The following is a 113,435-nucleotide window of genomic DNA, read 5'->3' as shown; positions in this document are numbered from 1 at the left end:
GGCCCAGTGTGCAAGGCTGGGACCGGAAAACTTGTGCATCACGTCGATCTTGAGCGGATCATAGGGCGCGATCCAGGGTGCGAAGAGCGCCATGACGACGAAGCTCAGCACGATCACGCCGCCCATGACGCCCAGTGGCTCCGCCATCAGCGCGCGCCAGACATTGCGGCTGCGGCTAGCCACGGAGCGTGTCCCGGACCCGCGGGTCGAGTTTCGCCATCAGCAGGTCGGCGAGGGTGACCACGGTGAGGTAGAAGGCCGTCATGAACAGCACCGAGCCCATGACCACGGGGAAATTGCGCTTCTGCACGGCAGAGGTGATGAGCGTGCCGATGCCGGGCCGCGAGAATACCGTCTCGACGAAGACGGCACTCGACAGGATGGAGCCGAAGCCCACCGCGACGATGGCGACGACCGGCACGATGGCGACGCGCAACGCATAGCGCAGCACGATCTTGGCCTCGGTGAGGCCGAAGGCGCGGGCCGTGCGCAAATGGTTCGCCGACATCACCTCCAGCATGGAGGCGCGCACGAGGCGCGCGAGATAACCCACCCAGGTGATGGCGATTGCCGCGGCAGGCAGCACCACGGCACGGAGCTGGCTGCCCCAGTCACCCGCCTCGCCCGCCCCGATGGCGGGGAACCAGCCAAGCCACACCGCGAAGACAAGGAGGAGATAGATGGCGATCACGAAGGACGGGATCGAGATCATGCTGACCGAGAGGATGGCGAGCACGCGGTCGATGGTGCGGCCCTGCCAGACGACGGCGAGGCAGCCGAGCCCGATGCCGGCGACGAGCGCGATCGACATTGCCACCGCGCCGAGGAAGAGCGTGTTAGGAAAGACCTCGCGGATCATGTCGGTCACCGGGCGCCTGGACCAGACATCATAACCGAGGTCGCCCGTGACGGCGTTGCGGAAGAAATTCCACACCTGCACATAGAGCGGCTGGTCGAGGCCCATCCGCCTCATGAGCTCCTGCTTCAGCTCCGGCGTGGCGCGGGGGCCCAAAGCGAGCGAGGCCGGGTCGCCGGGGACCAGGAAGACCATCGCATACATCGCCAGCATGACCACGATGACGATCAGCAGGGCAAGGCCGATGCGTTTGATGGCATAGGTCAGCACGGCGTCCCGTCAGCCTCCCTGCCCTGGACTTCGGTCCGGTTCAGACCATGTCGCGTGCGATGTTCTCATGCCAGTGCCGTTCGAAAACCGTTTGGCCATTCTCGCCGATGGTCAGGTCGATCTCGATGATAAAGTGCGTCGCGTCGCAGGTGAGCTTGCCCCGGCTACGGTGGGTGATGGTGGCATCAGGCCGGACCATCTCCACATCATATTCGGTGAGAAGGCTCGCCGACAGCGGGTCACCGTCGATGATCTCGTAGCGCGCGAAGGCCACGGAGCGCTGGGTCTGGTTGATATCGTGCATGTGCTTCGCATAAGTCCAGCGCGGGAAGTCGACGGTCATCTTGGCCGAGAGGAGATCGCGCACCACGCGGCGCGGGTGGGTCTGCTCGACGGGATCGCGCGTCACCGGCGGGAGCGGGGCCATCTCGGGCGGGTCGAAGGCCCGCAATGTCTCGTCGTCCGGGCCCGGCGGGCGGACCGGCAGGCTCAACGCGCTCTCGCCGCAGTGGATGGTGAGTGTCGCAAGCTCTGGCGAGGGCCAGGCCACGGGCCAGTAGGTGGTGGAGAGCGCAACGGCGATACGGTGACCGGCCGGGAAGGAATGGGCGATGTCGTCCATCTCGACCACCGCCTTTGCGCGCTGGCCGGGCGCCAGCGGCTCCGGGAATTCGTGGCTGTTGCGGTGGGTGAGGTTCAGAAGGCCGTAGGTGACGCGCGTCGACTGGCCATCGGGCGCCACGTCATTGAGGCGGGCGCAGACCAGGGCCTGCGGCTTGTCGCTGGCAAAGCTGAGCGAGACGGTGGGGGCGCCGAGGATTTCAAGGCGCCCGGCGAGCGGCTCCGACACGAAGACCAGCGAGCCGCCGTCATCCTCGCGCTGGTCCGGCGGCCATTCGGCATCGCCGCCATAGCGGCCGACTTCGCCCGCCGCGATACCAACCCAGAGGGGCGAGCAGACTTGTTTTGATCCGCTTACGGAGGATTTTGCGGAGAGGCTGCCGTCGGTATTGAGGAACAGCTTCTCGTCGCGGATACGCGGGCTGGGCCATTGCCGCTCGCCGACCCAGCGGCCGGGGCGCGCGTCGTAGCAGGTCTGGGGCGGCACGCTCTCCTGCATCCAGGCGCGCAGCATGGGCTCCTGCATTATGCCGGTGTCACGGTGCTTCAGCCAGTGGTCGAGCCAGCGCAGCACCTCCTGCAGCCAGCCGATGGCGGGCTCCACCGCCACGTCATGCGGGTAGGAATGGGCCCAGGGGCCGATGAGGCCGAGGCGCGGCACGCTGAGCCCCGCGAGCAGTCGCGGCACGGACTCGGAATAATTGTCGGCCCAGCCAGAGACGGCATAGACCGGAACCTGGATCTTCGAGAAGTCCTCGCAGACCGAGCCCTGCTTCCAGTATTCATCGCGGCGCTGGTGGCTGAGCCAGGTGAGGATCCACGGCTCATTGTGGGCCATGCGCTTCTGCCACATGCCGCGCCAGGCCTCGCCGACGATCGCCGGGTCAGGCGGCAGGTCGTTGTGGGCGAACATGGTGGAGGACCAGTCGAAATTGTCCTTCGACAGGCAGCCGCCGACCCAGTGGATGTCGGTGGCATACCGGTCATCCGTCGAACCCACGGTGATGATGGTCCTGAGCGCCGGCGGCTGGCGGGCCGCGATCTGGAGGCCATTGAAGCCGCCCCAGGAGATGCCGATCATGGCCACCTGCCCGTCGCACCAGACCTGCCGGGCGATCCAGGCGATGGCATCGCAGCCGTCGAGCTGTTCCTGCACGGTGTATTCGTCGTCGATCAGGCCCTCGCTGTCACCCGTGCCGCGGATGTCGAGGCGGAGACAGGCATAGCCGTGGCCGGCGAGATAGTGGTGGAGACCCTGGTCGCGGGGCCTGGTGCCGTCACGCTTGCGATAGGGGAGATATTCGAGGACGGCGGGAACCGGCCCCGCGCCCACCGGGAACCAGCCGCGGGCGGCAAGCCTCGTGCCGTCCGGCAGGGGAACGAAGAGGTTCTCCACCACCTCCACGGCAAACGGAAACTCGCTGCGCTCCACCACCATGCCGGCCTTTATTATTATACGTATGTATAAAAGCTTCCCCGGGCGGGTCAACAGGGCATTTCGCAATGGAAATCCTCTGCAGGGAAAAAAGTCCTTGACAGCGCGCGCTCCATGTGCTAAAAAGCCCATTCTCCAAAATCAGGTATCGGAATGGGCAGCCACGGCGCGGAACCGGCGGCGGCTGTCCCCGTGGCGCGGGCGCCCCCGCGCCCCGGCATCTTGACCCTGCTGGAGATGTCGTTTTACTATACAACCGTTCAATAGCGAGGCCCCATGGCGCGTGATAGCCGCTACGACATTCTTTTCGAGCCGGTGAAGATCGGCCCGGTGACGGCGCCGAACCGCTTCTACCAAACGCCGCATGCCGCGGGCCTCGGCTGGCAGCGGCCCAAAGCCGGGGCGGCGCTGCGCGGCATCAAGGCCGAGGGCGGCTGGGGCGTGGTGTGCACCGAATACTGCTCGATCCACCCGACCTCCGACGACTCGCCCTATGGCTTCCTCACCCTGTGGGACGACGACGACGTGGAGGCGCTGGCCCGGACGGCTGATGCCATCCACGCCCATGGCAGCCTCGCGGGGATCGAGCTCTGGCATGGCGGCTCGCATGCCGCGAACCGCATGACACGCTTGGCCGGAATCGCGCCCTCGGCGATTCCCGCCATGTATCACCTGCCCACAACGGCGCGCGGCATGGACCTTGCCGACATAAGCGCCTTTCGCGGCTGGCAGCGCGATGCGGCGATCCGGGCCAAGCGCGCGGGCTTCGACATCGTCTATGTCTATGCCGGCCACGACTACCTGCCCTTCCAGTTCCTGTCGCCCAGACATAATCAGCGTACGGACGAATATGGCGGCCCGCTCGCCAACCGGGTGCGCCTGCTGCGCGAGATGATCGAGGACACCAAGGACGCCGTCGGCGAAAAATGCGCCGTCGCGGTGCGCCTCGCGGTCGATGAACTCCATGGGCCCGCCGGCATCACCTCCGAGGGCGAGGGCCGCGACATTGTGGCGATGCTGGCGGAACTGCCGGACCTGTGGGACGTGAACGTGGCTGGCTCGCTGGGCAATGACTCGAAATCGGCGCGCTTCAGCCCGGAAGGCTACCAGGAGCCGCAGGTGGCTTTCGTGAAGACCCTTACCACCAAGCCCGTCGTCTCGGTCGGGCGCTTCACCTCGCCCGGCGTGATGGTGAGCCAGATCCGGCGCGGCATCCAGGATTTCATCGGCGCGGCCAGGCCCTCGATCGCCGATCCCTTCATGCCCACCAAGATCCGCGAGGGGCGCGAGGACGAGATCCGCGAATGCATCGGCTGCAACATCTGCCGCGCGGCGAACAATGAGGGCGTGCACCTGCGCTGCACGCAGAACCCGACCATCGCCGAGGAATGGCGGCGCGGCTGGCACCCCGAGAAGATCGCGAGCTACCGCAAGCGCGAGAAGGTGCTGATCGTCGGCGCCGGGCCCTCTGGCCTCGAAGCGGCGCTGAGCCTCGGGCGGCGCGGCCTCGACGTGACGCTGGCCGACCGCAATGCGAAGCTGGGCGGGCGCATCCTGAACGAGTCGGCGCTGCCGGGCCTGTCGACCTGGATCCGCGTGCGCGACTGGCGCCAGCACATGATTTCGAAGCTCAACAATGTCCAGGTCTTCCCCAGCAGCGAGATGACGGCGGAGGACATCGCGGGCTTTGGCGCCGAGCACGTGGTGCTGGCGACGGGCGCCACGTGGCGGCGCGACGGCGTGGGCGTCAATGGCATGGAGCGCCTCGACCTGCCCAGGGCGCTGACGCCGGACGACGTCTTCGCCGGGGCAGCACTTGCGGGCGACATCGTCATCTATGACGACGAGCACTATTTCATGGGCGGTGCTCTGGCCGAAAAGCTGGCGCGCGCCGGGCAACGCGTGAGCATCGTGACGCCCAATCCTTCCGTCTCCAGCTGGACGGCGATGACCGACGAGTTGGGCTTCCTGCAAGCCCGCCTGCACGAGATCGGGCTCACCATGCAGACGGGACGCCTGCTGCTGGGACAGGGTGCAGGCCATCTGCGCCTCGCCTGCACGGCGTCCGGCAAGGAGAGCGAGATCGCCTGCGACACGCTGATCCTCGCGACCGGGCGGTTGCCGGATGACCGGCTGCTTCACCAGCTCTCTGCCACGCCGCAGCCCTTCGCGGTCCACCGCGTGGGCGATTGCCTGCAACCCTCCTCGATTGCCGATGCCGTCTATTCCGCCCACCGCTTCGCCCGTGAATTCGGCGAAGCGGCCGGCGCCGTGCCGCGCCGTGAACGCCCGCCCGTGAAGGACTTCACATGAACATCGACACAGGAGACGCGCGCCAGCGCCGCCGCCCGGCGCGCGCCACGCGGGTGAGCGGCGAGTTGCAGCAGCGGCCCTTCGGCCGTGTGACCAGGCCCTACGAGCCCATCGAGGTGCTGAGCGCCGACAATGTGGCCTCGCTTCACGAGACCGCGCTCAAGGTGCTGCGCGACATCGGCATGCGCGTGCTGGAGGATAGCGCACGCGACCGCTTCCGCCAGGCGGGTGCGGCGATCGAGGGCGACACCGTGAAGCTTGACCCGGGGCTGGTGATGGAACGGCTCCGCACTGTGCCCAAGAGCTTCACGCTGGCAGCGCGCAACCCGGCGCGTTCGCTGCTGATCGGCGGCGGCGACATGGTCTTCGCCTCGGTCGGCGGCCCGGCCTATGTGATGGACAATGACCGCGGGCGGCGGGACGGCACTTATGCCGAGATGTGCGACTACTTGAAATTGATCCAGTCGCTCGACATCATCCACCAGGAAGGGGGCGGGCCCTTCGAGCCGATGGACCTGCCGGCCAATACGCGCCACCTCGATCTCTACCGCGCGCAGATCACCATGCTCGACAAGAGCTGGCAGACGCAGACGCTGGGCCGGGCCCGCACCACGGATGGCCTCGTGCTCGGCGCCCTGTCGCTGGGCCTCACCATGGAGGAGTTAACGGAGACGCCCGCACTGCTCGGCATCATCAACACCAATTCGCCGCTGCAACTCGACATTCCCATGGGCGAAGGACTGATCGCCATGGCGGAACATGGCCAGGTGAACGTGATCACGCCCTTCACGCTCGCCGGCGCGATGAGCCCGGTGACGCTGGCAGGTGCGCTTGTCCAGCAGCATGCCGAGGCCATGCTGGGAATCGTGCTGACCCAGATCGTGCGCCCCGGCGTGCCGGTGATGTATGGCGGCTTCACGTCGAACGTCGACATGCGCTCCGGCGCCCCCGCCTTCGGCACGCCCGAATATGCCAAGGCGGCGCAGGCCTCGGGGCAGCTCGCCCGGCACATCGGCGTTCCCTTCCGCTCCTCCAATGTGAACGCCGCGAACGAGGTCGATGCGCAGGCGGCCTATGAGAGCCAGATGTCGCTATGGGGCTCCGTCATGGGCGGCGCGCACCTGATCGAGCATGCGGCGGGCTGGATGCATGGCGGGCTGACGGCGAGCTTCGAGAAGCTGATCCTCGATGCGGAGCTCCTGCAGATGATGGCGGCCTATTGCGACCCCGTCGTCGTCGACAGCGAGAGCCTGGCGCTGGAGGCGATCCGCGACGTGGGACCGGGCGGCCATTTCTTCGGCACGCAGCACACCATGGAGCGCTACCAGACGGCCTTCTATTCGCCGCTCCTCTCCAACTGGGACAACCACCCCAACTGGCTGGAACGCGGATCAGTGGATGCGCGGACGCGGGCCAACACGATCTGGAAACAAATGCTGCGCGGCTATGAACAGCCGCCGACCGATCCCGGTGTGCTGGAAGAGATCGACCGCTTCATTGCCAAGCGCAAGTCCGAGGGCGGCGCGCCGATGAATTGAGCGGCACACGCATTGCCGATTGACGCTACATTGTAAGATGTTCCGATTGGGAGCAGTACAGATGCTTCATCCAGGCGGTTTGGATGCTGCGAAGCGTTTGACCGGACCGTGCTGTGGACAATAACGTTCTTTCGAGTGTCGAAGTCCGCCCTTTCATGAGGTGTCACCATGTGTCTTGGTTGCGTCAATCCGATGTTGTTGAACAACGTGCTCTATGAGCAGCCCACCGGCTTCGCGAGCGTGGCCACGCCGGCGTCCTCACGCCGGGGCTTCATGGCGCTGTCGACCGCTGCCGTGATCGGCTCCGCCCTGCCGCTGGCGGGGGCTGCCCCGGCCCGCGCAGATGATGCGGCGAGCGCCAGGATCACAGCGATCTTCAAGGGTGGCGCCATCGTTCCGGTGGTGGGGCCCGCCGCACCCGAGGCGATTGCCGTGAGTGGCAACAGGATCGCCCGCATCGGCAACCTCGGCGAGGTGATGGCCATGGCGGACAAGGACACCCAGGTGGTGGACCTTGCCGGGCGCACCCTGCTGCCTGGGCTGATCGACCCGCACCACCATACGCTGCTCGCCTCGATCTATTTCGAACTGCTCACCGATGTGGGTTACGAGAAAAACAAAACGCGGGCCGGCCTCATCAGCAACCTGCGCCAGATGGCGGCGCAGACGCCTGCGGGACAGTGGATCACCGCATCGAACTTCGACAACCTGCTGCAGGGCGGCGACCTGTCACGCGAGGAGCTGGACAGCGTCACCACCACGCACCCGGTGTTCGTGTGGTACACCAATGGACACGACGCCGCGGTGAACAGCATGGCGCTGCAGGCGGCGGCTATTCCCGACGACATCGGACCGCTGCCGGGTGGCGGCCATTTCGGCCGCGGCCCCGACGGCAAGCTGAACGGCCTGATCTATGAAGAAAGCGCCATGCTGAAGGTGGCGGTGAAGGCCTTCCCCAAAATCACGCCGCAGCTCGCCTCCAAGGCGGTGAGGCAATATATGCAGCAGGTGGCTGCGGCGGGCAATACGCTGGTCCACGAGCCCGGCACCATCAAGAGCGAATGGATCGAGGCCTTTGCCAAGGTCTCGCTCAATGCGCCGGTGCGCACCAGCGCCAGCCTGATGTATGAGGACATGAAGGGCTATGCCCCCTACAAGCCGCTCGGGATGGGCGCGAAGGCAGTGGAAGTGCCGAACTCGCTGTTCAACCTTTATGGCGTCAAGATCGTCGGTGACGGGTCCAACCAGACCATGACGGGTGCGCAGACACAGCCCTATCTCGACAGCAAGGACAAGGGGAAGCCCAACTTCACGCCAGAGCAGATGAAGGAGATGGTGGCGGCGGTGAAGGCGGCGGGGCTGCCGGTGCTGATCCACTGCAATGGCGACGAGACCATCGACATCTCGCTCGACGCCATCGAGGCGGCCTATGGGGATTCGACGGAATTCGGCATCAACCGCATCGAACATGCAACCATGGCGCGGCCCGACCAGCTGACCCGCATGAAGAAACTGAATGTGGAGCCCAGCTTCCTAATGAACCACGTGGGCCTCTATGGCGCGGCCTACCGCGACCAGATCTTCGGGCCCGAGCGCGCCTCCTTCATGGACCCGGCGGGGGCCTGCGTGAAGGAGGACATCCGCTTCACGCTGCACACCGACTCGCCCTGCTCGCCCATCGGACCGCTGCGGCTGATTCAGACGGCCGTGACGCGGACCTGCGAGTTCGACAACACGGTGATCGGCGCGGACCAGGCGATCAGCGTTCAGCGCGCACTCGAAGCGGTAACCATCGACGCGGCACGGCAACTGGGCATGGCGGACCGGGTGGGTTCGCTGGAGGTGGGCAAGCTGGCCGACTTCACCATCCTCGAGGCCAACCCGCTCACCACCGCGACGGACAAGATCAAGTCCATCAAGGTGAGCGAGACCTGGGTGAACGGCGAGAAGAAGTTCGGTTGAGACGCACCCAGGACTGGGCAGGAGGCACAGACCATGACACTCGGCGGCGGGATTTTTCCGGCGGTGTTTATTGGAGTGTTTGCAGCATCGCCGGTGCTGGCGGATGACGACAAGGCCCTGGAAGGGCATCGCGCTACTGGGCTGTTTCACCCGACGATGCAGGTCCCACAGGCTGGGGTATCCGCGCCGGAATGACCGTCCTGTTCCCGGCGAAATAGCGCCGGGGCGCCATTGCCGGATAAGCGACCGGAAAAACTCTTTCATCCAGGGAAAAAAAGTTGCCTCCGGTATTGCGGAGTCGCAGCCAGTTGCCCTAGGGTGCATGTTCAACTGTGTTCTTCATTGAGGACGGAGGAATTCTTCATGTGCGGAATCGCTGGAATTCTCTACAAGGGCAGCGCTGCTGCCGATGCCCGGGTCGGCAAGGCGCTGATCGACATGCTGGATGCCTGCCAGCACCGCGGACCGGATTCGACCGGCTTTTCGCTCTACCGTGACCCGGTGCCGGGCCACCTCCGCCTGCGCTTCATCGTGGGCGACGGCGACGAGGCCCGGGCGGCGATCGAGCGCGTCAAGCAGAAGCTGACCGAGTTCCAGGCCAAGATCGTGGAGGAGGAGCACAAGGGCTCGTCCTTCGCGGTGCTGGTCAAGTTCGACGGCGACCTGCAGAAGTTCGCCTTCGAGATGGAGCATGCGGCCAAGCTCTCCTCCATCGGGGAGAGCCTCGACATCATCAAGGACCTGGGCGGCGCCTTCGACGTCGACAATGTCTACAAGATCGACGGCTTCAAGGGCACCCATGGCATCGGCCACGTGCGCCTCGCGACCGAATCCGACGTCGCCCCCGAAGCCACCCACCCCTTCTGGGCCACCGGCTTCTCCGATATCTCGATCGTCCACAACGGCCAGATCACCAACTATTACAAGATGCGCCGGAGGCTGGAGAAGCAGGGCTACTTCTTCAACACCGACAATGACTCGGAACTGATCGCCGTCTACCTCGCCGACAAGTTGAAGCACGGCTTCACGCTGAAGGACGCACTCAAGACCTCGATCGACGACCTCGACGGCACCTTCTCCTTCCTTGTCTCGACCAAGGACGAGATCGGCTATGCCAAGGACAAGCTCGCGGCGAAGCCGATGGTCAAGTACGAGGACGACAAGATCATCGCCATCGCCTCGGAGGAAGTGTCGCTGAACCGCCTCTTCCCCGGCCGCGCCCTCAACACATCTGAACCCGCTCCCGGAACCTACGACACATGGCAACGATCGATCTCAGCGTAACGCCCGTCCGCGAAGCCAACGAGCGCTTACGCAAATATGGCGCAGACGGCATAGACGTCGAGGTGCTGAACCCCGACGCGCGGCACCATATCGGCGTCGGGCTGACTCACCCGATCAACGTGCATATCCGCGGTTCCGCCGGCTATTTCTGCGGTGGCCTGACGGATGGCCCGCGCTTCCTCGTCGACAATAATGTGGGCTGGGGTGTCGGTGACAACATGCTCAACGGCTCGATCGTCGTGAACGGCAATGCTTCCGCCATTCCGGGCGTTGCGATCCGCGGCGCCGAGATCGTGGTCAAGGGCAATATCGGCTCGCGTGCGGGCCAGGTGATGAAGGCCGGCACGCTCTTGGCATGCGGCAACGCCAGCTTCATGGCCGGCTACATGATGTATGGCGGCCGCCTGATCATCCTCGGCAATTCGGGCGAAAAGGTCGGCCAGGACATGACCGGCGGCGACATCTATGTCGCAGGCAAGATCGGCGAGATGGGCACCGACGCGATGCTCATCGATTTACCCGCCAAGGAGCGCGACGAGATCCTCGCCTTCCTCGACAAGTACAAGATCCCTTTCACCGGCACGTTCCAGAAGATTGTGAACGCCGGCAAGAAGCTGCGCTACCCCAAGACCGAGCCGCGCCGCCGTGCCATACCCTTCTTCGAGAGTTTTGCGGACAATTCCTACTGGAACGCCAAGGTCCAGGAAGACATCCACATCAAGTCGCAGATCGGCCGTTACCGGATCCGCGGCTATGGCGCCGCGCGCCCGATGCCGCACATCTCCGACATCGCCTTCAAGAAGGACATCAGGATCGGCGCCATGACCGATCCGGACGTGCTCTCCAAGGTGCACATGAAGACCGAGGTGGGTGGTCGTTCGGGCGCCAACCCCTTGAAGCTCTCCATGCCGGTGATGATTGCGCCTATGTCCTATGGCGCGCTGTCGAAATCCGCCAAGCTCGCACTCGCCATCGCCTCGCGGCTTTCCGGCATTTCGGAGAACACGGGTGAAGGCGGCATGTCGAAGGAGCAGCGCGAAGAGGCCCACCAGCTGATCTACCAGTGCCTCGCGGGCCGCCTCGGCTGGAACATTCACGACATGCAGAAGGCCAACGGCCTCGAGATCTACATCAGCCAGGGCGCGAAGCCGGGCCTCGGCGGCCAGCTGATGGCCAAGAAAGTGACGCCGGAAATCGCCCGCATCCGCGGCATTCCGGCGGGCATCGACCTGCGCTCCCCCTCGCGCCACCCGGATGTGCTGGGCGCCGACGACCTGGTCATCAAGGTCGAGGAATTCCGCGAGGCCACCGGCTATCGCGTGCCTGTCTCGGTGAAGCTGGGTGCTGGCCGCGTGCGTGACGACATCAAGATCGCGTGGAAGGACGGCTTCGACTTCGTGGAACTTGACGGCATGCAGGGCTCGACCGGCGCTGCCGGCAACGAGGTTCTCGAATTCGTCGGCATCCCGACGCTCTCCGCCATCCAGGAAGCGCGCGATGCGCTGACCGAGGTGGGCGGTCTCGACATGCCCATCGTGCTGATGGGCGGCATCAAGGACGGCATCGACACCATCAAGGCGCTGGCGCTTGGCGCCCATGCCGTGGCGGTGGGCACCTCGGCGATCATCGCCGGCGGCTGCATCGCGTGCCTCCAGTGCCATGCCGGCACCTGCGTCACCGGCATCGCCACGCAGGACCCCGAGCACGAGAAGCGCTACAACATCCCCGTGGAAGCCCAGAACATCCACCACTACCTCGAAAGCGTGCGCTGGCAGATTGCCGCCATCACCCACGCGCTGGGCTACAGCGACCCGCACCAGGTGAGCCGCGACGACCTCGTGGCGCTCACCCCCGAGGCGGCCGCCATCACAAGGCTTCCCTATCACCCCGAATATCGCGAGCGTGACCAGGACCTCCGCAGGGCCTCCTGATCCGGCATCCACACTAGGACCAAGACGATGAGCACGAACGTCATCACCGTGTACGACATCAACCGTGTGCGCCCGCCCAAGGCGCCGGCACGCGATGATGTGCAAGACCCGCACTTCGTTCCGGCCCCCTGCCAGGTGGCCTGCCCCGTGGGCACCGATGCGCCGTCCTACATCGGCTTCATCTGGGAAGAGAAATATGCGGAGGCCTTCGAGGCCATCACCGCGACGAACCCCTTCTCGTCGATCTGCGGCCGCGTCTGCGATGCGCCCTGCGAGCCCGCCTGCCGGCGCGCCGATTCGGATGGCCCGATCGCCATCCGCAACCTCAAGCGCTATGTGATGGACAAGCTGGGCAACGACCATCATCTGCCGCCCGTGCACGTGACGCGCAAGGAGACGGTCGGCATCGTCGGCGCGGGCCCCGCCGGCCTCACCGCCGCGCAGGACCTCGCCGAAGCGGGCTTCGAAGTCCATGTCTACGAGATGATGGACAAGCCCGGCGGCATGATGGTGTGGGGCATTCCCGGCTTCCGCCTGCCGCCCGGCATCATCGCCGAGGACATGAAGCGCCTGTTCAAGCATTGCCCGGGCATTCACATGCATTGCGGCGTGACGCTCGGCAAGGACGTGACGCTGGACGAGCTGAAGCAGCGCCATGCCGCGGTGCTGCTCACCATCGGCTCGTGGTGGGGCAAGCCGATGGGCATCCCGGGCGAGACCCACGGACAAGTCATCGACGGCGTGGGCTTCCTTCGCCGCATCAATGCGGGCGAGCGCCCGGCGCTGCCTGAGAAGGTGATCGTGGTGGGCGGCGGCGACGTGGCCATGGACGCCTGCCGCGCGGCGCTGCGCATGCCGGGTGTGAAGGACGTGAAGGTCGTCTATCGCCGTGGCCCGAAGGAAATCCCGGCCCGCAAGGAAGAGCTGCACCAGGCCATTCTTGAGAACATCGAGGTGATCTACAACACGCAGCCCGTGGAAGTGATCGACAAGGAAGGCGCGATCGCGCTGCGCTGTGTGGAGACCCGCATGGGCCAGCCCGGCCCCGATGGCCGCAGGAAGCCCGAAACGGTTCCGGGCTCCGAGCGCGACATCGACTGCGGCATGGTGATCATGGCCGTGGGCCAGAAGGCCGAGAGCGCCGAGCTGGACGCCAAGGGCCTGATGGCGGGTGACCGCGTCAAGACCGACTGGAACTCCATGCGCACCGAGGACCCGAAGGTCTTCGCCGCAGGCGACGGCGCCTTCGGCGGCTCCACCATCGTCATGGCGATGATGCACGGCCACCGTGCCGCGCATTATGTGAAGTCGTTCCTCGATGGCATCGCCGAGCCGCTGCCCTATCGCACCCCCTATCGCACGCGCCGCGTTCCGGCCGCACAAGACATCAACTGGGAAATCTTCCCGCGCCGCGAACAGAAATTCAACGGCCTGGGCGAGAACCCTTCGTCCTTCCCGGAGATCGAAACGACCTATAACGACGTCACCGCCAAGGAAGAAGCCGCGCGCTGCTATCGCTGCGATGCCGAGACCGGCTCGTCGGATTACTCGGTGAAGACGCGCGAGGACATCTTCGTGATGGCCCGCACGCCGGTAACCGACATCCGCACGCAGGCCGCGATCCTTGAGAAGCGGCTTAGCCCCAAGGCCAACCCCTTCCCCGAGAACCACCATGCGTCCTTCGACGACTTGGTGCTGCTGCCGGCGAACCTGTCGCGTCTCGTCATCGACCCCTATCGCGATGCCTGCAACACGGCGACCGATATTGCGGGCAAGGTGAAGCTCGAGATCCCGGTGATTGCGGCCGGGATCGATGCGCTTCCCGCCGAAGCCAAGAACGGCCTCGGCCAGGCGCTGACGACCGTCGGTTCCGCCTACCTGACGCGCGAGCCGCTGCCGCATTCCAAGGCGCCGTGGCTGCAGCTGCTGGAACCGGGCGACACGCCGAACCCGGGTGCCGTGGGCCAGGTCTATGTTTGCCTCAAGGGCTTCAAGCCATTCAAGATCGCCAAGCAGCCGGGCATGATCACCGGCCTCGTGGCCAATTCGCACGACCTCGAGAAGGCCATTCCCTTCGCGCTCGATCATGACCTGGAGATGATCGTGCTCGACGGCTCCTCCGGCATTGCCGGCGAATGGCCGGAGCTTAAAGGTTATCCCGACTTCGGTGTGCTGCGCGATGCCATGCGCATCGTGCGCCGCATGAACCGCGAGGAAGACATCGACTTCGTCTATTTCGGCGGCGTGCGCTCCGGCACCGACGTGGCCAAGCTCATCGGTCTCGGCGCCAAGGCCGGCGCCATCGGCCTCACGCTCGGCATGGCGCTGGGCGGCGAGATGAGCCCAAGCGGCATCGCCTTCTTCGGCGACCGGACGGACGCCGAGCGTGCCGATGGCGCGGCCTCGATCATCAACTCCATGTCGGCGGAAGCTTCCATCATGGCGCGCTGCACCGGCAAGACGGATGTGCGCAACATCGAGCCTGAGGACCTGCGCGCCATCACGCTCGCAAGTTCCAGGGCCTTCGGCATTCCGCTCGCCGGCCAGAAGCGCGGCACGGTTATCGAGGCGGCGGAATAGGCAGCCGCCGCAACGAACGCAATCGGGGCAGGCGTTTCCGGGGGCACTCGCGGGGGCGGCATGGACACATCATTCTCTTCGGTCTTCTCCTTGCGGCGCTCGCCATCTGGCGCAGCGCGCATCGCCGGTTGGCGCTGGGCCTCTGGCCCGCCGCTCTGGCGCCGGCCGGCCGGGGCCCATTGCCCAAGTGCGGAACTTGGGGCAATGTTTCGTCGCCATTAACCTAGGCTCAAGGATATCCCATGACCAAGATACTGCATCCTGACGACAACGAGTCCACCACCACGCGCCGCCAGCTGATGGGCGGACTTGGCGCCATGCTGCTCTTGCCGCTCGCGGCGGGCGTGGCGGAGGCTTCAGCGGCGGCCGGCAATTCCGGGCGCATCTCCTTCCGCATCACCCGGGCAGGCCTGATCGTCGGCCTGGGCGGCGGCACGGGCACACTCAGCTTCAATGGCAAGAAATATCCCCTCAGCATCGGCGGCGTCAGCCTTGGCGCCACCATCGGCATCGCGTCGGCCGATTTCGTGGGCAAGGTGCGCCATCTGCGCCGCGCGAGCGACATCGCCGGCACCTATTCGGCGGTGGGCGCGGGGCTTGCGGCAGCAGGCGGCGGCGCCGTCGCCCGGCTGCGTAATTCGCGCGGCGTGGAGCTTGAGGTGTCGGGCAAGCAGGTCGGTTTCATGGCCTCGATCGACCTCAGCGGACTGCGTATCCGCCTGGCGTAAGCACACGGATTGGCTGGGGCGGGAGGGATCGAACCTCCGAATGGCGGAATCAAAATCCGCTGCCTTACCGCTTGGCGACGCCCCAGCAGATGGGCCCGTATAGCCAGCCGAACAGTGCTTGCCTAGCCCGAAAAGCATGTCTATAAGCCGCTCCGAGCCTTAAACGGAGTGTAGCGCAGTCTGGTAGCGCACCTGCTTCGGGAGCAGGGGGTCGGAGGTTCGAATCCTCTCACTCCGACCAATGAATAAGGCGCGGAACCGGCGGGTTCCGCGCCGTTGTCTTTTCAGAAATGCCTCAGCGGCGGCCGAGCAGCGCCCAGGCGGTGGGGAAGCCCAGCGCCGCCACGGCGGCCTTGACGAGATCGCCCAGCAAGAAGGGCATGAGGCCGAACTGGATGGCCTTTTCGACGCCGATCCAGGCCGAGAGCCAGATGAGGCCCGGCACATAGAGGACGGCAGCACCCAGCAGCATGGCGGCGAACATCTTCGGGATCGACCGGTCCCAGCCGCGCTCGGCGAGGTAGCCCACCACATAGGCCGCGGCGATGAAGCCCAGCACATAGCCGAAGCTCGCCAGCATGACGCCCGACTTGAACTGGGCGAAGACCGGAAGGCCGATGGCGCCTTCCAGCGCATAGAGAGCGAGCGTTGCCGCACCCAGGCGGGAGCCATAAGCCGCGCCGATCATCAGCACGGCGAGGCTTTGCAGCGTCATGGGCACCGGGATCATGGGCACATTGACCTGCGCCGCGGCGGCAACGATGAGCGAGCCCACAACAGCGAGCACGGCATTGCGCGCGAGGCCGGTCTGCGGCCACAGGCGGTCGGAAAGAAGGCTGGCATTCATGGTGGTTCACCCCTACCCTGTTCGAGGAAATATCGGAACCCCTTATAGAGTTGGCCTCAGCGCGCCGCAACTGACTGCATGACGGGCTTGACGTTCGACCGCACCTTCGACGCGACGCCGGGCCAGGCCCAGCGCCTGTCGCCCCTTGTGCGGCGGGTGCTGGCGGACAACCCGAGCCCCTACACTTTCAAGGGCACCAACAGCTTCATCGTGGGCAATGGCCAGGTGGCGGTGATCGACCCCGGGCCGGATGACGATGCACAGTTCGCCGCCCTGCTCGACGCGGTGAAAGGCGAGACCGTGACCCACATCCTCGTCACCCATTCCCACGCCGATCATTCGCCGCTGGCCAGGCGGCTGAAACACGCCACGGGTGCCGTGATGCTGGCTTATGGCGCGGTGGACGCGCCACTCGCCTCCGGCCTCCGGCTCGATGCCTCGATCGACCATGATTTCGTGCCGGACATGCGGCTGGCCGAGGGCGATGAGGTGAATGGCCCCGGCTGGACGTTGGAGGCGCTGTTCACGCCCGGCCACATGTCGAACCACATGTGCTTCGCGCTGAAGGAGGAACAGGCGCTCTTCGCGGGCGACCACGTGATGGCCTGGGCGACCAGCGTGATCGCACCGCCGGATGGTGACATGGGGCAGTATTTCGCCTCGCTGCGCAAGCTCCTCGACCGCGATGACCAGGTCTATCACCCCGGCCACGGCCCCTCGAAGCGCGACCCGCTGCCGCTGGTGAGGGGCTACCTCGCCCACCGCCGCATGCGCGAGGAGGCAATCCGCGCACGCATCGAACAAGGCGCGCGCAGTGTGAGCGAGATCGTGGCATCGATCTATGCCGGCGTGGACCCGAAGCTGCATGGCGCGGCGGCACTCTCCACCACGGCGCATCTCGATCACCTCGTCCAGCAAGGCAAGCTGCGCAAGGTGGAGGGTGTTTACGAAAGCGTCTAACCCAGACTCCCTCTCCCGCTTCAGCGGGAGAGGACGCCTCAACGAAGTTGAGGCCGGTGAGGGGAAGTCGGCGGTGAGCGGGGCATTGACTTCCCCTCATCTCCCGTTGCTTACGCAACGGGGTCTTCTCCCGCTGAAGCGGGAGAAGATGCGCGCAACGCAATGACAATCTTCGCTCTATACGCCGGGGAACACGAAGCCCTTGAAGCGGGCGCGGAGTTCCAACTTGGAAATTTTTCCTGTCGCGGTGTGCGGAATCTCGTCGACGAAGGCGACGTCGTCCGGCATCCACCATTTCGCCACCTTGCCCTCTAGGTGCTGCAGCACCTCTTCGCGCGTGACACTGGCGTCGTTCCGGCGCACGACCACGAGCAGCGGACGCTCGTCCCAGAGCGGGTGCGGCAGGCCGATGGCGGCGGCTTCGAGCACGCCGGGGCAACCAAGCGCTATGTTCTCGAGCTCGATCGAGGAAATCCACTCGCCGCCCGACTTGATCACATCCTTGGCGCGGTCGGTGATCCGCATGAATCCATATTGATCGATGGTGGCCACGTCACCCGTCTCGAACCAGCCCTCTGCGTCGAAGGCAGCAGCGCCCTCGCCCTTGAAATAGCTCTTCGCGATGGCGGGGCCCTTCACCTTGAGGCGGCCGAAGGTCTGGCCGTCATGCGGCAGGGAATTGCCTTCGTCATCGGTGATTTTCATGTCCACCATGAAAGGGGGCCGGCCCTGCTTCAGCTTCACCGTCCACCATTCGCCGGCCGGAAGCATCTTCGTCTCGCCCGTGGCAACGGCGAGCGAACCGATGGGGCTCATCTCCGTCATGCCCCAGGCGTGGATGACATCCGTGCCATGGGTTTCGACGAACGCCTTCATGATCGATTCGGGGCAGGCGGAGCCGCCGATAACGACGCGGTCGAGATGCGGCAAGCGCAGCTCCGGGTTCTGCTCCAGATATTGCAGCAGCATCAGCCACACGGTGGGCACGGCGGCGGTGAAGGTGACGCGGCCTTCAGTGAGCATCTCGTAGATCGAGGCGCCGTCGAGCTTCGGACCCGGCATGACGAGTGCGGCGCCGCCGATGGGGGCGGAGAAGGCCAGCGACCACGCATTGGCATGAAACATCGGCACCACCGGCATGGCGGCGTCGGCGCTCTTGATTGCCATGGCGTCGCCCAGCGCGCACATCAGCCCATGCAGCACGTTGGAGCGATGGGAATAAAGCACGCCCTTCGGGTGGCCCGTGGTGCCGCTGGTGTAGCACAGGCCGCAAGCGGTGTTTTCGTCGAACTGCGGCCACGCATAGGTCTCATCGCCCTGCGCGATCAGCGTCTCATAACAGACGACATTGCGCAGCGCGGTCTCAGGCATGTGGGCCTCATCGGTGAGGATGATGAAGCCCTTCACCTTCGGGCATTGCTCCTGCAGCTTCTCGAGCAGCGGCACGAAGGTGAGGTCGGTGAAAATCCACTGGTCTTCGGCGTGGTTGACGATGTAGCCGAGCTGGCCGGGGAAGAGGCGCGGGTTGAGCGTGTGGACGATGCCGCCCATGCCCATGACGCCATACCAGATCTCAAGATGGCGCCACGTGTTCCACGCCATGGTGGCAATGACGGAGCCCATCGAAAGGCCGAGTTGCCTTTCGCAGGCAGAGGCCAGCGCGCGGGCGCGGCGGTTCACCGTGGCATAATCCGTGCGGTGCAGCGGGCCTTCGACCGAGCGCGAGAGGATGGGCCTTTTGCCATGCCAGCGCGCCGCGTGGTCGAGCACGCGGTGAACGAGCAGCGGAAAATCCTGCATCAGGCCGAGCATGGCATGTTCTCCCTGGCCCGACTGTAACGGGAAGACGCCACCACCGCCAGATGACCTCCCGCTGCGGTGAGGTCAAGTTCTGGGGTCGATCGGCGTGATGACGCCGAGGTCCAGCACCTGCTCGATGAAGCGCGCGCCGGCCAGCAGCTTCGCCTCGCCCCGCCCGGGCGCCACGATCTGCAGACCGACCGGCAGATGATCCGCCGTGAAGCCGCAGGGGATCGAGATGGCGGGGCTGGCGGTGAGCGTGACGGCATGGACGATCATCAGCCAGTCGACATAGGTCTCGAGCTTCACGCCGTCGCATTCGGCGACATAGCGCTGCGCCACCGGGAAGGGCGGCACGATGGTGGTCGGGCAGAGCAGCAGGTCATACGTCTCGAAGAAGGCCCGCATGCGGCGGAACAGCTCGCCGCGCTGCGCCTCGGCGCGCGCGATCTCCGCGCCCGTGAGGGCGAGGCCCTTCTCGATGTTCCAGACCACTTCCGCCTTCAGGAGATCGCGATGCTTGTCCAGCAGCGGGCGCATGTTGGCATAGGACAGAGCGCGCAGGGTCTGGGCACATTCGCGCGTCTCGCGCAGGTCCGGATGGGCCTCCTCTACGATGACGCCCTCCTTCTCCAGCTTGCGCGCCGCGGCCAGAACGAGGTCAGCGACGCGCTTGTCCACTGGCGGGAGGCCAAGGTCGCGGGAGACGGCGACGCGCTTGGGTTTCCAGCCCGAGCGGGCGGCCTTGAGGAAGCTCGTGCCATCGGAGGGAAGCGACAGCGGATCCGCCGGTTCCTCTCCCACCATCGCGTCGAAGAAGAGTGCTAGATCCTGGACGTTGCGGGCCATGGGACCTTCGACGCCCAGCGTCGAGTCGATCTTGGAGAAGACGGTGGCCGCCACACGGCCGGGCGAGGGCCGCATACCCACGACACCGCAGAAGCTCGCCGGATTGCGCAGCGAACCGCCAAGATCAGAGCCATGCGCCACCCAGGCCATGCCGGTGGCCAGCGCCACGGCAGCACCACCGGAGGAGCCTGATGCCGAGAGTGCCGTGTTCCACGGATTGCGGGTGACGCCGAAAACCTCGTTGAAGGTATGCGCCCCGGCGCCGAATTCCGGGGTATTGGACATGGCGTAGATGACCCCGCCATTGCCCTCGAGATGGGTGACCAGCAGATCTGAGGTCTCGGCAATGCGGTCCTTGTAAATGGGCGAGCCCTGGGTGGAGCGGACGCCGGCGACATCCGCCAGATCCTTGATCGGCACAGGGAGCCCCGCCAGCGGCCCGCGCGCCGAGGAGGGCTTTTCCATCAGCTTCCGGGCATGGCTGCGCGCCCGGTCGAAACACCGCGTCGGCAGAGCGTTGACCGCACCATCGACTGCCGCAATGCGGGCTTCCAGCGCGTCCAGACAGTCGAGCGGGGTGATGTCGCCCGTTTTCAGTTCCTGGACCACCTTGACGGCGGTCAAACGGATCAGGTCAGTCATGCAAGTACCCCTTGATGCGAGAGAGTGAAATCCGTTTGCCCGCCCCCCGTCAACGGGCGTAAAAGCCGCCCAGCCATTAACACAGACGCATCCCCAAGGAGAGCATCATGAACGCACCGGTCGCAGCCCCAGGCATGAACAGGCAGTGGGTGGAGCGCCGCGCCAAGGCCGTCTCGCGTGGCATCAGCGCCGGCGCCCCGGTCATCGCGGCGAAGGCCGAGAACTCCGAGATCTGGGACGTCGAGGGCAACCGCTACATCGACTTCGGCGGCGGCATCGCGGTGGTTAACACCGGCCACCGCCACCCGCTGGTGATGAAGCGCGTCTATGAGCAGCTCGAGGCCTTCACCCACACCTGCGCCATGGTCATGCCCTATGCGCCCTTCATCGAGGTCTGCGAGAAGCTGAACGCCGTCGCGCCCATCTCCGGCGAGAAGAAGTCGGCCCTCGTCACCACCGGCGCCGAGGCGGTCGAGAACGCGGTGAAGTTCGCCCGCGCCTATACCGGCCGTTCTGACATCATCGCCTTCAACGGCGGCTTCCATGGCCGCACGCTGCTCGGCATGACGCTCACCGGCAAGGTCGTTCCCTACAAGGCGAAGTTCGGCCCCATGGCGCCGGGCGTGTGGCACGTGCCCTTCCCCGTTGCCCACAAGGGTGTCACGATCGATGACACGATGCATGCCATCGAGTGGCTGTTCAAGGCGGACGTGGAGCCGCAGCGCGTCGCCGCCATCATCATCGAGCCCGTGCAGGGCGAAGGCGGCTTCTACATCGCGCCGAAGGAACTGATGGCGAAGCTCAGGAAGCTGTGCGACGACCACGGCATCCTGCTCATCGCCGACGAAATCCAGTCCGGCTTCGGCCGCACCGGCAGGTTCTTCGCCATGGAGCATTATGGCGTGGAGCCCGATCTCATCACCTCGGCCAAATCGCTGGCGGGCGGCTTCCCGCTCGCCGCCGTGGTCGGCCGCGCCAAGATCATGGACGCGCCGGACCCCGGCGGCATCGGCGGCACCTATGCCGGCAACCCCGTGGCCTGCGCCGCGGCACTTGGCGTGTTCGACGCCTTCGAGCAGGAAGGCCTGCTCGAGAAGGCGGAGAAGCAGGGCAAGCTCATCATGGAGCGCATGACCTCGATCAAGGCCAAGGGCAAGGGCATGCCGATCGGCGACGTGCGCGGGCTCGGCGCCATGTGCGCCTTTGAGCTCGTCACCCAGCATGGCGGCAACGACCCGGATGCGGGTGCAGCCAAGGCGCTCGCCGCCAAGTGCCTGGAGCGCGGCCTGCTGATCCTCACCTGTGGCGTCTATGCCGACACAGTGCGCATGCTGACGCCGCTGACGGCCTCCGAAATGGTGCTGAAGGAAGGTCTCGACATTCTTGAGAGCGCCATCCTCGGGAATTGAGCGGGTCTTCAATCGCAGATCGAGATCACCGGGCATTCGCCCGGTGATTTTGTTTCACGTCATTCTCACGAATATGTGAGCGGCCAAGCGGCAATTTGGACAATCCGCTGCCTCGGACGCTTCGTTTACATTTCCAGTGTAATCATTGGCGCAGCCCGCCGAGCGATCGACACGTCCGTCTTTCTTTCGTCATCACTGGAGATGTCCATGCTCAAGACCATTCTTGCGGCCTCGGTGGCTGTTTGCCTTGGATCGGCCGCGGCCTCGGCTGCTAACGTTGTTGAAACCGCCCAACAGGCTGGGAGCTTCAAGACCCTGATTGCTGCCGCACAGGCCGCTGGCCTTGCCGATGCGCTGGCCACCACCAATAACATCACCGTCTTCGCTCCGACTGACGAGGCCTTCGCCAAGCTGCCGGCCGGCACAGTCGAGTCGCTGCTGAAGCCTGAGAACAAGGACAAGCTGGTCGCCATCCTCACCTACCACGTGCTGCCGCGCGAACTCGAGTCCAAGCAGATGCTGGCGGGCCCCTTCCATGTCCGCACGCTGAAGGCCAATCCCGACCGCACGCTTACCATCACCAAGAACGCGGGCGGCGTGACCGTCGATAATGCCACGGTCATCAAGGCTGACATCATGACCGACAATGGCGTGATTCACGTGATCGATACCGTGCTCATCCCGAGCAAGTAACCGCGGACTGCACTGCTTCCCCAACCCCGTGAAGGGCGGAGTGCCGCGCACACGGGGGCCGAGAGATAAGAACGGGCGCTGACTTTACAGTCAGCGCCCTTTGCATTTCACTTGGTGAGCGAAGATTACTCGCCCTGCGGGGCCTCTTCCGAACCGCTCTCGGCGGCCTGTTTCCTGGAAATGTCCTCGCCGGTGACCTGGTCGACCTGCTTCATCGACAGGCGCACCTTGCCGCGGTTGTCGAAGCCCAAAAGCTTCACCTTCACGGTGTCGCCCTCGTTGACCACGTCGGAGACCTTGTTGACGCGCCTGGGCGCAAGTTCAGAGACGTGCACGAGGCCATCGCGCGAACCGAAGAAGTTCACGAAGGCGCCGAAGTCGACGACCTTGACGACCTTGCCGTCATAGATCTCGCCCACTTCCGGCTCCATCACGATGCCCTTGATCCACTTCACCGCGGCGTCGATCGCAGTCCCTGAGGACGACGCGACCTTGACGGTGCCGTCGTCCTGGATGTCGATCTTGGCGCCGGTCTTCTCCACGATCTCACGGATGACCTTGCCGCCGGTGCCGATCACTTCGCGGATCTTGTCTGTGGGGATCTTCAGCGTCTCGATGCGCGGCGCATGCTCGCCGAGCGAGGCGCGGGCGCCGGTGAGGGCTTCCGCCATCTTGCCGAGGATGTGCATGCGGCCGTCCTTGGCCTGCCACAGCGCCACCTTCATGATCTCCTCGGTGATGCCGGTGATCTTGATGTCCATCTGGAGGGACGTGATGCCTTCCGCCGTGCCGGCGACCTTGAAGTCCATGTCGCCCAAGTGGTCCTCGTCGCCCAGGATGTCGGAGAGCACCGCATAGCGCTCGCCTTCCTTGATGAGGCCCATGGCGATGCCGGCGCAGGGCGCCTTCAGCGGCACGCCGGCATCCATAAGTGACAGCGAAGCGCCGCAGACCGAGGCCATGGAGGAAGAGCCGTTCGACTCCGTGATCTCCGAGACGACGCGGATCGTGTAGGGGAACTGGTCCTGGGCGGGCAGCAGCGGGTGGATGGCGCGCCAGGCGAGCTTGCCATGGCCGATCTCGCGGCGGCCCGTGGCGCCCATGCGGCCCGTTTCACCGACCGAGAAGGGCGGGAAATTATAGTGCAGCATGAAGGTGCCCTTGGTCGTGCCGTCGAGCGAGTCGATGTACTGCTCGTCCTCGCCGGTGCCGAGCGTGGTGACCACGAGGGCCTGCGTCTCGCCGCGGGTGAACAGGGCCGAACCGTGGGTGCGGGGCAGAACGCTCGCTTCCGCAACAATCTGGCGGACCGTTTTGGTGTCACGGCCATCGATGCGGTGGCCGGTGTCGAGGATGGCGTTGCGGACGACGTCCTTCTCGAGATGCTTGAAGGCCTCGCCAATCTTGTTGGCGGGCGGCGCATCGGGCTTGTCCTCGCCGGTCAGCGCGGCCATGACCTTGTCCTTGGCCTTGGCGACGGCCTCATGGCGGGCTTCCTTGGCCGGGATCGCATAAGCGGCGCGCACGTCGGCCTCGGCAATGGCCTTGATCTTGTTGTAGAGCGGGGTCTCGTCCGGCGGCGAGAAGTCACGCGGCTCGCGCGAGGAGCGCTCGGCCAAACGGATGATCGCCTCGATCACCGGCTGGAAGCCGCGGTGGCCGAAGGTGACGGCGCCGAGCATGATCTCTTCCGAGAGTTCCTTGGCTTCCGACTCGACCATCAGCACCGCGTCCTGCGTGCCCGCGACAACGAGGTCGAGGGAGGACAGCTTCTGCTGCTCGATCGTCGGGTTCAGCACGTATTCGCCGTTGATGTAGCCGACGCGCGCCGCGCCGATCGGGCCCATGAAGGGAATGCCCGACAGCGTGAGGGCAGCGGACGAGGCGACCATGGCGAGGATGTCGGTGTCGTTCTCGAGGTCATAGGAGAGAACGGTGGCGATGACCTGCGTCTCGTTCCGGAAGCCCTCGACGAAGAGCGGGCGGATCGGACGGTCGATCAGGCGCGAGATCAGCGTTTCGCGCTCGGTAGGGCGGCCTTCGCGCTTGAAATAGCCGCCCGGGATCTTGCCGGCGGCATAGGTCTTTTCCTGGTAGTTGACGGTCAAGGGGAAGAAGTCGATTCCGGGCTTGGCTGAACGCTCGGCAACGGCGGTGGCGAGAACGGTGGTTTCACCCAAGGAGGCGACAACGGCGCCATCGGCCTGACGGGCCACGCGGCCTGTTTCGAGGCGCAGCGTCTGTCCGCCCCACTGGATTTCTTCGACGTCGATATTGAACATATGGATTTTCCTTGTGAGCCCTTCGCCGCCGCTTGAAAGACGTGCACCACCACTGTGGACGGCATCCCCTTTGGGCCGAGAGCCCGGCCCCATTGCCGGACTCTTGAGATGGGGACGCGGGCGGCTACTCGGTGATCCACCCGCTCGATCGTATTGCGAGGTCCGCTTAGCGGCGGATCTCGAGACGCTTGATCAGCGTCTGGTATCGCGCATCGTCGATGCGCTTCAGGTAGTCGAGAAGCGAACGGCGCTTGCTCACCATCGTAAGAAGTCCACGGCGGGAGTGATTGTCCTTCTTGTGGGTCTTGAAGTGGTCGGTGAGGTAGTTGATGCGTTCCGTGAGGATCGCAACCTGGACTTCGGGCGAACCGGTGTCACCCGGCTTCGTGGCGAATTCCTTCACGAGCGCAACCTTGCGCTCAGCAGTCATGGTCATCGGTCATCTCCAATACATTGGATGGTTACAGGTTGAACAAACGCTTCGGCTTGAGCGATCCCTGCTCGACCGTTCCAAGTCCGACCGGCTTGCCGCCGCTCATCACCAGAACCGAATCTTCCGCGATGGGAGCATTCGCACCTCTGAGCAGGACGGGTTGTCCGAGCTTCAGGCGTCGGGCCTGCTCTTGGTCGATGGCCAGTGCCGGGATGCCGTCCAGCACGGTCTCGATGGGGAGCAGAATCCCTTTGATGGCGTCTCCGCCGGGGGCCTTATGGCTGAGTTCCACAAGGTTTTCCAGCGAAATCATTTGGGTTTCGGTGAACGGGCCGACAGCCACACGGCGCAACATGGAGACATGCGCCGCCGTGCCAAGCGCCCGCCCCATGTCCCGGGCCAGCGAGCGGATATAGGTGCCCTTGCCGCAGGTCACCTCGAAGGTGGCGTGGTCATTATCCGGGACGCCGGCCAGCCGAAGGGCCTCGATCAGGACGGGGCGCTCGGCCAGTTCCACCGGCTCCCCGGCCCGTGCCAAGTCATAGGCCCGCTCGCCGTCGACCTTGATGGCCGAGAAGGCGGGCGGCGCCTGCATGATCTCGCCGGTGAAGCGCGGCAGTATCGACTCGATTTCAGATTGCAACGGACGGCGGCCGGATGTGGCTGTCACCTCACCTTCGAGGTCGTCGGTCGACCGCTCCTCCCCGAAACAGGCCGTGAAGCGGTAGACCTTCCGCCCATCCATCGCATAGGAGACGGTCTTGGTCGCCTCTCCCAGCGCGATGGGCAGGAGGCCCGAGGCCAGCGGGTCCAGCGTGCCGCCATGCCCCGCCTTCCCGGCATTGAACAGGAAGCGCACCTTGCCCACGGCCTGGGTGGAGGTCATGCCGTAGGGCTTGTCGAGGATGACCCAGCCGTGGACCGCCTCGCGCTTCCGCTTGGGAGGGTTCACTTCTTGTCGAGATCCCGCGCCACTTCCGGGCTGCGGAGCAATTCGTCGATGTGGTTGGCATAATCCAGTGCCGTGTCGACGCGGTAGCGGATCTCGGGCGTGAACTTCATCCCGAGCTTCGGCGCCACCAGGCCCCTGATGTAGCGCCGATTGCGGTTCAGGGCCTCCAGCAGCGCTTGCTCCTTGCCGGGAACGAGGGTGCGCACGAAGGCGGTGGCGATCTTGAGGTCGGGCGAGATTTGCACCTCGACCACCGTCGGGTTCAGCCGCTCGAGATCGGGATCGCCCGATTCGCCGCGCAGGAAGATGTCCGCCAGCGCGTGGCGGATCAGCTCGCCGGCGCGCAGCTGGCGTTGGGAGGGGGCGCTGCCTTTGCTCATCTCTCGGATCAGTCCAGCGTGCGCTGGACCTTCTCCACGCGGAAGCATTCGATGACGTCACCCGCGCGGATGTCCTGGTAGTTCTCGAAGGCCATGCCGCATTCCTGCCCGACCGGCACTTCCTTGACCTCGTCCTTGAAGCGCTTGAGGGTCGACAGCGTGCCTTCGTGGATGACCACGTTGTCGCGGATGAGGCGGACCTTGGCGCCGCGCTGCACGTTGCCCTCGGTGACCTGGCAGCCAGCAACCTTGCCGACCTTGGTGATGTTGAAGACCTCGAGGATCTTCGCATTGCCAAGGAAGGTTTCGCGCAGTTCCGGCGCAAGCTTGCCAGCCATGGCCTGCTTGATGTCGTCCACGAGGTCATAGATGATGTTGTAGTAGCGGATCTCGATGCCGGCGCGCTCGGCCGCGTCGCGCGCTTGGGATGAAGCACGTACATTGAAGCCAAGCACCACCGCCTTGGAAGCTTCGGCGAGACCTATGTCGGACTCGTTGATGCCGCCCACGGCGTAGTGGATGACACGCCCCTTGATCTCGGCATTGCCGATCTTTTCCAGCGCCTGGACGATGGCTTCCGCCGAGCCCTGGACGTCGGCCTTGACGAGGATCGGGAACTCGGTGGAGCCCTCCTTGATGGCCGACATCATCTGCTCGAGCGACGAGCGCGCCGAAGCCGCACCGCGGGTCTCGCGGCGCTTGCGCTCACGATATTCGGTCACTTCACGCGCACGCGCCTCGTTCGGCACCACGTCGAACTGGTCGCCCGCTTCGGGAGCCGAGTTGAGGCCCAGCACCTCGACCGGCGTCGAGGGCGAGGCTTCCTTCACCTGCCGGCCCTTGTCGTTGACCAGCGCACGCACGCGGCCCCAGGCGGAACCTGCGACGAAGATGTCGCCGAGCTTCAGCGTGCCGCGCTGCACAAGCACGGTGGCGACGGGGCCACGGCCCTTGTCGAGCTGCGCTTCGACCACCATGCCGCCGGCCTCGCGGTCCGGATTGGCCTTGAGGTCGAGGACTTCGGCCTGCAGCAGGATCACGTCGAGGAGCTTGTCGAGGTTGGTGCCCTTGAGTGCCGAGACTTCGACTTCGAGCGTGTCGCCGCCCATGCTTTCGACCACGATCTCGTACTTGAGGAGCTCGTTGCGCACGCGCACCGGGTTGGCGGCGGGCTTGTCGATCTTGTTGATGGCCACGATGATCGGCACGCCAGCTGCGCGGGCGTGGTTGATAGCTTCGACGGTCTGCGGCATGACACCGTCATCGGCGGCGACGACGAGGACGACGATATCCGTCGCCTTGGCGCCGCGCGCGCGCATCGAGGTGAAGGCCTCGTGGCCGGGCGTATCGATGAAGGTGACAACGCCGTTCTGCGTCTCGACCTGATAGGCGCCGATGTGCTGGGTGATGCCGCCGGCTTCACCCGAGACCACATTGGTCTTGCGCAATGCGTCCAATAGCGAGGTCTTGCCGTGGTCGACATGACCCATGATGGTGACGACCGGCGGGCGCGACTTGAGCTGTTCTGGCGCGTCGGTATCGCCGGCGAGGCCTTCGACCACGTCGGATTCAGACACGCGCTTCACCTTGTGGCCCATTTCCTCGGCCACGAGTTGTGCGGTGTCGGCATCGATCACGTCGTTGATCGTGTGCATCTCGCCCTGCTTCATCAGGAACTTGATGATGTCCACCGCGCGCTCGGCCATGCGGTTGGCGAGCTCCTGGATGGTAATCGCTTCCGGAATGGTGACCTCGCGGCTCACCTTCTCGGTGGGCATCTGGAAGCCCTGGGTTTGCTTCTTGAGGCGCTCGGTGCGGCGTCGGAAGGCGGCAACGGAGCGGGCCCGCTCGTCATCCTCGTTCAGTGCATTGCCGACCGAGAGGCGGCCACGGCGCCTGTCGGCGTCACCAGCCTTGGCCGGGCGCGCCGGAACGGGCGCCTTGATCTCGCGCTTCACGGCGCCGGGGAAGGACCGGCGCGGTGCCTCCTCCTCGTCATGGGTGCGCTTGACGGGAGCAGGCATGGCCTTGCCGGTCATCGGCTTGGTAGGTGCGGTGGCCGGCGTCACGATATTGGCCTGCGCGGACTTGGGGGCCAGCTTCTTGGCGGCTTCGTCAGCCTTGCGGCGCGCCTCATCCTCGGCGCGGTGGCGGGCGTCATCCTCGGCCTTGCGCTTGGCGGCGGCCTCGCGCTCGGAGCGGTCGCGCGCCTCCTGATCGGCGCGGCGTTTGGCATCTTCTTCCTGGCGCTTGCGGTCTTCCGCCTCGCGCACGCGGGCGCCGGCAAGCGCCCGGTCACGCGCTTCCTTCTCTTCGGCGGTCAGCGTGCGGAGCACGACGCCGGAGCGCTGGGTGGGCTGCGGCTTGGGGGCTGCAGGCGTCTGGGTATTGGATGGGGGGGCCGGCGTCACTGGGGTGATGCGCGGCGCTGCCTTGGGCTCGAGCAGGGCGGCGGGCTTATCGTCACCGAAGCGCTTGCGTTTGGTTTCGACCAGCACGGTCTTTGAGCGTCCGGCGCCGAAGCTCTGCTTGACCTTGCTCTGCTCGATCGACGGCCGCTTAAGGGTCAGCGTTCCCCCAGCCGGGCGGTTGCCCTCGGGCTTGCGGTCTTTGTCGTTGTTATCAGTCATCTTTTCTCTTCAGGTCCTCGGCTGGGCCGGTCATACGGCCCGCAAACGTCTCGATCCGGCGCACAGCTACGGAGAGCTTTTCGGCAAGCCCTCCCTTGGCCACGGCAGCATGTACCACATTTGGGCGGCCAAAAGCCAAATCCAATTCGTGAATTTTGAAAAGAACGATCTTTTCGACAGCGCCGGGTTCCGCGAGCTTATCGAGCTTGCGGCAACCATCGGGCTTTGCGTCGGTTCCATGGAAAAGCAGCCGCGCCCGGCCGCGCCCCAGCATGTCCTCAACCTTCATGAAGCCCGACACGGCCTCGCCCGCTTTCCTGGCGAGCGAAAGAAACGACAGCGCCTGCTGTCGGAGAATCCTCGATACGGTATCGGGGAGATCGGGCGGGATTGTGGTCTCTGCCCCGAAGCCCTTGGCGAGGAGCTTTCTAGCGATGGCCTGGTCCAGCAGTTTGCGGTCAAGGCTGACCCACACGCCACGTCCCGGAAGTTTCCGGGCGAGGTCGGGCACGGCCACGCCATCCGGGCTGCGGACGAAGCGGATCAGTTCCGCTTCGTCTTTTACCGCGCGGGTAACGATGCACATGCGGTCCGCCAAGGGCTGGTCCGCCTCTACAATGAAGCTGGCTTCGGTCAGGCTTCCACCTCGCCTTCCTCTTCCGTCTCAGGCGCGACCGGCGCCTCGATCCAGCCGGCATGGATGCGGGCCTTCATGATGAGGTCATTGGCTTCTTCAGCAGAGACCTCGAGGTCGGAGAAGGCGCCCTTGTGCTTCACCGCACCGCCGGCCTTGCGCTCCGTCCAGCCGATGAGCTCGTCGGTGTCGCAGCCGGCGAGATCCTCGATCGACTTGAGGCCGGCTTCGCCGAGCGCCACCAGCATGGCCGGGGTGAGGCCCTCAATCTCCTTCAACTCGTCCAGCACACCCAGTTCGACACGGCGGCCGTCGAGCTCGGCGGCGTGGCGGTCGAGGAATTCGCGCGCACGGTTCTGCAGCTCTTCGGCGGTCTGCTCGTCGAGACCCTCGATAGAGGCCACTTCGCGGGCGTCCACGTAGGCCACTTCCTCGACCGTGGCGAAGCCTTCCGACGCGAGAAGCTGGGCCAGCGTCTCATCAACGTCGAGTGCCCCGACGAAGAGCTCCGTGCGCGCGGCGAATTCCTTCTGGCGGCGTTCCGACTCCTCGGCTTCCGTCATGATGTCGATGTCCCAGCCGGTGAGCTGGGAGGCGAGCCTAACGTTCTGGCCGCGGCGGCCGATGGCCAGCGACAGCTGCTCATCCGGCACCACCACCTCGATCCTCTCGGATTCCTCGTCGAGCACCACCTTGGAGACTTCGGCCGGGGCAAGCGCATTCACCACGAAGGAGGCGACATCCTGCGTCCACTGGATGATATCGATCTTCTCGCCCTGCAGCTCGTTGACGACCGCCTGGACGCGGCTGCCGCGCATGCCAACACAGGCGCCGACAGGATCGATGGAGCTATCCTTCGAGCGCACCGCGATCTTGGCGCGGCTGCCCGGATCGCGGGCGACCGAGACGACCTCGACCACACCGTCATAGATTTCCGGCACTTCCTGGCCGAACAGGCGGGCCATGAATTCAGGGTGCGTGCGCGACAGGAAGATCTGGGGCCCGCGCTGTTCGCGGCGCACGTCATAGACATAGGCGCGCACCCGGTCCCCGGGACGGAAGGTTTCGCGCGGCAGCGATTCATCGCGGCGGATGATGCCTTCGCCACGGCCGAGATCGACGATGACGTTGCCATATTCGACGCGCTTCACCGCACCATGGACGATCTCGCCGATCCGGTCCTTGTATTCGGCATACATGCGGTCGCGCTCGGCATCGCGCACCTTCTGCACGATAACCTGCTTGGCGTTCTGCGCGGCGATGCGGCCGAACTCGATGGGAGGCAGGCTCTCGGCGATCTGGTCGCCGATGTTGGCGGCGGGGTTCCTCCGCTGAGCATCGGCAAGGCTGATCTGGGTGGCCTCGTTCTCCACCTCCTCGACGACGAGGAGCAGGCGCTGCAACCGGGTCTCGCCGGTGCGCGGGTCGATCTCGGCGACGATCTCGTTCTCCGCCCCATAGCGCGCCTTGGCGGCCTTGGTGATCGCCTCTTCCATCGCATGCAGCACGACCGACTTGTCGATCGACTTCTCGCGCGCCACGGCTTCTGCAATCTGCAGCAGCTCGAGCCTGTTGGCGCTCACGCCATAATCAGCCATTGTTGTCTTCGCTCCTCTCTTGCGAAATCTGGTCTTCGTCGATCTCGGCGCCGTCGCCATAACCCGTGGCGGGCAGGCGAGCCTTGGCGGCCGCGATCAGCGCATCGGTCAAAACAAGCTTGGCATCGGAAATGTCAGCGAAGGGCACGCCGATCAGCACGGGCTCCTTCGACGCTGTTTCCGGGTTCTCGATGAACAGGCGCACCTCGCCTTGCGTGTAACCTTCGAGCGTGCCTCTGAAGCGCTTGCGGCCGGCCACAGGCACGGCCATCTCGACCTTCACCTCATGGCCCGCCCATGCTTCGAAATCGGACGGCCGCACCAGAGGCCGGTCGATGCCGGGCGAGGACACCTCGAGGTGATAGCGCGACGAGACTACGTCCTCGACATCGAGAATGGGCGACATGGCGCGGCTCACTGCCTCGCAGTCGTCGATGGTGAAGGTGCCGTCCGGCCGCTCCGCCATGATCTGCAAGGTCGGCCCGCTCATCTTCACGCGCACGAGCCTGAAGCCCATGCCGGCGAGCACGGGCTCGGACAGGGCCGCCACCCGCTGCGCAGGGCCCGTCTCGCGGGCCAGTCTGATTTCCGTTTCCGTCGTCATCGAAGCCCTTTCAGGCAATAAAAAAAGCGGGCCCCGGGACCGGGACCCACTCCCTATCTCCACTTTCGTGGCTATGTGAGTGAACCTAAGTTGCATTGTTCATACGCTTTCCGGCCCCATTTCGCAAGGGGTGGTGGTTTTGGCCATGCGCCATGCTTTGCGGGGGTGGCATTGGTCCCCCAGGGGCAAAAAAGGAGGCGCGGGCGCTGCCCGGCGCGGAGAGCCAGCTTGCGCTGGCGGTAGAGCGCTGAGCAGCGCCCGCATCTGACAGGGTGAAGCCTTCGAAGGAGAGCTTGCGCAACAGTCACCTGGACTGCCCCGGCTTGCCCTGTGGGCGCGGGATTCGTAATGCCCCAGGCCCTCCCCCCTCGGCCCCCGGGAGTGTGGATTACGTTGAGCCACACCCGCAGGCCTGCCATCCACCCCGCCCGAGCTCACCGTTGCGAGCAGGATCCCGATGGGGACGAGTGCTGGATATGCATTACAGTTTAGGATTAAAGTCAGGAGGAATTTATCCGCAGGTGCCGCTGGGATTGGAAATGAAGCTGGGCCCCAGCTTTCGTGGGGGTGACGGAGTTTTGTGAGGGTGACGGCGTTTGGGGGATGCGGAATTGAAAGAAATGTATTCGCACAATCTTCGCCGCCGTCAGGGGCTGCGGCGGAACCTCAGATACTCCGACCCCCGGCCCTCGCGCCGGGCCTTGGCCTCGTAGCGGGTCTCGATCCAGTTCTCGTAGGGTGCCGAAGGGTTGCCCTCCTCCACGAAGCCGCCATGGGCGGCCACGGCGCCGCGCGTCCAAGACACATAGTCGTCGATGTCGCTGGCAAAGAGGAACAGTCCCCCAGGCCTCAGCACGCGGTGGAACTGCGCGAGATTTTCCGGGCTTACGAAGCGGCGCTTGTTGTGGCGGGCCTTCGGCCAGGGGTCGGGATAGAGGAGGAATATGCGCTCGAAACTTGCTGCGGGCAGCGCTTCCAGCAGCGGCCGCGCGTCGGCGCCGTGAATCCGTACATTGGCAAGGTTTTTCTCCTCCACCAGCGCCAGCATCTTGGCAACACCGTTGACGAAGGGCTCGGCGCCGATGAACGAGATGTCGGGATGCAATTCGGCCTGGTGCGCCAGGTGCTCGCCGCCGCCGAAGCCGATCTCCAGCCAGCGGCGTTCGCCCATGCCGGACACGGGATCGTCGAGCCCCACGCGCAGGCGCGGCAGCAGCTGGTCCATCAGCGCGGAATGATGACGGCGCAAGGTCTTTCCCTTGCGCCGCCCGTAAAACTGGAAACGCTTATTGGCGGTTTCGGTCACTTCACCGCGGCTTTGAGCGCCTTCGCGAGGTCGGTCTTCTCCCAGGAGAAGCCGCCGTCCTTTTCCGGCGCGCGGCCGAAATGGCCATAGGCCGATGTGCGCGCATAGATCGGCCGGTTGAGGTTCAGATGCGTGCGGATGCCGCGCGGGCTCAGGTCCATGACCTTGGTGAGCGCCTTCTCGATCTTCGCTTCCGGCGCCTTGCCGGTGCCGTGCGTGTCGACGTAGATCGACAGCGGCTGGGCGACGCCGATGGCGTAGGAGAGCTGGATGGTGCAGCGCCTTGCGAGGCCCGCTGCCACAACGTTCTTGGCGAGGTAGCGCGCGGCATAGGCCGCCGAACGGTCGACCTTGGTCGGATCTTTGCCGGAGAAGGCGCCGCCGCCATGGGGGGCCGCACCGCCATAGGTATCAACGATAATCTTACGGCCGGTAAGGCCGGCATCGCCATCGGGGCCGCCGATGAAGAACTTGCCCGTGGGGTTCACGTGCCAGACAGTGTCTTTGGTGATCCAGCCCTTGGGCAGGGCCTTCTGCACATAGGGCTTCACGATCTTCAGCACTTCAGCCGAAGTCAGGTCCTCCTTGGTGTGCTGGTGGGACACGACGATCTGCGAGGCGCAGACGGGCTTGCCGTTCTTGTAGATCACGGAGACCTGGCTCTTGGCGTCTGGCCCGAGGTACTTCTCCTTGCCGGAATGGCGCGCGTCTGCGAGCAGCTTCAGAATCTTCTGCGAATAATAAACCGGCGCCGGCATGAGGTCCGGCGTCTCGTCGCAGGCATAGCCGAACATGATGCCCTGATCGCCCGCACCCTCTTCCTTCTTCTCGCCCGCGGCATCCACACCCTGGGCAATGTCGGCCGACTGGCTGTGCAGCAGGATGACGATCTTGGCGTCCTTGTGGTGGAAGCCTTCCTGCTCGTAGCCGATATGCTTGATGGCATTGCGGGCAGCAGCTTCGATCTTGGCCTTGGTTACGGTGGCGGGACCGCGGGTCTCGCCCGCGATCACCACGTAATTCGTCGTCGCCAGGGTTTCGCAGGCCACGCGCACCGCCCAAGGATCGAAACCCTGCTCGAGCGACTCGCGGTAGAACAGGTCGACGATCTCGTCGGAAATCCGGTCGCACACCTTGTCCGGGTGGCCCTCGGAGACCGACTCGCTGGTGAACACGTAATTCTTGCGTGACATGTGATTCTTCGGCCCCCTTCGCCTCAAGCCGCGCGCTTTTTGGCAGCGTTATGAACGCCGGTCAAGGCGGCCCTGGCTAAGGGGAGACCCGCAATATCACTCCTTGGTTTCGGCGATCACGCGGGCGATTGTGGAGATCAGCTTCCGCTTGTTGACGCTGTCGGCGTCACGGAAGGCCTTGGCCAGCGTCACGCCCTCGACGTTCATCAGGGCGGAGAGCACGGCGTCCTCCTCGCGGGCCTCGCCCATGCCGCTGCGCTCCTCCACGCCCGGCAGTTCCTCGAAGAAGAACTGAACAGGAACGCCAAGAATCTTGGCGGTGAAGTACAGGCGGCTCGCGCTGATGCGGTTTGCGCCCTTCTCGTATTTCTGGACCTGCTGGAAGGTAATGCCGAGCAACTCGCCCAGCTTCTCCTGACTCATCCCGATGAGCTGGCGGCGCATACGGATGCGGCTGCCAACATGGACGTCTACGAAGTTTGGATCGCGTCGTGTCATTTTATCCTCAGACCTCATGCCCGCCGGTCTGATGCCTGGTACTGCCACAAAGCTGTCATTCATTACTTTGCCCGCATATTCTCAAGCTTGATACGTTCTAGTCTACATAACCTTAGCGCGCAATTGCTTTTACCCCAAAACCGGGCCGCGTCGCCGAAAAAGAGTCTGCTGAACATTCTTATCTCTCCAAGGCCCAGAATCTCGCAAGAAATGCGCAACTGATTATACATACAGTCAAAATGAGCAACCAAAAGTCGCCCATCCGCGCATAGGCTGTGGCGGAAATCGCCACCGGTAGCGGAGAATCAACCACCCCCTTCTCCATCAGCGGCAACATCCGCAGCGTTCGGCCATAAGGGTCGATGACGGCGGAGATGCCGGTATTCGCGGCCCGGATCATGGGCAGCCCCTGCTCGATCGTGCGCAGCCGCGCCTGAGCCAGGTGCTGCCAGGGACCGGTGGAGCGCCCGAACCAACCGTCATTGGTGACATTGACGATAGCCTGGGGCCGGTCGGCATCGTCCACCAGCCGGTCCGGGAAAATCGCCTCATAGCAGATGGTGAGGCTGGCCTTGAGGCCCCCAGGCAAGATGACGGTGCGCGGACCGGGGCCGGGAACGAAGCTGCCTGGCGTCTGCACCACCTGGCGGAAGCCCAGGGGCTCCAGCGCCCACGCAAGAGGCAGAAACTCGCCGCCCGGCACCAGCCGCCACTTGTCATAGCGCGCTGCAACCTCCGCCGTTCCGTCAAATACAATTATGCTGTTGTGCGCATCCGGCTCCACGCCCTCGCCCATGCGGCCGGCCCGGACCGCGCCGGTGATGAGCGCGGTGCGTCCGCCGAGCAGCGGCTTCAGCTCCGATTTCGCAACCGGACTCTCGTCGATCAGGAAGGGCACCGCCGATTCGGGCCAGATCACGTGGGTGACGCCGCCGATGCCGTCCGGCCGTTCCGCCGTGGGCAGCATCGACAGCTGCAAGAGATCGTCGAAGATCTGGCGGGCATTGTCCTCGCGCCATTTCTCTTCCTGCGGCAGGTTTGGCTGGACGATGCGGATGACGACGCCCGGCACCAAGGCGCCGCTGGCGCCCGCGAGACGCCAGTCGCCCCAGCCCCACAGCGCGGGCAACAGCAGGAGGATCGCCCCGCCCGCCAACATCAGCCGCCTCCGCTCGCCCGAAAGGAAGACATAGGGCAGCGACGCCCACAGCACGACGAGCAGCGTGAGCCCTGTCATGCCGATGACCGAGGCCGCCTGAGCGACACCGCCCATGCCAACGACGAGAAGCCCCGGGGCCGCCCAGGGAAAGCCGGTGAGGAGATGGCCGCGCAGCCATTCCGCCACCGCCAGCAGCGCGGAGAAGGCGAGCGTCAGCTGCAGCCCGCTGCCGCCGAAGCGCTTCGCAAGGAGCCCGGCGAGGCCCCAGTAGATCGCCATGCCGCCGGACAGGATGCCGAGCATGAACGGCATCATCCACAAATAGGTGCCGGCCTCGACGAAGAAGGCATAGCCGATCCAGTGGAAAGCCACGGCGAAATAGCCGAGTCCGAAGGCCCAGCCGAGGCCGAAGCCGCTGCGCCAGCTCTTGGATTTGGCGGTGTCGAGCAGAACGAGGAAGAGCGGGAAGCCGAGGAAGGCCAGCGGCCAGCCATCGACTGGCGGCAGGCCGGCAGCGATGAGCGCGCCCGCCCCCACGGCGAGCACGCCGCGAAGCGGCGCGGGGAGGGAGCCCAAGCGTTGGAACAATCGAATCATGCTGCTGGAACTATAGGAGGGGGCCCGTTTCTCTGATAGAATTCATGGCGTTTCGGGAGACCGCGCATGAACGACCGCTTACCATCCCCGACGCCCGGCAAAGCCACCGCCGGCGGCATGACACTGATCGAGCACTTGCCCTTCGACACCGACGAAGGGATCGCCAGCCGGGCGCGCATCGGCCTCATGGTTCTCGCCACCGATTTCACCATCGAACATGAATGGCGCGCCATCATGGCAGGCCTTCAGGGTGTCGCTCTCTACGAGAGCCGCATCCTCAACGATGCCCAGATCACGCCCGAAACGCTGCGCGCCATGGAACCGCGGATCGCCGCCGCAACCGGCGTGATCCTGCCGGGAAGCCCGCTTGACGTCGTCGCCTATGGCTGCACCTCGGCCTCGATGGCGATCGGCGAGGAAAAGGTCTTCGCGCGCATCCGCGAGGTGCGACCCGGCGCCAAATGCACCACCCCTATCACAGCCGCCTTTGCCGCCTTCCGCGCGCTGAAAGCAAAGCGTATCGGCGTGCTCACCCCCTATCGCGCCGACGTCAACCGCATCGTCGCGGAGTATATCGGTGCGCGCGGCTTCGAGGTGCCGGTCTTCGGCTCCTTCAACGAGCAGGATGACGCCATCGTGGCGCGCATCACGCCGGCTTCGATCAGGCGCGGGGTGGAGACCATCCTGTCGCATGCGCCAGCCGATGCGGTGTTCGTGTCCTGCACCTCGGTGAGGCTGGCGGAGGCCGCGCGCGGCATCGAGGCCGAGACGGGCGTTCCCATCACCTCCTCCAACCATGCCATGGCCTGGCATGCACTTCGGCTTGCGGGTGTCGACGACGCGATGCCGCAATGGGGCCGCCTGTTCGAGGCGCAGATCGCCTGATGCGCGAGAGCTACCGCGAAACCATTCCTGCCCGCGCGCCGTGGAGCCGCATCATCAGGCGCGGCGAGACGCTGCGCATCATAGACACCCATGGCCAGCAGGCCGTCGACTTCCTGTGTTACAACGCGCATGACTTCGACGAGCGCTACCACGAGCCCAACACCATCAAGAAGGCGGGGCACATCCTGCTGTCGACGGGCGACGTTCTCTATTCCGACCGCGCAAATCCGCTGTTCACGATCGCCGCCGACACCTTCGGCGGGCATGACACCATCGGCGGCTGCTGCTCCGAGCCCTCGAACCGCATGCTTTATGGCGTTCCCAACACGGGTTGCCGCGAGAACTTCCTCGCGGCGCTGAAGCCCCATGGGCTGGGCTGGCGCGACATCGTGCCTAACGTCAACTGGTTCATGACCGTGCCGGTGGGCGCCGCCGGCGATGCCGCAATCGCGCTCGGCTCATCAAAGCCGGGCGACCACGTCGACATCAGGGCCGAGATGGATGTGCTGGCCGTCATCTCGAACTGCCCGCAGGTGTTGAACCCCTGCAACAACTTCAATCCGACGGCCATCGATGTGGTGGTCCTCGGCTGATCAGCCCTTCAGCTGCTGCATGATGGTTTCGGCACCCGAGACGTTGACGCCCTTCTCGGTCTCGATATTGAGCGTCTTCACCACGCCATTCTCGACGATCATCGAATAGCGCCTGGAGCGGAGACCCATGCCGGCCACCGCAAGGTCGAGCTCGAGGCCCGTGGCCCTGGCGAATTCCGCGTTGCCGTCCGCCAGCATCAGGATCTTGCCCTCGGACTCGGTCGACTTGCCCCAGGCCTTCATCACGAAGATGTCGTTGACCGCGGTGCAGGCGATGGTGTCGACGCCTTGCGCCTTGATGTCGTCATAGGCCACCAGAAAGCCCGGCAGGTGGTTCATGCTGCAGGTGGGCGTGAAGGCGCCGGGAAGCCCGAACAGCACCACCTTGCGGCCGCCGAATATCACGTCGGCTGGCATCTTTTGCGGACCCTCGGCGGTGGTGACGGTGAATTCAACGTTGGGCAGCTTGTCGCCTGGCTTGATGGTCATGGCTGTCGTCCTCTTGGCTTGAGTGGGTTTAGGGAAGCGCCAGGGTCTGATCGTAGCCCTTGCCGCCAATGAGGTAGGTGATGGTGACGGTCTGGCCCTTGAGCTTGGCGGCGTCGCCGAGGCTGCCGATTGCGAGCCGCGCCTCGCGGCCATCCGCCGAGAGCACGGGGGCATGGAAATAGGCCGTGGTGGCGCTTTCGACGAAAATGTCATCGGGCCTTTCCTTCAGCGTGAGCTTGAGCGCGGGCTTGCCGCCATCGCTGACGATCGCCGCGCCGGTGATGGCGTCACCGGCGGCGGGCACAGCCGCCCGCGCAGCTTCGACGCGCGCGCTGCCCGAAGGATCGCGCTGATCCAGCCCGAGCGAGATCGAAGCCTCGGCCTGGGCGGGAATGCAGACGTCCTTGCACACGGCGAAGAACAGGCCGAGTTTCAGGTCAAGTGCGCCGGGCCTTTCCGGCGTGACGGTGACAGGGAAGATCACGTCCTGCAGGTAGCCGACGGTTTCGCCGCCCTTGTCGACGTAGCGCGCAGGCGCGGGGAACTGGACATCGACCTTGGCGGCCCGCGAGGGCGTCCAAGTGAACTCCGGCGGAATGCCGGAATCGCCCGGCATGCGCCAATAAGTCTTCCAGCCGGGCGCCAGCTCGATCAGCACGCCGGTATGCCAGGAGGCGCCGTCGAAACGATCGCCGGTCAGCGACACGCGCCAGGGCTTGTTGTCCGCCGCGGCGGGAAGCGCGAGGGCGAGACTGAGGGCTGCGGCACAGGCAAGGCGGATCGTCATGATGGCCCTATATGCAAGAAAACCGGGGCCTCGCCAATCACCTTCACGTCAGACCCGGAGGCGCCGGAACCCCGCCTGCGGCATGATGCTGAGGAACCCTGCCAATGGTTCCCCTCCGCGGCCCGCTGCGCTAATCTTCGCGCCACACAAGGGAAACAGCATGACAAAGGGTCCCTATCTCGACGGGCAATTGCTGATCGCCATGCCGGGCATGAGCGATCCGCGCTTCGAGCGGAGCGTCATCTACATGTGCGCGCACTCGGAACAGGGCGCGATGGGCATCATCATCAACAAGATCACGCCGATGATGTCCTTCGGAGAACTGCTGTCACAACTCGACCTGGCGGGCGAAGATGCGCTGGCGCCGCCCGTCGAGCTTATGCAGATGCCCGTGCTGTTCGGCGGGCCGGTGGAACAGGGCCGCGGCTTCGTGCTGCACACCTCGGACTATTTCACCGCCGACTCGAGCCTGCCGGTGACCGAGAACATCGCCCTGACTGCAACCGTGGACATCCTGCGCGCCATGGCCAGGGGCGGAGGGCCGCAGCGCGCGGTGCTGGCGCTCGGCTATTCCGGCTGGGCGCCGGGCCAGCTCGAGAACGAGATCCAGCACAATGGCTGGCTCACCTGCCATGCCGACACGGATATCATCTTCGAGGTCGGCTTCGATGACCGCTACCACGCGGCGCTGCGCAAACTGAAGATCGACCCCGCCATGCTGTCGCGCGATTCAGGCCACGCCTGAGGCCTAAGCTTCGCCCGCACCGGGCAGCGCCACCTGGCGCTGCCGCTTGCGCCGGCGGCGCATGGGCGGGGGCGAAACCTCGGGAATCGCGGCTGCGGGCTGGGGCTCAGCCGCGGGCGGCTCATCCGCGACCGCGGCGGCCGCTTCCTCCGTGGCTTCAGCTGCAGGCGCAAGTTCGATCGCCTCAGCGACGACAATGGTCTCTGCCACAACGATGGACTCTGCCCCGGACACAGCGCCGGAGGGCGGGAGCGCCGCCTCAGCCTTAGCCGGCACAGTCTCTTCCTTTGGCACGGGGTCAGGCTCCATGCGGCGGCGCGGATAGGGGCGCGCCGGGCGCTTTTCGGGCTCGGGGCGCTGCACATCCTCGGCCGTCACGCGGCGCAGTGCGGGCTTCGGCGGCGGGTCCTTGATTGCGCGCTCCCACAGCCAGGTGATGGCGGTGCGGCCGGAAGTATGGGCATAGGGCAGGCCCGCCAGCGCATCGTTCACCTGCTTCGCCGACATCGGCTTGCCGATGAAGAAGCCCTGGCCATAGTCGCAACCGAGCTCGCCAAGCCGGTCGACCTGGTCCTGGTTCTCGATGCCCTCGGCCACGATGGCGAGGCCCAGCTCGTGCCCCATGGCGATGATCGATTGCAAGATCACCACGGCGCGCTGGTCCTGCGCCTCCTGCGAGATGAAGCTGCGGTCGACCTTCAGCGTGTCGAAGGGCAGCTTCCTCAGGCTTGAGAGCGAGGAATAGCCGGTGCCGAAATCGTCGCAGGAGAGGCCGACGCCCAACTCGCGGAAACGCTCGAGAATCTGCGCCGCGCGCTCCGGGTATTCCATGACGAGGGATTCCGTCACCTCGATCTTGAAGCTGCCGCGCAGCAGACCCTCGCGCCCGATGATCTGCTTAATGTCGTCGAGCAGGCTCGGCTCGATGAGCTGCGCCGACGAGATGTTGACGGCGATGAAGGCGGGCTCGGCCGACCGGTAGGCGCGCTGCCAGATGCCGAGCTGGCGGCCGGCCTCGTTCACCACCACGCGGCCGATGTCCCGGATCATGCCGGTTTCCTCGGCGAGGCTCAGGAAGCTCTCGGGCGCAAGGAGGCCCATCGCCGGGTGGCGCCAGCGCACCAGCGCCTCGAAGCCCGCGAGATGCATGTCGGCAAGCCGCGCGATGGGCTGGTAATGGACCTCGATCTCGTTCCTCTCGATGGCGCGGCGCAGCTCCGCCTCGAGCACCATCAGTTCCGCGCGGTCGTCGACCATAGCCGGGTTGAACAGCTCGACCTTGCCCGTGCCCTTGCGCCGCGCCTCGTAGAGGGCCACGGCGGCCTCCTTCATCAGCCTCTCGGCGTCCTGCGCTTTCGGGCGGTACTGCGCGACGCCGACGGAGGCCGTGAGGAAATATTCCTGGTCTTCGAATTTCACCGGCCGGCCCACAGTATCGAGCAGCGCCTGGGCGAAGGCATCCACGCCGCGGCCCCCCGGCGCCTCGTGATAAAGAATGGCGAACTGGTCGCCCGGCAGGCGCGCCACCGTGTCCACCATGTCCGCCTCGGCCTTGAGGCGGCGGCCGATGATGGAAAGAAGCGCGTCACCCGCCTCGTGGCCCATGGCGTCGTTGACGATCTTGAAGCGGTCGAGGTCGACCAGCAGCACGAACAGCCCGGTGGCCGCACCCGGTTCCAGCCCGTCGATCGCCCGCTGCAGCCGGTCGGCGAAGAGTGCGCGGTTGGGAAGGCCCGTCACCATGTCGTAAACGGCGTCCTTCAGCAGGCGCTCCTCGGCGATCTTGGCATTGGTGACGTCGGTGATGGTGCCGATGCAGCGCGCCGCACGGTAGCCGTTGCCGCCGGTGATAGAGCGCGCCCTGAGCTCGAACCAGCGGTAGCTGCCATCGCCATGGCGGAGCCGGAACTTGCGCTCGATGGGGTTCCGGCCGTCAGCTTCCGCTTCCGCGATGGTGGCGAGATAGGCGGAGCGGTCGGCCGGGTGCATGAGCTCGAGAAAGGCCTCGCCCGCCGCATCCTCGAAGGCATTGGCGGGTTGGGTCAGCGCGCGGGCGATCTCGGGGCTGAGGAAGAGTTCGCCCTCCTCCGGCTGCCAGTCCCACACGAAGGCGCGCGCCCCGGCGAGGGCAAGGGCATGGCGCCCCGCCTCGCGGAAGAAGTGGCGCGACAGATAGCCCTGCGCGAAGGCGTGATGCGCCAGAACGAAACCCAGCATCACGAGCAGCGCCGCAAGCCCCACCGCCACCACCCCGGCAATCGAGGAGCCGGGGTCGCTGAATAGCGCCGCCAGCACGGCCAGCATGGTCCACAACAGCACGGCGGTCCAACTCAGCACAGCCGTCTCGGCCTTCACCTCGCCGCGCCTCCAAAGATAAACGACGAGAAAGAACCCGCCGAGCGCGGTGAGTGCGAAGACGAGGCGCGCCAGGGCCACCGCCAGAATCGGTTCGGCGATGCCATAGATCGGAATGGCGAAGGCGAGGCAGGCGGCGATCAGCAGCAGGTTGGCCGCTATGCGCGAGAGGCGCCCGAGGTCTGCCAGCATGGCCAGAAGCAGCAGCAGGAAGCCCGCCATCAGCCCCTCGAAGACGGCGCGCAGCACCTGCAGGGTGAAGCCTGTCATGCCCGACTGGGCGGTGAGCACGGTGAGGTGGCCCGCCTCCAGCAGCATGAAGCCGATGGAGGCCAGCGCAAAAGCACCCGCCACCGGGAAGAGCGCACGCGCCCGGAAGCCGTAAAGCAGGAACATGGCGAGCGCGATCAGCACCGAAATGCCGAGCAGCGCGCCGCGGAAGAAGGAGATGAAGTCCTTGTGCGCGTCGAAGGCGGCGCGCTGCCACATGGTGACGGGGAGCACGCCGCCCGTCACCTCGAAGGCGACCGACACCGTGCCACCCGCCGGGAGGCTGAGCAGATAGGCGCTTTCGCCCGGCACCGGGGGCAGGTTGCCAAACTGCCCGCTACCCGCCAGCGCCGTGCCATAGACGCGCGGCCCCACCAGCCGCGGCGGATAGAAGCCGGAGCCCGTGAAGCCCTGGTGCGGCACAGCGAGCACGACGGAAACGGGGTCCTTGGACGTGTTTCGGAAGGCGGCAGCCACCCAGTTGAACACCGGTCCCGGCGCCTTGGCGGTGAGCGTCATCTGCAGGGCCGCGCCCTCGCCGCCATCCGGCCGCTGGATGGCGATCTCGCGCTCGGGCGTTTGCAGCCCGGCGAGGAAGCCTGTGATATCCTGCTGCGGAAGCGGCCGCGAAATGTCGATGATGTCCACGGCAAGGCTGGGCCGCGCCAGCCCCAGTGCGGCTGCCAGCAGCAGAACGACGAACAGCAGATTGACGGACGGGAAGCCTCCCGACCTGTATCCACCCCACCTCATCCGATCACCTAAGCTGCGCCGCACCCTCATGACAAGGAACGTTACACCATAGGGTTACTCGGCGTCAGCCTGAAAGCCGGGCAAACAGAAGATGATCGCGCCACTCGCCGGCGATCTTAAGGTAGCCGCGCGCCTGCCCCTCATAGGCGAAGCGGCATTTGTGCAGGAGGCCGATGGAGGGCGTGTTGTGGGGAAGGCAGGCCGCCTCCACGCGGTGCAGGCCCAGGTGCCGGAAGGAAAAATCGCAGATGAGCCCCACCGCGGACGTCATGTAGCCCTTGCGGACATGGGGTTGGCCGATCCAGTAGCCGAGTGTCGCCGTCTGGGCGACGCCACGGCGCACATTGGACAAAGTGAGCGCCCCAACCAGCACCTCGCCCCCGCGGTCGAAGATGAAATAGGGGTAGGCCATGTCCTCGTCGATGTCGCGCCAATACTGCCGGATGCGGCTTCGGAAGGCGGTGCGGGTCAGGTCGTTGGCGGGCCAGATCGGCTCCCATGGGGTGAGGAAGTCGCGGCTCTGCGCCCTGAGTGCCGCCCACTGCTCATAATCCGCCATGTCTGGCACCCGGATCAGCGCGCGGCCATCCTGAAGGGTGGGGGGCGGGTCGGCGACGAAGGGTGAGCGAAGGAAGGCCATATCACTGCTTACGCAAATTGCCTGGCGATCTTATCGTAGACTGCCATGTCGACAATGTGGCCGACGGCGCTGAAGGCCGGCTTCTGGTGGCGGAACAGGCGCTCCGCCAGCGCCCGCACTTGTTCGGGCGTCACCGCCTCGATCTTGGCGGTGAGCGTCGAAATGGCTGGCACCTCACCGAAGGCGAGGAACTGGCGGGCAATCTGGTCGGCGCGGCCCGAGGCGCTTTCGAGGTTTATGACGAGACTGGCCTTGAGCTGCGCCTTGGCGCGCGCCACTTCCGCTTCCGTCACTTCCCGCGCCACCGACAGCATCACCTCCGAGGTGAGGCCGAGAAGCTCGTTCGAATGTTCGGGGGATGTGGCGGCATAGACTCCCACCTGCCCCGCATCCTCGTAGGCCGAGCCGAAGGAGAAGACGCTGTAGCAGAGGCCGCGCTTCTCGCGCACCTCCTGGAACAGGCGGGACGACATGCCGCCGCCGAGGATGTTGGAGAGCACCTGCAGCACATAGATATCCGGGTGGCGGTAGCCCGGCGCCTCGAAGCTCAGCACAATGTGAGCTTGGTCCAAGGGCTTTTCCGCCGTGCAGCAGGTGGGCAGGAAAGACGGCGTCTCGCGCTTCGGTTCGCTGCCTTCCGCAATGGCGCCCAGAAGCCTTGCAGCTTCCGCCGCGAAGGCTTTGTGGTCGATGTGGCCGGCGGCGGCCACGACGATGCGCGCGCCCCAGTAATTGCGGTTGCGCCAGTCGAGGATTTGCTGGCGGGAAACGCCGCCGATCAGTTCCTCGGTGCCGAGGATGGAGCGTGCCAGCGGATGGCCGCCGAAGCTCGCCGCCTGGGCGAGGTCAAAGACCAGGTCATCCGGCTGGTCATGGGCGGCGGCGATCTCCTGCAGGATCACGTCGCGCTCGCGCTCGAGCTCCTCCTCATCGAGAGCCGGCGCGGTGAAGATGTCGGCCAGAATGTCGAGGGCGAGTGCCCAGTCCTGCTTGAGGACGCGGGCGTAATAGGTGGTGGTCTCCATGCCGGTGGCGGCATTGATTTCGCCGCCGGCAGATTCGATTTCCTCGGCGATGGCGCGGGCGGAGCGGCGGGGCGTGCCCTTGAAGGCCATGTGCTCGAGGAAATGCGCGATGCCGTTCTCCTCCGCCCGCTCGTCGCGCGCCCCGGCCTTGACCCAGATGCCAAGTGCCGCCGTCTCCAGATGCGGCATGTGGTGGGTGACGACGTGGATGCCGTTGGGAAGGCGGGTGATCTCGACACTCATACGCTTACTCTCGTTCAGGCCTGCTGCTGCGACAGGATGAAGTCACGCACCCGGCCCACGTCATTGGGCAATACTGTGAACCGTTCCTTGGCGCTGAGCAAGCCGGAGAGGCGCGGCGGCAGGCCGGGGCGGATGCCGGAGGCCTTCTCCACCGCATCGGGGAACTTGGCGGGATGCGCGGTGGCAAGCGTCACCATGGGGCTTGCCGAGGCGTCTGCCTTGCGCGCGACGGCATAGCCCACCGCGGTGTGCGGGTCGAGCAACTCGCCCGTTGCCGCCAGCGTCTCGCGGATGGTGAGCGCCGTTTCGGCCTCATCCGTGGCGCCGGAACCGAATTCATGGCGGATCTGTTCGAGCTCGCGGTCGCCGATGGTAAAGCTCCCTGACTGGGCGAGGCTCGCCATGAGGTGGCGCACGGCATTGGGATCACGCGCATAGGTGAGGAACAGCAGGCGCTCGAAATTGCTCGAGATCTGGATGTCCATCGACGGGCTGGTCGAGGCCTTGACCCCGCGCTGCTCGTGGCGGCCGGTCTTCAGGGTGCGGTCGAGGATGTCGTTGACATTGGTGGCGATGACCAGGCGGTCGACGGGGAGCCCCATGCGCTTGGCCACGAGCCCTGCGAAGATGTCACCGAAATTCCCCGTCGGCACGCAGAAGCTGACCGCGCGGCCCGGAGCACCGAGCGACAGCGCTGCGGTCACGTAATAGACCGTCTGCGCCATGATGCGCGCCCAGTTGATGGAGTTGACGCCGGCCAGCCCCACCTTGTCACGGAAGGCATGGTCGTTGAACAGCGCCTTCACGATCGCCTGGCAATCGTCGAAATTGCCTTCGATGGCGATGTTGTGAACGGAGGAGCTGTCGACCGTCGTCATCTGGCGGCGCTGCACCTCCGAGACGCGGCCGTGCGGATGCATCATGAAGACGGTGGCGTGATGCGAGGACTTGAAGGCCTCGATGGCGGCACCGCCGGTGTCGCCGCTCGTCGCGCCGACGATGGTGGCGCGCGTCCGGCGCCCGGCCAGCGCCCAGTCCATGAGGCGCGCCAAGAGCTGCATCGCCACGTCCTTGAAAGCCAGCGTCGGCCCATGGAAGAGTTCGAGCAGCCACTGGTTGTCGTCGAGCTGCTTCAGCGGCGCCACCGCCGGGTGGCCGAAACTCGCATAGGCTTGGGTGATCATGCGTTTCAAGTCAGCCTCGGGCACGGCCCCGCCGATGAAGGGGTGCATCACCGCGAAGGCCACGTCCTCGTAACTCTTGCCCTGCAAGTGCGTGAGGGTGCGGCCCGGCAGCTGGGGCCAGACGGCCGGCACATAGAGCCCGCCGTCGCGGGCGAGACCGGTGAGCAGAACGTCTTCGAAACCGAGTTCCGGGGCTTCGCCCCGGGTCGACACATAACGCAAGTCCGCCACCCCTCAAGGATCTAAGGCAGCTTTAGCCCCCGGCCCGCAGGCCTTCAAGCGGAGCTTTGCCTCACCTCAGGGCATGCCAGTTCTTCTGCCGCCGGCGCAGGTCGAAGATATAGAAGCCCGCGACGCCCAGCAGGGTTGCCGCCAGGCCGAACCAGGTGATGGCATAGCCGAGGTGATTGTTGGCGAGATCGGCCTTTGGCTCCTGCGGCTTCGGGAACTCCACGCCATTGTCTGTGGGCACCAGCTGGATGGCGAAGGGGAAGGGCTTCAGCTCTGCGGCCAAGCCGCTGGCCGCCAGCATGGCCTTGACGTCCCACCAATACCACATGCCGGACGAAGGATCGTTGACCGGGTCGAAATAGCCCTGGCCATAGGGATGGGTGCGGATGACGCCCTCGATCTCCTGCGGGCCGTCGAGCATCGTGTAGCTGTCGAGCCGCTGGCCGGGCAGGCGGCCGCGGTCGACGATCGCCGCCCAGCCATCGGCGGATGCCACCGGCGCAATGATGGTCCAGCCCTGGCCGCCCTCATAGCCCGAGAGCATCTTCATGCGCGGCTGGTTCTTGTAGGTGCCGGTGAACTTGACCCGCACGAACTCGACGTTGCTGCCGGCGCGCGACATGTTGAGGGCGGTCGGCAGGTCGACGGATTCGGCGGCTGCATTGGCGGCAAGCTGGGCGAGCAGCGCCTCCTTCCAGGCGAGCCGCTTCACCTGCCAGGCGCCGAGCGAGACGAGGATGGCGAAGCCGATAACGCTGGCCACCAGCACCGGCCAAGTGCGCGGCGGGCGTTCGTGCGGGCGGATCATTTCCGCAGGCGTCCTTCGCGCGCGCCGGTCTTCCATTGCTGGTTGATGAGCACGCCCTTCACCGGGCGCAGCAGCAGCATGGGCAGGATGACGAGCACCGGAACGGCAATCAGCGCATGCACCCAATAGGGCGGGCTGTAGGCCGCCTCGACGCCGAGGATGGAGCCGGCACCGGCAAAACAGACAAACAGCATGACGAACCACGCCGCCCCGTCGCCGCCATCGGCGAATGCATAGGAGAGCCCGCAGCTCTGGCATTTGCCGGCGAGCGTGAGATAGCCGTCGAACAGCTTGCCCCGGCCGCAGCGCGGGCAGGCGCCGGCAAGGCCCGTCCTGAGGGGCGAGAGGTCGGGGTAATAGACGTCGTTCATCCAGTTCTCGAAGCAGGGGGGCCGCAGCGGTTGTCCGATGCGGCCCCAGACGAGCAGAAATCCGGCGGTCAGCCTTCCGGAATGATCACGCCCGCCGAGCTCCAGATATAGACGGTGGCGAACAGGAACAGCCAGACCACGTCCACGAAGTGCCAGTACCAGGCCGCCGCCTCGAGGCCGAAATGCGCTTTCGGCGTGAAGGCGCCCCTGGAGGCGCGGATCAGGCAGACAAGCAGGAAGATGGTGCCGATGATGACATGGAAGCCGTGGAAGCCCGTGGCCATGAAGAAGGTCGAGCCATAGATGTTGCCGCCATTGTCGCGGTTGAAGGCGAAGGCGGCGTGCGAATATTCATAGGCCTGGACCATGGTGAACAGCACGCCCAGCAGCACAGTGGCGAGCAGGCCCATGTTAAGGCCCTTTCGGTCGTTGTTCAGCAGCGCATGATGCGCCCAGGTGATGGTGGTGCCCGAGGTCAGCAGGATCAGCGTGTTGATCAGCGGCAGGTGCCAGGGATCGAAGATGATCACACCCTTGGGCGGCCACACGCCGCCCGTGGCGGCGGCGCGCGAGGCCTGGATCGCCTCGCCGGGGAACAGGCTGGCGTCGAAGAAGGCCCAGAACCAGGCAACGAAGAACATCACCTCGGAGGCGATGAACATCAGCATGCCATAGCGCAGGTGGAGCGCCACGATAGGCGTATGGTGCTGCTGGTTGCCCTCGTTGATGACGTCCCGCCACCACATGAACATGGTGTAGAGCACGCCGGCAAGGCCAATCAGCATCACCGCCGGGCTCAAATCGCCGTGCATCCAGAACACGGCGCCCACTGCGAGAACGAAGGCCGAGACTGAGCCGACGAACGGCCAGGGGCTCGGGTCGACCAGGTGGTAATCGTGATTCTTGGCGTGGGCGTCAGCCATGTCCCCTACTCCTTAGTTCGCGACGCTGGCGGGGGCCTCAGTCTTGGCCTCCGTCACAGCCTTAGGCTTGTCCACCGGATAGAAGGTATAGGACAAGGTGATTTCATCAATGCCCGCCGCGTCCGGATCCTTCAGCATGTCCGGGTCGACAAAGAACATTACGGGCATCTCGATCTTTTCGCCGGGCTTCAGCGCCTGCTCGGTGAAGCAGAAGCACTCGATCTTGTTGAAGTACGCGCCGGCCTGCGGCGGCGACACATTGAACACCGCAGTGCCGGTGACCGTGCGGCCGGACTGGTTAATGGCCTCGTAATAGGCCATGGACTGTTCCCCGAACTTCACCTTCACCGCGCTCTGCACGGGGTGAAAGGCCCAGTCCAGCTTGCCGGAGGTGTTGGCGTCGAAGCGCACCGAGACCGTTTTGTCCAGCACTTGGCCGGGCGCGGCATCGGCGCGCTGCACCGTGCCACCATAGCCCGTAACCTGGCAGAACAGACGGTAGAGCGGCACCGAGGCATAGGTGAGGCCGATCATCCCCGCCACGGTGGCGGCCGACAACACAACGACGCGGACATTGCGCTGCTGCTTCATCACATGCTCCGCATCGCGATAGAGCCGCCGAGGCGGACGACGGTCGTCACGAAGAACAGCACCACGAGTGCCACGAGGATAAGCGCCATGGCGATGGCGCGCTTCTTGCGGCGCGCCATGTCTTCCGGGCCGAAGGGGGTATTGGTCATCGCATCCTTCATCCGAAGACCGGCGCAAAGCTGGCAACGCCGGCCGCCCGCTCGGCAAGGATCAGCGCAAAGACGATGAACAGCCACATGGTGGAGAAGCCGAACAGCTTCTTGCACGCGATTTCCGCCGCCTGTCCCTCACGGATACGGTAGACGCGCCAGGCATACCAGATGAACATGACGCCAAGGCCGGTACTGGCGGAGAGATAGAGCCAGCCCACCGTGCCGGTCAGCGCCGGGAACAGGGTGACGGGGAACAGGAGAAGCGAATAGAGCAGGATCTGGCGCCGCGTCTCGTCAGTGCCTGCCACCACCGGCAGCATGGGCACACCGGCACGAGAGTAGTCCGCATTGATCTTTTTCCACAGGGCCAGAGCCCAGAAGTGGGGCGGCGTCCAGGTGAAGATGATGAGGAACAAGGCAATGGAGCCGAGGTCGATCGAGCCCGTCACCGAAACCCAGCCGACCATGGGCGGGAAGGCGCCCGCCGCACCGCCTATCACGATGTTCTGCGGCGTCAGCCGCTTCAGCCACATGGTGTAGATGGCGATGTAGAAGAAGATTGTAAAGGCTAGGAGCGCCCCCGCCAGCACATTCACGAGCAGGCCCAGCACGAGAACCGAGCCGGCGGCGAGCACCATGCCGAAGCCCAGCGCTTCCGGCGGGGTGACCGCGCCGGCGGGAACAGGGCGCTTCGCGGTGCGCTTCATCACCGCGTCGATATCGGCGTCATACCACATATTGAGGGCGCCGGCGGCGCCCGCCCCCACCGCGATCGCCAGCAGCGCCACGAAGGCGAGCCAGGGGTGCAGCATGCCGGGCGCCGCAATGAGCCCCACGAAGGCGGTGAAGATGACGAGCGACATCACGCGCGGCTTCAGCAGCGCGAAGAAGTCCCTCACCGTGCCCTGTCCGCCGGATACGGCGGCCGGGGTTTCGGCGAGCTGGGCGTTGATGTCGGTCATCGTGTCGTCAGCCGGCTTACCTGATCACCGGTAAGGTGGAGAATTGGTGGAACGGCGGCGGAGAGGACAGCGTCCACTCCAGCGTCGTGGCGCCCGCGCCCCACGGATTGTCGCCCGCCTGGCGCTTCCTCGCGAAGGCGTCGTACACGCCATAGAGGAAGATCAGCACGCCGACGGCCGAGATATAGGAGCCGTAGGAGGAGATCTGGTTCCAGCCCGCGAACACCGTCGGATAATCAATATAGCGGCGCGGCATGCCGGCCAGGCCAAGGAAGTGCTGCGGGAAGAACACCATGTTGACGCCGATGAACGTCACCCAGAAGTGCAGCTTGGCGATGCCCTCGCTGTACATGTAACCATACATCTTGGGGAACCAGTAATACCAGCCCGCGAAGATGGCGAAGACAGCGCCGAGCGACAGCACATAGTGGAAGTGGGCAACCACATAATAAGTGTCGTGCAGCACGCGGTCGACGCCGGCATTGGCCAGCACCACGCCGGTGACGCCGCCCACCGTGAACAGGAAGATAAAGCCGAGCGCCCAGATCATCGGCGCCTTGAACTCGATCGACCCGCCCCACATGGTGGCGATCCACGAGAAGATCTTCACACCTGTCGGCACCGCGATGATCATCGTGGCGGCCACGAAATAGGCCTGCGTGTCAGCGTCGAGGCCGACGGTATACATGTGGTGCGCCCACACGATGAAGCCGACGACGCCGATCGCCACCATGGCATAGGCCATGCCGAGATAGCCGAACACCGGCTTCCTCGAAAAGGTCGCCACGATCTGCGAGATGATGCCGAAACCCGGCAGGATGAGGATGTAGACTTCCGGATGGCCGAAGAACCAGAACAGATGCTGGAACAGCACCGGGTCGCCGCCGGCCGACGGAACGAAGAAAGAGGTGCCGAAGTTGCGGTCGGTCAGCAGCATGGTGATGCCGCCGGCGAGAACCGGGAGCGACAAGAGCAGCAGGAAGACGGTGACCAGCACCGACCACACGAACAGCGGCATCTTGTGCAGAGTCATGCCCGGTGCGCGCATGTTGAAGATGGTTGTGATGAAGTTGATGGCGCCGAGGATCGACGAGGCGCCCGCAATGTGCAGCGACAGGATGGCGAAGTCCATGGCGGGGCCGGGCTGGCCGGTGGTCGACAGCGGCGGATAGATGGTCCAGCCGCCGCCCGTGCCCATGGCTCCAGGCGGGCCTTCGACGAACATCGAGATAATGAGCAGGCCCAGTGCCGGCGGCAGCAGCCAGAAGGAAATGTTGTTCATGCGCGGGAAGGCCATGTCGGGGGCGCCGATCATGAGCGGCACGAACCAGTTGCCGAAGCCGCCGATCATCGCCGGCATGACCATGAAGAAGATCATGAGCAGGCCGTGCGCGGTCACGAACACATTGTACATGTGCTTGCCCGCGTCGATCGCGGCATCTTCCGGCGTGCCGTAGACCATGGTGGCGAGGCCCTGGAAATACTGAATCCCGGGCTCGGCCAGTTCCATGCGCATGACGATCGACAGAATGCCGCCGATGACGCCTGAGAAAATCGCGAACCACAGGTACATCGTGCCGATGTCCTTGTGGTTGGTCGAATAGACGTAGCGCTTCCAACCGGTCGGGTGGTCTTCGTGCGCAGCGATTGCGTGTGCCATTCTAAATGCCTCGTTCCCGATTACTTCTGAGCCAGCTGGCCACCGGCGGCTTCCGCGCTGGCGAGATACTTGTAAGCCTCTTCAAGCCCGGCGGTCTGGGCGGTCTTGGCCCAGGTGTCATAGTCCGCCTGCGAGACGACGTGCACCTCTATCGGCATGAAGGCGTGGTCCTTGCCGCAAAGTTCCGAACACTGGCCATAGAACACGCCCTCGCGCTTGGCGTGGAACCAGTCCTGGTTCAGGCGGCCGGGGATGGCGTCGATCTTCATACCGAACTGCGGGATGGTCCAGGCGTGGATGATGCCGTCCGGGTCGGACGTGACGATGAGCTTCACTGTCTTGTTCACCGGCACGACGACCGGATTGTCGGTCTTCAGCAGGTAAGGAATCTTGGCCTCTTCGGCGCTCTTAATGTCGCGCGCCCGGTCGTCGAGCGTGGCGGTGAAGGAGACCTTGGCCGAACCGTCGTCGTTGAGGCCCAAATCGGGATATTCGTAAGTCCAGTTCCAGCTGGGGTTGCCGATAACCTTGATGGTCATGTCGGCGGCCGGGATGTCGCGCTGGAGATAGAGCAGCTTGAAAGAGGGAACGGCAATCGACACGAGAATGATGATAGGGATGACCGTCCAAAGCACCTCAACCGTGGTGTTATGCGTGGTGCGGGACGGCACCGGGTTGGCTCGCGCATTGAACTTCGACATGACATAGAGCAGAAGGCCCAGCACGAACAGCACGATCACGGTAATGACGACCAGCAGATAACTGTGCAGGCTGTGGATTCCGGCCATCGAGGGTGAGTTCGAAGGCTGCAGCCCCATCTGCCAGGGATGGGCATAGCCATCGATCGCCCAAGCCGCCGGGGCGCCTGCCACCCCTGCCACAAGGGCGAGTCCTGCCGTCAATGTGTTGCGAAACGTCATCGTCACCCTCTCTCATCAGCGCCTCGCGGAAACCACGCGAGGCTGCGGGGGCCACAGCTGTCCCTGGAGACCCCACTCCAAACAGTGTGTGTGAACCACATTCGACGCCCCGCCGCAACTTGGGCAGGCGCGGCAAAACGTCGTGCCGCGACCCGTTTCGGCTGCAACCGGAATTCCGCCCCAATTCCCCCGAAAACCAGCAGGCGTCAACCCGGAAAACCGGCGTCGCCCCAGCGGATTTTGCGGTCGATGCGGGTTGTCTAAGCCAAACGGCGGCGCTAAACCCGCCGAATCGGGATTTCAGAAGGTAGAACTCCGTGCGAACCACCATGAAGCCGAGCCGCCTGCTCGCCCTCACCTCCCTCGGCCTCGCGCTCGGCCTGGGGCTGTCCGGCATCGCGGCCGCCCAGGACGACACCGCCGCCCAGAAGCAGGATCAGCAGGCTCCCGCCGATGCCCAGCAGGGCGGCCAGCAGCAGTTCGGCCCGCGCGCCAAAAAGGCCGGCCAGCAGCAGGCCCAGCCCGGCCAGCAGCAGGCCCCCAAGATCGATTTGATTGCCGAAAACGGCCAGTGGAAGGTGCAGTGCGAAACCGTGCCGCCGATGGAAGGCCAGCCCGGCGGCCGCCAGTGCGGCATGGTTCAGGTCACCAACAGCGAGAAAAACCCCAAGGCCTCTCTTACGCTTGTCATCGTCAGCACCAAGCAGAACGGCAAGCAGCTTTACAATATGCGGGTGATCGCCCCCATCGGCGTGTTCCTGCCCACCGGCGTGGCGCTCGAGATCGACGGCAATGCGGTGGGCCGCGTGCCATTCACCCGCTGCATGCCGCAGATCTGCATGGCCTTCGCGGAAGCCAGCCCCGACACACTGGCGAAGCTCAAGAAGGGCAAGGCCGCCAACTTCATCATCTACGAGGCGCCCGGCATCGGCCTGCCGATGAAGCTGTCGCTCGATGGTTTCTCGGCGTCCCTTGCCGCCCTCGACAAGGCCAGCAACGGCGGCTGATCCGCTCCTTATCCTGCATCGAACGGGGGCCGTTCCGCCGGAACGGCCCCTTTTCATGTGTGGCGGAATGTGCGCCGCTCACCTATCTTGGTCACTGACAGCTTCTCACACAGGTGATCCCGTGCCCGCCAATGCCCCCGTTTCCCTTTTCGACTCCGATGATTTCAGCCGTGCCGAGGCCGAAAGCCTCGTCGCCGATACGCTGAAAGGTGCGGAGGATGGCGAACTCTTCGTCGAGAAGCGCCAGACCGAGAGCCTGGTCTGGGACGACGGCAAGCTGAAATCGGCGAGCTTCGATGAAAGCCAGGGCTTCGGCCTGCGCGCCGTGCGCGGCGAAACCGCGGCCTATGCCCATGCGACCGACCTGTCGATTGCCGCGCTGCGCCGGGCGGCCGAAGTGTGCCGCAGCGTGGCGGCGGACGGCAATATCGTCCACGCCGTGGCGCCGGAGCGCACCAACCGCAAGCTCTATGCCGACACCAACCCGTCCGAGGCGATGGGCTTTCCCGAAAAAATCGCGCTCCTGCAGAAAGTCGATGCCTATGCCCGCAGCCTCGACCCGCGGGTGAAGCAGGTGTCGGTCTCCATGGCGGCGGACTGGCAGGCGGTGGAAATCCTGCGCGGCGACGGGTCCAGCTACCGCGATGTGCGCCCGCTGGTGCGCTTCAACGTGTCGGTGGTCTCCTCCGACGGCAAGGAGCAGGGCCAGGGCAGCCATGGCCTTGGCGGCCGCGGCGAGCCGCTGTCCTATTTCACCGACGATGTCTGGATGGCCGCCACGCAGGAGGCGCTGCGCCAGAGCCTGGTTTCGCTTGAGGCGCGGCCCGCGCCTGCGGGCGAGATGGATGTGCTGCTCGGCCCCGGCTGGCCCGGCATTCTGCTGCATGAGGCGGTGGGCCACGGCCTTGAAGGTGACTTCCACCGCAAGAAGACATCCGTCTTCACCGGCATGCAGGGCCAGCGGGTGGCGTCCAAGGGTGTCACCATCGTCGATGACGGCACCATCGCCAACCGGCGCGGCTCGATCACCATCGACGACGAGGGCACGCCCTCGAACTGCACCACGCTGATCGAGGACGGCATTCTGGTCGGCCTGATGCAGGACCGGATGAATGCCCGCCTCATGGGTGTTGCTCCCACCGGCAATGGCCGCCGCCAGTCCTATGCCCATGCGCCCATGCCGCGCATGACCAACACCTACATGCTGTCGGGCGAAAGGGAGCCGGAGGAAATTCAGCGCTCGATCAAGCGCGGCCTCTTTGCCAAGTCTTTCGGTGGCGGCCAGGTGGACATCACCTCGGGCAAGTTCGTGTTCTCCTGTACCGAGGCCTACCTGATCGAGGACGGCAAGATCACCATGCCGGTGAAGGGCGCCACCCTGATTGGCGCGGGCGCCGATGCGCTCACCCGCATCTCCATGGTCGGCAACGACATGGCGCTCGATTCCGGCGTCGGCACCTGCGGCAAGCAGGGCCAGGGCGTGCCCGTCGGCGTCGGCCAGCCGAGCTTGCGCATCGACCGGCTCACCGTCGGCGGCACGGCTGCCTGAATAACGCAATGAAGCCCGAGGCCGTCATCTTCGACATGGACGACGTGCTGTGCCGCTACGACCTTGGGCGCAGGCTGAGGGCGCTTGCCCGCATCACCGGCCAGACGCCGCGCGACATCCGCGCCGCCATCTGGGACTCGGGCTTCGAGGATGCCGCCGACACCGGCGGCTATCCCGATCCGGATGATTATCTCCGCGAATTTGGCCAGCGCATCGGCGTTGCGCTGACGCGTGCGCAATGGGTGGAGGCGCGGCGCGAGGCGATGACGCCCTGGCCCGACATGCTGGGGCTGGCGAAGTCGATCGGCGGCCAGGTGCGAATCGCCATCTATTCCAACAACGGCCCGCTCACCAAGGCCGCCCTCTCCGAACTCTTCCCGGCCTGTACCGATATCTTCGCCGAGCATTACCATTCCTTCGAGTTCGGCCTGAAGAAGCCGGACCCCAGGAGCTTCCTGAAGCTCATGGAACGCATGGGCACAGACCCCGCCCGCTGCTGGTTCATCGACGACAAGAAGTCGAACGTGACGGGCGCGCGCCTGGCGGGCCTCGCGGCCCATCACTTCGTCAGCCACGAACAGCTGGTGCCGGACGTGCGCGTCATGGGCCTTGCCGCATGAGCCACGCGGCCGGGGACAAACGCACCGCACCCTTCGTCACCGGCTCCACCATGCGCCATGTGGTGGTGATGACGCTGACGGGTGCGGTGGGCCTGATGGCGCTGTTCATGGTCGACCTCGTCGACCTGTTCTTCCTGTCGCTTCTGAACGACACGGAAGTGACGGCGGCCATCGGCTATGCCGGCACCATCGTGTTCTCGAACCTGTCGGTGTCGATCGGCTGCGGCATCGCCGCGGCGGCGCTCGTGGCGCGCAACGTCGGCGCGGGCGACCAGGTACGGGCAAAGCAATTTGCCACCAGCGCGCTGATGTTCGCGCTCATCACCGCGTCGCTCATCACGCTCGCCATCGACTTGGGGAGCGGCGCGCTGCTCTCGCTGCTCGGCGCCCATGGCGAGGCGCGGCGGCTGGCCCAGCTCTTCATCTGGACGCTGTCGCCCGGTTATGTGCTGATCGCCGGGGCGATCTCGTGTTCCTTCATCCTCCGCGGCCTGGGCGACGCGCGGCGCGCCATGTACATCACGCTGTCCACGGCCATCGTCACGGCCTGCGCCGACCCCGTCTTCATCTTCGGTTTCGGCTGGGGCATCCAGGGCGCGGCGGCGGCCACCGTGCTGGGCTATATCGTGTCTTTCGGCATCGGGCTCCATGGCGTGGTGCGGGTGCACCGATACATCAACCCGTTCCGGCTCTCAGGCCTGAAGCGCGATTTCCCGCCGCTCTGGGCCATCGCCTTCCCGGCCATCCTCACGCAGCTCGCGCAACCCTTCGCCAATGCCTACATCACCTATGAGATCGCGCCCTTCGGCGATGAATCGGTGGCGGGCTTCGCGATCGTCGGGCGGCTCGTTCCGGTGGCCTTCGGCATCATCTTCTCGCTCGCCGGTTCGGTCGGGCCCATCATCGGCCAGAACTATGGCGCCAAGCGCCATGACCGGGTGCGCCGGACACTCACCGACGGGCTGATTTTCTCGGCAGTTTACACGCTCCTCACCTCGCTCCTGCTCTTCCTGTTCCGCCACCAGATCGCCGAGGCCTTCAACGCGGCCGGCCGCTCGCGCGATCTCGTGGTTTTCTTCTGCACCTTCATCGGCATCAGCTGGGCCTTCGCGGGCGGGCAGTTCGTGGCCAATGCCGCCTTCAACAACCTTGGCCGCCCCACGCTGTCGAGCTGGTTCAACTGGGCCAAGGCAACGCTTGGCACCATTCCCTTCGCCATCATCGGGGCGCGCATGGGCGGCCCGGAGGGGCTGCTGGCGGGAACCGCGCTCGGCTCCGTTATCTTCGGCATCGCATCGGTGATCACTGCCTATAGGATTGTCGGGCGAAGCGAGACGGGAGCCGCGCGATGAGCCCGTTCACGGCCCACGCCGGCGGCGGCGGTTGGCCTGTTCTTCCAGCTCCAACGCGGCATTGACGCTGAGCGGCAGGCCCGCGGCCCAGCGCACCTCCGAGCGGGTGACGCCGATGTCGTCGAGCAGGAAGTCGTCCAGCGTGTCGAGCCGGGCAACCGCCCGGCGGGCGCGCCAGTTGCGGATCAGGTTCCACAGCAGCGCCAGGCTTCCGGTTGCTTCCGCGGCTTCGGCACGATGCTGGGCATAGTCATTCATGGCACAGTCCTCCTCGTTGACGGAGAGGACCATTCCCCTTCCGCCGTCTGGCTCCTCCCGGGAGCCCGCATTCGTCTTGCGATGGTTGAAGAATGCACGCGGGCTATTGATTTATCCAACGAATGTATTTTATAGTATCAATCACGATCAGTGATGGGTTTTGCCATGATCCCGAACCTCGACATCGACCTCTTGAAGACCTTTCTCGCCATTTCGGACACTGGCAGCTTCACCCGTGCCGCCGAGGAGGTGAACAAGACCCAGTCCGCCGTTTCCATGCAGATGAAGCGGCTGGAGGAACTGCTGAGCCGCCCGCTCTTCGCGCGTGATGGCCGCGCCAGCCGCTTCACGCCCGATGGCGAGCGGTTGGTGGAATATGCGCGGCGGCTGGTGGCGCTGAACGATGAGGCAGTGGCCACTTTCAAGCGCCCGGAACTCACCGGCACGGTGCGCTTCGGCACGCCGGACGATTATGCCGACCGCTTCCTGCCCGAAATCCTCGCCCGCTTTGCCCGCACCCACCCGCTGGTGACGGTGGATGTCGACTGCCTTAACACCTCCGTCCTTTTCGAACGCACCAGGCGCGGCGAATTGGACCTGGCGCTCGTCACCTTCGGCTGCAATGTCCAGACCGATGAGCCGGTGCGGCGCGAGCCGCTCGTCTGGGTCACCTCGGCACGGCATTCGACGCATCTGCTGGAGGTCATGCCGCTCGCCGTCTCGCATGGCGGCTGCGAGTGGCGCGCCACTGTGCTCGCGGCGCTGGAGAAGATTGGCCGCAAATACCGCGTCGCCTATTCCAGCGCCAACTCCAATGCCGTGAACGCCGCGGTGCAATCCGGCCTCGCGGTGGGCGCCGTTCCCGAACTTTGCGTGCGCCCCGGCATGCGTGTGCTCACCGAGAAGGACGGCTTCCCGCCGCTCGGCTCCTTCGAAATCGGCCTGATGAGAAAGCCCGGCCGCGGCAGCTCCGCCGTGGAAGCTCTCGTCCGCCACGTGGCCGAAAGCCTGGGCAACTTCAATGTGGGTATGATGGCGGCGGAGTGAGCGGCGGCACTCAATAGGCGAAGTCGCGGAACACTCTCGTCACGTCCTGGCGCCAGTGGCCGTTGTAGAGCGCGAGCAGGTTCTCGGCCGCCGTCTTGCCGCTCTGGGCGATCTCGTCGAGCGGGTCGAGGAAGGCCGCTTCCGTCCTGCCCTTGCAGCCCTGCTGCCCCCGCGCCTCAAGACCGGCGCGGGCGATCTTCAGCACGTCCCCGGCGATATGCTGAACCTTCCGTCCACGGATCGTTGCGTGCAGCGCCTGCCGCGGCACGTCATCGCGCAGCGTCTGACGCTCTTCCGCCGTCCAGTCCTTCACGAGGTCCCACGCCGCATCGAGCGAGGCCTGCTCATAGAGCAGCCCGACCCACAGCGCGGGGAGCGCGCAGAGCCTCCGCCACGGGCCGGAATCCGCACCCCGCTGCTCGAGGTATTTCTTGAGCCGCACCTCGGGAAAGATAGTGGTGAGGTGATCGGCCCAATCCTTCATCACCGGCTTCTCGCCGGGAAGCTGCGGCAACCGGCCATCGAGGAAGGCGCGGAAGCTCTCGCCCGCGGTGTTGATGTATTGGCCGTCGCGCATGACGAAATACATCGGCACGTCGAGTGCATAATCCACATAGCGCTCGAAGCCGAAACCATCCTCGAAGGCGAAGGGCAGCATGCCGGCACGCGCATTGTCAGTGTCGCGCCAGACTTCCGAACGATAGGACAGGAATCCGTTGGGCTTGCCGTCGAGGAAGGGCGAATTGGCGAACAGCGCCGTGGCGACGGGCTGCAGCGCCAGCGACACGCGGAGCTTCTTCACCATGTCGGCTTCCGAGGCGAAATCGAGGTTCACCTGCACCGTGCAGGTGCGGAACATCATGTCGCGGCCCTTCGTGCCCACCTTGTCCATGTAGGGCGCCATGATGCCATAGCGGCCCTTGGGCATGACCGGCGTTTCGGCGAGGCCCCACAGCGGCGAGGCGCCCAGCCCAAGGAAACCGATGCCCAGCCTGTCGCCCACCTCGCGCACCTGGGTCAAATGCTCATGCACCTCCTCGCAGGTCTCATGCACGGTATCGAGGGGTGCCCCCGAGAGTTCGAACTGGCCGCCCGGTTCGAGCGACACGTTGCCCAGCCCCTTGGGGTCCGACAGCGCGATGATGTTCTCGCCCTCATAGACGCCGGTCCAGCCATAGCGGTCCTTCAGCCCGTCAAGCAGCGCCTCGATGGAGCGGGGGCCGTGATAGGGCACGGGCTTCAGCGTGTCGGTGAGGAAGGGGAACTTCTCGTGCTCGGTGCCGATCTTCCATGCGCTCTTCGGCTTCGAGCCCGAAGCCAGTTCCTCGATGAGCTGGGCCTTGGTCTCGATGGGCATGCGCGCTTTGGGCGTGTCGGGGGCGGGTCCGCTCAACGGTTCGATCCTGTCAAAATTGTGTCCGAGGATGTAGGCGGCCCGCCTCCATCCGGCAAGCGAAGATTCGGAATGGGCCCATCAGGGCTTGCGATGCCAGTCGCCCAGCACGGCCTGCACCAGCGTCAACGCCGCCACCGCCGCCGTGTCCGCCCGCATGATGCGGGGGCCCAGTGAAATCGCCGTGACGAAGGGCAGCGATGTGAGCAGCGCCTTCTCCTCATCCGTGAATCCGCCCTCGGGCCCGATCAGCACCGCAGCCGGCGCGCGGAGCTGGCGCAGCGCGTCGATGGGGTTGGCGATGGCCGCCGTCTCGTCGCAATAAACGAGTGCCCGGTCCGTCTCCCAGCCGCGCAGCAGCTTCGGCAGCGTCACCGGCTCATGCACCTCCGGCACAAACACGAGGTTGCATTGCTCGGCCGCTTCGATGACATTGGCCTTCATGCGATCGAGGTTCACCCGCTCCGCGATGGTGCGCTGGGTGATGACGGGGCGCAGCCGGCGTGCCCCCAGCTCGGTCGCCTTCTGCACAACATAGTCGAGGCGCGCATGCTTCAGCGGCGCGAAGCAATAGTCGATATCCGGTGGCGGCGTGACGGCTGAAACCTGCCGCTCGCAGCGGATCCGGACACCCTTCTTCGTTGCCTCCGTGAGATAGGCCAGCCACTCCCCGTCGCGCGCGTTGAACACCGAAATGGGATCGCCCGCGGAGAGCCGCAGAACGCCCGCAAGATAGTGCGCCTGCTCCCGGCCGAGAGCGATCTCCCGCCGGGTTTCAAGCCCGGCATCGAGGTGGAGGCGAGGGGTGGTCTTCATGAGGGTCCCGGTGTACACCGCCGCCATGAGCGAGACCAGCCACCCCGAACCCCGCATTGCGGACGCGCTGCCGGACCATTGGGCCGACCGCCTGTTGCCCGGTGCGCTCAGGCCCTATGCCCGGCTGATGCGGCTCGAACGGCCCATCGGCTGGTGGCTCTTGCTGCTCCCCTGCTGGTGGGGCCTGACGCTCGGGCAAATCGCCCAGGGCGGCGGCGTGCCGAACCTCTGGTATGCCGCGCTCTTCCTGATCGGCGCCATCATCATGCGCGGCGCGGGCTGCACCCTGAACGACATCGCCGACCGCAACTTCGACGGCCGCGTGGAGCGCACCAGATTGCGGCCCATCCCGGCAGGCCAGGTGAGTGTAACGCAGGCGCTGGCTTTTCTCGTGCTGCTCTGCCTCCTGGGCCTTGCCGTGCTGCTACAGTTCAACGGGTTCACCGTGGCCACGGGGGCGGCCTCGCTTCTCATTGTCGCGGTCTACCCCTTCATGAAGCGCATCACCTACTGGCCGCAGGCGGTGCTGGGGCTGGCCTTCAACTGGGGGGCACTGGTGGGCTGGGCGGCGACTCACGGGTCGCTGTCGCTGGCGCCCCTCCTCCTCTATGCCGGCGGCATCAGCTGGACGCTGGCCTATGACACGATCTATGCCCACCAGGACAAGGAGGACGATGCGCTGATCGGCGTGAAATCCACGGCGCTCAAGTTCGGCGACAAGTCGATCCGGTGGCTTGCCCTGTTCTTCACGCTGGCCATTGTCCTGATCGACGCCGCGGCCTGGGTGGCGGGCGCCGGCCTCATCGCCCATATTGGCGTGGCCGCCGCTGCGCTGCAGGCGGCCTGGCAGCTCGCCCGTTTTGAGCCTGACAATGGCGCGCGCTGCCTTGAACTATTCCGCTCGAACCGCATATTCGGCCTCATCATCACCTCCGGCTTTCTTCTGGATTCGCTCCTCACATGATTGACGATCTCATTGCCCTGGCCGGCGAGGCCGTGGCCCACGCCCGCAAACTCGGCGCCGATGCCGCGCACGCCGCGGCCGCCGACGGCCGCTCCACCGAAATCTCCGTGCTCGACGGCAAGATCGAGAAGCTGGAGCAGGCGGAGGCACGCGACATTTCGCTCAAAGTCTTTGCCGGAAAATCCTCCTCATCGATCTCGGGCAGCGTGCTGACGAGGGAGGCGATCCACCGCCTGGCTGAAAATGCGCTGCGCATGGCGAAGCTCGCTCCGCCCGATCCCTATGCCGGCATCGCGGACCCTGGCCAGCTCGCCACCGACATCCCCGAACTCGACCTCGCCGCCAATGACCTGCCCGATCCCGCGAAGCTCGAAGAGCTGGCGAAACGCGCCGAGTCGGCGGGGCTGGCCGTCAAGGGCGTCACCAAATCCTCAGGCGCTGGCGCCTCGCGCTCCGAGACCTCGGTGGGCATCGTCATCTCCAACGGCTTCGCGCAAGGCTACACGCGCACCGGCGTGAGTGTTTCCATGTCGGCGATTGCCGGCGAGGGCCTCGGCATGCAGCGCGACTATGATTATTCCTCTGCCATCCACTTCGCCGATCTGCGCGATCCGGAGGTGATCGGCCGCAGCGCGGGCGGGCGGGCGGTCGAACGCCTCAACCCGCGCAAAGTGAAGTCGCAATCCGTGCCGGTGATCTATGACCGCCGCGTCGCCTCGGGCCTCATCGGCCATTTGCTTGGCGCCATCAATGGCGCCGCCATCGCGCGCGGCACGTCCTTCCTCAAGGATGCGCTGGGCCAGCAGATTTTCGGGTCGCACATCACCATCACCGAGGACCCGCATATGCTGCGCGGCCACGGCTCGCGCCCCTTCGACGGCGAGGGCCTTGCCTGCCACCGCCGCAACCTCATCGAGGATGGCGTGCTCACGGGTTGGTTCCTCGACCTGCGCTCGGCGCGCCAGCTGGGCCTTCCGCCCACCGGCCAGGGCTCGCGCGGCGGGCCGTCCACGTCCAATGTCTTCCTGCCCGCCGGCGCGGAAACGCCGGAGGAGCAGATCAAGTCGCTGAAGCAGGGCCTCTATGTCACCGAGCTCATCGGCGCCTCGATCAACAACGTGACGGGCGACTACAGCCGCGGCGCGTCCGGCTTCTGGATCGAAAACGGCGAGCTGACCTTTGCGGTGAGCGAGATCACCATCGCCGGAAACCTGAAGGACATGTTCAAGACCGTCCGCCCGGCTTCCAACCTCGAATTCCGCTCCCCGGTGTCCGCCCCCAACTGCCTGGTCGAAGGCCTCACCATTGCCGGTGTCTGACGCGGAGCTTCTCGCCGATGTGGTGCGCGAGGCGGGTGAGCTCGGGCTCTCGCTTGGTCGGAATAAAAACTTGAAACATTGGACCAAGCCCGACGGCAGCCATGTCACCGAGGGCGACCTCGCCATCAACGCGCTGTTCGAGCGGCGCCTGCGCGCCGCAAGGCCAGGCGACGGCTGGCTGTCGGAAGAAACGCCCGACGACCCCCGGGCCCGCATGGCGCGGGACCGGCTGTGGATCATCGACCCCATCGACGGCACCCGCGCCTTCCTCGAAGGCCGCGCGGAGTGGTGTGTGGCGGCGGCCTTGGCCGTCAACGGCCGCCCGGTGCTCGCCGCCGTGTACACGCCGCGCCATGACGAATTCTTCGTCGCCGCCTTGGGCGAAGGCACAACCCTCAACGGCGCCCGCCTGTCGATGCGGGATCAGGCCGCGCTCGAAGGCGCCCGCATCGCCGGCAACCGCAAGGCTTTGGCGGGCCTCGCCCATCTCGGTATCTCGGCCGACCCTTCTGGCGCGCTTCCCCTGCAGCTGCGGCTTGCCCATGTCGCCGCGGGCCGCGTCGCCGCGGCCGTTTCCATCGGCAATCGCAATGACTGGGACCTGGCGGCGGGCGAATTGCTGGTCGCTGAGGCGGGCGGCCGCGTCTCCGGCACATCCGGCGAAGGATACATTTACAACCGCGCCCAGCCATGGCAGCAAGGCCTCGTTGCTGCAGGTGCGAAGCGCCATGCGGCGCTGATCGACGCCCTGAACAGCCAGAGGACCCCATGACGAAGAGCACGCCCAAGCCCGGACAGCAGCTTCTCCACCTGGTGTTCGGGGGCGAGCTCGACGACGTGAAGTCGGTGACCTTCAAGGACCTCCACAAGCTCGACGTGGTGGGCTTCTACCCCAATTATGCCGAGGCCCATCAGGCCTGGCTGGCCAAGGCGCGCGAGACCCTGGACAACGCCCAGATGCGCTATTTCATCGTCCACCTGCACCGCCTGCTCGACCCGTCCACGCAGAAGGCGGACTGAGGAGCGGGGCCGGCGGCAGGCTGGGCCAATGACCCGTTCCGGCAATCTCCGCGCCATTCTCGCCATGGTCGTTTCCATGGGCTCCTTCGTGGCCTCCGGCGGCTGCATGATGCTGGCCATGGAGCATGCGCCAGATCAATAGCTTGAGCATGATCTTATCGCAAAAGCGGTTCCACTTTCGTGGATCATGCTCTGGCCCAATGCGGGGATCAGGCCGAGGCAGACGGCGAGCGCCGGTGTGACGAGCAAAGGGGGTTCAGATTTTTCCCTCCGCCTGCAGCCGCCCGAGCGGGAAGGCCAGCATGGCATCGTCCGGCGCGCTGAGCCTCTTCACCGCCGCATCGCAGTCCATCTTCATCTGCGTGACCAGTTCATCGATGGACGCGAAGCGCTTGTCGCCGCGAATGAGGTCAATGAACTCGACGAACAGCTGGCGGCCATAGAGATCGCCCTCGAAGCCGATGAGATAGACTTCGAGGAAGGTGCGCCCCGTGTCGAAGGTCGGCCGGTTGCCGAAATATCCTGCCCCCTGCCACACTGGGGCAGCGGGCGTCTGCGCATCGCGCACCCTGACCGCATAGATGCCGCGATAGGGGTCGGCCCCCTTGTCGAGCACAATGTTCAGCGTGGGAAATCCGATGGTCCGCCCGCGCTGGTCGCCCTTCACCACCTCGCCCAGCACGCTCCAGCGATAGCCAAGCTCGCGCGCCGCCGTTTCCACATGGCCGTGGCGCAACGCCTGGCGGATGTTGCTCGACGAGAAGGGCGAATGCTGGCCGCCCTCGTCCGTCACCTGTTCGACGATTGTGACGCCGAAACCGAATTTCGCGCCCAGCTCCGTCATGGTGGCGGGGCTGCCCTTGCGGCCCTTGCCGAAGTGGAAGTCGTAACCCATCACCACATGCTTGACCGCCAGCCGCTCCACCAGGTGCAGCCGCACGAAGTCCTCCGGCGGCAATTCCGACAGCGCCCTGTCGAAATCCAGCACCGCCAGGAAGGAGGCGCCCAGCGCCGCAACGAGCCGGGCTTTCAGCGGCCCCGGGGTAAGCCGGAACACCGGCTCGTCCGGCCTAAAAAAGCTCCTCGGATGCGGCTCGAAGCTGACGACACCCCAGGGCAGGCCCAGCCGCGCGCCCTCCGCCGCCGCTTGCGCCAGCAGCGTCTGGTGGCCGCGGTGCACGCCGTCGAAATTTCCGACAGCGGCGACGCCGCGGCGGCAGGCTTCAGGAACCGGCGACAGGCCCGCGATCAGTTGCATTCCGGTCCCTTATCAAACCCACGACAGGTCATGGACGGTGGCCACGATGCGGGCGTGCGGCACGGCGTTCAGCACCCGCGCCTCCGCCACATGCAGCCCCTCGCCCGCATCCGTCACCCCTTCTGCAACAAGCAGCGCGTCGAGGCCATAGTCGGCAGCGCCGCGGATATCGGTCTCCGGCCCGTCGCCAATCGCCAGGATCTCGGCCCGGCCGATGTCCTTGCCCGTGATACGCCGGGCCTCGGCCAGCGCGAGGTCATAGATCGGCGCGAAGGGCTTGCCCGCCATCAGCACCTCGCCGCCCCGCGCCTGGTACATCTCGGCGAGTTTGCCCGCGCAATAGAGGATGCGGTCGCCCTTCTTCACGATCTTGTCGGGGTTGGCGCAGATCATGGCAAGGCCGCGCCGCTTCATGTCATCGAGCAGCGGCTGGTAATCCTCAAGCCTGTCGTTGAGATCGTCGAACAGCCCCGTGCACAGCACGGCCTCGGCCGCGTCGAGGCCGACGCGCGCCACCCCTGTGCCCTCGTAGATCGACAGGTCGCGGGCGGCGCCCACGTGATAAACGCCCCGGTCCCCATGCAGCTTCATCAGCACCTGCGTGACATCGCCCGAGGTTACGATGCGGTCGTGCGAGGCAGGGTCGACGCCGATTTCGATGAGCTGCCTCTCCACACCCAGATTGCTGCGCGGCGAATTGGTGACGAGAATGACGGCGCCGCCCCTGGCGCGGTGCCGCTTCAGCGCCGCCACCGTGATGGGAAAAGGCGCCACGCCATTGTGCACCACGCCCCAGATGTCGCAGAACCATATGGGATAGGCGTCGGAAAATTCCCGCATGACCGGCGGCCTGCCGTCAGGCGGCGTTGGCCGTGCGCGCGGCCGGGGCCGCAATGCCGGCATCGGGCTTCACCTTTCGCGGCGGAGCGAAGAAGGGGCCATGGCCGAAACGCGCGGCGCGGCCTGCGGCGGCGGCCTGCTGGGGCGTCTTCACGCCGCCCACGATCACCTGAATCTGCCGGGCGTTCGCCTGCTTGACGAAATCGGCCCAGGCGGCATTGGGGCCGTTGCCCGCATCCACCGCATGCGGCGGGAAGGACAGGAAGCGCACGCCAAGCTGGCGCAGTGCCGTCAGGTCCAGCCCGCCCAGATAGACCTCGCGCAGCGCCAGCGTGGCGCCGTTGCGGGCGAGCTTCGCCAGGTTCTCGATCCCCGCTGCGTCAAGGGCCCCCAAATCCTGCTGGGCGAATTCGAACACGATGCCTTGCGCCACGTCGCCATCCTTCTGCAGCAGCGCCAGGATCTTGGCCGCTTCCAGGGGCGCGCCAAGCGTTTCCTTGCCCACCGGCACGAAGATGCGAAGCCCGGGATTGCGGTTGCGCAGGCGGCGCAGCACCGGGGCCACCATCTTCACCATACGCAGGTCGAGCGCGGGGCGCATGCCGCCCTGGTCGGCCTTCAGGATGAGATCGTCATGGCCGATCGGCTTGCCGCTGGAATCGGTCAAGCCCACCATGGTGCGGTAATGGCTGGTCGAACCCGAAGCCAGCTCCACCACCGGCTCGAGCAGCAGCGTCAGCTCCTCTCGGCCCGCGGCCTTGGCCGGCTTGGGCGGCGGCGCGGCGGCGGCCGGAGGCTCGGCCACCTCGCCATAAGGCCGCCATTGCGGCTGCGGGCCGGCGGCCGCAGGCTCGGCTTCCGGGCCAAAATGCCGCCACGCCGGCTGGGCGCCGGCATAATCATGGAGCTCGCGGCGCAACATCTTCATGTCACGCGCCACCGCGGCGAGCTGGGCGGTCGTCCCCGTGTCGGCGTGCGCCTGTTCCACGCTTTCCAGACGTGTTGCGAGATCCTCGGACTTGGCGGCCAGTTCGCGCAGTGAATCCTGCTGCGACCAGAGCCATTCGTCATGGCGCTGCAGCTTCACCACCGCCACCGTGACGGCTAGCAAGATGCAGCAAGACAGAAGCAGGATGGCCCCCGCCACGGCCATCGACTGCGGCCCGGCGGACCCGACGAGGTAGGCTGCGATGCCGATCGCAGCGAGTGGAAAGGCGGTGAGCCCCAACATCACCGGCGCCATGTGGCGTGACATTCTGCCTCGACCCCTTACCCCGTCACGTGTCCCGCCCGGCGATGATTCGGTCATGATTCCGGGCAACTGCTTATAGATTCGCATGAATCGTCCCTTCCGGGAAGCCCCGTTTTCCGCTGTTCCACGCAAAAAAGGCCGGAGGAGCAGCCCTCTGGCCTTCGCAATTGCGGTAAAAGTCGTTTCGATCAGGCCACGGAGGCCAGGATCTTCGGCATCTTATCGGAGAAGATCTCGTCGATCTGGTTCTCGTTGATGATCAGCGGCGGCGAGAGTGCGATCGTATCCGCCGTGATACGGACCAGCATGCCCACGTCATGGAAGCCGTTCTCCATGGCTTTGTAGGCACGAAGACCCGGCGAACCCTCGACCGGCTTGAGGTCGATGGCGGCGACCAGGCCCAGCGTGCGGATGTCCTCCACCATCGGATGGCCCTTGAGCGTGAAGGCGGCATCCGCCCAGACGTTCTCGAGCTTCCGGGCATTCTCGAACAGCTTCTCGTCGCGATAGAGGTCCATGGTGGCGACACCGGCAGCAGCGGCCATCGGGTGGCCGGTATAGGTATAGCCGTGGAACAGCTCGATCACATGGTCCGGGCCGTTCATGAACTTGTCGTAGATGCCCTGGCGCACCATGCAGCCGCCCATCGGCACGGTGCCCGACGTCACGCCCTTGGCGAAGGTCAGGATGTCCGGGGTGACACCAAAGCGCTCCGCCGCGAAGGCATGGCCCAGCCGTCCGAAGCCGGTGATGACCTCGTCGAAAATCAGCAGGATGCCGTGCTTGGTGCAGATCTCGCGCAGGCGCTTCAGGTAGCCCTTGGGCGGCGGCAGCACGCCGGTCGAGCCTGCCATCGGCTCCACAATCACTGCGGCAATGGTCGAGGCGTCGTGCAGCGCGACGAGACGCTCAAGCTCGTCGGCGAGGTGCACGCCCCACTCCGGCTCGCCCTTGGTGAAGGCCTGTTCCTTGCGGTTATAGGTATGCGGCAGGTGGTCGACACCGGCCAGCATCGCGCCGAACCACTTGCGGTTGGCGACCATGCCGCCCACCGAAATGCCGCCAAAGTTCACGCCGTGATAGCCGCGCTCGCGGCCGATCAGGCGGGTGCGGCTCGCCTCGCCATTGGCACGGTGATAGGCCAGCGCGATCTTGAGCGCCGTGTCGGCGGCCTCCGAACCCGAGTTGCAGAAAAAAGCATAGTTCAGGTCGCCCGGCGCCATGGTGGCGAGCCTGGAGGCCAGTTCGAACACCTTGGGGTGGCCGAACTGGAAGGTCGGCGCGAAGTCGAGCTCGGCGGCCGCCTTCTGAATGGCGTTGACGATCGGCGCGCGGCAGTGGCCGGCGTTGGAGCACCAGAGGCCGGCGGACCCGTCGAGGATCGGGCGGCCGGTCATGTCGTAATAATGCATGTCCTTGGCCCGGGCGATCATGCGCGGGCGCTTCTTGAAGGCGCGGTTGGGCGTGAAGCCCATCCAGAACGGCTCAAGATTATTGGGCGAGGGTTCCCAGCTGGCAGCGCCTTCCAGGTTCACGGGCTTGTTCATCGGTCAAATCTCCTCAGAGCGATGGTCGGTGATAGCAGAAACCGGGTCCCCATGGAAATGCACCAGCTTTCCCCGTTGCTTGGGCCAGGGATCCCTGAAGCCCGTTATCCCATCTTTCGCCGCGATGACGGGAGGTAGGGGAAACCCACTTATCGAGAATACCCCTTTATACCCGATCCAGCGCGCGCTGTCAAGGACTAATTACCTAATATACGAAAATACCCGGAATTCAGGTCCCCGCAGCCACCTTCCGGAAACCCGCCAGTACGGCCCGGTGCTGGCGGCGGAGGTGGCTGCGGAGTTCCGTAAGGGTCATCTTCTCGTCCTTCACGAACACGATGAAGTTCATGTTGGTGTTATTAAAGATGACCTCGCCGAGGCCCCGGGCGTCGGCGGTCTGGTGCAGGAGCCCCAGGAGCTGGAGCTTTTCGATCAAGGCGCAGGTCTGCTGCGCCAGGGCGACATCGAGCGCGGCGTAAGTCTCGCCGAAGGGACTTTCCGGCTGTGTCGTCGAGATCGCCATGGCCTGCCGCCACATCTCCTTCGAGAGATAGTGCAGGGAGTGCTCCACATAGCCTCCCACCAGGCCATCGACCGCGGCTTCGGCACTGGCGGGCGGGTGGGCGATCACCTCTTCCCCCTGGCGCAGCACCTCCTCGACCTCGAGCGAGACGATGGCCACCAACAGGTCGCCCTTGTTCCGGTAATAATTGTAAATCGTTCCGATCGAAACCTCGGCGGCGGCGGCGATTGCCTCCATCTTCACCGTCTCGTAACCCTGCTGGCGAAAGAGGCGTGTTGCAGCCTCCACGATCCGGTCGTGGCGGATGGCCTTCTGTCTCTCGCGCAAGCCTGACATCGAAGCAGACTGCACGATTATTGGATTTGACTCAACTTTGTAATTGGTTCAATTTTTCGGTATTCAGGGAGAAACGCCATATGACCAACCGTCTCACGCGCCGTCTCTTCGGCGCTTCGCTTGCCGCGCTCGCCCTCATCGGCTCTCATGCGGCTGCCTCGGCCCAGGATCTCAACGCCCTTGTGTGGTGCGACCATGCGGACCCCAATTTGCTGAAGCCCTTCGAGGATGCCACCGGCATCAAGGTCAATGTCAAGGAATTCGAAGGCACAGGAGCCGGCCTCGCCATCGTCGACCAATCCCAGCCCGGAGACTGGGACGTGATGGTGATCGACACGGTGGACGTCCGCCGCGGCGTGGAGCGTGGGCTGTTCGAGCCGCTGCCGGAGGACAAGCTCCCCATGGCTGACATCTTCCCCGAGGTGCTGATGAACCAGCACGCGGTGATCGGCGGCAAGCGCTACGGCATCACCGAGAAGTTCGGCTACAACACCATCGGCTTCAACAAGTCCAAGGTGGACGAGGCCGGCATGCAGACCCTCGGTGTACTGACGACCGGCAAGTACAAGGGCCGCGTCGCCATCTATGATTACTACCTCCCGGTGATGGGCCTCGCCGCCATGGCGATCGGCAAGAAGACTTCGGAGCTCACCGAGGCCGACCTGCCCGCCATCAAGGACGTCCTGCAAAAGATGAAGGCCAATGCCAAGGCGGTGACCGACGTGGTGGCAAGCCAGACCGCACTCGCCACCGGCGAGGCCGACATCCTGATCGGCGGCGGCGAATGGGTGACGGCCGGCATCGCCAAGGAGAATCCGAACCTCGACTTCTCGATCCCCAAGGAAGGGGCCGTGCTCTGGTCGCAGTCGCTCGCCATGTTCAAGGACTCGAAGAACAAGGACGCGGCGCTGAAGTTCATCCAGTATATCCTGAGCCCTGAGGGCCAGGCGCGGCTCGCCACCTCCTCCTGTTACTGGGGCATGCCCGCCAATGCCAAGGCGGCGCTCGACGATGACCAGAAGAAGATCCTGCGCTTTGACGAACAGCCCGGCTTCCTGAAGCGCGCCCAGGAATATCCGGCCCCGTCGGAAGACCTCGACAAGAAGATGCAGGACCTCTGGACCGAGATGATCCAGGGCCAGTGAACCGGGCCTCGTCGCAACGCATCGGCTGGGCCAGCGTCACACCGGCATTGCTGTGGACGCTGGTCTTCTTCGTCGTGCCCTTCATCGCCATGGCGGTGATGAGCCTTCACCCAAAGGCGGGTGAGGGCTTGAGCCTTGCGGCATACACGCAGTTCTTCACCAGCCCCAGCTACTGGCTGGCGCTGGTCAACTCGCTGGAAGTGACGGCCATCGTCACCGTGATCTCAGTGCTGCTGGCCTATCCCTTCGCCTGGATCCTCGCCTTCATCGTGCCGGAGCGCTGGCAGCGCCTGGCGCTGATGCTGGCGGTGCTGCCGTTCTGGACCTCCTATGTGGTACGCTCCTATTCCTGGCTTCTGGTGCTGGCGGAGAAGGGCGTGGTCAATTCCGCCCTCGTGAACCTGGGGCTGCTCAGCGAGCCGGTCCAACTTGCCAACACCCGCGCCGGCACGGTGATAGGCTTCGTCCACTTCTTCGTGATGCTCCTTACACTGACGATCTTCGCGAACCTCAAGCAGCTCTCGCCCAATTACCGCAAGGCCGCGGTCGACCTCGGCGCCTCAGGCCTCCAGAGCTTCATCCATGTCATCCTGCCCTTGACGCTGCCCGGCATCATGGTCGGCGCCTTCCTCACCTTCGTGCTGGCCATCGGCGATTACATCACGCCGCAGATCCTGGGGGGCAACAACGAGCTCCTCATGCCGCAGCTGATCATGATGCAGATCGGCCGGCGCGGCGACTTCGCTTCGGCCTCGGCCTTGTCGCTCATCCTCATGGCGGTCGTCACCGTCGCCTATCTCGCCTGCGCCCGCTGGCTGAAGATCGAGAGGGCGTGATGACCCGCGTCCTTGCCACGATCTACGCTCTCCTCCTCTACGGCTTCATCTTCCTGCCCGTCGCCGTGCTGGTGCTCTTCTCCTTCCAGGGCACGCTCTTCCCCATCCCGCCCTTCAACGGCCCGAGCTTGCGCTGGTATGCGGCGGTGCTGGGCGACGCGCGCCTCACCGCGGGGCTCGGCAATTCGGTGCTGGTGGCGCTCACCACCTCAGGCCTCGCCACGCTCTTGGGCTTCCTCTCCGCCTGGGGTTTCGCCCGCTTCCATTTGCCCGCCTCCGCCTTCCTCCGTGGGCTGATCACTTTACCGCTCACGGTCAGCTACCTCATTATCGGCATGGGTCTCCTGATCTTCTTCAACTGGATCGGCCTGCCGAAATCGCTGCTCGCCGCGGGCATCGGTCATGTGGTGATTAACCTGCCGCTCTGCTTCGCCATCATCTACAGCCAGCTGGGCGAGCACCAGGCCAATATCGAGCGCGCCGCGCGCGACTTGGGCGCCGGCGAGGCGAAGGTGCTGCTGCTCGTCACTGCGCCCATGATGTGGCCCGCCCTCTTTGCCGCCTTCTTCCTCTCCATGACCTTCTCGTGGGACGAGTTCGTCATCTCCTTCCTGCTGACCCGCTTCGAGACGACACTTCCCGTCGAGATCTGGAACCTGCTGCGCGCGGGGCTCAACCCCAAGACCAACGCGGTCGGCGCCATGGTCTTCGGCGTCTCCATCATCCTCGCCATCGTCTTCGAACTCGGCGCCTTCCGAAAGCGCCCGCAATGACGGACCTCGTTTCCATCCAGCACGTCTCCCACAGCTTCGGCCCCACGAAGGTGCTCGATGACGTCTCCCTCGCCCTCGAACCCAACAGCTACACGGTGCTGCTCGGTCCCTCGGGATCCGGCAAGACCACGCTGCTCTCCATCCTCGGCGGATTCCTAGCGCCAGAAAAAGGCCGTGTACTGATCGAAGGCCGGGACTGCACCGCCACGGCCCCGGCGAAGCGCCCCACCGCCACGGTGTTCCAGGACTATGCTCTGTTCCCGCACATGACGATCGGCGGCAACGTCGGCTTCGGCCTGCGCATGAAGGGTGTGGCGAAGGCGGAGCGCGACGCCAAGGCGCGCGCCATGCTCGATGTCGTGGGCCTCGCCGCCGCCTTCGAGCGGAAGCCACACCAGCTCTCGGGCGGCCAGCGCCAGCGCGTGGCGCTGGCCCGCGCCCTCATCGTCGAGCCCGCCGTATTGCTGCTCGACGAGCCCTTGGGTGCGCTCGACCTCAAGCTTCGCCGCCAGATGCAGGACGAACTCAAGGCCATCCAGAAGCGTGTCGGAACTGCCTTCATCCATGTCACGCATGACCAGGAAGAGGCCATGGCGCTCGCCGGCCATCTGGTCGTGATGAACCACGGCAGGATCGAAGACCAGGGCGCGCCCGAGCGCGTCTATGCGCAGCCCGCGACCCGCTTCACCGCCACCTTCATGGGGGAGAGCACCATCGTGCCGGGCACGGTGCGGGACGGCGTGATCGACACGGCCTTGGGCCGCTTCCCCGCCGCGCCGGACGCGAGAGAGGTGGCGATCCGCCCCGAGCACGTTTTCATCGGGGGCACGCTGCAAGGCAACGTGACCGACGTCGTCTACCAGGGCAGCTTCAAGCGCGTCACCGCACGGGTAAACGGCGTCGACCTCCTCGCCAGGCTTCCCGCCGGAACGAAAGTGACGCCCGGCGAGACGGTGTCGCTCGCCATCGACCCTGGCCACGTGATCATGCTCAAGGACTGAGCCATGGAACTCCGCATCAGCGCCGGCCAGTGGTACGAAACGCTCCCCTTCGCCGATGGCGTGACGCTGATCCACGAGCCGTGGATCAAGCCCTTCTTCCGCTGCAACATCTGGCATGTGCGCGGCCGCGACCGCGACCTGCTGTTCGATTCTGGCCTTGGCCATTTCAGCCTGCGCGCCCACGTGCCGCTGGTCTCGGAGCGTGAGCTCGCCTGCGTGGCGAGCCACACCCACTTCGACCACATCGGCTGCCATCACGAGTTCGGCCACTGTGCTGTTCATTCCGCGGAGGCCGCAATTCTCGCCGATCCACGAAACGATCTCATCCTCGCCCACTACGCCACCGACGAGATGTTCATCTGCCAGCCCGAGGGCTGGGACCAGGCGAAATACCATGTGAAGCCCGCCAAGGCAGAGCGCATCCTCGAAGCGGGCGACATCATCGACCTCGGCGACCGCGCCTTCGAAGTCGTCCATACTCCGGGCCATTCACCCGGCGGCATCGGCCTGTTCGAGCGGAGGACCGGCACCTTCCTCGCCGGCGACATCGTCTATGACGGCCCGCTGATCGACGATGCCTATCACTCCGATGTTCAGACCTATGCCGAAACACTCAACCGCCTGCGCGCGCTCCCCGTTTCGATCATCCATGGCGGCCACTTCCCCAGCTTCGGCCCCACGCGCTTTCGCCAGCTGATCGACGAATATGTGTCAGGCCACCGCAAGCCGGGGTGTCATCTCACTCCATAAGTCCGTCGTCCCGGTTCTCGCCAGGGTGACGGAAGTGAGGGGAAGCCTGCCGCAAACAACCCTCGCACCGGGGCGGCGGGCGGTCTATAGCTTTCCCATGATCACTTGGGTTTTCTTCGGCTTCCTTCTCGGCCTTCAGCACGCACTGGAGCCAGATCACATTGCCGCCGTCTCCACCATCTCGGTGGAAAAGCGCGGCATCGGCCAGATCGTGCGCCACGGCGCCGTGTGGGGCATGGGGCACGCGCTGATGCTCGGCGCCTTCGGAGGCGCGGTCTATGCCCTCGAACTGACCCTCAGCGAGCGGCTTGCCAGCGGCCTCGAATTCGCCGTCGGCATCATGATGGTGCTGCTGGGCGCGCGGCTGCTCTATATCCTTGTCCGGGACCGCGTTCATTTCCACACCCACCGCCACGGCGGGAACGCTCATTTCCATGCCCACAGCCATGCCGGAGATGTGAAAAATCACGTGCTGAGCCACCATGCCCACCCACATCCTGCCGGTGGCTGGAAGCGCAGCCTCTCCATCGGCATGATGCATGGGCTGGCCGGATCGGCGGCGCTGGTGGCGCTCGCCGCCTCGACCGCACCCAGCATTCCGCTCGGCGTCGCCTTCATGCTGCTGTTCGGGCTTGGCTCGATCGCCGGCATGGCGATCTTCTCCACCGTCATCGCCGTGCCGCTGTCCTTGACCGCCGTGACGCTCACCTGGGCGACGCGCAGCTTTCAGGCGCTGGCCGGCGTCTTCGCCGTCGGCATCGGCCTCCGCACGCTGGTGGAAACCGGCGCGGTGCTGTTCGGATAAGCCTTCCGCCCATCCCGCCAGCTGCTTCACCGGCGCATGCATCATGCGCGGCAGGTCACAGGGAAAGCGGGCCCGCGCGGCTTGTTCACCGGCGGTCCTCCTCACTGCAAGACGCAGATCGGGAATTGACAAGAGGACCGGGACGGTTTGTCCTGCAGTCCGTGCTTGGGAGGGCACGCCGGATGAAGCTGGGATTCAATCTTCTGCTGTGGACGCCGCATGTCACGCTTGCGCATGAGCCTATTTTGCGCGCCTTGAAAAAGACCGGGTATGACGGCGTCGAGATTCCGATGTTCGAGGGAACGCCCGATCACTATGCGAGGCTCGGTGCGCTGTTGGAGAAGATCGGGCTGGAACGCACGGTGGTGAGCGTCATCCAGGGCAAGAACCCGATCTCGCCGGACAAGGCCAGCCAGGCCGCCGCATTGGACTATGCAAAGTGGACGGTGGACTGTTCCGCCGCGCTGGGCGCCCCGATCCTCGGCGGCCCGATGCATTCCGAGCTCGGCTTCTTCTCCGGCAACCCCGCGACCGCGGCGGAGCGCAAGCGCGCGCTCTCCTTCCACAAGAAGGCGGGCGACTATGCGGGCAAGAAGGGCGTCACCTTCGCGCTCGAGGCGCTGAACCGTTTCGAATGCTATTTCCTGAATACGATGCAGCAGCTTGCCGAGTACCTCGATGAGGTGAATCACCCCCACATCCAGGGCATGTATGATACTTTCCATTCCAACATCGAGGAGAAGGACCCGGTGGGCGCGATCAAAACCATCGCGAAGCACATGGTGCACGTCCACATCTCCGAGAATGACCGCGGCACGCCGGGCAAGGGCCATGTGCCGTGGCCCGAGACCTACAAGGCACTGAAGAAGTCGAAGTATGACGGCTTTCTCACCATCGAGGCCTTTGGCCGCTCGATGCCGGCGCTGGCCGCCGCGACGCGCGTGTGGCGCGACTTCGCGCCCTCGCCGGAGGAGGTCTATAAGCTGGGCTATCGTAACATGAAGCAGGGCTGGGCCAAGGCGTGAAGCCGGTCTACGTCATCGGCACCTGCGACACCAAGGAGGCGGAACTCCGCTACGCGGTCGAGCAGGTGCGGAAAACGGGCGCCCCTGCCCTGCTGGTCGACATCTCGACAACGCCGAGCACGGCGAAGGCCGACGTGACGCCGGAGATGGTGGCGAGGCATCACCCTTCCAGCCCCGATGCCGTGCTGGGCCATGCCGATCGCGGCCGCGCGGTGACCGCGATGGCTGAGGCGCTGGGGCGTTTCCTTCTCTCGCGCGAGAACATCGGCGCGGTGCTGGGGCTGGGCGGCGGCGGCAATACATCGATGGTGACGCAGGCGATGCGGGCGCTGCCGATCGGCGTGCCGAAGCTGATGGTCTCCACCATGGCATCCGGCAATGTGGCGCCCTATGTCGGCCCCACCGACATCATGATGATGCATGCGGTTGCCGATGTCGCCGGTCTCAACGCCATCACCCGCACGGTGATCGGCAATGCGGCGCATGCGGCCGCAGGCATGGCGCTAAACGGCATTCCCGCAGGTGAAGAATCCAAGCGTGCCGTGGGCCTCACCATGTTCGGCGTCACCACGACCTGCATCGCGCAGATCCGGCATCTGATCGAGGACGGCTGCGAATGCTTCGTCTTCCACGCCACCGGCACCGGCGGCCAGTGCCTGGAGAAGCTGATCGATTCGGGGCTCATCACGGCAGCACTCGACATCACCACGACGGAGGTGGCGGACCATCTCTTCGGCGGCGTTCTGCCGTGTACGGAGGATCGTTTTGGCGCCGCGATCCGCCGCCGCATTCCCTGGGTGGGATCGGTGGGGGCCTGCGACATGGTGAACTTCGGCGGGCGGGAGACGGTGCCGGCGCAGTTCGCTGCGCGAAACCTCTATGTCCACAATGCCCAGGTGACGCTGATGCGCACCACGGCGCCGGAGAATGCAGCCATCGGCCGGTGGATCGCCGGGCGCATCAACCGTATGGAGGGCCCGGTGCGCTTCCTGCTGCCGCTCGGCGGCGTCTCCGCCATCGATGCGCCGGGCAAGCCCTTCCACGATCCGCAAGCCGATCAGGCGCTGTTCGGCGCGATCCGCGCGGCCTGGCAGCCCGCGCCCCACCGCCAACTCATCGAAGTCGGCGCCCACATCAACGACCCGGCTTTCGCCGAGGCCTGCGTCCACGCCTTCCGCAGCATCACCAGAGGAGCCTGATATGGCCCGCGCCTATGCCTCGATCATCCTCAAAGCCCCAGTCGAAACCGTCTGGTCCATCGTGCGCGACTTCAACGGCCTTCCGAACTGGACCGCGGTGAAGCGCTCGGCAATCGAGAAGGGCCTCGACGCGGACGTGGTGGGCTGCATCCGCTCCTTCCACCTCGCCGATGGCGCCCATGTGCGCGAGCGGCTGCTCATGCTGGACGATGCGAAGCGCTGCTTCAGCTATAACTTCGAGACGCCAGCGTTTCCGGTGCAGAACTATCTCGCGACACTTAGGCTCTATCCCGTCACCCATACCGGCCAGACCTTCGCCGAGTGGGAAGCGACATTCGACGAGGCCCCGGGGGATGAGGGCAAGTACCAGAAGATCATTTCCAAAGACGTTTTCGCCGGCAACTTCAAGTCGCTCGCCGCCCTGATCGCCAAGACCAAGCCGCAAAAGCCCGCGGGTGCGGAGCGCTGGAAGGGCTTCCAGCCCAACAAGGTGTGGACCTCGCGCGTCATAAAGGCGCCGGTGGACGGTGTGTGGAAAGTGATGCGCGACTTTGCCGGCATGGGCGGCTGGCATGGCGAGATCACCAAGATGCACATGCTGAAGCGCCACCGCTCCGACAAGGTCTCGGGTGTGCGCGACTTCTACTTCGGCGAGGGGCACATCAACGAGGAACTCCTCCACCTCGATGACATCACGCGCAGCTTCTCCTACCGCATCACCAAGTGCGAGATCCCTTGGATGAACTATGTTTCCGGGCCCCGCCTCTGGCCGGTGACGGCGGACAACACCACCTTCGCCGTCTGGACGGGTGACTGGGTGGCAAGCCCTGAGGACGACGTGATGCTGATCCCGCGCACCGAGCAGAATGTCTACCAGCGGGCCTTTGCCGAACTGGAGCGGAACTTCTTTGGGAAGAAGCGGAAGAAATAGAGCATCGGGTCCTTCTCCCGTTGCGAAGCAACGGGAGAAGGACTGGTCAATCCGTGTGGAACACGTCCTCCATCTCCGCCCACCACTCGCCCTCTTTGCGCGTCTCGAAGGGAATCTGCATCGGGTCGGTGATGGTCCACCACTCCTTCATGCGCGGCGCGTCCGCCATCCTCTTCATGTCGGCGCCGAAGTCGGTCCCGTGATATTCCCAATAGGCGAAGAGCAGGTTTTCCGGCTCCTTGAGGAAGATTGTATAGTTGCGGATGTTCGAGTCACGGATCGCCTTCAGCACCTCGGGCCAGACCGCCGCGTGGATGCGCTTGTATTCCGGAACGATCTCAGCCTTGAGCCTGATGACCCGTCCCATTCTCTGCATGGCCTTCTTGCCTCCCTCGCCGATTCCTAGCAAAGATCGCGAAAATCCGGAGGAGAGACAATGGGCGACTGGACAAAAAGATTCGAACTCACGGGCCGGCGTGCGCTGGTGACGGGGGCCACCAAGGGCATCGGCCTCGCGGCAGCCAAGGTGCTGGCCGATGCCGGGGCCGACATCGCGGCAGTGGGCCGCGACGCCGCGGGCCTGGCGGAGGTGAAGGCCGCCGTGGAGGCCATGGGCCGCCGCTGTGTCACGATCTCCGCCGACATGGCAACCGCCGATGGCCCCGTGCAAGCCGCGCGGCAGGCGCTGGCCGCCTTCGGCGTCATCGATATACTCGTCAACAACGCAGGAATCGCACTGGTCGACATGCTGCTCGATGCCAAGGCCGAGGACTGGGACGCCACCATGGCGGTGAACCTCCGCGCGCCCTTCCTGCTCGCCCGCGAGCTGGCGCCGCAGATGATCGCCCAGAAATGGGGCAAGATCGTCAATGTCTCGTCCCAGGCCGGCGTGATCGGGCTCGATGCGCATGGCGCCTATTGCGCCTCGAAGGGCGGCCTCAACATGCTGACCAAGGTGATGACGTCGGAATGGGCCAAACACAACATCCAGATCAACACGGTGTGCCCCACGGTGATCCTCACCCCCATGGGCGAGCAGGTCTGGGGCCAGCCCGAGAAGGGCGATCCGATGAAAGCCAAGATCCCCGGCGGCCGCTTCGGCAAGCCCGTGGAAGTGGCGGACGCCATCCTGTTCCTCGCCTCCCCCGCATCGGGCATGATCTGCGGCCATGACCTGCTGATCGACGGCGGGTATACGGCGATATGAAGGCCCGGCACGGTGGCCTGCCTCAATAGGTGGCGCGGCCGCCTGAGACGTCGAACACGGCGCCCGTCGAGAAGGAGCATTCCTCGCTGGCCAGCCAGCAGACGAGGCTGGCCACCTCGTCCACCTTGCCGAGGCGGCCCATGGGGATCTTGGAGAGCATGAAGTCGACATGGCTCTGCGGGATCTGGTCGAAGATCGGGGTCCGCACCGCCGCGGGCGTCACGCTGTTGACGGTGATGTTGGTCTTGGCCAGTTCCTTGGCCAGCGACTTGGTGAAGCCGATGACCGCCGCCTTGGAGGCGGAATAGGCCGAGGCGTTGGGATTGCCCTCCTTGCCGGCGATCGAGGCGATGTTGACGATGCGGCCGTAATTGCCCGCCAGCATGTGCGGCACCACGGCGCGGTTGGTGAAGAATGTGCCGTTGAGGTTGATGGCGATGGTGCGGTGCCAATCCTCGATCTTGAGTTCCGTCACGGTGGCTGTGGGCCCTGCGATTCCAGCACTGTTCACCAAGACATCGATGCCGCCCAGCTGGCGCACGGTTTCTGCCGCGGCGGCCTCGACCGAGTCCCAGTTCGCAATATCGGTCTTGATGCCGCCCTGCATGTCCCACACGGCGACCTTGCCGCCCTCAGCCTCGATCCGCCTGGCAACCGCTTCGCCGATGCCCGAGAGGCCGCCGGTGACGACCGCGCGCCTGCCTTGAAATCTCATCGCTTGATCTTCCGGTTCTTCATCTTGCGCCAATTCAGTTCCGCGCCTTGTTCATCGCGGCGATGGCCAGCGCCAGCACGGCCGCCACGGCGGCGATGCCCCACACCAGAGGCTGGCGCCAGAAGGGCGCCGCGGCCAACTGCGCCTTGCCCGCCAGCGTGTTGGGGTCCGGCGGTTTAAGGAAGAAGGCGCCATAGAGGTGTGCTGCACCGATCGAGATCAGCAGCACAATGCAGAAGATCATCGCCACCACCATGCCGACGGTGACGACGCTCCGCACCCTGACACCGGGCTGCGCCATGGGCAGAAGGTTGTTGATCAACCCGGCGATGACAACGAGCACGCTGCCAGCGGCGAAAAGCTGCAGGCTGAAGGGCTGGAAGATCAGGAGCAGCGCGAAGATGCCAAGCCCGATGATGAAGAATTCGAGCCGCAGCGCGCCTTGCCGCGTCATGCCCTGGTCCTGGTTGCTCATGTGCGCACCGCCTTGCCGTCCTCGCCGAAGAAATGCGTCTGCCGCGGATCGGGCTTGAGGTGCAGCGCCTCGCCCACCTTCACCCGCTTGTCGCGCGGCACCACCACGCGAATATCGCCTCCGGACAAGGTGCGGGCGTGAATCAGCGTCTCGGCTCCCATCGGTTCGATCAGCTCGGCCTGGGCCGCGATGGTGTCGTCCGCCTTCTCCTGCGCCGTGGTGAAGGCGCGCGGCCGGATGCCGACGGTGACTTTCGACGGCTTCAGCCGCGACACGGCAGGATCGGCCGCGATGCTGAGCGGCTGCCCGGCCAGCACGACATTCGCGTTGCCGCCACCGAAGCTTTGCAGGTCCGCTTCGACCAGGTTCATCTGCGGAGTGCCGATGAAGCTGGCGACGAAGACGTTGACGGGCTTGGCGAAGACCTCGTGCGGCGTGCCCACCTGCTCGATCACGCCGTCCTTCATGATGGCGATGCGGCTGGCCATGGTGAGGGCCTCGAGCTGGTCATGCGTGACGATGACGGTGGCCTTGGAGAGGCCGGTCAGCACCTCCTTGATCTGGCCGCGCATGGAATGGCGAAGCTCCACGTCGAGGCGCGACAGCGGCTCATCGAAGAGGAAGCAGTTGGGATCGCGCACGATGGCACGGGCCACCGCGAGGCGTTGCTTTTCACCCTCCGAAATCTGGTTCGGCATGCGGTCCAGCACCTCGGTGAGGTGCATGATCTGCGCGACCTTCATGACGCGGGCATCGGATTCCGGCTTCGAGAGATTCTCGTAGTGAAGCGGCATGGCGATGTTCTGGCCCACGCTGAGCGCCGGATACAGCGCGTAGAACTGGAACACCATGGCGATGTCACGCTCTTGCGGGGTCAACTCGTTCATGCGCTGGCCGGCGATGATGACGTCTCCGCTGGTGGCGCGCTCGAGGCCGGCGATCATGCGCAGCGTCGTCGTCTTGCCGCAGCCCGAGGGGCCGAGGAGACAGACCACCTCGCCGGCCTCGACCTTCAGGTCGGCGTCCTTCACAGCCGTGAAGGCGCCGAATTGCTTGGTGACTTTTCGGATTTCGATGGTCGGCATGTCAGCGCTTTACGGTTCCGAAAGTGACGCCTCTGAGCAGGTGGTTCTGCAGGAAGAAGGTGACGAGAAAGACGGGGATGAGGAACAGGGTTTCGATGGCCGCCAGCAGCGTCCAGTCGGTGCCGCGGCCACCGGACGAGACGGCCTGGTTCATGGCCACCGGCACGGTGCGCGTATCAGGACCCGAGAGGAGCAGTGCGAAGAGAAACTCGTTCCAGGTGAGGATGAGGCCGAAGACGAAGGTGGCGGCAAGCCCCGCAATCACTTGGGGGAGCGCGATCTTGAAGAACACCCTGGTGTCCGACGAGCCGTCGATTCTTGCTGCGTCTTCGACATCGAGCGACAGCTCGTCGAAGAAGCTCTTCATCATCCAGATGGTGAAGGCAAGGTTGAAAGCCGTGTAGAGCAGGATGATGCCGGTGTAGGACCCCGACAGGCCCACCACGCGGAACATCAGGATCACCGGGATGATGACGACGATCGCCGGCAGCATGCGCGTCGTCAGGATGATGAAGAGATAGGTGTCGTTGCCCTTCAGCGGATAGCGCGAGAAGCCGAAGGCGGCGAGCGTGCCTATCACCAGGGCCAGGAGCACCGACGACGAGGCAATCACGATGGAGTTGAAGAAATAGCGGTCGAAGCCGGTGGGCTCCGGCGCGCCGCCTGCTGTCATCGAGCGCATGAACACCGAGCCGAAATTCTCCAGAGTCGGCGTGAATACGAACTGGCCGGGGATCAGGCCGAACAGCGAGGTGGGCGAGAGCGTCGGCGGCACAGAGAGCGCGGCATCCTGCGGCTTGAAGGCAGTGAAGATAATGAACAGCACCGGCAGGAAGTAGATGAAGGACACGATGGCGACGATCAGCGTGCGGCCCCAGCCCGCCTCGCCCACGCCGCTCGCCTTGCGGAAGCCCAGCGCTTCCCAGATGGAGTTGTGTTCGGCCATGGCTCAGGCTCCCTGGCTGCGGCGATTGGCGATGTAGAGATAGAGGTTGGTCAACACGATGACCATGAACAGCATGAGATAGGAGAGTGCCGCGCCTTCGGACGTCTTGTTCTGCTCGTTGGCGATGCGGATGAGATGATAGGAGATCGTCATCGTGTCATTGCCGCCCTTGGTAAGCAGGATGACGAGGTCGGCAAGCTTGAAGGCCTCGATGGTGCGGAACAGCAGCGCCAGCATCAGGAGGCCGCGAATATAGGGGAAGGTGATGGTCCAGAACTGCCGCCACTTGGACACGCGGTCGATGGCGGCGGCCTCATAGAGATACTTTGGAACGGAGACGAGCCCTGCCAGCACGAGCAGCATGACGAAGGGCGACCACATCCAGGCATCGGCGAAGACGATGCCGGTGACGGCGCCCACCTTGGTGCTCATCAGGATGAACTGCCCGCCGGTGATGGCATTCACCACATAGCTGAGGATGCCAAAGGTCGGGTCATAGTAATAGGTGAAGAACACGCCCGAAGCGACGACGGAGAGCATCATCGGCGTCAGCACGAGGATAAGCAGATACTTGCGTAGCGGAAACTGCTTGGCAAAGAGCATGGCGAGCAGGAAGCCCACCACCATCTGCGCCGTCACCGTGAGAACGACGAACATCGCGGTGTTGACCAGCGCCCCCCAGTTGGCGGGCGCCATGATGTCGTTGGTCAGCACTTTGATGTAATTCGCGAGACCTACGAAACGGATCGACTGCTGGTTCGACTGATAGGCATAGAAGGAGAGCCCCAGCGACCACAGCAGCGGGAAGATGTTCATGACGAAGAGCACGGCGATGGCCGGTGCGACGAGCAGGCCGCCATAATATTTGCGGCGATAGGCATTGACCACGAAGGCGGCGGCTATCATGGCCGCCACGGCGCCGATGATCCAGAAGGAAGCGGAGGCCGGCAGCGCGATGACCGCGGCCGCCGACACGGCGAGTCCGGCCAGTATGGCCAGCTTCCAGTTGTCAGGAGACAGGCGCATGAGGGCTGGCGGCGAAGCTGTCGCTGTCGTGGAGGTCATCGGCACCGAATTCCGGAAGAGACAAGAAGGGTGCGGGGACAAGCATCCCCGCACCCGGGGTTGATGTGTGTTACTGGATGAGGCCGGCGTTTTTCAGAAGGTCCTGCTGGAACTTGGCGATGTTATCCAGCGTGGTCTTGGCGTCCTGCTTGCCGGTGATGGCAAGATCGAACTGGTCCTGCTGCTGCGTCAGGAGCTCGAAGAACTGCGGCACGTGCCATACGTCCTTCTGCCAGTCGAGCTGCGGGGCCCAGGCGCGGTTCCACGGACGGTAGGTCACGTATTTCGGATCCTCATAGACCGACTTCACGGCCGACTGGCCTCCGCTCGCCGCGAACTGATGCTGGATGTCGTCAGACAGCCACCACTTCACGAAGTCCACGGCTTCCTTGGTCTGCTCCGGCGTCGTCCAGGTGGTCAGCACGAAGGGCTGGCCGCCGATGTTGGACCACTTCACGTTCTTGCCGTCGACCATGGTGCCCGGCATCTGGCCGAACACCAGCTTGTCCGAGACCTTGGACGACTTCGGATCGAGCGAGGCTTCGCCAAGGCCAATCCAGTCGATGTTCATCGCGACCTTGCCTTCGCGGAACAGTTCGTCCGACTTGAAGATGTCCATGGTGCCGGTCTTGGCGACGGGCGGCATGTACTCCAGGAGGCTCAAATACTTCTCGAGAGCCGCGACAGCCTGCGGCGAATTGACCACGCCTTCGGCCTGGCCGGCCGGCGCCTGGGTTTCATCCCAGATGTTGCCGCCCATCTGCCAGATGAAGCCGTTGATCTGCATCGACGAGAAGTCGTAGCCCTTGCCGGCCTGGAAGGCGATTCCGTAGAAATCGTCCTCGGCCGGCGCGCCGGCCAGCATCTCGCCCTTCTTCCTGCGGAAGAACTCGCCAACGTTCTTGAAGTCGTCCCAGGTCATGGCGTCGATTTCTTCGCCGGTGCAGGGCAGCTTCTTGCCGTATTTGGCCTGGAAGTTCTTCTGCTCTTCCTCGTTGCACAGGATGTCCTTGCGGCCAAAGGTCACGAGAACGTCCGGGAACTGCGGGAAGCCGTAATAGTTCTCCGACTTGTAGGGGTAAGTCGAATAGGCCGCGAGAGGTGCGGGGTGCACGCTCATCAGCGTCTTCTTGAAGTCCGGGTCGGCGTCGAGAAGGTCGTTGATCTTGCGGTAGTAGCCGCCTTCGACGAAGGCGCCCAGCCACTGCGAGTCAGAGACAATGAAGTTGTACTTCTGTTCGCCGGACGTCAGCGACGCGTTGACGCGCGTGTAGAAGTCGGGCCACGGAATGAAATCGACGTCGAGCTTCACTTTGTTGCCGGATGGCGGCTTGTACTGCTCGTCGAAGAACTTCTTCATGATGCGGGTTGGCGGCCAATCCGGCACCGCCATCGTCAGCGTCACTTCTTCCGCAAGGGCGTAGCTCGCCCCTCCGGTCAGCAGGGTCGCGGCGAGGCCTGCGGCGGCCGCGAACCCTTTCATCTTCGTCACTACGGTCATGTCAGGTTTCCTCCCATGGTTAACCGTTAGGCTTCTGGCCGCTTGGCGTCAGGTGATTGTCTGTCCGCTGGCGGCGCGGAAGATGTGGATCTTGCTCAGGTCGATGGCGACCGGAACAGCGTCGCCGGGCTTCAGGCCCGAGGCGCTCTGTTCGGGAAGCACCATGCGCAGCGTCTCGCCCCCGGCCTCGACCGAGACGACGGTCACGTCGCCCAGGGGTTCGATGAGGTGAACGCGGGATGGAACGGCGGCCTCGCCAGCAACAGCGGGGCGCAGGTCGCTCGGACGGATGCCGACGAGTGCGGCTTCGCCGGCATTGGCGGAGTGGAGCTTGCGGCCCGCAATAAGCTTGCCGAGCGGCGTGTCGAGGCTCGACAGATCAGCGGCGAAAGTCGCCCTTACCAGGTTCATGTGCGGCGAGCCGATCTTGCCCGCCACATAGGTGTCGGCCGGCTGCTCGTAGAGTTCGTCCGGAGTGCCGCGCTGCACGACGGCGCCATCGCGCAGCACCGCGATCTCCTCGCCCATCGACAGGGCTTCGAGCTCGTCCGGCGTGGCATAGATAATGGTCATGCCGAACTGGCGGTGCAGCCGCTTCAACTCCGCGCGCATGTCATGGCGAAGCTTGGCGTCGAGATTGGTGAGAGGCTCATCAAGGAGCAGAATCTTCGGCCGGCGGATGAGCGAGCGGCCCAGCGCCACGCGCTGCTGCTCGCCGCCCGAGAGCGTGTTGGGCTTGCGCTCCAGCCGGTGCGAGAGCTTCAGCATCGCCGCGGTTTCCTTGACGCGCGCGTCGATCTCTTCCCGGCCAACGCCCTCTTCCCTGAGCGGATAGGCGAAGTTCTCATAGACCGTGAGATGCGGATAGAGCGCGAAGGACTGGAACACCATGGAGACGCCGCGGCCCGCGATCGGTGCGGTCGTCACGTCATGCCCGTTGATCTCAAGGCGGCCTGAATCGGTTGCCACGAGACCGGCGATGGTCCGCAGCGCCGTGGTCTTGCCGACGGCGCTGGGTCCGAAAAGCACAAAGAAGCGTCCCTCCGCCACGTCGAAGGAGAGATCGTCGAGCGCGCGCACCTTGCCGTAGGACTTCGAAATCCCCGACAAACGCAGAGCTGGAACCTTGCTTCCTGCCATTCCCATTCCCTGTTCAGCGGCCCTGAGGGCTCTTCTTTGGCGGGAGACTAACCTGTCCCGGACGATTTGCAAGACGCCTTTCAGAGCTTGCAAAAGCTGTCGCGCTTGCAGTTACTGCCTAAACTCGGTGCAAGCTGAGGCGTCAGCCCTTGGCGCTTTCCCACTGCCCGGTCCTGGCCGACTTGAGCACCGCATCGGTCACCAGATCGGTGGCGAGGGCATCGCGGAAGGTCGGTGCGGCGGGTTTTCCGGAGGTAAGCCCTTCGATGAAATCCGCTGCCTGGTGGATAAAGGTGTGCTCGTAGCCGATCTGCAGGCCGGGCACCCACCACTTGTTCATATAGGGGTGGTCGCCATCAGTGATGTGCACCGAGCGCCAGCCGCGGGTGCGGCCCTCGTCGCGGTGGTCGAAATACTGGAGCCGGTGCAAATCATGCAGGTCCCAGAAGATCGAGGCGTGCTCGCCGTTGATCTCCAGCGTGTAAAGCGCCTTGTGGCCGCGGGCATAGCGGGTGGCCTCGAAGCTGGCGAGCGAGCCGTTGTCGAAGCGGGCGAGGAACAGGCTCGCGTCGTCGATCTCCACCTTCTCCGTCTTGCCGGTGATGTTGTGGTGGCGCTCCTTGATGAAGGTCTCGGTCATGCCGGTGACCGAGGAGATGCCGCCGTTGAGCCACATGGCCGTGTCGATGCAATGGGCGAGGAGATCGCCGGTGACCCCCGAACCCGCGACCCCCACATCGAGCCGCCACAGGCCCTGGCCGCCCTGCGGCAGGTCCTTCGAGATCGTCCAGTCCTGCAGGAACTTCGCACGGTAATGGAAGATCTTGCCCAGGCGGCCTTCGTCGATCAGCTGCTTGGCCAGCGTCACGGCGGGCACGCGGCGGTAGTTGTACCACACCATGTTGGCAACGCCCGCGCGCTCCACGGCCTCCACCATCTTGGCGCTTTCGGCGGCCGAGCGGCCGAGCGGCTTTTCGCACATCACCATCTTGCCGGCCTGTGCCGCCGCGATGGCGATCTCCATATGCGTATCATTGGGGCTGGCGATGTCGATCAGGCCGATCGATTTGTCGTCGATGAGCTTGCGCCAGTCGGTGACGGACGACTCATAGCCCCATTGCTCCGCGAAGGCCTTGGCTCTATCGGCGTTGCGGGCGCAAATCGTCTTCAGCACCGGCGTGTAGCCGAGATCGAAAAAATGCGGCGCTTGCGCGAAGGCGTTGGAATGGGTGCGGCCCATGAAACCATAGCCCACCATGCCGATGTTGAGCGTCTTCTTCGCCATCGGATCAGCCCTCCCAGCCGTGCGCGTCGCGCACCTTGATCATCACGCCGAGGATGTCGTTCCAGGTCTGCTGCTTCATCATCACCTCGTTGGGGAACATGCAGCCATCCCAGCAGATGTGCTTCATGGCCTTGGTGAGCGAGCCGTCCGTGTTGCGCAGCCACAGCCCGGCATGCTTGGTGATGTCGAGCCGCCCGTTGGGGTCCGTCACCATGCAGTGGCGGCCGGTCTTGTCGTGATAGCCCATGCCCTTCACCGTGCCGTCGTTCTGGGCGACGTGGAAATCGATGGTCCACGGCCTCAGAATATCCGTCATCCGGACGAGGGCGGCGTCGAGCGCCGCCTGGTCCTTCCAGTCGAAGCCTTCGGGCAGCAGCGCGGCTTCCGGCGCGTTGTAGCCCATGGTGTAGAGCAGCGTATGCGCCATATCGGCCTGGAAGCCGATGATGCCGGGGCGGTCCGTCTGCTCCATGGTGTCGAGCACCGCCTTCCAGCTGTGCATGCCGCCCCAGCAGATTTCGCCCTCGGCGGCCAGCCGCTCGCCATAATCCTTCGCCACGTCGCAGGCCTCGCGCCAGGTCTGGGCGATGAGCTTGGTGTTGCCGGCGGGGTCCTTGGCCCAATCGGCCGGGCTTGACGCCGAATCGATGCGGATCACGCCATAGTTGCGCACGCCCAGTTCGCGCAGCCTTCTGCCCAGCTCGCAGGATTTGCGCACATTGGCCACGAACTTCTTGCGGTCTTCGGCCGAGCCCATGGCCGAGCCGCCACCCACCGGCGGCCAGACCGGCGCCACGATGGAGCCGATGGCCAGCCCGTGGCGGAGGGCCTTGTCAGCCAGCTGCTTCGCCTCGTCATCGGTAAAATCAATGTTGGTGTGCGGCGCAGCATGGAAGATGTCGATGCCGTCGAACTTCACGCCATCGACATCCGCTTTGGCAGTCAGGGCGATCATGGTGTCAAGATCGATAGGCGGCTCCGAATCGGGCCCCTTGCCCACGAGCCCAGGCCACATCGCATTGTGAAGCTTGGGAAAACTATTCTTGCCCGCCATGTTTCCTCCCATGCGGTGAGCGTTTTTTTCCAATGCTAGACTCGACTGCGGCTTGCTGTCCACAACCGCTCTATCAGTTTCCCGCGATGCCGGTGAATCTTTCCACACTCCGCCACGCGCGCGGGGGAGAGGGAGAAAGGGTAATGCGATGTGCAAGACATCCATCACCAACTCATTTACGTTCTCACGGCATGACCCTCCCCCGCAAGGCCTACCGCATGTTCATCATCCTCGCCCTAGCGCTGGTCGCCGCCGTCATCGGCCTCGCCGGCTTCTGGTATGTCCAGACCCGCAACGTGGAGATCGCGCGATACGCGGTGATCGAGGCCGACGGCCCGATAGAAATCCGCGACTACCCGGCGCTGACCGTTGCCGAAGTCACCCGCTCCGGGACCCGCGACCAAGCGGTGCGGGCAGGCTTTGGTCCGCTGGCGCGCTATATCTTCGCCTCCGACCGCGGCGGCGGAAAAATTGCCATGACCGCGCCCGTAACCCAGAGCGAGGCGGGCAATGCGTGGACTATACGCTTCATCATGCCGTCAGGCTACACCCTCGCCAGCCTGCCGAAGCCCGCGGCCTCGGACGTGAAGCTTGTGGTGGTGCCGCCCGCCCGCCGCGTGGCCATCCGCTTCAGCGGCTGGTGGTCAGACACGCTATTCACCGGGAAAAACGCCCAGTTACTGGCGTGGATGAAGACGCGCGCGATCACGCCGGTGGGCGCGCCCACCTTTGCCTATTATAACGATCCCTTCACGCCCGGGTTCCTGCGGCGGAACGAGATATTGTATGAAATTCCCTAGCGTCATCTAGGCTTTCGCCGGGATGGCGGATTATGGGGCGATGGCCGCGGAATTAAGTCGCCGCGCTCTTCGTCTTGCCATCGAGCGTCATGAGCGCGCCATAGAGCTCGGGCCGCCGGTCGCGGAACACGCCCCAGGAGCGGCGCAGCTCGCCGATCTCCGCGAGGTCGAAGCTCGCTACGCGCACGCCCTCTTCCGTGCGGTCCATCTCTTCGAGCTTCTCGCCCTGATGGTCGGCGATGAAGGAGCGGCCATAGAAGATGTCGAAGCGGCCATCGGGGGCGGTCTCGCGGCCCACCCGGTTCGAGGCGAGCAGCGGCATGATGTTGGCGGCCGCGTGGCCGCGCATCACATTCTGCCAGTGGGTGGAGGAATCATAATCCGGGTTCGGCGGCTCGGAGCCGATGGCGGTGGGATAGAGCAGGATGTCCGCCCCCATCAGCGCCATGGCGCGCGCTGCTTCGGGGAACCACTGGTCCCAGCAGATGCCGAGCCCAATCCTGCCCGCTGCCGTGTCCCACACCCTGAAACCGGTATCGCCGGGCGAGAAATAGAATTTCTCCTGATAGCCGCGGCCATCGGGGATGTGGCTCTTGCGGTAGATGCCAAGCTCGCGCCCATCGGCATCGACGATGACTGTCGTGTTGTAATGCGCATTGCCGGCGCGCTCGAAGACGCTGACGGGCAGCACCACGCCCAGCTCCTTCGCCAGCGCGGCGAAGCGCTTCACCGTCGGGTGGCGGTCGATCTCATGCGCCTGTTTCAGGAAATGCGCGTGCTGCTCGATGCAGAAATAATCGCCGTCGAACAGCTCCTGCAGCAGGATGAGCCCGGCGCCCTTGGCGGCGGCCTCGCGCACCAGGCGCTCGGCCTTGTCGCAGTTCTTCGCCCAGTCGTTCCCGGAGGCCATCTGGGTGATGGCGGCGGTGAGCTTCGTCATGTCATTCAATCCTTCAATCGGGCAACTTCGCGGCGGAACGGCAGCGCGTCACCGATGGGTGCGGCCTCCAGCTCCTCGGCATAGCGGTGGCCTGCATAGGTGGCCCAGGCAATGGCGGCGGGCGCATTGGCATCACCGATCAGCTTCAGCGAGGCGATGCCGTTGTCGGCCCATTCCGCTTCGCGCGCCTTGAGCGCCAGGAACAGCCCATCTTCGGGGAGCCGCGCCGTGACCATCACCACCGCATCGCAGCCGATGCGTTCGGACTTTCCTGTATAGGTACAGGCCACCATCACCCCGTCGCCCTCGACTGACGACAGGCCGCGCGTTACCCACACGTTCACGCCGATCTCCAGCAGGCGCGCCTGGATGGCGCCCTGCTCCAGCGTGTTGAAGCTCCACTCCGCCACGCGTGAGGCTGGCGTCACGAAAGTCACCTTGCAGCCCTTCTGCACCAGAAGCTCCGCCAGCACGCTGCCCATATAATAGTGGTCGTCGTCATAGACCACCACCTCGCCCGCGGGCAGCGAGCCTGCCATCAGGTCATCCGGCGTGAACACCGGCATGAACTCCGCGATGGCGATGGGCAGCAGGTTGTAACGCGCGATACCGTCGCGCCGCCAGCGCGCGCCGGTGGCGATGGCGACATGTTGGAAGCCGAAGCCCAGCACATCGTCCGCCGTCAGCGCGGAGTAGCGATAGATGTTCACGTTGGTCATCTTCGCGATCTGGCCATGGCGGTAGTCGCGCACGCGGGCCCAGGCGCTGAGGCCGGGGAGCTTGCTCTCGCGCGTGACGCGGCCACCCAGTTCGACCGTCGCTTCCGCCAGCGCCACCTCATAGCCACGCAGGCCCACCTTGTGCGCGGCGGAAAGGCCCGCGGGCCCCGCGCCCACCACCAGCACCTTGGCGTCCGACTGCTTTGTCTTGATCCGCTCCGGATGCCAGCCCTTGCGCCATTCCTCCATGAAGGAGGAGTTCTGCGTGCAGCGGGAGAGCGACATGGTCATGTCCCCCGTCACGCAGATATTGCAGCCGATGCATTCGCGGATGTCCTCGATCCGGCCTTCGTCGATCTTCTTCGGCAGGAACGGGTCCGCGATCGAGGGCCGCGCCGCGCCGATGAAATCCATCAGGCCCTGCTTTACCTGCCGCACCATCATGTCGGCCGATGTGAAGCGGCCGACACCGACGACGGGCCTCGGCGTCAGCTGTTTTAAGCCCCGGATCAGATCCTCCTGCGCGCCTTCCGGCTTGAAGCGCGAAGTGCCGGAACAGGCTTCCCAGGTGCCATGGGCGAAGTCCCACAGGTCGGGGAGCTCCGCATGCATCGCCACCATGTCGCGCAGCTGCGCATTGGAAAAGCCCTGCTCGCCGGCGAGCTCGTCGAGCGACAGCCGCACCGCGATGGCGCAGGCGCCGCCCACCTCGTCGCGCGCGTCCGAAATCAGTTCCTTCAGCAGGCGCGAGCGGTTCTCCAGCGAACCGCCATATTCATCGGTCCGCTGGTTGGTGCGCGGCGACAGGAAATGCTGGATCACGCCAAAGCCATGCGCGCCATAGAGGCAGAGGATGTCATAGCCCGCACGCTTCGCCCGCCTGTAGGCCAGCTTGTGCCAGTGGCGGAGATTGCGGATATCTTGCCTGTCCATGGCGCGCGCCTGGACGGGGTCCGACGTGAAGGTGAGGATCGGCGTGTGGGACGGTGCCAGCGGCACCTCGCGCGTATAAAGGTTCGGGCCATTGGCGCCGGAGTAAGCCAGCTCGATCCCCGCCAGCGCGCCGTTGGAATGAATGGCATCGGCCATCTTGGCCAGCCCCGGCATGTCGTCTTCGTCCCAGATGCGGAGTTCGATGAAGGGGGTGATCTCGGAGCTATGGTGAATCTCCACCTGCTCGGTGAAGATGACGCCCCAGCCGCCCTCCGACTTCACCCGCCGCATCTCGGCGGCGGCAGACGGGTCGCGGTAGCCGCCGCCATTGCAATGCGGCACCTGGTAGAAGCGGTTCTTGGCGGTGACGGGTCCGATCCTGACCGGCTCGAACAGGATGTCATAGCGCGGGTCGCGCAGCCTGGCGCCGCCGGTTGGGTTCGAGCTATTGTCCATTCCGTCACCTCCCCGCGAAACGCAGCGCTGGACCATGCCAGCGCCTCAGGCGTCTCAGACATAGATTATCGCAGGATGAAGGATAGGAAATCGCAATTCACCGGCGCATCAGCGCAGCGAAAAGACCTGCCCGGCATTCTCCACAACCGCTTCGGCGGGTGCTGCGGGCGCCGTCATTGCCGCCGGGGCGGCTGCCGGCGTCTCCGCGATCTTCTGCAGCGGCACGATCTTCACCGTGGCCACACCCGCACCGATCATTCCCAGCAACTTGGCGGCGCTGTAGCTGACATCGATGATGCGGTTCTTGATGAAAGGCCCGCGGTCATTAACGCGGACGATGACCGACTGGCCGGTCTTGAGGTTGGTGACCAGCACCCGGGTGCCGAAGGGCAGCGTGCGGTGGGCGGCAGTGTAGTCGGCGGCATTGAAGCGCTCGCCGCTGGCGGTGCGATGGCCGGACTTGTAGTAGGACGCCTTGCCGGTCTGAGCGGCGGCCTCCGCCTGGGAGGCGCAGGCGCCTGAGAGAATGGCAAATGCCGCAACCGCGGCCCATCGCATTTGCTTCATTCCCCTACACGCCCTGACTGTTTTCGTTGGCGGGGCACCATAGGCCGAAAAGGGGCGAGAATGTGTTCAAGCTTACGCAACGGCAGTCATGCCGTCCAAGGCGATGGCGGGGCGCTTTCCGGCCACCAGGTCGGCCGTGATGCGGGCGGCGCCATGGCTCATGGTCCAGCCCATGTGGCCCTGGCCGGTGTTGAACCACAGGTTCTTCATGCGCGAGGGGCCGAGGATGGGCGTGCCCTCGGGCGTCATGGGCCTGAGGCCGGCCCAGAAGCTAGCCTTGCTCCAGTCCGCGCCGTCGGGGAACAGCGTCTTCATGGTGGCGAGCATCGTGTCGAAATCCTGCGGCCTGTGGGTCCGGCCATAGCCCGAGAATTCCGCCGTCGCCGTCACCCGCACCCGGTCGCCCAGGGGCGCGTAGGCGACGAGCGTCTCCTCATCCACGCCGCCGATGGTGGGCGGGTTGTTGCGCCCGGCCATGGGGGCAGTGATGGCATAGCCCTTCACCGGATAGACAGCGAGGTCATGCCCCAGCTCGCGTGCCAGATGGGGTGAATAGACGCCGAGGCAGAGCACCATCACGTCCGCCGTCTCCCGCCCCTTGTCGGTCATGACGGCGGCGATGCGGTCACCCTGCTTGTCGAAGCCGGTGATGGTGGTGTTGTATTTGAAGGTGACGCCCTGCCCCTTCAGCCAGGCCGCCATATTCTGGGAGAACTTGCGGCAATCGCCGCTCTCGTCGCCCGGCGCATAGAGGGCGCCGGCGAACTTGTCCTTCACCGGGGCCAGCGCCGGGTCGCGCGCCGCCACGCCATCGCGGTCCAGCGTCTTGATGCGGCAGCCATTGTCGGAGAGAATACGCGACTTGGCCGAGGCCGCCTTCAAGGCCGCTTCCGAGCGGTAGAGATAAATGAGGCCTCCGGTTCGCCCGTCATACTCCACGCCCGTCCGCTTCACGGTGTCGTGGAAGACATCGAGCGAGTAATTGCAAAGCTTCACCTTGCGAGTCGTGTTGAGCGCGGCACGCTCGGCCGTGCATTCTCCCCAGAAGCGCCACATCCATTTCCAGAAGCGCGGGTCGGTCGAGAACTTGAAGCGCAGCGCCTGGTCGCCCCGCCAGAGGGAGCGCAGCAGGATCTTCGGTGCGGCGGGCGATGACCAAGCGTAAGCATGGCCCGGTGCAAACAGGCCGGCATTGGAGAAGGAGGTGAAATTGGCGGGCTCCGGCTCCCGGTCGATCACCGTCACCTCGTGGCCATCGCGGTTCAACTCATAGGCCGTGGTGACGCCTACGATCCCCGCCCCCAGCACCAGTGCCTTCATGGTCCCGCCCTTTTGATCTTGTGTCCGCTCAATGCTAGCAAGGCTTCACCATGGCTTCCACAACCCATCCGCATGCCTTCAAATTCGACCGCGCCGTTGACAGCTACTGGGAGGCCTCCGCCGATCCGCTGGACATCGGCACCCCGCGCCTGAAGGGCGACGAGACCTGCGAGGTGGCCGTCATCGGCGCGGGCTTCACCGGGCTTTCGGCAGCCCTCGAACTGGCCCAGCAGGGCGTGGACGTCCGCGTGCTGGAGGCGGGCCAGGTCGGCTGGGGCGCGTCGGGCCGCAATGGCGGTTTTGCCTGCGTGGGCTCGCACAAGCTGTCCTACCCCACCATGATCCGCCGCTACGGGCTCGAGGCCGCGCAGCAGTTCTATGACACGATGCGGCAGTCCGTGGCGCTGGTGCGCGACAACCTCCAGCATTACGGCATCGATGCCTGGGCGACGGCGGATGGCGAGGTAACGCTCGCCCACCTGCCGAGCCGCGTCCAGGAGCTGCGCGACGAGCAGGCCTACCTGAAGCAGACCTTCGGCGACGAGACGGAATTCCTGTCGAAAGAGGACCTCAAGCGCCAGGGCCTTGATGGCCCTGGTTTCTTCGCGGGCCTCAAGGGCAAGGTGGGCTTCGGCGTGCATCCGCTCAACTACGTGCGCGGCCTCGCCCGCACCGCGGCGACGGCGGGTGCGAAAATCCATGGCCGCTCGCAGCTCATCCGCTGGGAGGAACTCGCTGACGGCCACCGCCTGCACACGCGCGAGGGCCTGCTGAAAGCGAAGCAGGTCATCGTCGCCACCAATGGCTATACGCCGGAGGATGTCTCGAAGCGCCATGCGGGCCGCATCATGCCCGCGCTCTCCAGCGTCATCGTCACCCGCCCGCTGACCGATGAGGAGCGCCGCGCCCAAGGCTGGACGTCGGACGTCCCGTCCTATGACTCGCGCAGGCTGCTGCATTACTTCCGCCTGCTGCCCAATGGCCGCTTCCTGTTCGGCGGCCGCGGCGGCACCGATGCCTCTGACAGCGGCGGCGATGCATATCGACCCGTGCTCCTCAAGGCTTTCGCAGAACTTTTCCCGGCCTGGGCTGAGGTGGAGATCACGCATTACTGGCGTGGCTTCGTCTGCTTGAGCCATGACCTCGTGCCCTATGTCGGTGCACTCGACGAGAAGAAGACCGTATGGACCGCCATCGCCTATCACGGCAACGGCGTGGCCATGGGCTCATGGAGCGGCCGCGCGGTGGCGCGCCTGCTCACAAAGAAGACGGCGCGGGACGAGCTGTCGCCCGTGCTCACGCGCCGCCTGTCACGCTTTCCCCTGCCCGCCTTCCGGCCGCTTTATCTGAAGGGGGCCTATGTTTGGTACGGGTGGGAAGATTCTCGATAGTTAGTCCAGCGCCGCCTCGACCATGATCTCGACGTCGATGCCGGGGGCGGCGAGCTTGGCTTCGACCGTGGCGCGGGCCGGGGTCTGGCCGGGGACCACCCAGGCGTCCCACACCGAATTCATTTCGGCGAAGGTGGCGATGTTGGTGAGCCAGATATTGGCCTTGATGATCTTGGTCTTGTCGGCGCCAGCTTCCTTGAGGGTCGCATCGATCTGGGTAAGCACGTCCTTGGTCTGCTCGGCCACCGACTTGCCAAGCGCCGCGTCCGGCGTGAAGCCGGCGAGATAGACCTTGTTGCCGTGGATGACGGCGGAGCTCATGCGCTTGCCGGGTCCGATACGCTTCAGTGACATTGTCTCTTTCTCCTTTGGAATGAGTGGTGTTTAGCGGCCTTTGGCCACCGCTTCAATCACGGCCAGCAGCACACGGGGAAGCGTCTCGAAGGCATAGGGGGCATTGAGCCGCTCGAGCCAGTGATGGTAATCCCGCCCCCAGGGCCCGATATTGATGCAGGGATAACCCGCAGACCCGGGCATGGTGAAGCCCGTGCCCCAGATCGGCGTGTTGGCGGCACAAGCGGAAAGGTCGCCCGAGGCCTCGCCTAAGAAGCTCATGTCCGAAATGCCGGGAAAATAGCGCAGGCTCCCCACCTCGTGCGCGGCACAGGCCGTCACGATCACATCCTCCAATACCGCATCCGACAGCGATACCGCCGGATAGGGAATGGAGCCGAAGCCCATCACCACCGCGGGGCCCGTCAGCCCCGAGGCCTGCCACACGGCCGCGGTCACCAGCTTGGCGCGTTCCGGAAGGTCGAGGCCTTCATGTGCCGCCACCTCGGCGGCGATGTGCTTCACATCGTGATGCGGCACGCGGCTGCTGAGCTCGGCATAGCTCATCACCGGAATGTCGCGGGAGAGCTTGCCGGCAGCACGCGCCATGGCGCGGCGGGCCAGCATCAGCGAGATGCCGAACACCTCATCCGCCGGGCGCCGGTGCTGCAGCGTGTTCCAGTAGAGCCAGCTCTGTGCGGGCGTGGTGACGTTGTATCCCGACTTCAGGTCCTTGGCATGGAGTGCCGTGGGCGGTGCGGCAATCTCGGAACCGCTCTGTTCGGCCAGCTCGGGCGCCAGCTCGAATTCAGTCAGCAGCTCCGCCGCGAGATAGGCGGCATTCGCGCCATCCTGCGGATAGCAGGCATGCGCCTCCTTGCCGGTGACGAAGGCGGTGATGAGCTGCTTGCCGACCGAGCCCAGCGCCACGCTGCGGCCCACCGCGCCATCACCCTGATCCGAGATCGCATCGAGGTTGATGACCAGCGCAATATCGAGGTCATGATCCTTCGCAACCCGCGGCAGGAGCGGAGCGGCGGCGCGCGCCCCCGCCGAACGCTCCTCCTCGTCCGCGACGCCGAGGAACAACAGGCTGGCATCGCCCGAATAGGCCTCCATCGCGGCAATGCCGGCGGCAAGGCCCGCCTTCATGTCCAGAAGCCCGCGGCCGGGCAGGAACTCGCCACTCTCGAAATCGGCCAGCGCCAGCGGGTTCTCGCCCGTCTTGCGCAGGCGCGCCACGATCTCCGGCAGCAGGCGCCCGGCGTTGAAGGCCAGGGGCTCCAGCGCGCCATAATCATCGGCCGGCACCACGTCGAAGTGACCGGTGAGCACAATGGTCTTGCGGCCGCGCCCACGCTTCAGCGCGAAGACATTGCTGCGCGCATCGTTGGGGATGGGCGCTGTCCACACCGTGTCGAAATGACCGAGAAAGCGCGCCAGCTTCTCCGCATAGGCCGCTTCACCGGCGGAACCGGTGACGGAGGGCCATGAGGTGAGCGTGAGCGCAACCTCGCGCGCCCGCGCCGCAATGTCGTTCCTCACGCCAGCTTGCCGTCGTATGCGAGAACCGCGTTGAGCAGCACCTGCGAACCGGCGCCGCATTCCTCGAGCGTCGTCGACTCCGCCTCATTGTGCGAGATACCGCCGAGGCAGGGCACGAAGATCATGGTGGTGGGCGCCACGCGCGCGATATAGGCCGCGTCATGGCCAGCGCCCGAGGCCATTTCGCGCATGGTGAGGCCGGCCTGCTTCGCGCCCTCGCGCACGCACTCGATGAGGTTCGGGGCGAACTTCACCGCCGGCGAGATCCAGATGCGCTTTTCCTCAAGATCGAGGCCGAGCCCGGCGGCGATCTTCGGCAGTGCCGCTTGATACTCAGCCTCCATCTTGTCCAGCACCTTCTCGTCCGGATGACGCAGGTCGACGGTGAAGAAGACTTCGCCCGGCACCACGTTGCGGCTGTTGGGCCGGTTCTCGATGAGGCCCACGGAGGCAACGCCCGGCAGGTGGTTCATGCCCACCTGGTGGATCGCCTCGATCATGCGCGAGGCGCCCAGCAGCGCATTCTTGCGCAGGCCCATCGGCGTGGCGCCCGTGTGCGACTCCTGCCCCCGCACCGTCACCTCATACCAGCGCATGCCCTGCACGCCCGTGACGACGCCGATCATCTTGTTCTCGGCTTCGAGGACCGGCCCCTGCTCGATGTGCAATTCGAACATGGCCTGGAACTTGATGTCGCCCGCCTTGTGCTTGCCTTTGTAGCCGATGCGCTCCAGCTCATCGCCCAGCTTGATGCCCTGCCGGTCCTCGCGGCTATAAGCGAAGCCGGTGGTGAACACGCCCGCATAGACGCCGGAGCACAGCATGGCGGGCGCGAAGCGCGAGCCTTCCTCGTTGGTCCAGTTGACGATCATGATGGGGGCATTGGTCTCGTAACCCATGTCGGCCAGGGTACGCATGGCCTCCAGCGCGCCCAGCACGCCAAGCACGCCGTCGAACTTGCCGCCCGTCGGCTGCGTGTCCAAGTGCGAGCCCATGGCGATGGGAGCAATGTCCTTGCGCTTGCCGGGACGCGTGGCGAACATGTTGCCGACCTCGTCCACCTCCACCGTGCAGCCCAGCGTCTCGCACTCGGCCTTGAACCAGTCGCGCACTTGTCTGTCTTCGTCCGAAACCGTGAGACGCTTGATGCCGCCCTTGGGCGTACCGCCGAACTTGGCGGTGCCCATGAGCGAGTCCCACAGGCGCTGCGGATTGATGGTGAGGTTGGTTTTCGATGTCATGACGAACTCCGTGAAATCAAAAGCGCAGCCCGGCCCTGGCGAGGCGCGGCACGCTATCAGGCACTTGGGGGCCCGTCATCCCCCGGCGCGTCCTTGGGCCCGTCCTTGGGCCATGTGATGAAGAAGGTATAGACCGCATATCCGAGCATGCCCGCGGCCAGCGCCAGCCACAGGCCGGAGCCGCGGCCGGCCGCCGCCTGCCACATCTCGAAGCCGAGCCAGAACAAGATGGAAATCACCATCGCCACGCGCACCCAGAGCGGCTTGTAGAAGGGATGCTTCTGTTCGTTCTTGAACATCAGTTGCCGTCGATCTCGTTGCCCATGATGGCGAGCGCCTGCTGGTAGACGCTTGCTGCGTTCCAGCCCTGCAGCGCCACGAAATTGGGCTCGCCCGGGCGGTAGCCGAGGCCCGGCTGCCAGCCATGGCCGCGCAGGAAATTGGCGGTGGAGGCCAGCGCATCGGCCTTGCCGTTGAGGTCCATGCCGGGGCCATCGAGCGAGGAGCCATAGAGCAGCACGTTCCTGGGCAGAAACTGCGTCTGCCCCACCTCGCCATGCATGGCGCCGGTGGAGGAGGCCGACAGCGTGCCATTGTCGATGAGCTGCAAGGCGGCGATCAGCTGCTCGCGGAAATAATCCGGCCTCCGGCAGTCATAGGCGAGTGTTGCAACGGCCGAGATGGTGTTCTGCCGGCCCATGTAGGCGCCGAAGGCCGTCTCCATGCCCCAGATGGCGATGATCGGGCCTGCCGGCACGCCATATGTCTTCTCGATCTTCTTGAAGAGGGCGGCGTGCTGCGCCTTCTTCTTCTTGCCCTGGGCGATGATGGTGGCGGCCCCGCGCTTCTCCATGAAGGCATCGAGATCGAGCTTGAAGGAATGCATGCCGCGGTCGGCCTTGATGGTGGCCGTGGCATAGCTCGTGCCCGCCAGCGCCGCGAGGCCCTCGGGGCCAATGCCCTGGGCGCGGGCCTCCGCCGCATAGGACGCCTTCCAGGCCTCGAAGCCCGCCCCCGTCTTGCCGCAGGAAGGCGCCGCGCGTGCCGGCGCCGCAATCCCCAGCATCAGGAAAAGGCAAAGCACGATCCGCCGCATATCAGGCTCCCCGTTTCGAATCGGTCCCGAACAGTGCCATTACACGCTCAGGCTGTCACGGCACGATATCGGGCCGCGCCACGGGCTTGGGTTGCGTCAGGCCCTTCCAGATGGCGTTGGCGACGTTGACCGGCGCATTGGGCTCGCGGCGCACGAATTCGCCGTCGCCGGGCTTGGCGCGCATGTCGCCCTCAGCCCAAGCGATGCGCCCGCGCGAGAACACCGTGCGCGGCACGCCGGTGCAGGTGTAACCCTCGAAGACATTGTATTCGATGCGCGAGATCTGCTTCTTCGCCGTGATCGTCTTGGTGGCCTTCGGGTCCCAGATGACGAGATCGGCATCGGACCCTACCCGCACCGCACCCTTCTTGGGATACATGTTGAGGATGCGCGCGATGTTGGTCGACGTCGCCGCGACGAACTCCTCCTTGGTGAGGCGGCCGGTGTTGACGCCGGCGTTCCACAAAACCGGCAAGCGGTCCTCAAGGCCGCCCGTGCCGTTGGGGATCTTGGTGAAGTCGCCGAGCCCATTGCGCTTCTGTGCGATGGTGAAGGAGCAGTGGTCGGTGGCGACGACCGACAGCGTGCCGGACTGCAGCCCCGCCCACAGCGAATCCTGGTGCTTCTTGTTGCGGAAAGGGGGGCTCATCACGCGGCCCGCGGCATAGTCCCAGTCCTTGTTCTGATACTCCGAGTCGTCGAGCACGAGATACTGCACCAGCGGCTCGCCGAACACGCGCTGGCCGGCCTGCTTGGCGCGGCGGATGGCATCATGCGTCTGCTCGCAGGACACATGCACGATGTAGAGCGGGCAGCCCGCCATGTCGGCGATCATGATGGCGCGGTTCGCCGCCTCGCCCTCCACTTCCGGCGGGCGCGAATAGCTGTGGCCCTCGGGGCCGGTGACGCCGCGGGCGAGCAGATCGGCCTGCATGCGCGCGACGACATCGCCATTCTCGGCATGGACCAGCGGAAGCGCTCCCAGCTGCGCGCAGCGGCGGAAGGAATTGTAGAGCTCGTCGTCATTCACCATCAAGGCCCCCTTGTAGGCCATGAAGTGCTTGAAGGTGTTGATGCCATAGGTCCTGACGACGGTTTCCATCTCGTCGTGGATCATCGGCGACCACTGCGTCACCGCCATGTGGAAGGAATAATCAGCACAAGCCTTCTCGGCCTTGTGGCGCCAGGCCTGGTAGGCGGCGAGCATGGATTCGCCCGGTGCGGGAATGCAGAAGTCGACGATCATCGTCGTGCCGCCGGAGAGGCCCGCCTTGGTGCCCCACTCGAAATCGTCCGCCGAGACCTTGCCCATGAACATCAGTTCCATGTGGGTGTGCGGATCGATGCCACCCGGCATGACATAGCAGCCGCCCGCATCCACGATCTCGGCGCCCGCCGGCGCTTCCAGCTTCTCGCCAACGGCAACAATCTTGCCGCCGTCGATCAGCACGTCGGCGCGCTGCGAAAGATCATGGTTCACGACGGTGCCGCCGCGGATGAGTGTGCTCATGGCTCAAGTCTCCTTGGACGAACGGAAAGAAAAGGGCCCCCTCTGGTGAAGGAGAAGGCCCCTGATTGTTACATGCCCTTGGCCTTGTCGGTGACGACCGAGGTCCACGCGCCTTCCGGCTTCTTGGTGATGACCGGGTCGGAGCCGCCCTTCATCAGGGTTTCCACCGTGCGCCCGGCGGCGGCCACGTCCAGCGTGCCGTCGGAGCCTTCGGTGAGCTTGTTCACCTCTCCCATCATGCGCTTCTGGTGATCGATGGTCTGGGCGCCAGACGCGTCGTTGTCGAGAACGATCTGGGCCGCTTCGTCGCCATTGGCGCGGGCATAGTCCCAGCCCTTCATCGACGCCTTGACGAACTTGGCCATGGTCTCGACGAAGGCCGGGTCCTTCAGCTTGTCCTCGAGCACGTAGAGGCCGTCCTCAAGCGTCGCCACACCCTGGTCCTCATACTTGAAGGTGATGAGCTCCTCCGGCTTCATGCCGGCCTCGATCAGCTGCCAGTATTCGTTGTAGGTCATGGTCGAGATGCAGTCGGCCTGCTTTTGCAGCAGCGGATCGACATTGAAGCCCTGCTTGATGACGGTGACGCCATCGGGGCCGCCATTGGTGGAAAGGCCCAGCTGGCTCATCCACGACAGGAAGGGATATTCATTGCCGAAGAACCACACGCCCAGCGTCTTGCCCTTGAAGTCGGCCGGGGTCTTGATGCCGGTGTCGACGCGGCAGGTGAGCATCATCCCTGAGCGCTTGAAGGGCTGCGCGATGTTGACGACGGGTGAACCCTTCTCGCGCGTGGCAAGCGCGGACGGCATCCAGTCGACGACCACGTCAGCGCCGCCGCCGGCCAGCACCTGCTGCGGGTTGATGTCGGGGCCGCCCGGCATGATGGTCACCTCGAGCCCTGCGTCCTTGTAATAACCCTTGGCGGCGGCCACGTAGTAACCGGCAAACTGCGCCTGCGTCACCCACTTCAGCTGCAGTTTCACGGCCTCGGCCATGGCAGCCGAACCGCTCGCCAGCAGCACGCCTGCGGCGGCTGCGGCCATCAGAAATTTCTTCATTGTCCCTGTCTCCTCCAGTTTGCTCAACGTTGCCGCCTACTTTCGGTAGGACGGATGCCAGAAGGTCACCCGGCGTTCGAGGAACACCAGGAGACCGTAGAAAGCCGAACCCGTGATGGCAGCCACCGCGATCTCGGCCCAGACCATGTCCAGCCCCAGTCTGCCAACTTCTGTCGAGATGCGGAAGCCCATGCCGACGATGGGCGTGCCAAAGAATTCGGCAACGATGGCGCCGATCATGGCCAGGGTGGAATTGATTTTCAGCGCATTGAAAATGAACGGCATGGCGGCGGGAAGCCTGAGCTTCACCAGCGTCTGCCACCAGGAGGCGCCATAGCTGCGCATCAGGTCGCGCTCGAGGTGGCCCGAAGCCTGAAGCCCCGCCACCGCGTTCACCAGCATGGGGAAGAAGGTCATGACCACGACCATCGCCGCTTTGGACGGCCAGTCGAAGCCGAACCACATGACGAGGATGGGCGCCACGCCGACGATGGGCAGCGCCGCCACCAGATTGCCCAGCGGCAGCAACCCGCGCCGGAGAAAGGGAATACGGTCGCACAAGAGCGCCACCAGGAAGCCCGACAGCGAGCCGATGATCCAGCCGGGGATGACCGCGCGGATCACCGTCTGCACGAAGTCCACCCACAGGATGGGCAGCGATGCGATGAGCTTGGCCCATATGCCGGAGGGTGCGGGCAGCAACACGGCGGGCACGCCGAAACCCCGGACGATTAGCTCCCACAAGATCAGCACGCCGATGCCGAACACCGCGGGGTAGAGAATGTCTGTGATGCGCGAGCGGATCATGGCTTCACCCCCATGCGCCGGAGCGTGACGCGCTCGGCAACGCCCACCAGCCACACGAGCGCGGCGGCGAGGAAGGAGCCCATGAACAGCGCCGCCCAGATCTGCACCGTCTGCCCGTAATAGGAGCCCTGCAGCAGCCTGGCGCCGATGCCCGCGATGGCCCCCGTCGGCAATTCGCCCACAATGGCGCCGGTGAGCGCGATGGCCACCGCCACCTTCAGCGAGGTGAACAAGAAGGGCACGGAAGCGGGAAAACGCAGCTTCCACAGCACTTGGCTTGTCGAGGCATTGTAAGTGCGCATGAGGTCGAGCTGCGTTGTCTCAGGCGACATGAGCCCCTTCACCATGCCGATGGTGACGGGGAAGAAGCAGAGATACATCGAGATCAGCGACTTCGGCACGAGCCCGGTGAAACCCAGCGAGCCCAGCACCACGATCACCATCGGCGCAATCGCCAGAATGGGAATGGTCTGGGAGGCGATGATCCACGGCATCAGGCTCTTGGCCAGGAACGTCGAATGCACGATGGCAATGGCCAGCGCCACGCCCAGGAGCGAGCCCAGCACGAAGCCCAGAAGCGTGGAGGAAAGCGTCACCCAGCTGTGATAGAGCAGCGATTTGGGCATCCACGGCGCCACCGTGAATACGCTCTTCCACAGCTCCTGCGCGATTTGATGTGGAGCGGGCAGCACGGGCCGCGCCTCGTTCCACGAGAAGGCGAGAATGCCGGAAAGTCCGCCGCCGGCGGCTTCGATCTTCGGCCCCGTCACCACCCAATTCATCGGGATGGCGGCGGCATACCACACGAGCAGGATGCACAGGCAAACGGCCGTCACCGGCAGCGCATTGCCGGATTCCCTCGCAACAGGCTTTGCAGCGATGGCGGGTGCGGCGCTCACTCAGTCCTCATAGGAATGCCCGGCCTTCAGCCCCTCGCGCACGCGGTGCGCAAGGGCGAGGAATTCTGGCGTCTCGCGAATGTCCAGCGTGCGGTTCCCCGGCAGGTTGGTTTCGATCACGTCGATGATGCGGCCGGGGCGCGGGCTCATCACCACGATCTTCGTCGAGAGGAACACGGCTTCCGGAATGGAATGGGTGACGAAGACCACGGTCTTCTTGGTGCGGTCCCAGAGTTCGAGCAGCTGCTGGTTCAGCTTGTCGCGCACGATCTCGTCGAGCGCGCCGAAGGGCTCGTCCATCAGCAGCAGCTTGGGGTCGAAGGCCAGCGCGCGGGCGATGGAGACGCGCTGCTGCATGCCGCCCGACAACTGCCAGGGGAACTTCTTCTCGAAGCCCTTGAGGTTCACGAGTTCAAGGTTCCGCGCAATGCGCTCGACCGCGTGGTCGAGGCCCATGATCTCCAGCGGCAGCCCGACATTGCGCTCCACCGTGCGCCAGGGATAAAGGGCGGGCGCTTGGAACACATAGCCATAGGCGCGCTTAAGCCGTGCCTCCTGCGGGGTCATGCCATTGACGGTGATGGAGCCGGAGGTGGCCTGCTCAAGATCGGCGATGACGCGCAGCAGCGTGGTCTTGCCGCAGCCCGAGGGGCCGATGAAGGAGACGAAATCGCCGTCCTCCACCTCCAGATTGACCTTGGACAGCGCATAGACCGGCGCGTCCGCCGTCTGGAAAACGAGGCTCAGCTCGCGTGCCGAAATCACGGGCCCCGCCAACTCCGCTCCTCCCTCAGGTTTATTGTTGCTTGTGCGAAGGCTAACCGCTCTTGACCAAGTGATCAAGAATTAACAAGGTGTTGACATGGGAGAAGCCACGGCAATCACCCGGAAAACCCGCATCCAGGCCCAGAACGAGGAGCTGATCCTCAAAGCCGCGCTGGAAGTGTTCTCGGCTTACGGCTTCCGCGGCGCCACGGTGGACCAGATCGCCACCCGCTGCGGCCTGTCCAAGCCCAATCTGCTCTATTATTTCCGCCGTAAGGAAGACATCTACGTCGCCGTGCTGGAGCACACATTGCACGACTGGCTGGAGCCCTTGCGCAGCCTCGATGCCGCCGGCGAGCCGATCGCGGAAATCACCTGCTACATCCGCGCCAAGATCCGCCTCTCCCGCGACAACCCAAAGGCCTCGCGCCTCTTCGCCAACGAGATCCTGCACGGGGCAACCGCCATCGGCGCCTATCTCAAGGGCCCGCTGAAGGACCTGGTGGACGAGAAGGCCGCCATCATCCAGGGCTGGATCACGCAAGGCCGGCTCAACGCTGTCGACCCCCACCACCTGATCTTCGCCATCTGGGCCACCACCCAACACTACGCCGATTTCGACGCTCAGGTGAGCGCCGTCACCGGCAACCCGCCGGACCTGATGGACAAGGCCGAGGAAACGTTGACCCGGCTGTTCGTGGAGGGGTTGCAGCCGCGCCGTTAAGTCCGTCACTTCGGCGCGTAATCCGCCCCGTTCACCGTGCCCGGCCGTCCATCGAGATGCAGCGTGCTCACCCGCTCCGGCGTTTCGGCGATCACCTTGCCGCCCTTCACAACCTTCAGCCGGTTGGCCTTGAGCCGCAGCGCCTCCACGGGGGTCTTTGCCTGCAGCACCACGAAATCCGCGTTGCAGCCCTTCTCGAGGCCATAGCCTTCGAGGTGCAGCGCCTTGGCCGGGTTCACCGTCACCGCATCGAAAGCCCAGCGCATCTGCTCCGGGCTCGTCATCAACCCCACATGGATGCCCATGGAGGCCGCCTCCAGCATGTCGCCCTGGCCGAGGGGATACCACGGATCCATCACGCAATCATGCCCGAAGGAGATATTGATCCCTGCCGCGCGCAGCTCCGGCACGCGCGTCATGCCGCGGCGCTTGGGGTAGGTGTCGTGGCGGCCCTGCAGCGTGATGTTGATGAGCGGGTTGGGCGTTGCATGGAGCTCTGCCTCCGCCATCAGCCCGATCAGCTTCGAGGCATAGTAATTGTCCATCGAATGCATGGAGGTGAGGTGCGAGCCGGCCACGCGCCCCTGCAGCCCCAGCCGCTGCGTCTCGTAGACGAGCGCCTCGACGTGGCGCGACAGCGGATCGTCCGTCTCGTCACAGTGAATGTCGACGAGGAGCCCGCGCGCCGCCGCGATCTCACACAGTTCGGCCATGCTGCGCGCACCATCGGCCATGGTGCGCTCGCCATGCGGAATGCCGCCGACGACATCGACGCCCATGTCGAGTGCCCGCAGCAGGTTCTTCTTCGCATGAGGATCGCGGTAGAAGCCATCCTGCGGGAAGGCCACGAGCTGCAGGTCGATATAGGGCTTGATGCGCTTCCGGACTTCGAGCAGCGCCTCGACGCAGAGCAGCCGGTCATCGCAGACATCCACATGGGTGCGGATGGCGAGCAGGCCTTGGCTCGCCGCGAGGTCGCAATAACGCATGGCGCGCTCGATCACCGCCTCATGCGTCAGCAGCGGCTTCAGCTCGCCCCACAACCTGATGCCCTCGAGCAGCGTGCCGGACTGGTTGTAGCGCGGAAGCCCGAGCGACAGCGTCGCATCCATGTGGAAATGTGCGTCGATGAAGGGCGGCGACACGAGATAGCCCTTCGCATCAATGGCGCCGCGCGCTTCAGCCGTGATCGATGGCGAGACCTCCGCGATCTTGCCACCCACGCAGGCAATATCCACCTGGCGCCCATCGGGCAGAACCGCGTTTCTTATCAGCAGATCGATCATCATGCCCTCGAAGTTAATGCAGAGACTAACCCCACTCCAAGCCGTTATGCCAGCGAAAGCTGGCATCGAGCTTAGCCGGGAACGCCTTCATGGCTTCTTCCGCTACTCAAAAGCATCGGGCAGTCAAGTGAATCCACGAGGGTTCCCATCCCCCTCGTGGCGGGAGGGAGGGGGAAGGGAGCCCCGAGGGTATGTCGCCGGTTGAACAGAGTCCAGTTTTCGAAGACCTAAGCCCGGGGATCCCCACTCTTAATCCCTGCCCACAAGGCGGAGGGAAACGCCGCTAGCCGCCCCGCTCCTTCCGGAGCTTCGCCCAATAGTCCAGCCGGCGCTTCACCTCGCGCTCGAAGCCGCGCTCCACGGGGTCATAGTATTTCTCCCGCCCAAGCACATCCGGGAAATAGTTCTGCCCGGAGAAGGCATCCGGCTGGTCGTGGTCATAGCGGTAGCCCGCGCCATACTCTTGAGCTTTCATCAGCTTGGTCGGCGCGTTGAGGATGATCTTGGGCGGCATCAGGGAGCCCGTTTGCCTGGCCCGTTCCGTTGCCGTCTTGTAACCATTGTAGACGGCATTCGACTTGGGCGCCGTCGCCACATAGACAACTGCCTGTGCGATCGCCAGTTCGCCTTCGGGGCTGCCGAGGAAGTCATAGGCCTCCTTTGCTGCCAGCGCCTGGTGAACGGCCTCGGGGTCTGCGAGCCCCACGTCCTCGATCGCCATCCGCACCACGCGGCGCACGATGAAGAGCGGGTCCTCCCCCGCTGTCAGCATGCGGGCGAGATAATAGAGGGCCGCATCAGGGTCCGATCCACGAACCGACTTGTGCAGCGCCGAGATCAGATTGTAGTGACCGTCCGCCGCCTTGTCATAGAGCGGCATGCGCTTCTGCAAGGTGCGCGCCAGCGCCTCCGGGTTCAGCGCCTCGCCGTCTTCCGGCACGGCGGCGAACACTGCCTCCAGCATGTTGAGCAAATAGCGCCCGTCGCCATCGGCCATGCCGGTCATCGCCTCGCGCGCGGCAGGATCGGCGGGGAGCGGGCGGCGTTCGAACATTTCCGCACGGCGGATCAGCGCCTGCATCGCGTCATTGTCCAGCCGGTTCAGCACCAGCACCCGGGCGCGGGAGAGCAAAGCGCCGTTCAACTCGAAGCTCGGGTTCTCCGTCGTGGCGCCGACGAGGATGATGGTGCCGTCCTCGGCATAAGGAAGAAATGAATCCTGCTGAGACTTGTTGAAGCGGTGGATTTCATCGACGAACAGGAGCGTGCCCCGCCCCTGCTCCCGCCGGATGCGCGCCTGCTCGAAGACCTTCTTCAAATCCGCGACGCCGGAGAAGATCGCCGAGATCTGCATGAAGGCCAGCCCCGTCTCGCCGGCGAGGAGCCGCGCGACGGTCGTCTTCCCCGTGCCGGGCGGCCCCCACAGTATGATGGAGGGGATGCGGCCCGCGGCCAGCATCTTTGTGATCACCCCGCCGGGTCCCACCAGATGGTCCTGCCCCACGACATCTGCCAGCTTCTGCGGGCGCAGCCGGTCCGCCAGGGGGCGGGGTGCGTCCTTGCCGGGGCCGGCGGAGTCGAAGAGGTTCGTCATCAGCCGCCGATGGCCATTTTCACCACCCGGCCGCCGCGGTTGATGGCAATGCGCCACAGGTTGCTGTCATCCGCCAGGGCGGCGTTGAGCGCGCCGACACTGTCGATCTTGGCGCCATTCACCTCCAGCACGATGTCGCCCCGCTTGAAGAAACGCAGCGCCGGCGCCGTGTCGATCTTGGTGACAACCACGCCTTCGGCATCGGCCGGCAGGCCCAGCTCATCCGCGACGGCAGGAGAAAGATTGGCCACGGTGGCGCCGGTGAACGGATTTGCACCTCCGATCGCCGTGTCGTCGCGCTTCACCGTTTCGGGCGCGGCGATCATCGTGACCTGGGTTTCCTTGCGGTCGCCCTTGCGCCGGTATTCGACGATGATGGTGGCGCCGATCGAGGCCGTGGCGGCGCGGTAACCGAGTTCCTGCGCGGTCTCTACGGGCTTTCCCTCCAGCGCCAGCACGATGTCGCCGCGCTTGAGGCCTGCCTTTGCGAGCGGGCTGTCGGGGTGCAGGCTGACGATCAGCGCGCCCTCCGGCCGCGCCATGCCGAGAGACGTGGCGATGTCGGGCGAGACATCCTGCAGCTCGGCGCCGAGCCAGGGGCGCTTGATGGCCACCCCGCCGTTCTCGGCGGTGGCCACCACTGTCTTTACCATGTTGGTGGGGATTGCAAAGCCGATGCCGATGGACCCGCCCGAGCGCGAGAAGATTGCCGTGTTGATGCCCACCAGTTCACCCCGCATGTTGACCAGCGCACCGCCCGAATTGCCCGGGTTGATGGCGGCGTCAGTCTGGATGAAGAACTGGTAGTCGCTCACGCCCACCCGCGTGCGCGCCAGCGCCGAGATGATGCCGCTCGTCACAGTCTGGCCGACACCGAAGGGATTGCCGATGGCAAGAACCAGGTCGCCCACTTCGAGTGCATCGGAATCGGCCAACGCCAGGGCCGGCAGCAGCTCGTCCGGCACCTCGATCTTCAGCACGGCAAGGTCGGTGCGCTCGTCGGCGATCAGGACCTTGGCCTCGAATTCGCGCTTGTCAGCGAGCGCCACCTTGATGTCGGTCGCATTGGCGATCACGTGGTTGTTGGTGACGATCAGCCCATTCGGATCGACGATCACGCCGGAGCCCAGCGAATTGGCAACGCGCTCGCGCGGGCGGCCGAAGCTGCCGCCATCGCCGAAGAAGCGGCGGAAGAACGGGTCCTGCATGAAGCCGTTGCCGCCCTGGTCTTCCACCAGCTTGCGCTGCGAATAGACATTGACCACGGCGGGGGCGGTGGTCTTGACGACCGGCGCGAAACTCAGCTGCACCGCGGCGGCGGACGCCGGCACGGCCTTGCTGGCGGCCTGGGCAAGCGGACCGCCGAGCACCAGCATAAGGGCGGAAGCGATGACGGGAACGAAACGCATGTGACTCCTTGTGGCGCTTTCAGCGCCCTATCTGCGATCAAGCTTTGTCGACAAGATGACCGAGGTTTCGATCCGCGTGATGCCGGGGATCTGGCCGATCTCGTCAATCAGCTTGTCCATGGCCTCGGATGACCCGGTCTTGACCTGCGCGATCAGGTCGAATTTTCCGCTGAGCGTGTGCAAGGTCTCGATCTGCGGAAACCTGGCGAGCTGGCGCCCCACCTCGATCTGCCGCCGCGGCTCCACCGAAAAGGTGACGAAGGCTCGCATGCCACCCTGGTCCAGCTCGCGTGACAGGCGGATCGAATAGGCGGCAATGACGCCCGTCTCCTCCAGCCGCTTCAGCCGGTCCTGCACCGTGGTGCGCGACAGGCCCAGCTTGCGGGCGAGCGACGCCACAGGCTCGCGCGAATCGACCTTCAGCAGGGCAATCAGCTCCTCATCCTTGGGGGTGATCTGTACCATCGGCGATATGAGGCCCGCTCTCGTCGGAATGACGACTCACCCGTCATAATTCAGCACAACGCCGTGTGTAAACCAACGACACCGCAAGTTATCTGTTGCGCTCACGTTTTCCCCTGTTCTGTCGGAGGTTTCGATGGCCAAGACTGCTGCAAGCATTGCCCTGAACGTGGTGCCCGGCCCCACTTACGCCGATGCCGCGGCGGTGGCCGCGGTCATGCAGCCGGAAGAGGCCGTCTTCTGCTTCAGCGCCGAGCGCCTCAAGGCCAGGCTTGCGCTATTCACTGCGGGCTTTCCTGGCGCCGTCAGCTTCGCCGTCAAGTCCAATCCCTCCCGCGAGGTCGTTGCCGCGCTGGACGAGGCGGGCCTCACCCACTGGGACGTTGCGTCGGTTCAGGAGATGGCGCTGGTCCATGCGATCCAGCCGTCGGCCCATTTCCACTACCATAACCCCGTCAAGTCGCGCCGCGAGATCCTCAACGCCTATAGCCGCTATGGCTGCCGCCGCTTCGCCGTGGATGCGCGCGAGGAAGTGGCCAAGATCGCGGCCATCGTGGGCGACGACCGTTCGGTCGAACTGGCGGTGCGCTTCGTGCTGCCGCGCGACCGTGCCTCCTCCGCGCATGACTTTTCCACCAAGTTCGGGGCGCCCGAGCACATTGCCGCCGGCCTGCTGCAGGACATCCAGCGCCGCGGCTATGTTCCCGTCATGACCTTCCACCCCGGTTCGCAGTCGCGCGATCCCAATGTCTATGTCCGCCACATCGAGGCCGCGCACCGCATCGCCAAGGCATCGGGCGTGCAGATCGGCAAGCTCAATGTGGGTGGGGGCTTCCCAGCTAGCTATCCGCTGAGCAAACCCGCATTGCTCGACAATTTCTTCACGCTCATTGCCGGAGCCACCACCCGCTGTTTCGGCAAGGGCATGGAACCGGCGCTCGAATGCGAGCCGGGCCGCGGCCTCGCCGCCAATTGCATGTCGCTGCTGACGCGCGTCAAGCTGGTGTGCTCGGACGGCGACGACATTTTCCTCAATGACGGCATCTATGGCGGCCTCATGGAGTTCATGCAGGCGCCGGAGCTGCAGCCGCCCTGCCGCGTTATCCGCGGCGGCAAGGTGCTGGAAGGCCCCACCAAGCCGTGGAAAGTCTTCGGCCCCACCTGCGACCCCCTCGACGTTCTGCCGGCCAAGCTTGACTTGCCAGCCGGCATCCGTGACGAGGACTTTATCGAATTCGGCACACTCGGCGCCTACGGCATCGCAACCTCGACCAGGTTCAACGGCTATGGCGGCCACGCAGTGGTGCCGGTGGCGGAGGTGTTCAACGGGTGAGGCGGAGATTAAGAAGATAGTGTCCCACGGCGTGGTGTAAGAGCGCCGGCCTTCGAAGAGGTCCGAGCTTGATCAGGCGGCCACGGCGGGCAGCCTGACGTTTGTATTCCCGGTGATGCGGGCGAGCGTTTCAAGTGACATGTAAGGCCGGGCCACGGTCCATTCGTCATTGGTCTCCGGCATCAGTGCGCCGGCCAGCCGGACGATGGCCTCGTCGTTGGGAAAGATGCCGATGACGTCGGCTCGCCGCTTCACCTCGCGGTTCACCCGCTTAAGCGGGTTTGCCGACGCGATCTGTGGCCAGTGCTCGCGTGGGAAGGACATGCAGGCCAGCACATCGTCGCGGGAGGCGTCCATCAGGGCGCCGGGCTTGGGCTGCTTCTCGCGAAGGGCATCGGCGACGATCCTCCACTGCGCTTCAGCCCCGGCCTTGGTCTCCCGAGCGAAGATGGTCTTCAATATCGCCGCGACGGCGGTGCGCTGCTTGGCCGGGGCGTGCGCCAGAGCATTCCGCATCCAGTGGATCCGGCAGCGCTGGTGGGTTGCGTTGAAGACCCGGCGCGCCGCTGCCCGCAGGCCCTTGTGGTCGCCGGCGATGACCAGCTTGACGCCGCGCAGCCCGCGGCTGGCGAGG

General features: G+C 65.1%; 105 protein-coding genes, 2 tRNA genes and 1 pseudogene (1 of these 108 running past the window's edge). 38 read left to right on the top strand and 70 right to left on the bottom strand.

The window, feature by feature from the left end; all coding sequences use genetic code 11:
- The 3 genes in view from IOC82_RS07355 to IOC82_RS07345 are tightly spaced (at most 40 nt apart) and all read right to left on the bottom strand, a layout consistent with a single transcriptional unit that may run on beyond the window.
- Positions 1–183, bottom strand: partial view of an ABC transporter permease gene (locus tag IOC82_RS07355; RefSeq protein WP_290545533.1) — the beginning only. 672 nt of this gene lie to the left of the window's left edge; only the first 183 of its 855 coding nucleotides appear in the window; the start codon lies at positions 181–183; the stop codon falls past the left edge of the window.
- Positions 176–1,126, bottom strand: a complete 951-nt coding sequence (locus IOC82_RS07350; RefSeq protein ID WP_290545532.1) for an ABC transporter permease — start codon at positions 1,124–1,126, stop codon at positions 176–178. Before IOC82_RS07350 ends, IOC82_RS07355 begins: the two co-directional genes overlap by 8 nt.
- A gap of 40 nt (positions 1,127–1,166) precedes the next feature.
- Complete coding sequence (locus IOC82_RS07345) at positions 1,167–3,185, bottom strand: CocE/NonD family hydrolase (RefSeq protein ID WP_290545531.1); 2,019 nt, start codon at positions 3,183–3,185, stop codon at positions 1,167–1,169.
- 273 nt (positions 3,186–3,458) lie between these two features.
- On the opposite strand from IOC82_RS07345, the gene IOC82_RS07340 reads away from it, so the two are divergent.
- The 8 genes from IOC82_RS07340 to IOC82_RS07305 all read left to right on the top strand — a co-directional run bounded on the left by IOC82_RS07340 (position 3,459) and on the right by IOC82_RS07305 (position 15,518).
- Entirely contained in the window at positions 3,459–5,495 is a 2,037-nt protein-coding gene (locus tag IOC82_RS07340; RefSeq protein WP_290545530.1) for an FAD-dependent oxidoreductase, read from the top strand.
- Positions 5,492–7,033, top strand: coding sequence for a trimethylamine methyltransferase family protein (locus IOC82_RS07335; protein WP_290545529.1), 1,542 nt, complete (start codon positions 5,492–5,494; stop codon positions 7,031–7,033). Before IOC82_RS07340 ends, IOC82_RS07335 begins: the two co-directional genes overlap by 4 nt.
- Positions 7,034–7,225: 192 nt before the next feature.
- On the top strand, positions 7,226–8,995 hold the full coding sequence (locus IOC82_RS07330) for an amidohydrolase (protein ID WP_290545528.1): 1,770 nt from the start codon (positions 7,226–7,228) through the stop codon (positions 8,993–8,995).
- Between the two features lie 33 nt (positions 8,996–9,028).
- On the top strand, positions 9,029–9,190 hold the full coding sequence (locus IOC82_RS07325) for a hypothetical protein (protein WP_290545527.1): 162 nt from the start codon (positions 9,029–9,031) through the stop codon (positions 9,188–9,190).
- A gap of 168 nt (positions 9,191–9,358) precedes the next feature.
- Entirely contained in the window at positions 9,359–10,279 is a 921-nt protein-coding gene (locus IOC82_RS07320; protein WP_290545526.1) for a class II glutamine amidotransferase, read from the top strand.
- A complete protein-coding gene (locus IOC82_RS07315) occupies positions 10,255–12,210 on the top strand; it encodes a glutamate synthase-related protein (protein ID WP_290545525.1) in 1,956 nt (651 codons plus the stop codon). Before IOC82_RS07320 ends, IOC82_RS07315 begins: the two co-directional genes overlap by 25 nt.
- Before the next feature lie 27 nt (positions 12,211–12,237).
- Positions 12,238–14,790: an FAD-dependent oxidoreductase gene (locus IOC82_RS07310; protein WP_290545524.1), complete on the top strand. Its 2,553-nt coding sequence runs from the start codon at positions 12,238–12,240 to the stop codon at positions 14,788–14,790.
- 242 nt (positions 14,791–15,032) lie between these two features.
- On the top strand, positions 15,033–15,518 hold the full coding sequence (locus IOC82_RS07305) for a hypothetical protein (RefSeq protein ID WP_290545523.1): 486 nt from the start codon (positions 15,033–15,035) through the stop codon (positions 15,516–15,518).
- A 10-nt stretch (positions 15,519–15,528) separates the two neighbouring features.
- Here IOC82_RS07305 and IOC82_RS07300 read toward each other — a convergent pair.
- Positions 15,529–15,603 (bottom strand) — tRNA-Gln (locus IOC82_RS07300).
- Positions 15,604–15,682: 79 nt separating this feature from the next.
- Here IOC82_RS07300 and IOC82_RS07295 point away from each other — a divergent pair.
- A tRNA-Pro gene (locus IOC82_RS07295) sits at positions 15,683–15,759 on the top strand.
- 54 nt (positions 15,760–15,813) lie between these two features.
- Here IOC82_RS07295 and IOC82_RS07290 read toward each other — a convergent pair.
- A complete protein-coding gene (locus IOC82_RS07290; protein ID WP_290545522.1) occupies positions 15,814–16,365 on the bottom strand; it encodes a biotin transporter BioY in 552 nt (183 codons plus the stop codon).
- 78 nt (positions 16,366–16,443) lie between these two features.
- Between IOC82_RS07290 and IOC82_RS07285 the strand changes: the two genes are divergently transcribed.
- Positions 16,444–17,325 carry an MBL fold metallo-hydrolase gene (locus IOC82_RS07285; RefSeq protein ID WP_290545521.1) on the top strand — a complete coding sequence of 294 codons (882 nt, stop codon included), beginning with the start codon at positions 16,444–16,446 and terminating at the stop codon, positions 17,323–17,325.
- A 177-nt stretch (positions 17,326–17,502) separates the two neighbouring features.
- Here IOC82_RS07285 and IOC82_RS07280 read toward each other — a convergent pair whose 3' ends face one another.
- Together IOC82_RS07280 and IOC82_RS07275 are read right to left on the bottom strand one after the other, a co-directional pair.
- Entirely contained in the window at positions 17,503–19,137 is a 1,635-nt protein-coding gene (locus tag IOC82_RS07280; protein ID WP_290545520.1) for a long-chain-fatty-acid--CoA ligase, read from the bottom strand.
- A 72-nt stretch (positions 19,138–19,209) separates the two neighbouring features.
- Complete coding sequence (locus IOC82_RS07275) at positions 19,210–20,616, bottom strand: amidase (protein ID WP_290545519.1); 1,407 nt, start codon at positions 20,614–20,616, stop codon at positions 19,210–19,212.
- A gap of 107 nt (positions 20,617–20,723) precedes the next feature.
- Here IOC82_RS07275 and gabT point away from each other — a divergent pair, with 107 nt between their 5' ends.
- The gene (gabT, locus tag IOC82_RS07270; RefSeq protein WP_290545518.1) at positions 20,724–22,025 is read left to right on the top strand and encodes a 4-aminobutyrate--2-oxoglutarate transaminase; all 1,302 of its coding nucleotides are present in this window, start codon (positions 20,724–20,726) and stop codon (positions 22,023–22,025) included.
- Between the two features lie 207 nt (positions 22,026–22,232).
- Positions 22,233–22,718, top strand: coding sequence for a fasciclin domain-containing protein (locus IOC82_RS07265; protein WP_290545517.1), 486 nt, complete (start codon positions 22,233–22,235; stop codon positions 22,716–22,718).
- A 125-nt stretch (positions 22,719–22,843) separates the two neighbouring features.
- Here IOC82_RS07265 and pnp read toward each other — a convergent pair whose 3' ends face one another.
- The 12 genes from pnp to lnt form a co-directional block, all read right to left on the bottom strand.
- Complete coding sequence (gene pnp / locus IOC82_RS07260) at positions 22,844–25,000, bottom strand: polyribonucleotide nucleotidyltransferase (protein WP_290545516.1); 2,157 nt, start codon at positions 24,998–25,000, stop codon at positions 22,844–22,846.
- Between the two features lie 166 nt (positions 25,001–25,166).
- Positions 25,167–25,436: a 30S ribosomal protein S15 gene (gene rpsO / locus IOC82_RS07255; RefSeq protein WP_111199613.1), complete on the bottom strand. Its 270-nt coding sequence runs from the start codon at positions 25,434–25,436 to the stop codon at positions 25,167–25,169.
- 25 nt (positions 25,437–25,461) lie between these two features.
- Complete coding sequence (gene truB / locus IOC82_RS07250) at positions 25,462–26,385, bottom strand: tRNA pseudouridine(55) synthase TruB (protein WP_290545515.1); 924 nt, start codon at positions 26,383–26,385, stop codon at positions 25,462–25,464.
- A complete protein-coding gene (gene rbfA / locus IOC82_RS07245; RefSeq protein ID WP_290545514.1) occupies positions 26,382–26,765 on the bottom strand; it encodes a 30S ribosome-binding factor RbfA in 384 nt (127 codons plus the stop codon). Before rbfA ends, truB begins: the two co-directional genes overlap by 4 nt.
- Before the next feature lie 8 nt (positions 26,766–26,773).
- On the bottom strand, positions 26,774–29,395 hold the full coding sequence (gene infB, locus IOC82_RS07240; RefSeq protein ID WP_290545513.1) for a translation initiation factor IF-2: 2,622 nt from the start codon (positions 29,393–29,395) through the stop codon (positions 26,774–26,776).
- Entirely contained in the window at positions 29,388–29,993 is a 606-nt protein-coding gene (locus IOC82_RS07235) for an RNA-binding protein (protein WP_290545512.1), read from the bottom strand. The genes infB and IOC82_RS07235 overlap by 8 nt, the downstream gene beginning before the upstream one ends.
- 35 nt (positions 29,994–30,028) lie before the next feature.
- Positions 30,029–31,627, bottom strand: coding sequence for a transcription termination factor NusA (gene nusA, locus IOC82_RS07230; RefSeq protein WP_290545511.1), 1,599 nt, complete (start codon positions 31,625–31,627; stop codon positions 30,029–30,031).
- Positions 31,620–32,231 (bottom strand): ribosome maturation factor RimP, encoded by a 612-nt coding sequence (gene rimP, locus IOC82_RS07225; RefSeq protein ID WP_290545510.1) that lies wholly within the window; start codon positions 32,229–32,231, stop codon positions 31,620–31,622. The genes nusA and rimP overlap by 8 nt, the downstream gene beginning before the upstream one ends.
- Positions 32,232–32,877: 646 nt before the next feature.
- A complete protein-coding gene (gene trmB / locus IOC82_RS07220) occupies positions 32,878–33,537 on the bottom strand; it encodes a tRNA (guanosine(46)-N7)-methyltransferase TrmB (protein ID WP_290545509.1) in 660 nt (219 codons plus the stop codon).
- Complete coding sequence (gene metK / locus IOC82_RS07215; RefSeq protein WP_290545508.1) at positions 33,534–34,730, bottom strand: methionine adenosyltransferase; 1,197 nt, start codon at positions 34,728–34,730, stop codon at positions 33,534–33,536. Before metK ends, trmB begins: the two co-directional genes overlap by 4 nt.
- A 96-nt stretch (positions 34,731–34,826) precedes the next feature.
- A complete protein-coding gene (locus IOC82_RS07210) occupies positions 34,827–35,228 on the bottom strand; it encodes a helix-turn-helix transcriptional regulator (RefSeq protein WP_290545507.1) in 402 nt (133 codons plus the stop codon).
- A gap of 178 nt (positions 35,229–35,406) precedes the next feature.
- Positions 35,407–36,975 carry an apolipoprotein N-acyltransferase gene (gene lnt / locus IOC82_RS07205; RefSeq protein ID WP_290545506.1) on the bottom strand — a complete coding sequence of 523 codons (1,569 nt, stop codon included), beginning with the start codon at positions 36,973–36,975 and terminating at the stop codon, positions 35,407–35,409.
- Positions 36,976–37,050: 75 nt separating this feature from the next.
- Between lnt and IOC82_RS07200 the strand changes: the two genes are divergently transcribed.
- Positions 37,051–37,869 (top strand): aspartate/glutamate racemase family protein, encoded by an 819-nt coding sequence (locus tag IOC82_RS07200; RefSeq protein ID WP_290545505.1) that lies wholly within the window; start codon positions 37,051–37,053, stop codon positions 37,867–37,869.
- On the top strand, positions 37,869–38,462 hold the full coding sequence (locus IOC82_RS07195; protein ID WP_290545504.1) for a DUF1989 domain-containing protein: 594 nt from the start codon (positions 37,869–37,871) through the stop codon (positions 38,460–38,462). Before IOC82_RS07200 ends, IOC82_RS07195 begins: the two co-directional genes overlap by 1 nt.
- Here the strand turns inward: IOC82_RS07195 and IOC82_RS07190 are convergent, their stop codons facing one another.
- Together IOC82_RS07190 and IOC82_RS07185 are read right to left on the bottom strand one after the other, a co-directional pair.
- Positions 38,463–38,951, bottom strand: coding sequence for a peroxiredoxin (locus IOC82_RS07190; protein WP_290545503.1), 489 nt, complete (start codon positions 38,949–38,951; stop codon positions 38,463–38,465). It abuts the gene before it with no gap.
- A gap of 28 nt (positions 38,952–38,979) precedes the next feature.
- On the bottom strand, positions 38,980–39,738 hold the full coding sequence (locus IOC82_RS07185) for a protein-disulfide reductase DsbD domain-containing protein (protein ID WP_290545502.1): 759 nt from the start codon (positions 39,736–39,738) through the stop codon (positions 38,980–38,982).
- 160 nt (positions 39,739–39,898) lie between these two features.
- On the opposite strand from IOC82_RS07185, the gene IOC82_RS07180 reads away from it, so the two are divergent.
- Positions 39,899–40,483, top strand: coding sequence for a YqgE/AlgH family protein (locus IOC82_RS07180; protein ID WP_290545501.1), 585 nt, complete (start codon positions 39,899–39,901; stop codon positions 40,481–40,483).
- Between the two features lie 3 nt (positions 40,484–40,486).
- Here IOC82_RS07180 and IOC82_RS07175 read toward each other — a convergent pair whose 3' ends face one another.
- The 12 genes from IOC82_RS07175 to coxB all read right to left on the bottom strand — a co-directional run bounded on the left by IOC82_RS07175 (position 40,487) and on the right by coxB (position 53,571).
- Positions 40,487–43,861: an EAL domain-containing protein gene (locus IOC82_RS07175; protein ID WP_290545500.1), complete on the bottom strand. Its 3,375-nt coding sequence runs from the start codon at positions 43,859–43,861 to the stop codon at positions 40,487–40,489.
- Positions 43,862–43,925: 64 nt separating this feature from the next.
- Complete coding sequence (locus tag IOC82_RS07170; RefSeq protein WP_290545499.1) at positions 43,926–44,501, bottom strand: GNAT family protein; 576 nt, start codon at positions 44,499–44,501, stop codon at positions 43,926–43,928.
- 8 nt (positions 44,502–44,509) lie between these two features.
- Entirely contained in the window at positions 44,510–45,769 is a 1,260-nt protein-coding gene (locus IOC82_RS07165; RefSeq protein WP_290545498.1) for a pitrilysin family protein, read from the bottom strand.
- 14 nt (positions 45,770–45,783) lie between these two features.
- Positions 45,784–47,175: a threonine synthase gene (gene thrC, locus IOC82_RS07160; RefSeq protein WP_290545497.1), complete on the bottom strand. Its 1,392-nt coding sequence runs from the start codon at positions 47,173–47,175 to the stop codon at positions 45,784–45,786.
- Positions 47,176–47,245: 70 nt separating this feature from the next.
- Positions 47,246–47,992, bottom strand: coding sequence for an SURF1 family protein (locus tag IOC82_RS07155; protein WP_290545496.1), 747 nt, complete (start codon positions 47,990–47,992; stop codon positions 47,246–47,248).
- Positions 47,989–48,363 (bottom strand): DUF983 domain-containing protein, encoded by a 375-nt coding sequence (locus IOC82_RS07150; protein WP_290545495.1) that lies wholly within the window; start codon positions 48,361–48,363, stop codon positions 47,989–47,991. The genes IOC82_RS07155 and IOC82_RS07150 overlap by 4 nt, the downstream gene beginning before the upstream one ends.
- 68 nt (positions 48,364–48,431) lie before the next feature.
- Positions 48,432–49,286 (bottom strand): cytochrome c oxidase subunit 3, encoded by an 855-nt coding sequence (locus IOC82_RS07145; RefSeq protein WP_290545494.1) that lies wholly within the window; start codon positions 49,284–49,286, stop codon positions 48,432–48,434.
- Positions 49,287–49,298: 12 nt separating this feature from the next.
- Positions 49,299–49,877, bottom strand: a complete 579-nt coding sequence (locus IOC82_RS07140; protein ID WP_290545493.1) for a cytochrome c oxidase assembly protein — start codon at positions 49,875–49,877, stop codon at positions 49,299–49,301.
- Positions 49,877–50,026, bottom strand: a complete 150-nt coding sequence (locus IOC82_RS07135) for a hypothetical protein (protein WP_290545492.1) — start codon at positions 50,024–50,026, stop codon at positions 49,877–49,879. Before IOC82_RS07135 ends, IOC82_RS07140 begins: the two co-directional genes overlap by 1 nt.
- 8 nt (positions 50,027–50,034) lie before the next feature.
- Positions 50,035–50,991, bottom strand: a complete 957-nt coding sequence (locus IOC82_RS07130; protein ID WP_290545491.1) for a heme o synthase — start codon at positions 50,989–50,991, stop codon at positions 50,035–50,037.
- Between the two features lie 16 nt (positions 50,992–51,007).
- Positions 51,008–52,651 (bottom strand): cytochrome c oxidase subunit I, encoded by a 1,644-nt coding sequence (gene ctaD / locus IOC82_RS07125; RefSeq protein WP_290545490.1) that lies wholly within the window; start codon positions 52,649–52,651, stop codon positions 51,008–51,010.
- A 20-nt stretch (positions 52,652–52,671) separates the two neighbouring features.
- Complete coding sequence (gene coxB / locus IOC82_RS07120) at positions 52,672–53,571, bottom strand: cytochrome c oxidase subunit II (RefSeq protein ID WP_290545489.1); 900 nt, start codon at positions 53,569–53,571, stop codon at positions 52,672–52,674.
- A gap of 317 nt (positions 53,572–53,888) precedes the next feature.
- Here coxB and IOC82_RS07115 point away from each other — a divergent pair, with 317 nt between their 5' ends.
- From IOC82_RS07115 to IOC82_RS07100, 4 genes are all read left to right on the top strand, one after another.
- On the top strand, positions 53,889–54,578 hold the full coding sequence (locus IOC82_RS07115) for an invasion associated locus B family protein (RefSeq protein ID WP_290545488.1): 690 nt from the start codon (positions 53,889–53,891) through the stop codon (positions 54,576–54,578).
- 121 nt (positions 54,579–54,699) lie between these two features.
- A complete protein-coding gene (gene tldD, locus IOC82_RS07110) occupies positions 54,700–56,127 on the top strand; it encodes a metalloprotease TldD (protein ID WP_290545487.1) in 1,428 nt (475 codons plus the stop codon).
- 8 nt (positions 56,128–56,135) lie between these two features.
- Positions 56,136–56,747 (top strand): HAD family phosphatase, encoded by a 612-nt coding sequence (locus IOC82_RS07105; protein ID WP_290545486.1) that lies wholly within the window; start codon positions 56,136–56,138, stop codon positions 56,745–56,747.
- Positions 56,744–58,099, top strand: a complete 1,356-nt coding sequence (locus IOC82_RS07100; protein WP_290545485.1) for an MATE family efflux transporter — start codon at positions 56,744–56,746, stop codon at positions 58,097–58,099. The genes IOC82_RS07105 and IOC82_RS07100 overlap by 4 nt, the downstream gene beginning before the upstream one ends.
- Positions 58,100–58,105: 6 nt before the next feature.
- Here the strand turns inward: IOC82_RS07100 and IOC82_RS07095 are convergent, their stop codons facing one another.
- A complete protein-coding gene (locus IOC82_RS07095; protein ID WP_290545484.1) occupies positions 58,106–58,357 on the bottom strand; it encodes a DUF1127 domain-containing protein in 252 nt (83 codons plus the stop codon).
- A gap of 153 nt (positions 58,358–58,510) precedes the next feature.
- Here IOC82_RS07095 and IOC82_RS07090 point away from each other — a divergent pair, with 153 nt between their 5' ends.
- Positions 58,511–59,404, top strand: a complete 894-nt coding sequence (locus tag IOC82_RS07090) for a LysR substrate-binding domain-containing protein (protein ID WP_290545483.1) — start codon at positions 58,511–58,513, stop codon at positions 59,402–59,404.
- Between the two features lie 10 nt (positions 59,405–59,414).
- On the opposite strand, the gene IOC82_RS07085 is transcribed toward IOC82_RS07090, so the two are convergent.
- Together IOC82_RS07085 and IOC82_RS07080 are read right to left on the bottom strand one after the other, a co-directional pair.
- Positions 59,415–60,761 (bottom strand): glutamate--cysteine ligase, encoded by a 1,347-nt coding sequence (locus IOC82_RS07085; protein ID WP_290545558.1) that lies wholly within the window; start codon positions 60,759–60,761, stop codon positions 59,415–59,417.
- Positions 60,762–60,878: 117 nt separating this feature from the next.
- Positions 60,879–61,613 carry a 16S rRNA (uracil(1498)-N(3))-methyltransferase gene (locus IOC82_RS07080; protein WP_290545482.1) on the bottom strand — a complete coding sequence of 245 codons (735 nt, stop codon included), beginning with the start codon at positions 61,611–61,613 and terminating at the stop codon, positions 60,879–60,881.
- 25 nt (positions 61,614–61,638) lie between these two features.
- Here IOC82_RS07080 and ubiA point away from each other — a divergent pair, with 25 nt between their 5' ends.
- The 4 genes from ubiA to IOC82_RS07060 are packed head-to-tail and all read left to right on the top strand — an operon-like array spanning position 61,639 to position 64,916.
- A complete protein-coding gene (gene ubiA / locus IOC82_RS07075) occupies positions 61,639–62,577 on the top strand; it encodes a 4-hydroxybenzoate octaprenyltransferase (protein ID WP_366935655.1) in 939 nt (312 codons plus the stop codon).
- The gene (locus tag IOC82_RS07070) at positions 62,574–63,896 is read left to right on the top strand and encodes a metallopeptidase TldD-related protein (RefSeq protein WP_290545480.1); all 1,323 of its coding nucleotides are present in this window, start codon (positions 62,574–62,576) and stop codon (positions 63,894–63,896) included. The genes ubiA and IOC82_RS07070 overlap by 4 nt, the downstream gene beginning before the upstream one ends.
- A complete protein-coding gene (locus tag IOC82_RS07065; RefSeq protein WP_290545557.1) occupies positions 63,889–64,668 on the top strand; it encodes a 3'(2'),5'-bisphosphate nucleotidase CysQ in 780 nt (259 codons plus the stop codon). The genes IOC82_RS07070 and IOC82_RS07065 overlap by 8 nt, the downstream gene beginning before the upstream one ends.
- Positions 64,665–64,916, top strand: coding sequence for a DUF4170 domain-containing protein (locus IOC82_RS07060; RefSeq protein ID WP_290545479.1), 252 nt, complete (start codon positions 64,665–64,667; stop codon positions 64,914–64,916). Before IOC82_RS07065 ends, IOC82_RS07060 begins: the two co-directional genes overlap by 4 nt.
- A gap of 256 nt (positions 64,917–65,172) precedes the next feature.
- Here the strand turns inward: IOC82_RS07060 and IOC82_RS07055 are convergent, their stop codons facing one another.
- The 5 genes from IOC82_RS07055 to IOC82_RS07035 all read right to left on the bottom strand — a co-directional run bounded on the left by IOC82_RS07055 (position 65,173) and on the right by IOC82_RS07035 (position 70,672).
- Positions 65,173–66,174, bottom strand: coding sequence for a bifunctional riboflavin kinase/FAD synthetase (locus IOC82_RS07055; RefSeq protein WP_290545478.1), 1,002 nt, complete (start codon positions 66,172–66,174; stop codon positions 65,173–65,175).
- Positions 66,175–66,186: 12 nt separating this feature from the next.
- Positions 66,187–67,014 (bottom strand): TIGR01459 family HAD-type hydrolase, encoded by an 828-nt coding sequence (locus IOC82_RS07050; RefSeq protein WP_290545477.1) that lies wholly within the window; start codon positions 67,012–67,014, stop codon positions 66,187–66,189.
- Positions 67,015–67,030: 16 nt separating this feature from the next.
- Positions 67,031–68,269, bottom strand: coding sequence for an EAL domain-containing protein (locus IOC82_RS07045; protein ID WP_290545476.1), 1,239 nt, complete (start codon positions 68,267–68,269; stop codon positions 67,031–67,033).
- 185 nt (positions 68,270–68,454) lie between these two features.
- Positions 68,455–69,813, bottom strand: coding sequence for an aspartate aminotransferase family protein (locus IOC82_RS07040; protein ID WP_290545475.1), 1,359 nt, complete (start codon positions 69,811–69,813; stop codon positions 68,455–68,457).
- 229 nt (positions 69,814–70,042) lie between these two features.
- Entirely contained in the window at positions 70,043–70,672 is a 630-nt protein-coding gene (locus IOC82_RS07035) for a TetR/AcrR family transcriptional regulator (protein WP_290545474.1), read from the bottom strand.
- 80 nt (positions 70,673–70,752) lie between these two features.
- Between IOC82_RS07035 and IOC82_RS07030 the strand changes: the two genes are divergently transcribed.
- The 9 genes from IOC82_RS07030 to IOC82_RS06990 all read left to right on the top strand — a co-directional run bounded on the left by IOC82_RS07030 (position 70,753) and on the right by IOC82_RS06990 (position 79,137).
- Positions 70,753–71,817, top strand: a complete 1,065-nt coding sequence (locus tag IOC82_RS07030; protein ID WP_290545473.1) for a spermidine/putrescine ABC transporter substrate-binding protein — start codon at positions 70,753–70,755, stop codon at positions 71,815–71,817.
- Positions 71,814–72,653: an ABC transporter permease gene (locus IOC82_RS07025; RefSeq protein WP_290545472.1), complete on the top strand. Its 840-nt coding sequence runs from the start codon at positions 71,814–71,816 to the stop codon at positions 72,651–72,653. Before IOC82_RS07030 ends, IOC82_RS07025 begins: the two co-directional genes overlap by 4 nt.
- Positions 72,653–73,426, top strand: a complete 774-nt coding sequence (locus IOC82_RS07020) for an ABC transporter permease (protein ID WP_290545471.1) — start codon at positions 72,653–72,655, stop codon at positions 73,424–73,426. The genes IOC82_RS07025 and IOC82_RS07020 overlap by 1 nt, the downstream gene beginning before the upstream one ends.
- Entirely contained in the window at positions 73,423–74,427 is a 1,005-nt protein-coding gene (locus tag IOC82_RS07015) for an ABC transporter ATP-binding protein (protein WP_290545470.1), read from the top strand. The genes IOC82_RS07020 and IOC82_RS07015 overlap by 4 nt, the downstream gene beginning before the upstream one ends.
- Positions 74,428–74,430: 3 nt before the next feature.
- Positions 74,431–75,177, top strand: coding sequence for an MBL fold metallo-hydrolase (locus IOC82_RS07010; protein ID WP_290545469.1), 747 nt, complete (start codon positions 74,431–74,433; stop codon positions 75,175–75,177).
- A 97-nt stretch (positions 75,178–75,274) separates the two neighbouring features.
- The gene (locus IOC82_RS07005) at positions 75,275–75,982 is read left to right on the top strand and encodes an urease accessory protein (RefSeq protein WP_290545468.1); all 708 of its coding nucleotides are present in this window, start codon (positions 75,275–75,277) and stop codon (positions 75,980–75,982) included.
- A gap of 182 nt (positions 75,983–76,164) precedes the next feature.
- Entirely contained in the window at positions 76,165–77,007 is an 843-nt protein-coding gene (locus IOC82_RS07000) for a sugar phosphate isomerase/epimerase (RefSeq protein WP_290545467.1), read from the top strand.
- Entirely contained in the window at positions 77,004–78,206 is a 1,203-nt protein-coding gene (locus IOC82_RS06995) for a Tm-1-like ATP-binding domain-containing protein (RefSeq protein WP_290545466.1), read from the top strand. Before IOC82_RS07000 ends, IOC82_RS06995 begins: the two co-directional genes overlap by 4 nt.
- Position 78,207: 1 nt before the next feature.
- The gene (locus IOC82_RS06990; RefSeq protein WP_290545465.1) at positions 78,208–79,137 is read left to right on the top strand and encodes an SRPBCC family protein; all 930 of its coding nucleotides are present in this window, start codon (positions 78,208–78,210) and stop codon (positions 79,135–79,137) included.
- A gap of 46 nt (positions 79,138–79,183) precedes the next feature.
- Here the strand turns inward: IOC82_RS06990 and IOC82_RS06985 are convergent, their stop codons facing one another.
- Complete coding sequence (locus tag IOC82_RS06985) at positions 79,184–79,513, bottom strand: L-rhamnose mutarotase (protein WP_290545464.1); 330 nt, start codon at positions 79,511–79,513, stop codon at positions 79,184–79,186.
- A 60-nt stretch (positions 79,514–79,573) separates the two neighbouring features.
- On the opposite strand from IOC82_RS06985, the gene IOC82_RS06980 reads away from it, so the two are divergent.
- A complete protein-coding gene (locus IOC82_RS06980) occupies positions 79,574–80,344 on the top strand; it encodes a glucose 1-dehydrogenase (RefSeq protein WP_290545463.1) in 771 nt (256 codons plus the stop codon).
- A gap of 22 nt (positions 80,345–80,366) precedes the next feature.
- Here the strand turns inward: IOC82_RS06980 and IOC82_RS06975 are convergent, their stop codons facing one another.
- The 9 genes from IOC82_RS06975 to IOC82_RS06935 all read right to left on the bottom strand — a co-directional run bounded on the left by IOC82_RS06975 (position 80,367) and on the right by IOC82_RS06935 (position 89,610).
- On the bottom strand, positions 80,367–81,059 hold the full coding sequence (locus tag IOC82_RS06975) for an SDR family NAD(P)-dependent oxidoreductase (RefSeq protein WP_290545462.1): 693 nt from the start codon (positions 81,057–81,059) through the stop codon (positions 80,367–80,369).
- A 34-nt stretch (positions 81,060–81,093) separates the two neighbouring features.
- Positions 81,094–81,534 carry a hypothetical protein gene (locus tag IOC82_RS06970; protein WP_290545461.1) on the bottom strand — a complete coding sequence of 147 codons (441 nt, stop codon included), beginning with the start codon at positions 81,532–81,534 and terminating at the stop codon, positions 81,094–81,096.
- Positions 81,531–82,619, bottom strand: coding sequence for an ABC transporter ATP-binding protein (locus IOC82_RS06965; RefSeq protein ID WP_290545460.1), 1,089 nt, complete (start codon positions 82,617–82,619; stop codon positions 81,531–81,533). Before IOC82_RS06965 ends, IOC82_RS06970 begins: the two co-directional genes overlap by 4 nt.
- Before the next feature lies 1 nt (position 82,620).
- The gene (locus IOC82_RS06960) at positions 82,621–83,565 is read right to left on the bottom strand and encodes a carbohydrate ABC transporter permease (protein WP_290545459.1); all 945 of its coding nucleotides are present in this window, start codon (positions 83,563–83,565) and stop codon (positions 82,621–82,623) included.
- 3 nt (positions 83,566–83,568) lie between these two features.
- On the bottom strand, positions 83,569–84,630 hold the full coding sequence (locus tag IOC82_RS06955; RefSeq protein WP_290545458.1) for a carbohydrate ABC transporter permease: 1,062 nt from the start codon (positions 84,628–84,630) through the stop codon (positions 83,569–83,571).
- Between the two features lie 70 nt (positions 84,631–84,700).
- Positions 84,701–86,131: an extracellular solute-binding protein gene (locus IOC82_RS06950; RefSeq protein WP_290545457.1), complete on the bottom strand. Its 1,431-nt coding sequence runs from the start codon at positions 86,129–86,131 to the stop codon at positions 84,701–84,703.
- Positions 86,132–86,179: 48 nt separating this feature from the next.
- Positions 86,180–87,271, bottom strand: a complete 1,092-nt coding sequence (locus IOC82_RS06945; RefSeq protein ID WP_290545456.1) for an ABC transporter ATP-binding protein — start codon at positions 87,269–87,271, stop codon at positions 86,180–86,182.
- A gap of 142 nt (positions 87,272–87,413) precedes the next feature.
- Positions 87,414–88,556: a Gfo/Idh/MocA family oxidoreductase gene (locus IOC82_RS06940; RefSeq protein ID WP_290545455.1), complete on the bottom strand. Its 1,143-nt coding sequence runs from the start codon at positions 88,554–88,556 to the stop codon at positions 87,414–87,416.
- 4 nt (positions 88,557–88,560) lie between these two features.
- A complete protein-coding gene (locus IOC82_RS06935; RefSeq protein WP_290545454.1) occupies positions 88,561–89,610 on the bottom strand; it encodes a TIM barrel protein in 1,050 nt (349 codons plus the stop codon).
- A gap of 191 nt (positions 89,611–89,801) precedes the next feature.
- Between IOC82_RS06935 and IOC82_RS06930 the strand changes: the two genes are divergently transcribed.
- Positions 89,802–90,410: a heme-binding protein gene (locus IOC82_RS06930; protein WP_290545453.1), complete on the top strand. Its 609-nt coding sequence runs from the start codon at positions 89,802–89,804 to the stop codon at positions 90,408–90,410.
- Positions 90,411–90,462: 52 nt separating this feature from the next.
- On the opposite strand, the gene aguB is transcribed toward IOC82_RS06930, so the two are convergent.
- The 4 genes and pseudogenes from aguB to IOC82_RS06910 all read right to left on the bottom strand — a co-directional run bounded on the left by aguB (position 90,463) and on the right by IOC82_RS06910 (position 95,345).
- The gene (gene aguB, locus IOC82_RS06925; RefSeq protein ID WP_290545452.1) at positions 90,463–91,350 is read right to left on the bottom strand and encodes an N-carbamoylputrescine amidase; all 888 of its coding nucleotides are present in this window, start codon (positions 91,348–91,350) and stop codon (positions 90,463–90,465) included.
- Positions 91,351–91,355: 5 nt separating this feature from the next.
- A complete protein-coding gene (locus tag IOC82_RS06920; RefSeq protein WP_290545451.1) occupies positions 91,356–93,458 on the bottom strand; it encodes an FAD-dependent oxidoreductase in 2,103 nt (700 codons plus the stop codon).
- Positions 93,459–93,680: 222 nt separating this feature from the next.
- Positions 93,681–94,025: pseudogene (locus tag IOC82_RS06915) on the bottom strand (septal ring lytic transglycosylase RlpA family protein); the annotation flags it as partial.
- 72 nt (positions 94,026–94,097) lie between these two features.
- Positions 94,098–95,345 carry a D-amino acid dehydrogenase gene (locus IOC82_RS06910; RefSeq protein WP_290545450.1) on the bottom strand — a complete coding sequence of 416 codons (1,248 nt, stop codon included), beginning with the start codon at positions 95,343–95,345 and terminating at the stop codon, positions 94,098–94,100.
- A 50-nt stretch (positions 95,346–95,395) separates the two neighbouring features.
- Between IOC82_RS06910 and IOC82_RS06905 the strand changes: the two genes are divergently transcribed.
- Positions 95,396–96,736, top strand: a complete 1,341-nt coding sequence (locus IOC82_RS06905; protein ID WP_290545449.1) for an FAD-binding oxidoreductase — start codon at positions 95,396–95,398, stop codon at positions 96,734–96,736.
- Here IOC82_RS06905 and IOC82_RS06900 read toward each other — a convergent pair whose 3' ends face one another.
- The 10 genes from IOC82_RS06900 to IOC82_RS06855 form a co-directional block, all read right to left on the bottom strand.
- Positions 96,737–97,090 (bottom strand): RidA family protein, encoded by a 354-nt coding sequence (locus tag IOC82_RS06900; RefSeq protein ID WP_290545448.1) that lies wholly within the window; start codon positions 97,088–97,090, stop codon positions 96,737–96,739.
- Positions 97,091–97,120: 30 nt separating this feature from the next.
- Positions 97,121–98,614, bottom strand: a complete 1,494-nt coding sequence (locus IOC82_RS06895; RefSeq protein ID WP_290545447.1) for a M20/M25/M40 family metallo-hydrolase — start codon at positions 98,612–98,614, stop codon at positions 97,121–97,123.
- Complete coding sequence (locus IOC82_RS06890; protein WP_290545446.1) at positions 98,611–99,855, bottom strand: M20 family metallo-hydrolase; 1,245 nt, start codon at positions 99,853–99,855, stop codon at positions 98,611–98,613. The genes IOC82_RS06895 and IOC82_RS06890 overlap by 4 nt, the downstream gene beginning before the upstream one ends.
- Before the next feature lie 56 nt (positions 99,856–99,911).
- Positions 99,912–100,154, bottom strand: a complete 243-nt coding sequence (locus IOC82_RS06885; RefSeq protein WP_290545445.1) for a hypothetical protein — start codon at positions 100,152–100,154, stop codon at positions 99,912–99,914.
- Positions 100,154–100,951: a lytic transglycosylase domain-containing protein gene (locus tag IOC82_RS06880; RefSeq protein WP_290545444.1), complete on the bottom strand. Its 798-nt coding sequence runs from the start codon at positions 100,949–100,951 to the stop codon at positions 100,154–100,156. The genes IOC82_RS06885 and IOC82_RS06880 overlap by 1 nt, the downstream gene beginning before the upstream one ends.
- Before the next feature lie 55 nt (positions 100,952–101,006).
- The gene (gene hydA, locus IOC82_RS06875) at positions 101,007–102,461 is read right to left on the bottom strand and encodes a dihydropyrimidinase (protein WP_290545443.1); all 1,455 of its coding nucleotides are present in this window, start codon (positions 102,459–102,461) and stop codon (positions 101,007–101,009) included.
- Between the two features lie 68 nt (positions 102,462–102,529).
- Positions 102,530–103,522 (bottom strand): ABC transporter substrate-binding protein, encoded by a 993-nt coding sequence (locus IOC82_RS06870; RefSeq protein WP_290545442.1) that lies wholly within the window; start codon positions 103,520–103,522, stop codon positions 102,530–102,532.
- Positions 103,523–103,558: 36 nt separating this feature from the next.
- The gene (locus IOC82_RS06865; protein ID WP_290545556.1) at positions 103,559–104,428 is read right to left on the bottom strand and encodes an ABC transporter permease; all 870 of its coding nucleotides are present in this window, start codon (positions 104,426–104,428) and stop codon (positions 103,559–103,561) included.
- Complete coding sequence (locus tag IOC82_RS06860; protein WP_290545441.1) at positions 104,326–105,228, bottom strand: ABC transporter permease; 903 nt, start codon at positions 105,226–105,228, stop codon at positions 104,326–104,328. Before IOC82_RS06860 ends, IOC82_RS06865 begins: the two co-directional genes overlap by 103 nt.
- Positions 105,229–106,005: an ABC transporter ATP-binding protein gene (locus IOC82_RS06855; protein ID WP_290545440.1), complete on the bottom strand. Its 777-nt coding sequence runs from the start codon at positions 106,003–106,005 to the stop codon at positions 105,229–105,231.
- Between the two features lie 85 nt (positions 106,006–106,090).
- Here IOC82_RS06855 and IOC82_RS06850 point away from each other — a divergent pair, with 85 nt between their 5' ends.
- Positions 106,091–106,717 carry a TetR family transcriptional regulator C-terminal domain-containing protein gene (locus IOC82_RS06850; protein ID WP_290545439.1) on the top strand — a complete coding sequence of 209 codons (627 nt, stop codon included), beginning with the start codon at positions 106,091–106,093 and terminating at the stop codon, positions 106,715–106,717.
- Positions 106,718–106,722: 5 nt separating this feature from the next.
- On the opposite strand, the gene IOC82_RS06845 is transcribed toward IOC82_RS06850, so the two are convergent.
- The 4 genes from IOC82_RS06845 to IOC82_RS06830 form a co-directional block, all read right to left on the bottom strand.
- Positions 106,723–108,006: an amidohydrolase family protein gene (locus IOC82_RS06845; RefSeq protein ID WP_290545438.1), complete on the bottom strand. Its 1,284-nt coding sequence runs from the start codon at positions 108,004–108,006 to the stop codon at positions 106,723–106,725.
- 280 nt (positions 108,007–108,286) lie between these two features.
- The gene (locus IOC82_RS06840) at positions 108,287–109,597 is read right to left on the bottom strand and encodes a replication-associated recombination protein A (RefSeq protein WP_290545437.1); all 1,311 of its coding nucleotides are present in this window, start codon (positions 109,595–109,597) and stop codon (positions 108,287–108,289) included.
- Complete coding sequence (locus IOC82_RS06835; RefSeq protein ID WP_290545436.1) at positions 109,597–111,006, bottom strand: DegQ family serine endoprotease; 1,410 nt, start codon at positions 111,004–111,006, stop codon at positions 109,597–109,599. The genes IOC82_RS06840 and IOC82_RS06835 overlap by 1 nt, the downstream gene beginning before the upstream one ends.
- Before the next feature lie 27 nt (positions 111,007–111,033).
- Positions 111,034–111,471, bottom strand: a complete 438-nt coding sequence (locus IOC82_RS06830; RefSeq protein ID WP_290545435.1) for an Lrp/AsnC family transcriptional regulator — start codon at positions 111,469–111,471, stop codon at positions 111,034–111,036.
- Positions 111,472–111,604: 133 nt separating this feature from the next.
- Here IOC82_RS06830 and IOC82_RS06825 point away from each other — a divergent pair, with 133 nt between their 5' ends.
- Positions 111,605–112,801, top strand: coding sequence for a hypothetical protein (locus IOC82_RS06825; RefSeq protein ID WP_290545434.1), 1,197 nt, complete (start codon positions 111,605–111,607; stop codon positions 112,799–112,801).
- Between the two features lie 72 nt (positions 112,802–112,873).
- Here IOC82_RS06825 and IOC82_RS06820 read toward each other — a convergent pair.
- Positions 112,874–113,435, bottom strand: a 562-nt coding sequence (locus tag IOC82_RS06820) for a transposase (protein ID WP_290545433.1), incomplete at its 5' end; no start/stop codon positions are given.

Origin of the sequence: Aestuariivirga sp., from assembly GCF_020252395.1 — a bacterium.
Lineage (GTDB): Bacteria > Pseudomonadota > Alphaproteobacteria > Rhizobiales > Aestuariivirgaceae > Aestuariivirga.
Note: the sequence above shows the minus strand (reverse complement) of the source record. Positions and strands in the feature narration are given on the sequence as shown.

Bases quoted from the DNA above. Each gene is read 5' to 3' on its own strand.
- IOC82_RS06945 (WP_290545456.1), bottom strand. From the start codon at position 87,271: ATGGCAGGAAGCAAGGTTCCAGCTCTGCGTTTGTCGGGGATTTCGAAG.
- IOC82_RS07100 (WP_290545485.1), top strand. From the start codon at position 56,744: ATGAGCCACGCGGCCGGGGACAAACGCACCGCACCCTTCGTCACCGGC.
- rpsO (WP_111199613.1), bottom strand. From the start codon at position 25,436: ATGACCATGACTGCTGAGCGCAAGGTTGCGCTCGTGAAGGAATTCGCC.
- IOC82_RS07275 (WP_290545519.1), bottom strand. From the start codon at position 20,616: ATGACTGACCTGATCCGTTTGACCGCCGTCAAGGTGGTCCAGGAACTG.
- coxB (WP_290545489.1), bottom strand. From the start codon at position 53,571: ATGACGTTTCGCAACACATTGACGGCAGGACTCGCCCTTGTGGCAGGG.
- IOC82_RS07040 (WP_290545475.1), bottom strand. From the start codon at position 69,813: ATGAACAAGCCCGTGAACCTGGAAGGCGCTGCCAGCTGGGAACCCTCG.
- IOC82_RS07335 (WP_290545529.1), top strand. From the start codon at position 5,492: ATGAACATCGACACAGGAGACGCGCGCCAGCGCCGCCGCCCGGCGCGC.
- IOC82_RS06840 (WP_290545437.1), bottom strand. From the start codon at position 109,597: ATGACGAACCTCTTCGACTCCGCCGGCCCCGGCAAGGACGCACCCCGC.
- IOC82_RS07175 (WP_290545500.1), bottom strand. From the start codon at position 43,861: ATGAGGTGGGGTGGATACAGGTCGGGAGGCTTCCCGTCCGTCAATCTG.
- IOC82_RS06905 (WP_290545449.1), top strand. From the start codon at position 95,396: ATGGCTTCCACAACCCATCCGCATGCCTTCAAATTCGACCGCGCCGTT.
- aguB (WP_290545452.1), bottom strand. From the start codon at position 91,350: ATGACGAAGCTCACCGCCGCCATCACCCAGATGGCCTCCGGGAACGAC.
- IOC82_RS07325 (WP_290545527.1), top strand. From the start codon at position 9,029: ATGACACTCGGCGGCGGGATTTTTCCGGCGGTGTTTATTGGAGTGTTT.
- IOC82_RS06825 (WP_290545434.1), top strand. From the start codon at position 111,605: ATGGCCAAGACTGCTGCAAGCATTGCCCTGAACGTGGTGCCCGGCCCC.
- IOC82_RS06940 (WP_290545455.1), bottom strand. From the start codon at position 88,556: ATGGCGAAGAAGACGCTCAACATCGGCATGGTGGGCTATGGTTTCATG.
- IOC82_RS07165 (WP_290545498.1), bottom strand. From the start codon at position 45,769: ATGAGTGTCGAGATCACCCGCCTTCCCAACGGCATCCACGTCGTCACC.
- IOC82_RS06900 (WP_290545448.1), bottom strand. From the start codon at position 97,090: ATGTCACTGAAGCGTATCGGACCCGGCAAGCGCATGAGCTCCGCCGTC.
- IOC82_RS07010 (WP_290545469.1), top strand. From the start codon at position 74,431: ATGGAACTCCGCATCAGCGCCGGCCAGTGGTACGAAACGCTCCCCTTC.
- IOC82_RS07280 (WP_290545520.1), bottom strand. From the start codon at position 19,137: ATGCTCGGCCTGATGCAGGATTTTCCGCTGCTCGTTCACCGCGTGCTC.
- rbfA (WP_290545514.1), bottom strand. From the start codon at position 26,765: ATGAGCAAAGGCAGCGCCCCCTCCCAACGCCAGCTGCGCGCCGGCGAG.
- nusA (WP_290545511.1), bottom strand. From the start codon at position 31,627: ATGGCTGATTATGGCGTGAGCGCCAACAGGCTCGAGCTGCTGCAGATT.
- IOC82_RS07340 (WP_290545530.1), top strand. From the start codon at position 3,459: ATGGCGCGTGATAGCCGCTACGACATTCTTTTCGAGCCGGTGAAGATC.
- rimP (WP_290545510.1), bottom strand. From the start codon at position 32,231: ATGACGACGGAAACGGAAATCAGACTGGCCCGCGAGACGGGCCCTGCG.
- IOC82_RS07310 (WP_290545524.1), top strand. From the start codon at position 12,238: ATGAGCACGAACGTCATCACCGTGTACGACATCAACCGTGTGCGCCCG.
- IOC82_RS06835 (WP_290545436.1), bottom strand. From the start codon at position 111,006: ATGCGTTTCGTTCCCGTCATCGCTTCCGCCCTTATGCTGGTGCTCGGC.
- infB (WP_290545513.1), bottom strand. From the start codon at position 29,395: ATGACTGATAACAACGACAAAGACCGCAAGCCCGAGGGCAACCGCCCG.
- IOC82_RS07330 (WP_290545528.1), top strand. From the start codon at position 7,226: ATGTTGTTGAACAACGTGCTCTATGAGCAGCCCACCGGCTTCGCGAGC.
- IOC82_RS07045 (WP_290545476.1), bottom strand. From the start codon at position 68,269: ATGTCACGCCACATGGCGCCGGTGATGTTGGGGCTCACCGCCTTTCCA.
- metK (WP_290545508.1), bottom strand. From the start codon at position 34,730: ATGTCACGCAAGAATTACGTGTTCACCAGCGAGTCGGTCTCCGAGGGC.
- IOC82_RS07285 (WP_290545521.1), top strand. From the start codon at position 16,444: ATGACGGGCTTGACGTTCGACCGCACCTTCGACGCGACGCCGGGCCAG.
- gabT (WP_290545518.1), top strand. From the start codon at position 20,724: ATGAACGCACCGGTCGCAGCCCCAGGCATGAACAGGCAGTGGGTGGAG.
- IOC82_RS07000 (WP_290545467.1), top strand. From the start codon at position 76,165: ATGAAGCTGGGATTCAATCTTCTGCTGTGGACGCCGCATGTCACGCTT.
- IOC82_RS06965 (WP_290545460.1), bottom strand. From the start codon at position 82,619: ATGCCGACCATCGAAATCCGAAAAGTCACCAAGCAATTCGGCGCCTTC.
- IOC82_RS07190 (WP_290545503.1), bottom strand. From the start codon at position 38,951: ATGACCATCAAGCCAGGCGACAAGCTGCCCAACGTTGAATTCACCGTC.
- IOC82_RS07060 (WP_290545479.1), top strand. From the start codon at position 64,665: ATGACGAAGAGCACGCCCAAGCCCGGACAGCAGCTTCTCCACCTGGTG.
- IOC82_RS06845 (WP_290545438.1), bottom strand. From the start codon at position 108,006: ATGATGATCGATCTGCTGATAAGAAACGCGGTTCTGCCCGATGGGCGC.
- IOC82_RS07320 (WP_290545526.1), top strand. From the start codon at position 9,359: ATGTGCGGAATCGCTGGAATTCTCTACAAGGGCAGCGCTGCTGCCGAT.
- IOC82_RS07135 (WP_290545492.1), bottom strand. From the start codon at position 50,026: ATGACCAATACCCCCTTCGGCCCGGAAGACATGGCGCGCCGCAAGAAG.
- IOC82_RS07015 (WP_290545470.1), top strand. From the start codon at position 73,423: ATGACGGACCTCGTTTCCATCCAGCACGTCTCCCACAGCTTCGGCCCC.
- IOC82_RS07030 (WP_290545473.1), top strand. From the start codon at position 70,753: ATGACCAACCGTCTCACGCGCCGTCTCTTCGGCGCTTCGCTTGCCGCG.
- IOC82_RS07170 (WP_290545499.1), bottom strand. From the start codon at position 44,501: ATGGCCTTCCTTCGCTCACCCTTCGTCGCCGACCCGCCCCCCACCCTT.
- IOC82_RS06870 (WP_290545442.1), bottom strand. From the start codon at position 103,522: ATGAAGAAATTTCTGATGGCCGCAGCCGCCGCAGGCGTGCTGCTGGCG.
- IOC82_RS06980 (WP_290545463.1), top strand. From the start codon at position 79,574: ATGGGCGACTGGACAAAAAGATTCGAACTCACGGGCCGGCGTGCGCTG.
- IOC82_RS07105 (WP_290545486.1), top strand. From the start codon at position 56,136: ATGAAGCCCGAGGCCGTCATCTTCGACATGGACGACGTGCTGTGCCGC.
- IOC82_RS07155 (WP_290545496.1), bottom strand. From the start codon at position 47,992: ATGATCCGCCCGCACGAACGCCCGCCGCGCACTTGGCCGGTGCTGGTG.
- IOC82_RS07130 (WP_290545491.1), bottom strand. From the start codon at position 50,991: ATGACCGACATCAACGCCCAGCTCGCCGAAACCCCGGCCGCCGTATCC.
- IOC82_RS07305 (WP_290545523.1), top strand. From the start codon at position 15,033: ATGACCAAGATACTGCATCCTGACGACAACGAGTCCACCACCACGCGC.
- IOC82_RS07070 (WP_290545480.1), top strand. From the start codon at position 62,574: ATGATTGACGATCTCATTGCCCTGGCCGGCGAGGCCGTGGCCCACGCC.
- ctaD (WP_290545490.1), bottom strand. From the start codon at position 52,651: ATGGCACACGCAATCGCTGCGCACGAAGACCACCCGACCGGTTGGAAG.
- IOC82_RS07050 (WP_290545477.1), bottom strand. From the start codon at position 67,014: ATGCGGGAATTTTCCGACGCCTATCCCATATGGTTCTGCGACATCTGG.
- IOC82_RS06970 (WP_290545461.1), bottom strand. From the start codon at position 81,534: ATGAGCAACCAGGACCAGGGCATGACGCGGCAAGGCGCGCTGCGGCTC.
- IOC82_RS07085 (WP_290545558.1), bottom strand. From the start codon at position 60,761: ATGCCCATCGAGACCAAGGCCCAGCTCATCGAGGAACTGGCTTCGGGC.
- IOC82_RS07055 (WP_290545478.1), bottom strand. From the start codon at position 66,174: ATGCAACTGATCGCGGGCCTGTCGCCGGTTCCTGAAGCCTGCCGCCGC.
- IOC82_RS06830 (WP_290545435.1), bottom strand. From the start codon at position 111,471: ATGGTACAGATCACCCCCAAGGATGAGGAGCTGATTGCCCTGCTGAAG.
- IOC82_RS06930 (WP_290545453.1), top strand. From the start codon at position 89,802: ATGACCCTCCCCCGCAAGGCCTACCGCATGTTCATCATCCTCGCCCTA.
- IOC82_RS07080 (WP_290545482.1), bottom strand. From the start codon at position 61,613: ATGAAGACCACCCCTCGCCTCCACCTCGATGCCGGGCTTGAAACCCGG.
- IOC82_RS06950 (WP_290545457.1), bottom strand. From the start codon at position 86,131: ATGACCGTAGTGACGAAGATGAAAGGGTTCGCGGCCGCCGCAGGCCTC.
- IOC82_RS07005 (WP_290545468.1), top strand. From the start codon at position 75,275: ATGATCACTTGGGTTTTCTTCGGCTTCCTTCTCGGCCTTCAGCACGCA.
- IOC82_RS07145 (WP_290545494.1), bottom strand. From the start codon at position 49,286: ATGGCTGACGCCCACGCCAAGAATCACGATTACCACCTGGTCGACCCG.
- IOC82_RS07210 (WP_290545507.1), bottom strand. From the start codon at position 35,228: ATGACACGACGCGATCCAAACTTCGTAGACGTCCATGTTGGCAGCCGC.
- IOC82_RS06985 (WP_290545464.1), bottom strand. From the start codon at position 79,513: ATGCAGAGAATGGGACGGGTCATCAGGCTCAAGGCTGAGATCGTTCCG.
- IOC82_RS07140 (WP_290545493.1), bottom strand. From the start codon at position 49,877: ATGAAGCAGCAGCGCAATGTCCGCGTCGTTGTGTTGTCGGCCGCCACC.
- IOC82_RS07345 (WP_290545531.1), bottom strand. From the start codon at position 3,185: ATGGTGGTGGAGCGCAGCGAGTTTCCGTTTGCCGTGGAGGTGGTGGAG.
- IOC82_RS06960 (WP_290545459.1), bottom strand. From the start codon at position 83,565: ATGGCCGAACACAACTCCATCTGGGAAGCGCTGGGCTTCCGCAAGGCG.
- IOC82_RS06990 (WP_290545465.1), top strand. From the start codon at position 78,208: ATGGCCCGCGCCTATGCCTCGATCATCCTCAAAGCCCCAGTCGAAACC.
- pnp (WP_290545516.1), bottom strand. From the start codon at position 25,000: ATGTTCAATATCGACGTCGAAGAAATCCAGTGGGGCGGACAGACGCTG.
- IOC82_RS07035 (WP_290545474.1), bottom strand. From the start codon at position 70,672: ATGTCAGGCTTGCGCGAGAGACAGAAGGCCATCCGCCACGACCGGATC.
- IOC82_RS06880 (WP_290545444.1), bottom strand. From the start codon at position 100,951: ATGCGGCGGATCGTGCTTTGCCTTTTCCTGATGCTGGGGATTGCGGCG.
- IOC82_RS07195 (WP_290545504.1), top strand. From the start codon at position 37,869: ATGCGCGAGAGCTACCGCGAAACCATTCCTGCCCGCGCGCCGTGGAGC.
- ubiA (WP_366935655.1), top strand. From the start codon at position 61,639: ATGAGCGAGACCAGCCACCCCGAACCCCGCATTGCGGACGCGCTGCCG.
- IOC82_RS06935 (WP_290545454.1), bottom strand. From the start codon at position 89,610: ATGGCGGGCAAGAATAGTTTTCCCAAGCTTCACAATGCGATGTGGCCT.
- hydA (WP_290545443.1), bottom strand. From the start codon at position 102,461: ATGAGCACACTCATCCGCGGCGGCACCGTCGTGAACCATGATCTTTCG.
- IOC82_RS07090 (WP_290545483.1), top strand. From the start codon at position 58,511: ATGGGTTTTGCCATGATCCCGAACCTCGACATCGACCTCTTGAAGACC.
- IOC82_RS07290 (WP_290545522.1), bottom strand. From the start codon at position 16,365: ATGAATGCCAGCCTTCTTTCCGACCGCCTGTGGCCGCAGACCGGCCTC.
- IOC82_RS06920 (WP_290545451.1), bottom strand. From the start codon at position 93,458: ATGGACAATAGCTCGAACCCAACCGGCGGCGCCAGGCTGCGCGACCCG.
- IOC82_RS06885 (WP_290545445.1), bottom strand. From the start codon at position 100,154: ATGTTCAAGAACGAACAGAAGCATCCCTTCTACAAGCCGCTCTGGGTG.
- IOC82_RS06955 (WP_290545458.1), bottom strand. From the start codon at position 84,630: ATGACCTCCACGACAGCGACAGCTTCGCCGCCAGCCCTCATGCGCCTG.
- IOC82_RS06890 (WP_290545446.1), bottom strand. From the start codon at position 99,855: ATGACATCGAAAACCAACCTCACCATCAATCCGCAGCGCCTGTGGGAC.
- IOC82_RS07095 (WP_290545484.1), bottom strand. From the start codon at position 58,357: ATGAATGACTATGCCCAGCATCGTGCCGAAGCCGCGGAAGCAACCGGA.
- IOC82_RS07265 (WP_290545517.1), top strand. From the start codon at position 22,233: ATGCTCAAGACCATTCTTGCGGCCTCGGTGGCTGTTTGCCTTGGATCG.
- IOC82_RS07180 (WP_290545501.1), top strand. From the start codon at position 39,899: ATGACAAAGGGTCCCTATCTCGACGGGCAATTGCTGATCGCCATGCCG.
- IOC82_RS07150 (WP_290545495.1), bottom strand. From the start codon at position 48,363: ATGAACGACGTCTATTACCCCGACCTCTCGCCCCTCAGGACGGGCCTT.
- IOC82_RS07185 (WP_290545502.1), bottom strand. From the start codon at position 39,738: ATGACGATCCGCCTTGCCTGTGCCGCAGCCCTCAGTCTCGCCCTCGCG.
- IOC82_RS06850 (WP_290545439.1), top strand. From the start codon at position 106,091: ATGGGAGAAGCCACGGCAATCACCCGGAAAACCCGCATCCAGGCCCAG.
- IOC82_RS07200 (WP_290545505.1), top strand. From the start codon at position 37,051: ATGAACGACCGCTTACCATCCCCGACGCCCGGCAAAGCCACCGCCGGC.
- IOC82_RS06910 (WP_290545450.1), bottom strand. From the start codon at position 95,345: ATGAAGGCACTGGTGCTGGGGGCGGGGATCGTAGGCGTCACCACGGCC.
- IOC82_RS07020 (WP_290545471.1), top strand. From the start codon at position 72,653: ATGACCCGCGTCCTTGCCACGATCTACGCTCTCCTCCTCTACGGCTTC.
- IOC82_RS06975 (WP_290545462.1), bottom strand. From the start codon at position 81,059: ATGAGATTTCAAGGCAGGCGCGCGGTCGTCACCGGCGGCCTCTCGGGC.
- IOC82_RS07315 (WP_290545525.1), top strand. From the start codon at position 10,255: ATGGCAACGATCGATCTCAGCGTAACGCCCGTCCGCGAAGCCAACGAG.